At 63.2% G+C, this 115,343-nt stretch carries 105 protein-coding genes (2 of these 105 running past the window's edge); 41 read left to right on the forward strand and 64 right to left on the reverse strand.

Features of this window, described 5'->3' with window-relative positions; all coding sequences use genetic code 11:
* The 26 genes from flgK to motA form a co-directional block, all read right to left on the reverse strand.
* Positions 1-16: the 5' portion of a flagellar hook-associated protein FlgK gene (flgK, locus tag MTX21_RS17800; RefSeq protein ID WP_280966073.1), read on the reverse strand. Its footprint begins 1,463 nt before the window's first position; 16 of the gene's 1,479 nt are visible here — the first part of the coding sequence; the start codon lies at positions 14-16; its stop codon lies beyond the left edge, outside the window.
* Between the two features lie 31 nt (positions 17-47).
* A complete protein-coding gene (locus tag MTX21_RS17805) occupies positions 48-1,292 on the reverse strand; it encodes a flagellar hook protein FlgE (protein WP_280966074.1) in 1,245 nt (414 codons plus the stop codon).
* Between the two features lie 95 nt (positions 1,293-1,387).
* The gene (locus tag MTX21_RS17810) at positions 1,388-1,969 is read right to left on the reverse strand and encodes a transglycosylase SLT domain-containing protein (RefSeq protein WP_280966075.1); all 582 of its coding nucleotides are present in this window, start codon (positions 1,967-1,969) and stop codon (positions 1,388-1,390) included.
* Entirely contained in the window at positions 1,920-3,215 is a 1,296-nt protein-coding gene (locus MTX21_RS17815) for a flagellar hook-length control protein FliK (protein WP_280966076.1), read from the reverse strand. The genes MTX21_RS17810 and MTX21_RS17815 overlap by 50 nt, the downstream gene beginning before the upstream one ends.
* On the reverse strand, positions 3,212-4,399 hold the full coding sequence (locus tag MTX21_RS17820) for a chemotaxis protein (RefSeq protein WP_280966077.1): 1,188 nt from the start codon (positions 4,397-4,399) through the stop codon (positions 3,212-3,214). Before MTX21_RS17820 ends, MTX21_RS17815 begins: the two co-directional genes overlap by 4 nt.
* On the reverse strand, positions 4,396-5,709 hold the full coding sequence (locus tag MTX21_RS17825) for a MotB family protein (protein WP_280966078.1): 1,314 nt from the start codon (positions 5,707-5,709) through the stop codon (positions 4,396-4,398). The genes MTX21_RS17820 and MTX21_RS17825 overlap by 4 nt, the downstream gene beginning before the upstream one ends.
* 6 nt (positions 5,710-5,715) lie before the next feature.
* The gene (locus MTX21_RS17830) at positions 5,716-6,384 is read right to left on the reverse strand and encodes a hypothetical protein (RefSeq protein ID WP_280966079.1); all 669 of its coding nucleotides are present in this window, start codon (positions 6,382-6,384) and stop codon (positions 5,716-5,718) included.
* Positions 6,381-8,006, reverse strand: a complete 1,626-nt coding sequence (gene fliF, locus MTX21_RS17835; RefSeq protein WP_280966080.1) for a flagellar basal-body MS-ring/collar protein FliF — start codon at positions 8,004-8,006, stop codon at positions 6,381-6,383. The genes MTX21_RS17830 and fliF overlap by 4 nt, the downstream gene beginning before the upstream one ends.
* A gap of 304 nt (positions 8,007-8,310) precedes the next feature.
* Positions 8,311-9,225, reverse strand: coding sequence for a flagellin (locus MTX21_RS17840; RefSeq protein ID WP_280966081.1), 915 nt, complete (start codon positions 9,223-9,225; stop codon positions 8,311-8,313).
* 275 nt (positions 9,226-9,500) lie between these two features.
* Positions 9,501-10,409 (reverse strand): flagellin, encoded by a 909-nt coding sequence (locus MTX21_RS17845; protein ID WP_280966082.1) that lies wholly within the window; start codon positions 10,407-10,409, stop codon positions 9,501-9,503.
* A 244-nt stretch (positions 10,410-10,653) separates the two neighbouring features.
* Entirely contained in the window at positions 10,654-11,394 is a 741-nt protein-coding gene (gene fliP / locus MTX21_RS17850; protein ID WP_280966083.1) for a flagellar type III secretion system pore protein FliP, read from the reverse strand.
* Positions 11,391-11,834, reverse strand: coding sequence for a flagellar basal body-associated FliL family protein (locus MTX21_RS17855; protein ID WP_280966084.1), 444 nt, complete (start codon positions 11,832-11,834; stop codon positions 11,391-11,393). Before MTX21_RS17855 ends, fliP begins: the two co-directional genes overlap by 4 nt.
* Before the next feature lie 42 nt (positions 11,835-11,876).
* The gene (gene flgH, locus MTX21_RS17860; protein ID WP_280966085.1) at positions 11,877-12,572 is read right to left on the reverse strand and encodes a flagellar basal body L-ring protein FlgH; all 696 of its coding nucleotides are present in this window, start codon (positions 12,570-12,572) and stop codon (positions 11,877-11,879) included.
* A complete protein-coding gene (locus MTX21_RS17865) occupies positions 12,569-13,336 on the reverse strand; it encodes a MotE family protein (RefSeq protein WP_280966086.1) in 768 nt (255 codons plus the stop codon). Before MTX21_RS17865 ends, flgH begins: the two co-directional genes overlap by 4 nt.
* A 67-nt stretch (positions 13,337-13,403) precedes the next feature.
* Positions 13,404-14,534 carry a flagellar basal body P-ring protein FlgI gene (gene flgI / locus MTX21_RS17870; RefSeq protein ID WP_280966087.1) on the reverse strand — a complete coding sequence of 377 codons (1,131 nt, stop codon included), beginning with the start codon at positions 14,532-14,534 and terminating at the stop codon, positions 13,404-13,406.
* A complete protein-coding gene (flgA, locus tag MTX21_RS17875) occupies positions 14,531-15,007 on the reverse strand; it encodes a flagellar basal body P-ring formation chaperone FlgA (protein WP_280966088.1) in 477 nt (158 codons plus the stop codon). Before flgA ends, flgI begins: the two co-directional genes overlap by 4 nt.
* A 13-nt stretch (positions 15,008-15,020) precedes the next feature.
* On the reverse strand, positions 15,021-15,809 hold the full coding sequence (flgG, locus tag MTX21_RS17880; protein WP_280966089.1) for a flagellar basal-body rod protein FlgG: 789 nt from the start codon (positions 15,807-15,809) through the stop codon (positions 15,021-15,023).
* Between the two features lie 17 nt (positions 15,810-15,826).
* Positions 15,827-16,153 carry a flagellar hook-basal body complex protein FliE gene (locus MTX21_RS17885; protein ID WP_280966090.1) on the reverse strand — a complete coding sequence of 109 codons (327 nt, stop codon included), beginning with the start codon at positions 16,151-16,153 and terminating at the stop codon, positions 15,827-15,829.
* A 2-nt stretch (positions 16,154-16,155) separates the two neighbouring features.
* Positions 16,156-16,572: a flagellar basal body rod protein FlgC gene (gene flgC / locus MTX21_RS17890; RefSeq protein ID WP_280966091.1), complete on the reverse strand. Its 417-nt coding sequence runs from the start codon at positions 16,570-16,572 to the stop codon at positions 16,156-16,158.
* Between the two features lie 11 nt (positions 16,573-16,583).
* Positions 16,584-16,964, reverse strand: a complete 381-nt coding sequence (flgB, locus tag MTX21_RS17895; RefSeq protein WP_280966092.1) for a flagellar basal body rod protein FlgB — start codon at positions 16,962-16,964, stop codon at positions 16,584-16,586.
* 85 nt (positions 16,965-17,049) lie between these two features.
* A complete protein-coding gene (gene flhB / locus MTX21_RS17900) occupies positions 17,050-18,135 on the reverse strand; it encodes a flagellar biosynthesis protein FlhB (protein WP_280966093.1) in 1,086 nt (361 codons plus the stop codon).
* Positions 18,136-18,148: 13 nt separating this feature from the next.
* The gene (locus tag MTX21_RS17905) at positions 18,149-19,189 is read right to left on the reverse strand and encodes a flagellar motor switch protein FliG (protein WP_280966094.1); all 1,041 of its coding nucleotides are present in this window, start codon (positions 19,187-19,189) and stop codon (positions 18,149-18,151) included.
* 2 nt (positions 19,190-19,191) lie between these two features.
* The gene (gene fliN / locus MTX21_RS17910) at positions 19,192-19,578 is read right to left on the reverse strand and encodes a flagellar motor switch protein FliN (RefSeq protein ID WP_280966095.1); all 387 of its coding nucleotides are present in this window, start codon (positions 19,576-19,578) and stop codon (positions 19,192-19,194) included.
* Between the two features lie 113 nt (positions 19,579-19,691).
* Positions 19,692-20,003 (reverse strand): hypothetical protein, encoded by a 312-nt coding sequence (locus MTX21_RS17915; protein WP_280966096.1) that lies wholly within the window; start codon positions 20,001-20,003, stop codon positions 19,692-19,694.
* Complete coding sequence (locus MTX21_RS17920) at positions 19,984-20,925, reverse strand: FliM/FliN family flagellar motor switch protein (protein WP_280966097.1); 942 nt, start codon at positions 20,923-20,925, stop codon at positions 19,984-19,986. Before MTX21_RS17920 ends, MTX21_RS17915 begins: the two co-directional genes overlap by 20 nt.
* Entirely contained in the window at positions 20,922-21,818 is an 897-nt protein-coding gene (gene motA, locus MTX21_RS17925; protein WP_280966098.1) for a flagellar motor stator protein MotA, read from the reverse strand. The genes MTX21_RS17920 and motA overlap by 4 nt, the downstream gene beginning before the upstream one ends.
* Before the next feature lie 138 nt (positions 21,819-21,956).
* Here motA and MTX21_RS17930 point away from each other — a divergent pair, with 138 nt between their 5' ends.
* From MTX21_RS17930 to MTX21_RS17950, 5 genes are all read left to right on the forward strand, one after another.
* Positions 21,957-22,745: a DUF1217 domain-containing protein gene (locus tag MTX21_RS17930; RefSeq protein WP_280966099.1), complete on the forward strand. Its 789-nt coding sequence runs from the start codon at positions 21,957-21,959 to the stop codon at positions 22,743-22,745.
* A 3-nt stretch (positions 22,746-22,748) separates the two neighbouring features.
* On the forward strand, positions 22,749-23,477 hold the full coding sequence (flgF, locus tag MTX21_RS17935; protein WP_280966100.1) for a flagellar basal-body rod protein FlgF: 729 nt from the start codon (positions 22,749-22,751) through the stop codon (positions 23,475-23,477).
* 36 nt (positions 23,478-23,513) lie between these two features.
* A complete protein-coding gene (gene fliI / locus MTX21_RS17940; protein WP_280966101.1) occupies positions 23,514-24,839 on the forward strand; it encodes a flagellar protein export ATPase FliI in 1,326 nt (441 codons plus the stop codon).
* A 665-nt stretch (positions 24,840-25,504) separates the two neighbouring features.
* Positions 25,505-26,140 carry a MarR family transcriptional regulator gene (locus tag MTX21_RS17945; RefSeq protein ID WP_280966102.1) on the forward strand — a complete coding sequence of 212 codons (636 nt, stop codon included), beginning with the start codon at positions 25,505-25,507 and terminating at the stop codon, positions 26,138-26,140.
* 1,178 nt (positions 26,141-27,318) lie between these two features.
* Positions 27,319-28,383 carry a 2-dehydropantoate 2-reductase N-terminal domain-containing protein gene (locus MTX21_RS17950; protein WP_280966103.1) on the forward strand — a complete coding sequence of 355 codons (1,065 nt, stop codon included), beginning with the start codon at positions 27,319-27,321 and terminating at the stop codon, positions 28,381-28,383.
* A 46-nt stretch (positions 28,384-28,429) separates the two neighbouring features.
* On the opposite strand, the gene MTX21_RS17955 is transcribed toward MTX21_RS17950, so the two are convergent.
* Positions 28,430-28,624, reverse strand: a complete 195-nt coding sequence (locus MTX21_RS17955; RefSeq protein ID WP_280966104.1) for a hypothetical protein — start codon at positions 28,622-28,624, stop codon at positions 28,430-28,432.
* 286 nt (positions 28,625-28,910) lie between these two features.
* Between MTX21_RS17955 and MTX21_RS17960 the strand changes: the two genes are divergently transcribed.
* Together MTX21_RS17960 and MTX21_RS17965 are read left to right on the forward strand one after the other, a co-directional pair.
* Positions 28,911-29,735 carry a YkgJ family cysteine cluster protein gene (locus MTX21_RS17960; protein ID WP_280966105.1) on the forward strand — a complete coding sequence of 275 codons (825 nt, stop codon included), beginning with the start codon at positions 28,911-28,913 and terminating at the stop codon, positions 29,733-29,735.
* Positions 29,736-29,878: 143 nt separating this feature from the next.
* Complete coding sequence (locus tag MTX21_RS17965; RefSeq protein WP_280966106.1) at positions 29,879-31,390, forward strand: ATP-binding protein; 1,512 nt, start codon at positions 29,879-29,881, stop codon at positions 31,388-31,390.
* On the opposite strand, the gene MTX21_RS17970 is transcribed toward MTX21_RS17965, so the two are convergent.
* The 10 genes from MTX21_RS17970 to MTX21_RS18015 form a co-directional block, all read right to left on the reverse strand.
* Positions 31,369-32,409, reverse strand: coding sequence for a HoxN/HupN/NixA family nickel/cobalt transporter (locus MTX21_RS17970; protein ID WP_280966107.1), 1,041 nt, complete (start codon positions 32,407-32,409; stop codon positions 31,369-31,371). The genes MTX21_RS17965 and MTX21_RS17970 overlap by 22 nt on opposite strands.
* 435 nt (positions 32,410-32,844) lie before the next feature.
* Positions 32,845-33,582 (reverse strand): ABC transporter ATP-binding protein, encoded by a 738-nt coding sequence (locus tag MTX21_RS17975; protein ID WP_280966108.1) that lies wholly within the window; start codon positions 33,580-33,582, stop codon positions 32,845-32,847.
* Entirely contained in the window at positions 33,579-34,442 is an 864-nt protein-coding gene (locus tag MTX21_RS17980) for an ABC transporter ATP-binding protein (protein ID WP_280966109.1), read from the reverse strand. Before MTX21_RS17980 ends, MTX21_RS17975 begins: the two co-directional genes overlap by 4 nt.
* A complete protein-coding gene (locus MTX21_RS17985) occupies positions 34,442-36,265 on the reverse strand; it encodes an ABC transporter permease (RefSeq protein WP_280966110.1) in 1,824 nt (607 codons plus the stop codon). The genes MTX21_RS17980 and MTX21_RS17985 overlap by 1 nt, the downstream gene beginning before the upstream one ends.
* 54 nt (positions 36,266-36,319) lie before the next feature.
* On the reverse strand, positions 36,320-37,477 hold the full coding sequence (locus MTX21_RS17990) for an ABC transporter substrate-binding protein (protein ID WP_280966111.1): 1,158 nt from the start codon (positions 37,475-37,477) through the stop codon (positions 36,320-36,322).
* 73 nt (positions 37,478-37,550) lie between these two features.
* Positions 37,551-38,135 (reverse strand): alkylhydroperoxidase domain protein, encoded by a 585-nt coding sequence (locus tag MTX21_RS17995; RefSeq protein WP_280966112.1) that lies wholly within the window; start codon positions 38,133-38,135, stop codon positions 37,551-37,553.
* Between the two features lie 11 nt (positions 38,136-38,146).
* Positions 38,147-38,743: a CMD domain protein gene (locus tag MTX21_RS18000; protein ID WP_280966113.1), complete on the reverse strand. Its 597-nt coding sequence runs from the start codon at positions 38,741-38,743 to the stop codon at positions 38,147-38,149.
* Positions 38,744-38,779: 36 nt separating this feature from the next.
* Positions 38,780-39,817 carry a putative FMN-dependent luciferase-like monooxygenase gene (locus tag MTX21_RS18005; protein ID WP_280966114.1) on the reverse strand — a complete coding sequence of 346 codons (1,038 nt, stop codon included), beginning with the start codon at positions 39,815-39,817 and terminating at the stop codon, positions 38,780-38,782.
* Between the two features lie 133 nt (positions 39,818-39,950).
* The gene (locus MTX21_RS18010) at positions 39,951-40,745 is read right to left on the reverse strand and encodes a MetQ/NlpA family ABC transporter substrate-binding protein (RefSeq protein ID WP_280966115.1); all 795 of its coding nucleotides are present in this window, start codon (positions 40,743-40,745) and stop codon (positions 39,951-39,953) included.
* Positions 40,746-40,916: 171 nt separating this feature from the next.
* Positions 40,917-42,359, reverse strand: a complete 1,443-nt coding sequence (locus MTX21_RS18015) for an MATE family efflux transporter (protein ID WP_280966116.1) — start codon at positions 42,357-42,359, stop codon at positions 40,917-40,919.
* A 147-nt stretch (positions 42,360-42,506) separates the two neighbouring features.
* Here MTX21_RS18015 and MTX21_RS18020 point away from each other — a divergent pair, with 147 nt between their 5' ends.
* Complete coding sequence (locus tag MTX21_RS18020; RefSeq protein ID WP_280966117.1) at positions 42,507-43,103, forward strand: TetR family transcriptional regulator; 597 nt, start codon at positions 42,507-42,509, stop codon at positions 43,101-43,103.
* Positions 43,104-43,249: 146 nt separating this feature from the next.
* Here the strand turns inward: MTX21_RS18020 and MTX21_RS18025 are convergent, their stop codons facing one another.
* The 5 genes from MTX21_RS18025 to MTX21_RS18045 all read right to left on the reverse strand — a co-directional run bounded on the left by MTX21_RS18025 (position 43,250) and on the right by MTX21_RS18045 (position 50,973).
* Positions 43,250-43,432 (reverse strand): hypothetical protein, encoded by a 183-nt coding sequence (locus MTX21_RS18025; protein WP_280971184.1) that lies wholly within the window; start codon positions 43,430-43,432, stop codon positions 43,250-43,252.
* Between the two features lie 197 nt (positions 43,433-43,629).
* Positions 43,630-43,824, reverse strand: coding sequence for a hypothetical protein (locus MTX21_RS18030; RefSeq protein WP_280966118.1), 195 nt, complete (start codon positions 43,822-43,824; stop codon positions 43,630-43,632).
* Positions 43,825-44,104: 280 nt separating this feature from the next.
* Complete coding sequence (locus MTX21_RS18035; protein ID WP_280966119.1) at positions 44,105-47,443, reverse strand: adenylate/guanylate cyclase domain-containing protein; 3,339 nt, start codon at positions 47,441-47,443, stop codon at positions 44,105-44,107.
* 251 nt (positions 47,444-47,694) lie between these two features.
* A complete protein-coding gene (locus MTX21_RS18040; protein WP_280966120.1) occupies positions 47,695-48,207 on the reverse strand; it encodes a hypothetical protein in 513 nt (170 codons plus the stop codon).
* A 444-nt stretch (positions 48,208-48,651) separates the two neighbouring features.
* The gene (locus MTX21_RS18045; protein WP_280966121.1) at positions 48,652-50,973 is read right to left on the reverse strand and encodes a molybdopterin guanine dinucleotide-containing S/N-oxide reductase; all 2,322 of its coding nucleotides are present in this window, start codon (positions 50,971-50,973) and stop codon (positions 48,652-48,654) included.
* A 961-nt stretch (positions 50,974-51,934) separates the two neighbouring features.
* On the opposite strand from MTX21_RS18045, the gene MTX21_RS18050 reads away from it, so the two are divergent.
* From MTX21_RS18050 to MTX21_RS18145, 20 genes are all read left to right on the forward strand, one after another.
* Entirely contained in the window at positions 51,935-53,185 is a 1,251-nt protein-coding gene (locus tag MTX21_RS18050; RefSeq protein ID WP_280966122.1) for an ABC transporter substrate-binding protein, read from the forward strand.
* Positions 53,186-53,310: 125 nt separating this feature from the next.
* Complete coding sequence (locus MTX21_RS18055) at positions 53,311-54,138, forward strand: AraC family transcriptional regulator (protein ID WP_280966123.1); 828 nt, start codon at positions 53,311-53,313, stop codon at positions 54,136-54,138.
* Between the two features lie 192 nt (positions 54,139-54,330).
* Positions 54,331-55,341: a branched-chain amino acid ABC transporter permease gene (locus MTX21_RS18060; RefSeq protein WP_280966124.1), complete on the forward strand. Its 1,011-nt coding sequence runs from the start codon at positions 54,331-54,333 to the stop codon at positions 55,339-55,341.
* A 1-nt stretch (position 55,342) separates the two neighbouring features.
* On the forward strand, positions 55,343-56,425 hold the full coding sequence (locus MTX21_RS18065; protein ID WP_280966125.1) for a branched-chain amino acid ABC transporter permease: 1,083 nt from the start codon (positions 55,343-55,345) through the stop codon (positions 56,423-56,425).
* On the forward strand, positions 56,418-57,200 hold the full coding sequence (locus tag MTX21_RS18070; protein ID WP_280966126.1) for an ABC transporter ATP-binding protein: 783 nt from the start codon (positions 56,418-56,420) through the stop codon (positions 57,198-57,200). The genes MTX21_RS18065 and MTX21_RS18070 overlap by 8 nt, the downstream gene beginning before the upstream one ends.
* Positions 57,193-59,400: an ABC transporter permease gene (locus MTX21_RS18075; RefSeq protein ID WP_280966127.1), complete on the forward strand. Its 2,208-nt coding sequence runs from the start codon at positions 57,193-57,195 to the stop codon at positions 59,398-59,400. Before MTX21_RS18070 ends, MTX21_RS18075 begins: the two co-directional genes overlap by 8 nt.
* A gap of 3 nt (positions 59,401-59,403) precedes the next feature.
* Positions 59,404-60,237 carry a phosphoenolpyruvate hydrolase family protein gene (locus tag MTX21_RS18080; RefSeq protein ID WP_280966128.1) on the forward strand — a complete coding sequence of 278 codons (834 nt, stop codon included), beginning with the start codon at positions 59,404-59,406 and terminating at the stop codon, positions 60,235-60,237.
* Between the two features lie 27 nt (positions 60,238-60,264).
* Positions 60,265-63,162 (forward strand): flotillin family protein, encoded by a 2,898-nt coding sequence (locus tag MTX21_RS18085; protein ID WP_280966129.1) that lies wholly within the window; start codon positions 60,265-60,267, stop codon positions 63,160-63,162.
* Positions 63,163-63,171: 9 nt separating this feature from the next.
* Entirely contained in the window at positions 63,172-63,609 is a 438-nt protein-coding gene (locus MTX21_RS18090; protein ID WP_280966130.1) for an SRPBCC family protein, read from the forward strand.
* 2 nt (positions 63,610-63,611) lie between these two features.
* Positions 63,612-64,055 carry an SRPBCC family protein gene (locus MTX21_RS18095; protein ID WP_280966131.1) on the forward strand — a complete coding sequence of 148 codons (444 nt, stop codon included), beginning with the start codon at positions 63,612-63,614 and terminating at the stop codon, positions 64,053-64,055.
* A 2-nt stretch (positions 64,056-64,057) separates the two neighbouring features.
* Complete coding sequence (locus tag MTX21_RS18100; RefSeq protein ID WP_280966132.1) at positions 64,058-64,876, forward strand: FAD binding domain-containing protein; 819 nt, start codon at positions 64,058-64,060, stop codon at positions 64,874-64,876.
* Between the two features lie 28 nt (positions 64,877-64,904).
* Positions 64,905-65,381, forward strand: a complete 477-nt coding sequence (locus tag MTX21_RS18105; protein WP_280966133.1) for a (2Fe-2S)-binding protein — start codon at positions 64,905-64,907, stop codon at positions 65,379-65,381.
* Positions 65,382-65,390: 9 nt separating this feature from the next.
* The gene (locus MTX21_RS18110; RefSeq protein WP_280966134.1) at positions 65,391-66,983 is read left to right on the forward strand and encodes a molybdopterin cofactor-binding domain-containing protein; all 1,593 of its coding nucleotides are present in this window, start codon (positions 65,391-65,393) and stop codon (positions 66,981-66,983) included.
* Between the two features lies 1 nt (position 66,984).
* A complete protein-coding gene (locus tag MTX21_RS18115) occupies positions 66,985-68,007 on the forward strand; it encodes a molybdopterin cofactor-binding domain-containing protein (protein WP_280966135.1) in 1,023 nt (340 codons plus the stop codon).
* Positions 68,008-68,017: 10 nt separating this feature from the next.
* The gene (locus MTX21_RS18120; RefSeq protein WP_280966136.1) at positions 68,018-68,899 is read left to right on the forward strand and encodes a MoxR family ATPase; all 882 of its coding nucleotides are present in this window, start codon (positions 68,018-68,020) and stop codon (positions 68,897-68,899) included.
* A complete protein-coding gene (locus MTX21_RS18125) occupies positions 68,896-70,017 on the forward strand; it encodes a VWA domain-containing protein (protein WP_280966137.1) in 1,122 nt (373 codons plus the stop codon). Before MTX21_RS18120 ends, MTX21_RS18125 begins: the two co-directional genes overlap by 4 nt.
* Positions 70,014-70,904: an amidohydrolase family protein gene (locus MTX21_RS18130; RefSeq protein ID WP_280966138.1), complete on the forward strand. Its 891-nt coding sequence runs from the start codon at positions 70,014-70,016 to the stop codon at positions 70,902-70,904. Before MTX21_RS18125 ends, MTX21_RS18130 begins: the two co-directional genes overlap by 4 nt.
* Before the next feature lie 38 nt (positions 70,905-70,942).
* The gene (locus MTX21_RS18135) at positions 70,943-71,791 is read left to right on the forward strand and encodes an MBL fold metallo-hydrolase (RefSeq protein ID WP_280966139.1); all 849 of its coding nucleotides are present in this window, start codon (positions 70,943-70,945) and stop codon (positions 71,789-71,791) included.
* A gap of 10 nt (positions 71,792-71,801) precedes the next feature.
* Positions 71,802-73,373: an isochorismatase family protein gene (locus MTX21_RS18140; RefSeq protein WP_280966140.1), complete on the forward strand. Its 1,572-nt coding sequence runs from the start codon at positions 71,802-71,804 to the stop codon at positions 73,371-73,373.
* 6 nt (positions 73,374-73,379) lie between these two features.
* Positions 73,380-74,006 carry an NAD(P)H-dependent oxidoreductase gene (locus tag MTX21_RS18145; RefSeq protein ID WP_280966141.1) on the forward strand — a complete coding sequence of 209 codons (627 nt, stop codon included), beginning with the start codon at positions 73,380-73,382 and terminating at the stop codon, positions 74,004-74,006.
* A 50-nt stretch (positions 74,007-74,056) separates the two neighbouring features.
* Here the strand turns inward: MTX21_RS18145 and MTX21_RS18150 are convergent, their stop codons facing one another.
* Genes MTX21_RS18150 through MTX21_RS18170 form a run of 5 tightly spaced genes read right to left on the reverse strand, consistent with a single transcriptional unit; the run spans position 74,057 to position 79,051 of the window.
* Entirely contained in the window at positions 74,057-74,938 is an 882-nt protein-coding gene (locus MTX21_RS18150) for an endonuclease/exonuclease/phosphatase family protein (protein WP_280966142.1), read from the reverse strand.
* The gene (locus MTX21_RS18155) at positions 74,938-75,747 is read right to left on the reverse strand and encodes a carbohydrate ABC transporter permease (protein ID WP_280966143.1); all 810 of its coding nucleotides are present in this window, start codon (positions 75,745-75,747) and stop codon (positions 74,938-74,940) included. The genes MTX21_RS18150 and MTX21_RS18155 overlap by 1 nt, the downstream gene beginning before the upstream one ends.
* Complete coding sequence (locus MTX21_RS18160) at positions 75,744-76,664, reverse strand: sugar ABC transporter permease (RefSeq protein WP_280966144.1); 921 nt, start codon at positions 76,662-76,664, stop codon at positions 75,744-75,746. Before MTX21_RS18160 ends, MTX21_RS18155 begins: the two co-directional genes overlap by 4 nt.
* A 46-nt stretch (positions 76,665-76,710) precedes the next feature.
* The gene (locus MTX21_RS18165) at positions 76,711-77,985 is read right to left on the reverse strand and encodes an ABC transporter substrate-binding protein (protein WP_280966145.1); all 1,275 of its coding nucleotides are present in this window, start codon (positions 77,983-77,985) and stop codon (positions 76,711-76,713) included.
* A gap of 46 nt (positions 77,986-78,031) precedes the next feature.
* On the reverse strand, positions 78,032-79,051 hold the full coding sequence (locus MTX21_RS18170) for an ABC transporter ATP-binding protein (RefSeq protein ID WP_280966146.1): 1,020 nt from the start codon (positions 79,049-79,051) through the stop codon (positions 78,032-78,034).
* 253 nt (positions 79,052-79,304) lie between these two features.
* On the opposite strand from MTX21_RS18170, the gene MTX21_RS18175 reads away from it, so the two are divergent.
* The gene (locus MTX21_RS18175) at positions 79,305-80,108 is read left to right on the forward strand and encodes a DeoR/GlpR family DNA-binding transcription regulator (protein WP_280966147.1); all 804 of its coding nucleotides are present in this window, start codon (positions 79,305-79,307) and stop codon (positions 80,106-80,108) included.
* 253 nt (positions 80,109-80,361) lie between these two features.
* Here the strand turns inward: MTX21_RS18175 and MTX21_RS18180 are convergent, their stop codons facing one another.
* Genes MTX21_RS18180 through MTX21_RS18190 form a run of 3 tightly spaced genes read right to left on the reverse strand, consistent with a single transcriptional unit; the run spans position 80,362 to position 83,835 of the window.
* Positions 80,362-81,084, reverse strand: a complete 723-nt coding sequence (locus MTX21_RS18180; RefSeq protein WP_280966148.1) for a GntR family transcriptional regulator — start codon at positions 81,082-81,084, stop codon at positions 80,362-80,364.
* Positions 81,085-81,112: 28 nt separating this feature from the next.
* Complete coding sequence (locus MTX21_RS18185) at positions 81,113-82,708, reverse strand: GMC family oxidoreductase N-terminal domain-containing protein (RefSeq protein WP_280966149.1); 1,596 nt, start codon at positions 82,706-82,708, stop codon at positions 81,113-81,115.
* A complete protein-coding gene (locus MTX21_RS18190; RefSeq protein WP_280966150.1) occupies positions 82,708-83,835 on the reverse strand; it encodes a mandelate racemase/muconate lactonizing enzyme family protein in 1,128 nt (375 codons plus the stop codon). The genes MTX21_RS18185 and MTX21_RS18190 overlap by 1 nt, the downstream gene beginning before the upstream one ends.
* 107 nt (positions 83,836-83,942) lie before the next feature.
* Here MTX21_RS18190 and MTX21_RS18195 point away from each other — a divergent pair, with 107 nt between their 5' ends.
* Genes MTX21_RS18195 through MTX21_RS18205 form a run of 3 tightly spaced genes read left to right on the forward strand, consistent with a single transcriptional unit; the run spans position 83,943 to position 86,537 of the window.
* Positions 83,943-84,713, forward strand: a complete 771-nt coding sequence (locus MTX21_RS18195) for an ABC transporter permease (protein WP_280966151.1) — start codon at positions 83,943-83,945, stop codon at positions 84,711-84,713.
* Positions 84,710-85,519: an ABC transporter ATP-binding protein gene (locus MTX21_RS18200; protein WP_280966152.1), complete on the forward strand. Its 810-nt coding sequence runs from the start codon at positions 84,710-84,712 to the stop codon at positions 85,517-85,519. Before MTX21_RS18195 ends, MTX21_RS18200 begins: the two co-directional genes overlap by 4 nt.
* A gap of 22 nt (positions 85,520-85,541) precedes the next feature.
* Positions 85,542-86,537, forward strand: coding sequence for an ABC transporter substrate-binding protein (locus tag MTX21_RS18205; protein ID WP_280971088.1), 996 nt, complete (start codon positions 85,542-85,544; stop codon positions 86,535-86,537).
* A gap of 159 nt (positions 86,538-86,696) precedes the next feature.
* On the opposite strand, the gene MTX21_RS18210 is transcribed toward MTX21_RS18205, so the two are convergent.
* The 3 genes from MTX21_RS18210 to MTX21_RS18220 form a co-directional block, all read right to left on the reverse strand.
* Positions 86,697-87,083, reverse strand: coding sequence for a hypothetical protein (locus MTX21_RS18210; protein WP_280966153.1), 387 nt, complete (start codon positions 87,081-87,083; stop codon positions 86,697-86,699).
* Between the two features lie 361 nt (positions 87,084-87,444).
* A complete protein-coding gene (locus MTX21_RS18215; RefSeq protein ID WP_280966154.1) occupies positions 87,445-88,350 on the reverse strand; it encodes a DUF5996 family protein in 906 nt (301 codons plus the stop codon).
* Between the two features lie 772 nt (positions 88,351-89,122).
* Positions 89,123-90,664: a hypothetical protein gene (locus MTX21_RS18220; protein WP_280966155.1), complete on the reverse strand. Its 1,542-nt coding sequence runs from the start codon at positions 90,662-90,664 to the stop codon at positions 89,123-89,125.
* 275 nt (positions 90,665-90,939) lie between these two features.
* Here MTX21_RS18220 and MTX21_RS18225 point away from each other — a divergent pair, with 275 nt between their 5' ends.
* Positions 90,940-92,076 (forward strand): GNAT family N-acetyltransferase, encoded by a 1,137-nt coding sequence (locus MTX21_RS18225; protein ID WP_280966156.1) that lies wholly within the window; start codon positions 90,940-90,942, stop codon positions 92,074-92,076.
* Positions 92,077-92,112: 36 nt separating this feature from the next.
* Here MTX21_RS18225 and MTX21_RS18230 read toward each other — a convergent pair whose 3' ends face one another.
* Complete coding sequence (locus MTX21_RS18230) at positions 92,113-93,333, reverse strand: NAD(P)/FAD-dependent oxidoreductase (RefSeq protein ID WP_280966157.1); 1,221 nt, start codon at positions 93,331-93,333, stop codon at positions 92,113-92,115.
* A gap of 443 nt (positions 93,334-93,776) precedes the next feature.
* Here MTX21_RS18230 and MTX21_RS18235 point away from each other — a divergent pair, with 443 nt between their 5' ends.
* A complete protein-coding gene (locus tag MTX21_RS18235; protein WP_280971089.1) occupies positions 93,777-95,126 on the forward strand; it encodes a polysaccharide biosynthesis C-terminal domain-containing protein in 1,350 nt (449 codons plus the stop codon).
* 59 nt (positions 95,127-95,185) lie between these two features.
* Here MTX21_RS18235 and MTX21_RS18240 read toward each other — a convergent pair whose 3' ends face one another.
* Together MTX21_RS18240 and MTX21_RS18245 are read right to left on the reverse strand one after the other, a co-directional pair.
* Entirely contained in the window at positions 95,186-96,316 is a 1,131-nt protein-coding gene (locus MTX21_RS18240) for a cellulase family glycosylhydrolase (protein WP_280966158.1), read from the reverse strand.
* Positions 96,317-96,397: 81 nt separating this feature from the next.
* Positions 96,398-98,521: a GumC family protein gene (locus MTX21_RS18245; protein ID WP_280966159.1), complete on the reverse strand. Its 2,124-nt coding sequence runs from the start codon at positions 98,519-98,521 to the stop codon at positions 96,398-96,400.
* Positions 98,522-98,840: 319 nt separating this feature from the next.
* On the opposite strand from MTX21_RS18245, the gene MTX21_RS18250 reads away from it, so the two are divergent.
* The 4 genes from MTX21_RS18250 to MTX21_RS18265 all read left to right on the forward strand — a co-directional run bounded on the left by MTX21_RS18250 (position 98,841) and on the right by MTX21_RS18265 (position 104,667).
* Entirely contained in the window at positions 98,841-99,983 is a 1,143-nt protein-coding gene (locus MTX21_RS18250; protein WP_280966160.1) for a glycosyltransferase family 4 protein, read from the forward strand.
* Between the two features lie 30 nt (positions 99,984-100,013).
* A complete protein-coding gene (locus MTX21_RS18255; RefSeq protein WP_280966161.1) occupies positions 100,014-101,546 on the forward strand; it encodes a hypothetical protein in 1,533 nt (510 codons plus the stop codon).
* Between the two features lie 576 nt (positions 101,547-102,122).
* Complete coding sequence (locus MTX21_RS18260) at positions 102,123-103,505, forward strand: site-specific integrase (RefSeq protein WP_280966162.1); 1,383 nt, start codon at positions 102,123-102,125, stop codon at positions 103,503-103,505.
* Between the two features lie 790 nt (positions 103,506-104,295).
* Positions 104,296-104,667: an HNH endonuclease signature motif containing protein gene (locus MTX21_RS18265; protein WP_280966163.1), complete on the forward strand. Its 372-nt coding sequence runs from the start codon at positions 104,296-104,298 to the stop codon at positions 104,665-104,667.
* 265 nt (positions 104,668-104,932) lie between these two features.
* On the opposite strand, the gene MTX21_RS18270 is transcribed toward MTX21_RS18265, so the two are convergent.
* Positions 104,933-105,922, reverse strand: coding sequence for a hypothetical protein (locus tag MTX21_RS18270; RefSeq protein WP_280966164.1), 990 nt, complete (start codon positions 105,920-105,922; stop codon positions 104,933-104,935).
* A 753-nt stretch (positions 105,923-106,675) separates the two neighbouring features.
* Here MTX21_RS18270 and MTX21_RS18275 point away from each other — a divergent pair.
* The 3 genes from MTX21_RS18275 to MTX21_RS18285 are packed head-to-tail and all read left to right on the forward strand — an operon-like array spanning position 106,676 to position 109,590.
* On the forward strand, positions 106,676-107,416 hold the full coding sequence (locus MTX21_RS18275; protein WP_280971391.1) for a hypothetical protein: 741 nt from the start codon (positions 106,676-106,678) through the stop codon (positions 107,414-107,416).
* 4 nt (positions 107,417-107,420) lie between these two features.
* Complete coding sequence (locus tag MTX21_RS18280) at positions 107,421-108,902, forward strand: hypothetical protein (RefSeq protein ID WP_280966166.1); 1,482 nt, start codon at positions 107,421-107,423, stop codon at positions 108,900-108,902.
* Between the two features lie 52 nt (positions 108,903-108,954).
* Entirely contained in the window at positions 108,955-109,590 is a 636-nt protein-coding gene (locus MTX21_RS18285; protein ID WP_280966167.1) for a hypothetical protein, read from the forward strand.
* Between the two features lie 234 nt (positions 109,591-109,824).
* Here the strand turns inward: MTX21_RS18285 and MTX21_RS18290 are convergent, their stop codons facing one another.
* From MTX21_RS18290 to MTX21_RS18320, 7 genes are all read right to left on the reverse strand, one after another.
* Complete coding sequence (locus tag MTX21_RS18290) at positions 109,825-110,664, reverse strand: hypothetical protein (RefSeq protein WP_280966168.1); 840 nt, start codon at positions 110,662-110,664, stop codon at positions 109,825-109,827.
* Complete coding sequence (locus MTX21_RS18295; RefSeq protein WP_280971392.1) at positions 110,657-110,854, reverse strand: hypothetical protein; 198 nt, start codon at positions 110,852-110,854, stop codon at positions 110,657-110,659. The genes MTX21_RS18290 and MTX21_RS18295 overlap by 8 nt, the downstream gene beginning before the upstream one ends.
* Entirely contained in the window at positions 110,854-111,813 is a 960-nt protein-coding gene (locus tag MTX21_RS18300) for a hypothetical protein (RefSeq protein ID WP_280966170.1), read from the reverse strand. Before MTX21_RS18300 ends, MTX21_RS18295 begins: the two co-directional genes overlap by 1 nt.
* A gap of 10 nt (positions 111,814-111,823) precedes the next feature.
* Complete coding sequence (locus tag MTX21_RS18305; protein ID WP_280966171.1) at positions 111,824-112,219, reverse strand: hypothetical protein; 396 nt, start codon at positions 112,217-112,219, stop codon at positions 111,824-111,826.
* Positions 112,212-112,361, reverse strand: a complete 150-nt coding sequence (locus MTX21_RS18310; RefSeq protein ID WP_280966172.1) for a hypothetical protein — start codon at positions 112,359-112,361, stop codon at positions 112,212-112,214. Before MTX21_RS18310 ends, MTX21_RS18305 begins: the two co-directional genes overlap by 8 nt.
* The gene (locus MTX21_RS18315; protein WP_280966173.1) at positions 112,354-112,905 is read right to left on the reverse strand and encodes a hypothetical protein; all 552 of its coding nucleotides are present in this window, start codon (positions 112,903-112,905) and stop codon (positions 112,354-112,356) included. Before MTX21_RS18315 ends, MTX21_RS18310 begins: the two co-directional genes overlap by 8 nt.
* A 297-nt stretch (positions 112,906-113,202) precedes the next feature.
* On the reverse strand, positions 113,203-115,343 hold the 3' portion of the coding sequence (locus MTX21_RS18320; RefSeq protein ID WP_280966174.1) for a bifunctional DNA primase/polymerase. 454 nt of this gene lie beyond the right edge of the window; only the last 2,141 of its 2,595 coding nucleotides appear in the window; its start codon lies off the right edge, out of view; it ends in the stop codon at positions 113,203-113,205.

The raw sequence follows: 115,343 nt of genomic DNA on the forward strand, positions 1-115,343 counted from the left end.
TGGCAGTGAGGGACATGAGGTGCTCTTCGGCGTGCTCTCGGCAGGTATCAGCGCTTCAGGTTGACGACGACGTCCAAAAGGTCCGCGCCGGTCTGGAACGATTTTGAGTTCGCGGTGAAGCCACGCTGCGCCTCGATCATCGAGGTCAGTTCGTCCGCGAGATCGACGTTGGATTCCTCAAGCGCGCCGGACTGGATGGTGCCGAGCCCGCCAGAGCCGGCACTCCCGATCTGCAGGTTTCCGGAGTTGAGGCTCACCGAATAGACGTTTCCGACTTCGGGAGTGAGGTTGTCCGGGCTGGGGACATCGGCGAGCGCTACCGTGTAGATCTGTATCTGCGTCCCATTCTGAAGGATCGCGTTCACCGCACCCTTGCTATCGATATCCACCTTCTCAATGGAAGACGGAGCGTTGCCGTTGACGGTGGCCTTGAAGTTGAAGCTCGAGGCCACCTGCGTCATGGCCGACAGGTCAACGTTGAGGGACGAGCCGTTGGGAACGGTCACCGAGAAATTCGGTTGCGGCGCCGGTGGCGCCGACGTGATGATCGCACCCTTTCCGGCCGCAGTTGTATCGAAATTCAAAGTGGTACCACCAAGCGCGTTATTCGCCGGATCGTAGACTTCGACCTGCCAGGTATCCTGGCCGGGAGCCGTTGCGGTCCTGGTCATGTAGACGTCGAGCGTCACAGCCCTACCGATATTGTCGTAGGCCACGATCGAGCTCTTCGCCGAGTATGACGTCGGACCTGGAACCGGAATCGGAGCTGCAGGGATCGTCGCGCTGGGGTCCAGATTGCCGGTGACGGTCGCCGTGGTCGAAGGCGTGGCCTGAAGCTTTGCCTGATTGACATTGACGATCTGCATCCCCGCGGTGCTGTTCGAGGAGATATTCGATACGGCGCCAGGGTAACCCATGAGATAGAAGCCGGCCGCATTGACCAGATTGCCCTGGCTGTCCGGCACGAACGAGCCGGCTCGTGTCAGGAACTGCTGTGTGCCCGTGGCATCCGACACGACAAAGAAGCCATTGCCCTGAACGGCGAGGTCAGTCGTCGACGTCGTGAACTGCATATGTCCGGCATCCGTGATCGCGTATCGGACATGCGTCTCGACGGCGCCGGAGTCGTAATTGCCCGAGCCGCTCTTCAGGATCAGCGACGAGAATTCGGTCGAAGCCCGCTTGTAGCCGGTGGTGTTGACGTTCGCGATGTTGTCCGAGACCGTCGACAGCTTGTTGGACTGCGCGCTCATGCCGGACACACCGGTGCGCATAACACCATACAGGCTCATGGATTGGGCTCCTTTGGTAGGTTGGAACTACAATGAGGGGTCTTGCTTGTGCGGGGCTGATGGTGAGTGCCGATCCACAACTTCACGTCGTCGCTTCACGTCGTCCTGGGCTGACAGAAGGAGCGCGCCTTGTCGGTCCACGCGCCGAAGCCGCTGGAGACGAGATGCGCGACGATGTGGCAGACGTAACGCTTCTGCGCCGGCTGGTTGTTGGGCCCGGCATTGTAGCGCGCCACCGCCATGGTCCAGCTTCCCTCGCGCTGCTTCAGTTCTTTGAGGAAGCGCGCGGCGTAGTCGACGTTCTTGGCTGGGTCGAACATTGCCCGCACCGAGGCGAACTTGTCGCCGTGGTAATAGTGGTTGATCTGCATGCAGCCGAGATCGATCAGCTTGATGCCCTTGTGCCGCATCGCCTCGAAATTCGCGATGGCGTCGTTCATGTCCTTGGCGAAAACCGTCTGTCCTTCGGCGCCGAGCGCATAAGGATAAAGCGCGCCGCGACGACCGGTCTCGGTCAGGCCGACCGCATAGAGAATGCCGAGCGGAATGCCGTGCTGCTGGGCCGCGCGTGCCATCTCGCGCTCGCAAGGGCGCGCGCTGTCGGCCGCCGCGTGCGCTGCGGCCGCGCTACAGATAAACAGGGCCGCGACGAATATGCGGCGCCACGTCCTGATCATGACGCGTCTCCTGATTGGGCTGCCGATCCTGCCGGTCCTGTTTCGCTCCGCCCTCCGATTGACCGGACGACGTGCTGGAGCCGTTGAAGGCGCCCTGCGATTGCGACGAGTGCTGTTGTTGTCCTGGGAGCTGCGGCTGCGACTGACCGGAGCCGGCCTGGAAACCATCGAGCGAGCCGTGCTGGACCGGCGCGACATCCGCGATGTAACCCGCCGACTGCATGAGTTCGCGGATCGAGTCGCGCTGCTGATCCAGCATCTGGCTCGTGTCCTTGCGTTCTGCGGCGAGATGGACGGAGACCTCCGCGCCGACGAGACGAAGCCGTACCGTGACGTTGCCGAGCGCCGGCGGCTCGAGATTGATGGTCAGGATCTTGAGCGGCTGGTCGGGCGCGCTGCCCAGCGACGATGCGAGATCGGGCGCGGCCGATGACGCCGGAGCGCCCTTCAGCTCCGACACGACCGCATCGGCAACTTGCTGGGTCGCGCTGAACTGCGGGACCGGCGGAAGATGGGTTTCCTGCTGAACCACAGTGACTTTGGTCGCCTCGGGTAGCGCCTCGCGCACCGCAACTTTTGCTGCACGCTCGACATTGGCGGTGACGGCTTCGAATCCGGATGCCGCGGATGTGGTTCTTGGCGGAGCCGCGCTGCTTTGCGGGGCCGTGCTCGGCGAGTTCGCCTGCGGAGCAAGTGCCCGCGCGTGCGGCCCGGATGGATCGACATCTGCCATCGTCGCCTTCGCAGCACTCGTGCCTTGGATCTCGCGCTTCGCAAGTGACCGCTCCTCGCGCGCGGACGCATCGCTCTTGTCGTTGGCCGGCGGCTGTAGCTGCGGGGTCACAGTCGGCACGGCTGCGAGCTCCTGTCCGACGATCGCGGAAAGGTTCACCCTGGCCACCACGTCCGTCTTCGCCGCAAGATCGAGCGGCACTTGCTTGTCCTGCGATTTCGGCTCCTCGCCGGCCCTGCCGTCTTCGTGAACAGTCTCGTCGCCGGGCTCGTCGCGTTCGGCCAGGTTCGCCAGATGCATCCGCAGCGTGCCCGCCTTCACCGTCGCGTCGCTGTCATGGTCGTTCAGGGCCCGTTTTGCCAGGTTCGAGACGGTGTGGAGCAGGTCGTGAAACGAGGCATCCTCGGCCGACTTCGCCCCCGTGGTCTTTGCGGAGCGGGATGCGCCGCGCGTGTTGAGGCTCTCAGCGAGGCCAGCAAAGAGCTGCCCGGATGTTCCGTCGAGCTTGGTCATGGGCGGCGATCCTTGGTAAGGAGTTCCAATTCGCCGAGCTGCTTCTGGGCGCGCGCAAGGGTGGCGGTCGACGATGCGAGATCGAGGCGCGCCGGCGCCGGCGGAGGCTTGTCGGCGGCAATCTCAGCGGCCGGAGCTGCGGTCGGCTTGCGGACATCGAGTGCGAGCTGAAGCGTTGCGTTCAGGAGCAAGCCATCGCGCTCCGGCAGCTTGGTTCTGTCGAGCGCCTTCAACTCGGCGAGACCGCCGTCATATTCGTCGGTCAGCACGCGTGCCGCGCCGCGGAAGAGGTGCGCGCGCTCGCGATCCGAACCGACATCAGAGCTCAGCGCGAGCGCCCGCTCGCCGGCAAGCCGGGCAACTGTGAGCCGGCCGCGAACCAGTCCGGCGCGCGCGATCACCAGATAGAGCTTGAGGCGACTGGTGCGATCGATCTGCTCCAGCAGGGCGACGATCCGCGCAAAGCGGCGCTCGTCCAGCGCGAGGCTCGACTGCGTCAGGCCGGAGGAAAAGCGCTGCCAGAAATCGCCGGCATAGATGGAGTTGCGATAGTGGCGGATATAGGCCAGCGTCAGGAACTCGAACTTGTCGAAATCCTCCGCCTGCCCGACCAGGAGGATCTCGCGCCGCAGCGCCGCCTCCTCGACCAGCGTGCCCGGCAGCAAAAGGCGCGCATCGTCGAGCCGCTCGATCGCCACCGACGCATCGGAGTGCGCGAGCAGTGCGCCCTGCACCAGCGCGACCTGCCCGGCCATGCTCGACGGAATCGCGCGCGGCCTGAAATCCTTGAGCAGCTCCCGCGCCTCGTCCTGTCGTCCTTCGACATAGGCGAGCGCGCCGTTGAACAGCCGCTCGTCGACATTGAGCTTGTCGCGCGGCAGCTTGCGCACGACCTGCGGCGCGCCGCCGCTGAGCAGATAGACGACGATCGCCTGGCCGTTCTGCGGACTGCTCCAGACGCTCGCATCGGCGGCGAGGAATTTTTCGCCGATCTGCCGGATCAGCGCGAGGTGGTTGCCATGTGCGGCAGTGTCGCCGTTGGCGATGCCGTCCTGAACCGCCTGCAACGACCGGACGAGCTCGTACGGCTCGCCCGACGATAGTGGCGCCGGCTCGGCAAGTGCGCCCACTGCGACGAACGTTTGCAGCAATACGAGCGCGGTCAGGAATCGCGACCTGATCAAGGGCGCTTCTCCCGGATCAGGATCTCGATCCGGCGATTCTGCGCGGCCGCCGGATCGTTCTGGAGCTTTGGCCGCCGGTCGGCATAGCCTTCGACATGCTCGATGCGCTGCGCGTCGACGCCGGAGCGCACCAGCATGTAGTAGGCCATCTGCGCGCGCGCCGTCGACAGCCGCCAGTTATCGTAGGTGTCCGACTTGTACGGACGGTTGTCGGTGTGGCCGCGGACGATGATCGTGCCGGGGCGCTTGCTCAGCAGCGGTCCGATCTTATCGATCACGCGGATCAGCTCGGGACGCGGCTCGGCGGAGCCGACCGCGAACATGCCGAAGCTCGCATCATCGGTCAGGCTGACCAGCAGGCCCTCTTCGACCTGGCGCACCTCCGCGACAGGTCCGGCGCCGGCCTTGATGTCCGAGAGCGCATCCGCGATCGCGGCCTGGAGCTGCTTGGCCGTCGGCTGCTGGGTCTCGGCCGGGTTGCGCGGGTCGGTGTCCTTTGCGGCATCGGCCGGGCGCGGCTGCGCCGTGGCACTCGTTTGAGCGTTTGCCTGTGCACTGCCCTCGCGCGCCGGCGATGTGGGCGCCGGCCCCGGCGGCAGCAGCGGTGACATGCTGGCGGACGGGGCCTGTGCATCGATCGCGACGCTTCCGCCGGCATCATCGGATTTGGCGCGGCGCGCTGCTTGCGGCTCGCCCCGATTTGTGCCGGACGGATTTTCGCGCGCGTCAGCGATCGGCTTGGGTTCGCTCTCGATGATCCGGTCCGCGTCCTTCGCTTGCGGAGCCAGCTTCCAGTAGCCGGGGTCGAACGGATCGCGATAGGCGTCGCCGCCCTTGAGGCCGTCCTCTTCCGCCGAGGTCAATGCGCCGGCGCGCCGCTGGCCCGAGGCCTGGTTCGAGCTAGCTGCGATCTCCGCCAGCGTGACGAAGGGATCACGAAACAGGACTTTCTCTTCATAGAACGGCGGCTTTTCGGCGGTCGGCGAGTCGCCGCGGCGCTCTTCGCTCGGCCCCGCCGGCTGGCGCTTGCCGTCCTGGCCGTCATGCGGTGTCGGCTCTTTCTTCGACAGATCCTTGAGGCCCTTGGGCGCCGGCGCGTTCTCGGCGAGCTTGATCGGGTTGAAGTAGCTCGCGACGACCTGCTTTTGATCCTGGTTGAGTGCATTGAGCAGCCACATCACCAGGAAGAACGCCATCATCGCCGTCATGAAGTCCGCATAAGCGATCTTCCAGACGCCGCCCTTGTGCGGCGCATCGTCGAACGCGCTGCGCCGCCGGATGATCACGAGCTCTGGCTTGACCTCATTCATCTGACGTTACCGGCGCGCTTCCTTCAGACGCTCGGCCCAGGTCGAGATCTGGGTCTCGATCACGGTCTGGTCGGCGACGACACGGATTTCGAGGGTGTCGGCGGCCTGGTACTCGATACCGGTACGGCGGGCCGCTTCGAGCTGTGTCCTGACCAGGTCGAGCAGCTCGCCTGGACCTGTGATCCTGAACACCGGCGCCGGCGAGTTGGAGGTCAGCGCGGTGATCTGCTCGACCAGCGCGGCGACCGCCTTGTCGCGAACCGCATCGGTCAGGAACGGCAGCAGAATGCGCGCGACGGAACTGGCGATGTTGGTCTCGATCTCGCGGCAGGCCGCAGCAAAGCCGTTCACGATCGCAATCGCCTGCTGGTCCGACCACTTGGCCCGCTCTTCGCCGAGCCTGATCGCGCTGCGGACCCGCTCTTCGGCAAGCTTGGCATCGCCTTCGGCGAGACCAGCGGCATAGCCGCGCCGATAGGCGTCATCCAGGAGATTGACCGGCGGAGCCTCGGCCTTCGGCGCAGGGAGCGGAGATTGCGGCTGCGATTGGGGCTGCGGCTCGCGCCGGACCTCCTTCGGCCGCGCCACCGGCTCCTGAACGCGCGGCATCTCGGGCGGCTTGGCCCGGCCGTTCGCGTCGAACTGTGTGAGGAGTTTTCCGATTGCCGCGTTCATGCCGCCTCCTCACGCCGCATCCAGTCTTTAAGAATCGCCGCTGCCTGCATCTGATCGAGACGCACGATCTGCTCCAGCCGCTTCTGCGGCGTGCGCTGCATCTTGCCCTCGAGGTCTTCGACGAGGTTGAGCTCGGCCTCCTCGTTCTCCGGCAGCGCGAGGGCAGCAGCGGCCTCGAGCTGGGCGATCTCTGCGGCCTCGGCCTGCTCCTGCTGTGCACGGTGGGTCAGGATGCCGTTCACGGCGGGCCTGAGGCCAAACCAGACCAGCATCGTTGCAACGGCCAGAATGGTCGCAGCGTTGATGAAACTTCCCATCTGCCGGTTGAGCATCTCGACGAAGCCGATCGGCGGCACCGGCACCATCTCGCGCGAGCCCTCGATGAAATCGACCGCGGTCACCTGGATCTGGTCGCCACGCTGCTTGTCCAATCCGCCGGCCGTCGCCGCAAGCTGGCTAATCTCGGCGATCTTGCTGTCGATGATGGCCTGGTTGGTCTTGTCGCCGAGATCGGCGGCAAGGCGCGCGCGATTGATCAAGACCGCGATGAAGAGCTTCTTGACGGAGTAGCCGTCGCTCACCGTGGTCGTGGTCTTGGACGAGACCTCGAAATTGGTGACGTCCTCGCGGCGCTGCTTCTCCTCGTTGGAACTCTTGCCGCCGCCGGCATTCACCTGCTGGTCCGGAAGATTCTGCTGCACCGTGGTCGGCGTCGAGCGATCGGCGTTCTGCGAGGATTCCTTCTCCCGAACGTTCCGGACCGAGCGCTCGGCCCGCGTCTCCGGATCATAGACGGTCTCGTTGATCTGCCTTTTGTCGGTGGAGAGCTGCGGAGCGACGCTGACCTCGAAATTGTCGAGGCCCAGATACGGCGTCAGCGCCTTGCGGATGTTCTCCTGCACCATCGCGCCGACCATCTTCTGCAGGCTCGCCATCTTGGTCGGCGCCGCGCTCGCCTCATCCTCCTCGGCAAGCAGCATGGAGCCGTCGGCATCGAGCACCGTCACCTTGTCGCGGCTCATGCCGGGAATCGCCGCCGCCACGAGGTGACGGATCGACTGCGCCGTGCGCGCCTCGATCGCGCCGTCGGTGCGCAGCACCACCGAAGCCGATGGCGGCTGCTGGGTCGCACGAAACGAGCCGCGCACCGGCAGCACGATGTGAACCCGCGCGGCCTTGACGCCCTTCATCAATTGAACGGTGCGCGCGATCTCGCCTTCGAGCGCCCGAAGCTTCGTGACCTCCTGCATGAACGAGGTCAGGCCGAGCGAACCGATCTTGTCGAACAGCTCGTAGCCGGAATTGGCGCTGGTCGGCAGCCCCTTCTCGGCTAGCAGCATGCGCGCCTGCATGGTCTGGCTCGGACGCACGGAGACGGCATCGCCGGCCGCGTTGACGTCGAATGTGATGTTCTGCTCGCGCAGCGCGGCGCCGATGCGGGTCACGTCTTCGCGGGTCAGCCCCGTATAAAGGGTCTCGAATTCGGGTCGGCTTAGATAGTAGGCGCCGCCGACGACGGTGACGAGAACGGCGAAGCCAATCAGCCCCAAGGCCATCAAGCGTCGCGGCCCAAGCTCCAGCAGATTGTTGAGCAGTTGCTGTACCTGCGCGCGACTGAGCATGAGACCTCGTACCAATGCGAATACCGAGGACACTCCGCTGCGAACCTTGTCTGAAGGTTGCGCAAAAACACCAGCGCGTCATGTCGCGCGTGCCGCGTTGCAATTTTGCAAGGAGATCGGGGGGAGAGTCACGGCCGCACCAGCGGCAGTCGCGCACGATCGGCAAATGCCGACGCGTCATGATGCGCCGGCGACGGATCGGGAGACGCTCTGAGCAAATCGAGCGATGCGAGACGTCGCCTGGTCGCCGCTTACGGCGGAGACCGTGCTCCCGGGGGAGCACGGCCGCTTTCGATGTTTCCGCTTAGCCGCCGCGGAACAGCGACAGGATGCTCTGGCTGTTCTGGTTGGCGATCGAGAGCGCCTGAACGCCGAGCTGCTGCTGGGTCTGGAGCGCCTGGAGGCGGGTGGATTCCGCGTTCATGTCGGCGTCGACGAGCTGGCCGATACCGCGGGTCACCGAGTCCATCAGGGACTTCACGAAGTCCGTGTTGTTCGAGATGCGGTTCTTGATGGCGCCGAGGTTGGCGGCGGACTGGCTGACCGTGTTGATCGCGGCCGTAACCTGGGTGATGTAGCCATCAAGCGTGGTTTGGTCAGCCGCCGAGTCGGTCAGCGCGGCGATGTTGATAGTGTCGACCGACGCACCGCCGCTCACCGTGTCCAGGAAGCCGGTCTGCGTGCTGGTGTAGAGCGAGTAGTTTGCCACAGTCACCTGGATCGTGTTGATCGTGGGCGTACCGCCAACGCGCGAGAACGACGACACCAGGTTGACGGTGGTCGGCGTCGTGGCGGTCGTGCTCAGCCAGTTCACGCCATTGAACGTCGCCGAGTTGGCGGTGTTCTTCATGTCCTGCTGGATCTGGGTGATTTCGGACTGGATCTTGGTCCGATCGATACCAGCGGTCTTGGCTTCGACCAGCAGCGACTGGAGCTTGGTCAGGCCGGAGTTGCCATCGCTGCCCAGAACGGAGGTCAGCGCGGTGTATTCCGTGTCGACGGTCGCAGCCGACAGACCGAGCGAGTCGGAGACGGCGGAGAGCGCGGCGTTGTCGGCGCGCATCGAGGTCGCAATCGACCAATAGGCGGAGTTGTCCGAAGCGGTCGCGACGCGCTGGCCGGTCGAGATGCGATTTTCGGTGGTCTGCAAATTGGAGCTGACAGACCGGAGGGTCTGGAGCGCAGTCATCGCAGCCGAGTTCGTGAGCAGGCTTGACATTGAGAATGTCCCTTTGAAAGCAGATTGAGTTTTTGTCTGGGGGACATACCGGGCTTGCACCGGTACGAAAGGGCGGCGTCATGCCTTTAGGCCAAGGAGCTGCCCTGGGCCCAACCTGTCGTAACGGCAAGGATAGCGCCTGAAGCTTGTGCGAGGCTTGTGGCCAGTTGGCCGGAGGGCAACACGGCGGGCTCGGATCCGACTCCGAGGAGCGCGACGCCCAACAGAAAGGGCCACGCTCGCGAGAGCGCGGCCCTTTCCCGATGGTGCGAAGCTTAGCGGAACAGCGACAGCAGGCTCTGGCTGTTCTGGTTGGCGATCGAGAGCGCCTGAACACCGAGCTGCTGCTGCGTCTGAAGGGCCGCCAGACGGGTCGATTCCGCGTTCATGTCGGCATCGACGAGCTGACCGATACCGCGTGTCACCGAGTCCATCAGCGACTTCACGAAGTCCGTGTTGTTCGAGATGCGGTTCTTGATGGCGCCGAGATTGGCGGCGGCCGAGCTGACCGAGTTGATCGCACCGGTGACCTGGGTGATGTAGCCATCGAGCGTGGTTTGGTCAGCCGCCGAGTCGGTCAGCGCGGCGATGTTGATGGTGTCGACCGACGCACCGCCGCTCACCGTGTCCAGGAAGCCGGTCTGCGTGCTGGTGTAGAGCGAGTAGTTGGCGACGGTCACCGAGATCGAATTGATTGTCGGGGTGCCGCCGGTGCGCGAGAAGGACGACACCAGATTGACGGTCGTCGGCGTGGTGGCGGTCGTGCTCAGCCAGTTGACGCTGTTGAACGTCGCCGAGTTGGCGGTGTTCTTCATGTCCTGCTGGATCTGGGTGATTTCCGACTGGATCTTGGTGCGATCGATACCAGCGGTCTTGGCTTCGACCAGCAGCGACTGGAGCTTGGTCAGGCCGGAGTTGCCGTCGCTGCCCAGAACCGTGTTCAGAGCGGTGTACTGCGTATCGACGGTCGCAGCCGACAGACCGAGCGAGTCGGAGACGGCGGAGAGCGCGGCGTTGTCGGCGCGCATCGAGGTGGCGATCGACCAATAGGCGGCGTTGTCCGAAGCCGTCGCCACGCGCTGGCCGGTGGAAATCCGGCTCTGCGTGGTGGAGAGGCTCTGGCTCACAGACCGCAGGGTCTGGAGCGCAGTCATGGCGGACGAGTTCGTGAGCAGGCTTGACATTGCGAATGTCCCTTTATGTACGCGTTACATTTTCATGAGGGGACATACCGGGCTTTCACCGGTACGGCAGGGCGGCATCATGCCTTTGGACTGATGTGGGTGAGGTCCAACCGGCCGTGACGCCTTGCTAGCACGCCGAACCTTGCTTCCAGATTAAGGCCGACCTGAATTTCGCAGTAATATCATATGGTTAATATTACTTTCCGCTAACCATAACCAACCGGTCGGCCGACGATCGCGGCCCTTACGAGAACGACCGCACCAGTCCGGAGGCGAGCAGATTCCAGCCGTCGATCAGCACGAAGAACAGCATCTTGAACGGAAGCGCGAGGATCGTCGGCGGCATCATCATCATGCCCATCGACATTGTCAGCGTCGCGACGATCATGTCGATCACGAGGAACGGCAGGATGATGAGGAATCCGATCTCGAACGAGCGCCGCAGCTCGGAGATCATGAACGCCGGAATGATGACGCGCATGTCGATGCGCTTGTCGTCGAACTTCCTGCGGAAGCTCTCCGCGGCGAGCGCCTCGAAGGTCTGAAGATCCTTTTCGCGGACATGGGCCAGCATGAATTCGCGAAACGGATCGGTGATTCGCAAATAGGCCTGCTCCTCCGAGATCTCGTTCTTCATCAGCGGCTGAACGCCGGTCTCCCAGGCCCGGTCGAAGGTCGGCGCCATGACGTAGAAGGTCATGAACAGTGCGAGGCTGATCAGCACGAGATTGGCCGGCGTGGTCTGGAGGCCGAGACCGGCGCGCAGGAACGACAGCGCGACGGCAAATCGCGTGAAGCTCGTCACCATGATCAGCAACCCAGGCGCCACCGACAGCACCGTGATCAGCGCCATGAGCTGGATGATGCGGCCGCTGGTCGAGCCGTTGCCCGGCGGCAGCAGTGAGTTGAGGTCCGGAATCTGGGCGAACGCCACCTCGGGCAGGACGACCAGCAGCAACGCCAGCAGCAGGACTCTCACTCTCACTGGATCACCAATGTCTCAATGATCAATTCGCGCACCTTGCCGGACGACCTGATATTGGCGCGCTCGGCGAGATCGTCGCGCAGATGCTGAAGCCCGCGCGCGCCCTCGAACTGCGCAACCGAGGCGGATCTGAGATAGATGACGATGTCCTCGCTGATATGGGCGGCCAGGATGCCGGCGTCCTCGTCACTCATGCTGTCGGTCACCATGGAGGCCTCCACGCGCGCCCAGTTGTTGGCCGGCGCCGCGAGATTGGTCACGATCGGCGAGAGCTTTCTGAGCCGCGCGCTGCCGGCGTAGCTCGCAGCAATCGGCGGCGGGGTCGCACTTTTCTTCGCGTCGGCCACGCGCTCGGCGGCTGCCAGCAGATGCAGGCCCGCGATCGCGCCGGCGCCGATCGCGATCAGGGTCAGGGCCACAATGGCTCCAATCAGGCGCATGATACCCCTTGTCCCTGCGGCGCGGCCCGGCTTGCCTGCGCGTCAGAACGGCGCGACGGCGTCATAGATGCGATGCCCCCATCCAGGCTGCTGCACGTCCGACAGATTTCCGCGGCCGCCATAGGACACGCGCGCCTCAGCGATCTTGTCATAGGTGATCGTGTTGCCACGCGAGATGTCCCGTGGGCGCACGATGCCGCCGACGTTGAGCACGCGCATCTCCGTGTTGACGCGGAATTCCTGCGAACCGCTGATCATCATATTGCCGTTCGGCAATACGTCGGTGACGATCGCGGCGATCGAGAGCTTGATGTCCTCGGCGCGGTCGATCTGGCCGTTGCCCTTGATCTGGGTGTTGGTGCTGAGATTGGCGTTGGCCTGGCCTTTGTCGTTCCATCCCGCAACATCCATCAGCCAATCGAGGCCGAACTTGATCTGCGAATCGCGCGAGCGACCGGTCTTGTTGTCGAGCTTGGCTTTGTCCTGCATCGAGATGATCACCGTCATCACGTCGCCGACGCGCCGGGCACGCGGGTCGCGGTAGAGATCGGTGCCGTCGTCCCAGGTCGAACGATAGCTGACGGGCGTGCGCAAGCGGGGCGTCACCGGGATAGGATCGGCCGATGTCCTCAGGCCGCTGCCGACGGGCGACATTTGCGGGCCGGTCAGCAGCTCGGCCGGATCGTGGGAGCATCCAGCCAGGAATACGACCGACAGGATGAGGATCGGCTTCTTCATTTACTGCTCTTTCCGTCATCCACGCGACGCATTCCGCCAAGCAGATCGGCGAGATGCGCTGCGCGTGCCGAATCCATCTCATTGAAGATTGCGCTCGAGCTCCTGGGGCTGAGCTTGGCGAGAACGGCTGCGGCCGTCTCGTCCGCCATGCCCGCGATCTGGGTGGCTGCCGCTTCCGGCTTCATGCGCGAATAGATCTCGATCACGCTCGCTTCGGCCTTCTTGAGGAACTCGTCACGCAGCTCCATCCACTTCTCGTATTCGGCCCGCTTGGCCTCGACCTCGGCGATCCGCTCGCGGAGCTGGTTCTCGGCTTTCTCCAGCTCCTTCAATTGCCAGGCGAGCCTGGCATCGACGGCCGAGTCGGCGACGTTGCTGCAAAACAGCGCGACCTCGTTGTCCGGTGTTGCGGATGCCGCGGGCGGCGCCGGCTTCGGCGGCGCGGTGACGCTGCCGGGCTTTGCCGTCCGAACCGGCGTGGGCGTGGGTGCCGGCGGTGGAGTTTCAGGAGCTGGCACCGCACCGGTGATCGCAGGTCCAGTGTCTTCCGCCGCCCAGGCGGTCGCCCTGGCCGAACCGGCGTCGCTCACTAACGATGTGGCTGGCGGCTTCTGGGCGCCCGGAGCACGTGCGCGCGCGAAGGAGAGCAGGTTGAGCGGCTTCGACGGCTTCGCCTCATCCAGCGCCAGCACGGGCGAAGCGCTCGCCAGCGCGGACACCGCGACCAGGAGGAGGACTTGCGCTTTGTGATCCATCTTCAGCATCGGGCCGCGTGCGATTCTCGGTCGAGATGAGAGCATTGGGTGACCAAGCTTGCACGACGCTTATGCATCATTGGACGATGACATCGGCCTGGAGCGCGCCGGCCGTCTTGATCGCCTGGAGAATGGCGATGATGCCGGACGGCTTCAGTCCGATCTGATTCAGCCCGCGCACCAGGCGCTGCAGATCGACACCGCTGAGGATCGCAACCTGCGCGCCAGCCTCGTTGGCCTCGACGACGGTCTGGGGAACGACGACTGTCTGCCCCCGCGAGAACGGCGCCGGCTGCGACACCACCGGCATCTCCGTGACACGAACCGTCAGATTGCCGTGCGTCACCGCCACCGTCGAGATCCGCACGTCGCGCCCAATCACCACCGTGCCGGTGCGCTCGTTGATCACCACCCGCGCCGGAGTATCCGGCTCGACCGTCAACTCGCCGATTTCGGCGAGGAAGCGGACCGGGCCGATATAGCGCGGCTTGGACAGCACGATGGTCCGGTAGTCACGCTCGAAGGCGATCTGCGCGCGGTAGCGCCCGCCGGCGTAGCGGTTGATGGCATCGAGGATTCGCGTCGCGGTGACGAAATCGGGGTTTTTCAGCTCGAGCACCAGGAATTCCATCTCATGGAGACTCCCCTGCACTTCCCGCTCGACCAGCGCGCCGTTCGGAATCCGCCCGGCGGTCGGCGTGCCCTGGCTGACGTTCTGCGCCTGGCCTCCCACGCTGTAGCCCGCGACGGTGACGGCACCCTGCGCCACTGCATAGACGGCACCATCGGCGGCCCGCAACGACGTCATTACCAGCGTGCCGCCGAGCAGTGATGTCGCGTCGCCGAGCGACGACACCGTCACGTCCATGCGTTCGCCCGCCGCGATCGAAGGCGGCAGGTCCGCGGTCACCATGACGGCGGCGACGTTGCGCGTGCGCAGCGTCGTGGGCCGCGCGGTGTTGTTCGTGCTGGTTGTGTCGTTCCTGACGTTGATGCCCATGTTTTCGAGCATCGACTGGAGCGACTGCTCCGTGAACGGCGCATTGCGTAGCGTGTCGCCGGTGCCGTTCAGGCCGATGACGAGGCCGTAGCCGACGATCTGGTTTTCGCGCAATCCCTTGATGTCCGCGATGTCCTTGATGCGGACCGCGGCCTGGGCATCGGCCGTGGAGACGACGAGAATCAGCGCGAGCAGAAATCTGATCATGACCCGTCCACGACCTTGACGGTGCCGTCCGGCTGGACGATGCCTCGGATGACCACGCCGGTGTCGGTGTTTCGTACCGGGATGAGCGCCCCAGCCGCGCCCGATTGCATCGCCGAGCCATACGTCACGATCGACAGGCCGCTGTCTTCGACGACGACCTTGACCATGGCGCCGCGGGCGACGGTCCAGGGATCCTCCACCGCGTTCGTGGGTATGGGCTGGCCGGGCAGCAGCGTGCGCCGCGCCATGCGTCCCACCAGGACCTGGCGTCCCTCGATGAACATGGCGACCCCAAGCAGGTTCGACGCGAAGGCCCGCTCGGTGATCATGTCGTCCTTGATCACCTCGCCGGCGCGGATCGACACGGCCGGCACCGGAAGCCGCCGCTCCTCGGCCAAAGCGACCCGCGCAGAGAAGAGAAGGAGGAGCGCGGCGGCCAACCCACGCGCGATCAGGCCCACCCTGTTCAACATGGATACACCGAAACTAGCGAAGGCCCTTCGACACCGTCGAAGCCATCTCGTCCGAGGCCTGGATGACCTTGGAATTCATCTCGTAGGCGCGCTGGGCGGAGATCAGTTCGGTGATTTCCTTGACCGGATCGACGTTCGAGGCCTCGAGATAATGCTGATTGATCTTGCCGTAGCCGGAATCACCGGGCAGCCCGACCACCGGCGTACCCGACGCAGTGGTCTCACGATAGAGATTGCCGCCCAGGGGCTCTAGCCCCGCCTCGTTGGCGAAGTTCGCGAGGTTGAGCTGGCCGATCTGGCGCGGATTGATTTCCGTGTCCAGTTTGGCGAAGACCTGGCCGGTCTGGTTGACCGTGACCTCGACAGTTCCTTGCGGCACCGTGATTGCGGGATCGATCAGGTAACCGTCGAGCGTGACGAGCTGACCGTTTGGATTGGTGTTGAACGATCCGGCGCGGGTGTAGAGCACCTCGTTGTTCGGACCGAGCACCTGGAACCAGCCGCGGCCGTTGATCGCCATGTCGTAGGTGTTGCCGGTCTGCGTGAGCGCGCCCTGGATGTGCAACTTGCGGATCGCCGCCGACTTGACGCCGAGACCGAGATTGGCGCCTTCCGGAATCGGCGATGCGCCCGAGACGTTCGAGACACCCTGCATGCGGTCCATCTGGTAGAACAGATCTGTGAATTCCGCGCGCGCCCGCTTGAACGACGTGGTGTTGATGTTGGCGATGTTGTTCGCGATGACCTCGACATTGGTCTGTTGCGCGTTCATACCCGTGGCCGCGATGGCGAGCGATTTCACAACTTCACTCCTTCAGATCAAATCGACATCCGAACGACTTCTTGGTAGGCCTGCACGACCTTGTCGCGAACCGCGACCGCCGTCTGCAGGGCCTGCTCGGCCGACATCAGCGCCTCGACGACGCGCCGCGTCGATTCCTTGCCCTGCATTGCCGAGATCGACGCCGCTTCGCCCGCCTTCATCGTTCCGATTGCGTCCGTCGTCACCTGCTTGAGCACGGAATCGAAGCCGAGGTCGTCGCCCGATTGAATCGCGGTTGCCGCGGGCGAGATCGCCTGCGTCTCGGTCGCGCGAGTCGCCGCCTGGCCTGCGGAAATCGCCGTGGATGAAATCGCCTCAAGCATTGTCAGCTCCTCAGGAGATCGATGGTCATGCCCAGCATCGACCTCACCTGTTTCACGACCTGGAGATTGGCCTCGTACGACCGGTTGACTTCCCGCATATCGGCCATCTCGATCATCATGTTGACGTTGGGAAGCTTGACGTAGCCGGCCTTGTCGGCGGCGGGATGCCCCGGGTCGTATTCCACACGGTACGGCGTGGTATCGACCCCGATTTCCTTGACCTTCGCAAGCTGCGCGCCCGAGGCACGGTCCATTGCGGCATCGAAGGTGATCGTCTTGCGCTGATACGGATCAGCGCCGGCGGTGCGCCCCGTCGAACTCGCATTCGCAAGGTTCTCCGAGACGATGCGCATGCGCGTCGACTGCGCTTCGAGCCCGGAGCTTGCGACCGTCAGTGAGGCGCTCAGTGAGTCCAGCATGTCAGTTCACCTCAGGTCTTCGCGCTCGACAGCAGCATGCGGTGAAACGACCGCACGATCGCGGAGTTCATCGAGTAGTCGCGATTGACGTCGCTGCCCTTGATCATCTCCTGCTCGAGACTCACCGAGTTGCCGGAGTGAACCACCTCCCAGCTATCCTTCTTCGCGATCGCACGCGTATCGGTCTCGGCTGCGGAAAGCTGCATGTGCGAGGGCGACGTCATTGCGAGCCGCACCGGCGTTCCGTCGAGCACCTTGTTGAACGGCTCGACGTCGCGGGCCTTGAAGCCGGGCGTATTGGCGTTGGCGACGTTGGTGGCGATCGTCGACTGACGGAGTTCGAGCCAGCGCGCCTGCGACGATGCGAGTTCGAAGAGATAAAGCGGTCCCACGACAGTCCCATTCTGGTCTATTCGGGAGAATGTTAGAATCGTAAGCTTTCCTCAGGCTGATGGGCGGGGCGTTATCCGCACAAATTCACTGAACCTTTTCGGCGCGCGGTGACTGCTTCGACTGCAGGAAGTAGATGATCTCTGCTACGGGTCGGAAGAATTCGGGCGGAATCACCCGATCGACCTGAACCGCCTCGTAGAGCGCGCGCGCCAGCGCCTTGTTCTCGATCACCGGAATTCTGTTTTCCTCGGCGACCTCGCGAATCTTGAGAGCGATCGCGTCCATGCCCTTGGCGAGCACGAGCGGCGCCGGATTCTCTTCGCGCTTGTAGCGCAGCGCTATGGCAAAATGCGTTGGATTCGCGATCACCAGCGTTGCGCGCGACGCCGAGGCGATCATGCGCTGACGCGAGCGGTCGCGCGCCAGCGAGCGCAAGCGCGCCTTGACCAGCGGATCGCCCTCCGCCTGCTTGTGCTCGTCCTTGATCTCCTGCCGCGTCATGCGCAACTCGCGCCGCCAGTGGAAGCGCGCCCAGGCGAGATCGATCGCGACCAGCACGATCGTCGCGATGCAGATCGCCGAGACGATCCGCATTGCGATGGTCAGAATCATCTCCGGCAGCGCCACGGGATCGGTGTACATCGCCTCGAAGGCCTTCGCTTCGGATGAGCGCAGCACGAAGCCGACGACGAAGCTCACCGAGACGAGCTTGAACAGCGACTTTGCGAACTCGACGAGCCCCTGCGTTCCGAATATCCGGTTCCAGCCCTTGGCCGGAGAGATCCGGGACAAGTCCGGCTGGATACGCTCCAGCACCAGGCGCGGTGCGTTTTGCAGCAGCGACGCTGCCAGCCCGAACACAGCCAGGATCGCCACCAGCGGAATCAGGAAGCGCATCGCCTGCAGGCCGACCACGGTGAGGAGGTTCTGCGCGTCGGCCGCGGTGCTCAGCGGGAAACCCTCGGGATCGTCCAGGAAGCTCTTAAGGGTCGGCGTGAGCTGCTGCACGCCCTGACCGATCAGGAATGCCTGGATCACCATCAGCGCCGCCATGGAGGCGAAGATGGATGCCTCCCGAGAGACCGGAATTTTGCCCTGTTCGAGCGCATCGCGGACTTTCTTCTCGGTCGGCTCTTCTGTCTTGCTCTCCTGGTCGGATGTTTCTGCCATGCCTGCTCAGCGGTCAGCGGAAGACCAGCTCATCCTCCTGCTCGGGGTTGAGCTCGATTTCGCCCTTCTCCGCGAGGTCAAGCGCGAGGTCGGTGATGACGCGCCGCGCCTCCAGGACATCGCGCTGGTTCGACGGCTCGCCGATGGCAAGCTCGTGCTCGACGACGCGGCGCACGCGCGAGGCGACCGAGGACAGGATCAGCTCGCGGAAGCTCTTGTCGGTTCCCTTCAGGGCGACGACGATGCGGTCGGTCGGCACCTGATCGAAGATCATGGTGCGCGCCTTCGGCGTCAGGTTGACGACGTCGTCGAAGGTGAACAGCAGCTCCTTCAGCACCTCAGCCGATTTAGGCCGCTTCTCCGACAGGCTCTTCAGCATGTCCTCGATATGGCCGCGCTCCATCTTGTTGATGATGTCGGCGACGCGCGCATAGGTATCGGCGCCGAGATTGCGGGCGAAATTCAGGGTGAGGTCCTCATGCATCGTCTTCTCGATGATGCGCATCGCGTCGTCGACGATCGGCTTGAGGCTGAGCACGCGCCGCATCAGCTCGTTGCGCAGGCTCGAGGGAAGCTGGCTCATGACCTTCGCGGCGCACGCGGGCTTGACCTTGGACAATATCAGCGCTGCGGTCTGCGGATGCTCCTTGGTGAGGTAGCTCGCGAGCGAGTTCTCCGACACCGACGACACGCGGTCCCAGACCGAGCGGCTCGAATTGCCGAGCAGGTCCGACATGATCTGGGAGACCTGATCGGCCGGAAGGACGTCGCCGAGCACGGCCTCCAGGCCGCCGAGCGTGCCGAGGATGTTGGCGCCCATCGAGAACTGCTGGGCGAACTCCTCGACAATCCCCTCGAGCTCCTGCGCCGTGATCGGCCGCAGCTCCGCCGCGGCCTTGGTGACGATGCGGATCTCTTGCGGCTCGAATTGCTGAAGCACGCTCGCGGCCGCCTGCCGACCCATGGCCAGCAGGAGCGCCGCGACCTTTTCCGTTCCGCCCAGCGTGGCAACGCCTCGCTGCTTGACGGGAGCGATGCCGACCGGTGCCGCCATGATCAGGTATCACCTTGCCCCAGCGGTCCAACGATCTCCGTCAGCGACACGCCGAAACGAGAATTATCCTCTTCGACCACCACCACCTCGCCACGGGCGACGATGCGGCCGTTGACCACGACGTCGACGGGCTCGCCGACCCGGTGATCCAGCGGTACCACGGCGCCGCGACCGAGTTTCATCAGGTTCGCCACGGGAATTGTCGCCGAGCCGAGCACTACCTGCATGGTGACGGGAATGCGCAGGATCGCGTCGACATTGGCGAACTTTCCGGTCTCTTCCGCCGTGCGCGCGGCGATCTCCGCCAATCTCTCCAGCGGAGAGGTGTCGGCATGCCCCTCGGGCGCCGATGCTCGATTGGAAGACTCGTAGTCGAAAGATTGCGCCATCGTGTATCGCCTCTTGGTAATCCGCTCCCGGAGCGCGGCTCCGGAATCATTCCCCTGCTTGCGCGTCGACGTCGGCTGACGTTCCCGTCATCCGCGCCTGACCGGCCCCCGCCTCAATGCCTGTCCGTATCGCCGCCCGTGGTCGCCGCCGGCATAAGTCCGCGCCGCGCGTCCAACGCCGCGATCGCCTCATGCGCCTGATCGATCTTCGCCGTCAGAACGTTCGCGAGCCGCCCGAGATTGGCCGTGGAATCGTGCGCAGCGGTAATGACCGTGTCGAACGCGCCCGCGGTCTCGTGTACGATCGTCGTGAACTCGCCCTGGTAGCTGCGCAGCCGCGCCAATTCGCGGTGCATCCTGGTCACCCGCATGCTGGTGAAGGCGAGTGCGACGAGCAGCACGGCGTCAACGAGATAGGATATCATCGACAAACTCCCGCTTCTGATCGACGGGATCCGCCACCTGCATGGCATAGTAGCCGTCAAGCTGGCCGATCTGGCACCAGAACAGCACCTGGTTGTTGCTCTCGAGCCGGGCCAGCGTACGCGGCGTGGCTTCGAGCTCGAGCACTTGCCCGACATGAAACTTCACGACGTCGCCGAGGGGCAGTATCCTCTCGTCCAGCACTGCGCTCAGCGTTATCTCAGTCCGATGGACCTCGCTCTCCATCTGCTCTCGCCAGTGCGGATCGGCCGCGCGGCCGTCGCTGACGACGACATGGGCGAGTTTCTGCCGCAGCGGATTGAGCGCCGAGTGCGGAATGATGAGGAACATCTGGCCGCCGCGGTAGAGCGCCTGCAGCATGATGTTCGCACAGATCGACATGTTGCCGCTCCGCCCGATCGCGAGCGAGGCCATGGCAGTCTCGACCCGCTCCAGCCTGAACGTGACTTCCGAGGTGCCGGCGAAGGCGGATTGCAGCGACTTGGCGAAGCGCTCGAACAGCGCCTGCACCAGGCGGAGCTCGATGTTGGAGAAGGATCGCTCGACATCGATCGGCGGTTCAGCGCCGTCGGATCCGAACATCGCCTCGACCATGGTGAACACGAAGTCGCGGTCGAGCATGATGATGACGCGGGAATCCCACTGCTCGGCATAGAGCACGGCGGCGACCGCGTTGGCCTCGTAGTCCTTGATAATGTCACCGACGCGATCATTGGTGATGCCATTGACCGAGAAATAGCAGGGCGTCCCCGCCATCGGCTGCAGGCTGTCCGTGCACGATGCCGCCATGCGATCGAAAATCACATTGAGCATCGGCATCCGCTCGATCGAGATGCCGGCGGCATCGAGCAGGTAGTTCGGCAGCCGCTTCTGCTGGTCGACGTCGAGACCATCCATCATCATGCGCGGGCAGCCTTCGGTTCGGCATCGGCAACCACCACCTTCGGCCCGGCGATGGTCTCATTCTCGACGACATCGATCGAGGGCCGCTCGGTGCTCGCGATCATCTTGCGGCCATGCTCCACCGCGATCTGCGGCATGGCGCCGTTCATGAAGGCGAGCAGGGTCTGCTTGACGATGATATAGGGCCGGCACCGCTTCTCGCGCGTCAGCTTGATCTTCAGCGCGAAGGGCGAAATGATGCCATAGGACAGAAAAATGCCGGCGAATGTGCCGACCAGGGCGGCGCCGATGAAGCCGCCCAGCAGCTTCGGCGACTGGTCGAGCGCGCCCATGGCCTTGATGACGCCGAGTACCGCAGCAACGATACCGAGCGCCGGCAACGCCTCGGACACCACGACCAGCGCGTTGTAGGGCGTGAGCTTGCTCTTCACGATGGTGTGAATCTCCTCGTCCATCAGTGCCTCGATCTCGTGCGTGCGCGCGTTACCCATGATGATGAGGCGCACGTAGTCGCAGATGAACTGGAGCAGCGCCGCATCCCCCAGCACGCTCGGGAACGCCTTGAAGATTTCCGAGGACGAGGGATCGTCGATATGGGCTTCCACCTCGTTGCGACCCTTGCCCCGCAGCTCGCGCATCAGGGCATGGAGCGCTCCGAGCAGGTCGAGATAGTAGCGTTCACCTGGCACCGCGCCAGTGACGGCCTGCATGGTCGCGAGACCCGTATCCACGACCACCTTCCACGGATTGGCCACGATGAAGGTGCCGATCGCGGTGCCCATGATGATCACGAACTCCCACGGCTGCATCAGCACGGCCAGATGCCCGCCCATCGCGGCAAATCCGCCGAGCAGTGCCGCGACCGTGATGATGATCCCTACGAAACTGCCCAACGCGCCGCTCCATCGCCGATCCCATCGGCAACATCTATGCGCCGACGCTTGCGCGAGGCTGGCTTGCCCGCCGTCAGCCCCGCGCAAGCAATCCGCGGCAGCTTGAGATCCTGTCGCAACTGCGGCCGGAGAGGTGCCATGCTGTCCACGATCGCGGACTACACGAGAATAACCAAGGACATGGGCAAGTCGCTGACGCTCGTCGCGAAGGAGCCGGATGTCAGCCGTGAGACCGACTATTACCTTGCCAACATCGGCAAGGTGAAGACCATCGACGATTTCCTGAAGGACTATCGGCTCTACTCCTATGCGATGAAGGCCTATGGCCTCAGCGACATGACCTATGCCAAGGCGTTCATGCGCAAGGTGCTGACCGAGGGTGTCGCGAACAAGAACACCTTCGCCAACAAGCTGACCGACACCCGCTACCGCGAATTCGCCACCGCTTTCAACTTCGCCGCCCTCGGCAGCAACGCGACCCAGACCACCCAGGCCACGACCGGCACGGCGACCCAATATGTCACGCAGACGATGGAGCAGAAAGCCGGCGACCAGAACGAGGGTCTTCGGCTGGCGCTCTATTTCACGCGCAAGGCCTCCACGATCACCAACGCCTACCAGATCCTCGCGGACAAGGCGCTGACGCAGGTGGTTCAGACGGCGCTCGGCCTGTCGTCGACCGTCAGCTCGGCCGACATCGACGCCCAAGCCAAGATGATCACGAGCAAGATCAAGCTCACCGATTTCCAGGACCCGACCAAGGTGAACAAGTTCGTGCAGCGCTTTGCCGCAATGTGGGATGCGACCCAGGCCCAGACCGACAACTCGACCAACCCCGCGCTGGTCCTGATCGGCGGCGCGTCGTCGATGACCAGCATGGATACCGACATGCTCTCGAAGCTCCAGTCCATCCGGTTCGGGAAGTAAGTCATGCAATCGGCTCTTTATGTGGGACTGTCGGCGCAGGTCGCGCTGGAGAAGCGCCTGCAGACGATCGCCAACAACGTCGCCAACGTGAACACGGCGGCCTTCCGCACCGACGTGGTGAAGTTCGAGACGGTGCTGTCGAAAGCGGGCGCCAATCCCGTCGCCTTCTCCTCGCCCGGCGACAACATCATCTCGCGCGAAGCAGGCAATATCACCGAGAGCGGCAACCCGCTCGACGTCGCCGTGGTCGGACAGGGTTGGCTCGCCTTCGCCGGTCCGAACGGCACGGTCTATACGCGCGACGGCCGCCTCCAGATCGCCCCGAACGGCGACCTTCAAACGGTGAGCGGTTTCCCCATCATCGATGCGGGCGGTGCACAGCTCACGCTCGACCCGAATGGCGGACCGGTCGCGATCTCGCGCAGCGGTGCGATCACCCAGGACAACAACGAGATCGGCACGATCGGCCTGTTCAACATTCCCGCGGACGCCAATCTCGACCGCTACGGCAATTCGGGCGTCGTCCCCGACCGGCCTGCGACCGCCATCTCCGATTTCACCCGGGACGGCTTCAAGCAAGGCTATGTCGAAGGCTCCGGCGCCAATCCGATGCTCGAATTGACCCGGCTGATCTCGGCCTCGCGCGCCTTCGACGGCACCAATTCGCTGCTCGAGGGCACCGAGAGCTCGTTGCAGAACGCGATCCGAACGCTGGGCGAGCCCGGAAAGTAGACTGCACCTCGCGCGCCATGATTGTGGACAATTTCCTTGAACGCTCTCCGGCAACTTGAGTGGGCACTGCTGGAGCTTCAGCAGAGCACCCCCCTTGCAAGCGTCAGCGGCGCGATCTCCGAGATCGCGCCGACGCATTTCCGCGTCTCCGGCCTGTCGCGCTTCGTCAGGCTCGGCGAGTTGATCGGCGTCAATTCGGCGGGCAAGCCCCAGATCGGCGAGGTTGTCCGGATCGATAGCGACGGCATCATCGCCAAGCCGTTCGACCGGCAGTTCGCAGGCGGCCTCGGATCGATCGCATACCGGATGCCGCCATTGTCCTTCGCGCCCGATCCGAGCTGGAAGGGCCGCGTCATCAACGCGCTCGGCGCGCCGCTGGACGGACAGGGTCCTCTCACGCCGGGATCGCGGGCCGTGTCGGCGGAGACGGAGGCACCGCCGGCGATGAAGCGGGCGCGCGTCCACAAACCCTTGCGTACCGGCGTGCGGGTCATCGACCTGTTTGCGCCGATCTGCGCCGGCCAGCGCGTCGGCATTTTTGCCGGATCCGGAGTCGGCAAATCCACGCTGCTGGCGATGCTCGCCCGCAGCGAAGGCTTCGACACCGTCGTGCTGGCGCTCGTCGGCGAGCGCGGCCGCGAGGTGCGCGAATTCATCGAGGACGTGCTGGGCAATGACCGCGCGCGCGCCGTCACCATCGTATCGACGGGAGATGAAAGCCCGATGATGCGGCGGCTGGCGCCGAAGACGGCGATGGCGGTCGCCGAATATTTTCGCGACCGGGGCGAATCCGTCCTGCTCGTGATCGATTCGATCACGCGCTTCGCTCATGCCGCCCGCGAGGTCGCGCTCGCCGCCGGCGAGCCCGCGGTCGCGCGCGGCTACGCGCCGACCGTCTTCACCGATCTGCCGCGTCTCCTGGAACGGGCTGGCCCCGGCGAGGAGGGGTCCGGGAGCATCACCGGCATCTTCTCCGTGCTGGTCGATGGCGACGATCACAACGAGCCGATCGCCGACACCATCCGCAGCACGCTCGATGGGCACATCGTGCTCAGCCGGCACATTGCCGACCAGGCACGCTATCCGGCCGTGGACATGCTGGCATCCGTCTCCCGTCTCGCCCATAACGTCTGGGATCCCGAGGAGCGCGAACTCGTCAGCAAACTGCGCGCCATGATCGCCAAATACGAGGACACGCGCGACCTCCGCCTGATGGGCGGATATCAGTCCGGACGCGATTCGAGCCTTGATCAGGCGGTCGACATGGTCCCGAGGATCTACAGCGCAATGCGGCAAGACGCTTCGGCTCCACCAAGTGCCGATCCGTTCCGCGAACTGCGCGACATGCTCAAGGGCGACTAGCGGCCAATTCCGCCGCGCGGCGAGGCCATGCATGCGCTTCGGCGTTAATCGCAGAAGAGCTGCGGCTTGGCTGCAGCGGAACACAGCCTGCAAATGCGGCACTGTTTCCCTCGCAGCAGCGTTAACCGTTCGGATGACTACCCTTAGCGGGACGCGAACAACCTCTGCGTGCAATCCATACACATTCCCTCGCTGATTCTGCAGAACCGATTGCGCAAGTTGTGGATGACGCGAGGACGTACATCTTCGTCATGCACAAACTCTGATCAACTTGCATCGAACGGAGCCAGCAACATGCGTGCAAGTAAACCGTCGTATACTTTACCGCAGCTCGCTTGATACATAGAGCACACCGTTCGCCATCATGTCTTCTCCGTAGCGAGATCGAGTTGAATGTCGTGAACGTCTGCAACGACATTCCGTCTCCGAGGGCGTCTCTACTTGATTTTATTGAGAAGCTCATTCATCGTTTCGGCGGAATATAAGAAACGTGCTTGTGACTTGAACTCAGGGGCTTCGGTTGACCAATTCCGATCCATCGTCCGGTCGTGACGGCAACCCATCGGATGTCGCCGGCTATCCAGCTTCTCGCGAAGGATTCGTGCGCCAAGGCGGAAAGCGGCTTCGGGGCGCCGCAGGCGAATTTCCCGGGGCGAGGTAGACCCATGCCGTTGGCACGCGAAGCGGTCGAGCTGCTGATTCAGGCGGCGAGGGCTTGGTATTTCGAAGGCGATCAACACGGATTGCGCGACCGGGAATGGATGGCACTGCGCTTCCTCGGCCGCGCCAACCGCTTCTCGCGCACGCCGTCTGCGCTCGCCGGCTTCATCGGCGCCACCAGGGCGACGGCATCGCAGATCGTCAAGACGCTCGAGAGTAGATCCTTCCTGGTGCGAAAGCCGTCGCACGAAGACAAGCGCTCCGTCGTGCTCCACGTCACCGCGCAGGGCGAGAAGTGCCTGAACCAGCACGATCCGATCAATCACGTGCTGAACGCTGTCGCCGCGCTCGGCGCCGATGAGTGCATGAGGCTGCGTGACTCGCTGACGAAGATTCTCAATCACCTCGATGCGACGCATCAGCGGCTCGATGCCAGCATCTGCCGCGACTGCATGTTCCTCGCCGAGCGCAGCCCGGCTACCGGCAAGGCACCTGCAAACGCGGAGTTCATGTGCCGGCTGTACCGCGCGCCCATCTCGCTCGAGGAGACCGAACTCCTCTGCACGAGCTTTGAGCGCACCCGCGACCGTCCGAAAATCGAGGACCATCTCGATCGGGCCCGCGTCGCCAGCCAGGGTTGACGCGAGGGACTTGGGCTTGATGCGTCGTCGGCGTGTGCAATTTCCGAGTGAATGTTGCAGACATCGTGCACACCGTCTCTACGGACTCGTCATTGCGAGCGCAGCGAAGCAATCCAGGCTGCTGCCGCGGAGGGATTCTGGATTGCTTCGCTGCGCTCGCAATGACGGAGTGTGGGCGGCAGTTCCTCATCCCGAGGAGCGCGGCACGCGCATCTCGAAGGATGAAGACCCCGCTGTGGCCTCGCCCTTCAAGACGCGCGCAAGAGGCGCACTCCTCAGGGTGAGGGTCGCCAATTTTGACCGCCGCAGCATCTGATTTCCATTTCGACAAAGACACACCTTCGCCTTCTCGCGGCGGATTTTCGCCCGAGCTTTGCTTCATCTCGTCACCCCCTTCTAGCCAAGAGGGCGCAGGGAAGGCCGGGTGCCGGCTGGCACCCGCAGGTCCGCTGTGCGCATGTAGCGCAAAAAGAACTGCACAGCGGCAGACAGGTGAAGCCCAACACACGGCCTTCCCTGCGCAGTGGTTTGACGGCTTATGCCGCGCTCTCCCGGGAGCCGATTTCCCTCTGGCCTCCCTCGCCCTGCGAATTGACGGTGCCGTCCACCCGGTTGGGCTCGCGTGCACCTTCGCGACAGGCTTGACCGTAGCAACGACGGCCAGGACCACACGGTTTTGCCGTACGCGCGTTCGCTGATCGCCACAAGTCACCGGCAGTGTGCACACGCGCCGGAGAGTGTTGGCGAGACGAATCTTGCAGCGCCGCTCGTCTGCACGTGGCCTCGGGCTCACAGGGACGACCCGCCCTGCCCGCGCCTCTCGTGCCGACGCTGCCGCGTCCACCGCAACCCGGTCCGCGAAATCGTGACGACGTACGATCGCCCCTCTTGGTGGACCGGGATGGGAGACCATACGACAAATCCGAATTTCGGTAAAGCAGAATATTTTAGGCGTCCGTTCTTGACAAGTTTTGCGAACGGCGCAGGTGTTTTGCCCGTCGGGTAACATGGGACCTCGTAGCCCGGACGGCAGCAAACGCGAACGAAGCGGGAATGCGCACCAACCTTGTATGCATTATACCAGTTGCCATCGTGACGGACTTCGCTTTACATGCCGCCCCAATCCGTCCCGGACCACGGCCGGGCCAAATACGGCGTGATTTGTCGGAGGAAAGAGCATGGCGCGCAACATTCTGATCTTGGGGGCTTCTTACGGCTCGCTGCTGGGCTCGAAGCTGTTGATGGCGGGGCACAACGTGACCCTGGTCTGCCGCGCCAAGACCGCCGAGCTCATCAACCGCGACGGTACCGAGGTGCGCATCAAGCTGCGCGACGAGGCGGTGCACCGCGCGATCTTCTCGCGAGACCTGCCCGGCAAGCTGGATGCGGTGACGCCCGCCAATGTCGACGTCTCGCGTTACGACATGGTCGGCCTCGCGATGCAGGAGCCGCAATACACCAACCACACCGTCCGGACTCTCATGGTCAAGATTGCCGCGGCGAAGCTGCCGTGCCTCTCGATCATGAACATGCCGCCGCTGCCCTACCTCAAGCGGATTCCAGCACTCGCAGACATGGACCTCGAGGAGGCCTACACCAATGCACAGGTGTGGGAGCGGTTCGAGCCGGGCCTGGTGACGCTGTGCTCACCCGATCCGCAGGCATTCCGTCCGCCGGAAGAAGCGGCGAACGTGCTGCATGTCGGCCTGCCGACGAACTTCAAGGCCTCGGTGTTTGCGGACGAGAAGCACAACAAGGTGCTGCGCGAGCTTGAAGCCGACATCGATGCGGTCACGCTCGACGGTCACGACGTGCCGGTGAAGCTGAAAGTGTTCTCTTCGCTGTTCGTGCCGCTGGCGAAATGGTCGATGCTGCTCACCGGCAACTATCGCTGCATCACGCCGCACGATCCGCAGTCGATCCGCGACGCCGTGCACGGCGATCTCGCACGCTCGCAGACGATCTACGATCATGTCGACGCGATCGCCCGGCGCCTCGGTGCCGACCCGCAGGACCAGGTGCCGTTCGCAAAATACGCCAAGGCCGCCGAGAGCCTGCTCAAGCCGTCATCGGCGGCGCGGGCGGTGGCGGGCGGCGCCCCCTTCATCGAACGCGTCGACCTCCTGGTGAAGCTGATCTCGCATCAACTTGGCACGCCCAATGCCGAGATCGATCGCACGGTCGAGATCGTGGATCAGAAGCTGAACGAGAAGATCGTGCAGGGCGGATCCGGCGCGCAATGATCAAGGTCGGCGCGGTAGGCTTGGCCGCGCCGAAGCTAACTGGACCTCATCGGCCCGGCTTCTTGATGCAGACCGGGTCGCCCTTGGGCACGGCCTTGCAGTCCCAGTCCGGGCCGAAACCTGTTGCCTGATGGAAGTTCGGAAAGCCGACGACGACAAAGACGAAGATGCACGTCACGGCGAGCGCGATCGAAATTCCGATGATGTCGGCGCGCGTCGGATACCACTGAAGCCATTTCATCGGGACCAATCCAGGTCGCAGTCCTTCGCGTATTTCTTCATCTCAAGCATAATCGCGCCGGGCCGGGCGCGAAAGCGCCCGGAAAATCGACCCTTCCCATCGTGATTTGGCCCGAACCGGACCATTCCCGTGGCCCCCATTTGCGCAAACATCGCATACATGCGACTTGTAGCCGTACGCAGGTTGCCTATCACGGGCTGCGACGGGCTGGATGCCGGTTTCCCCGGCCTCGGTTCCGGGTCCGCCGCGACAGCCGGTTAGAAAGCGGAAGAACAAGTAGAAGACGATGGATCAGGCGACGTTGCAGGTCGTTCGCGCGGTGGAGGCGGGCGCGACGACGATGAAGGGGATCCTTGACGCGACCGGATTGTCCCGCCTCAAGGTCGAGCGCGCGCTGAACGCCCTGGAGAAGCAGAAGCTTCTCGTTCGCGATGGCCAGGGCTTCAAGCCCGTCGGTCGACAGGCACCGCCGCCGCCTTCCCGACAATGCGGATCGTGCAATGCCTGCTGCGACATTCTCGAGGTTGCTGCCGTCGACAAACCGGTGAACCAGTTGTGCAAACATTGGCAGACGGGAACGGGATGCACCATCTATGACCGCCGTCCGCAGATGTGCCGTTCATTTGTCTGCGCCTGGCTGCAAGGCCATCTCGACGATGACTGGTTTCCCGAAAAGGCGGGGCTCGTGGTGCATTTCAGCCAGGACGCCGTCAACGTGACGGTTGATGACCATTGTCCCGATCGCTGGCGCGAAGAGCCCTACTTCAGCAAATTGTCCGAGTGGTCACTGAACGGGATCAGGCGGATCGGAAACCGCGGCTATGCGACCCTCGTCGTCTCCGGGCCCGACAGATTCCTGCTGCTCGGCCGCACCATCGTCCCCGATCCCACGCTGTTCGGCACCGCGTTCCTGCCCCTGACGTCGGACACGTTCCGTTTCTGGAGAGCGAAGTCGCCCGAGCATTTGCAGCGGCTGCACGAGCGCGTCGCCGAGATCGAGCGCATCCGGCAGGAATTCGGCTCCTGCGCCATCCCTGAAAATGAGGATGACGATCCTCACCCGCCCTACCGGCCCGCCCTGCTCCGATTGTCGAATCTGGCGGGCGCCTGAGCGGCGCGGCCAGCCTGAGCATGCATCGACGTGTTCCCTGAACGCCACCGTGGGCAACGCAGCGTGATTCGCCATGCACCGCTCGACGGGCCGCGATCGGATTGATAAGCCGCTTGCCGCGAAGGAAGGCTTTGAGTCGGGACATGACGGTTGCGATCGAGATGGGGCAGACCACGGCGGGCGCCGCGGCAGCCATGGACCTCGAGGAGCTGCTCGCCACCCGCCTCCTGGTGCAGGGCAATTCCGGCTCCGGCAAATCGCATCTCTTGCGGCGCCTCCTGGAGCAGAGCGCGCCCTGGGTACAGCAGGCCATCATCGATCCCGAAGGCGATTTCGTCACGCTGGCCGAGCACTTCGGCCACCTCGTGATCGACGCAGAGGATCATACCGAGCGCGGGCTTCAGGTCGCCGGCGAGCGCGCGCGGCTGCACCGCGTTTCCACCGTGCTCAATCTCGAAGGGTTGGATGCCGAGAACCAGATGCGGCGCGCGGCGGCGTTTCTCGGCGGCCTGTTCGACATCGATCGCGACCACTGGTATCCGATGCTCGTGGTTGTGGACGAGGCGCAGCTATTCGCGCCGGCGGTTGCGGGCGAAGTATCGGACGAGGCGCGCAAGCTTTCATTGGGTGCCATGACCAACCTGATGTGCCGCGGCCGCAAGCGCGGACTTGCCGGCATCATCGCGACCCAGCGGCTGGCGAAGCTCGCCAAGAACGTCGCGGCGGAAGCCTCGAATTTCCTGATGGGCCGCACCTTCCTCGACATCGACATGGCGCGCGCCGCCGACCTCCTCGGCATGGAGCGGCGGCAGGCGGAAACCTTTCGCGATCTCGAGCGCGGACAGTTCATGGCGCTGGGACCGGCACTGTCGCGCCGGCCCTTGCGCCTCAATATCGGTCCGACCGACACTAAGCCGCGCAATGCCACGCCACGGCTATTGCCGCTGCCCGAGGCGACGCTGGAGGATGCACGCGCGGTGATCCTCGCCGCGCCGCCGCCGGAGGCGAACCGCCCACAGCGCCGGCCCGCGCCGGATCTGCTGGAGCAGCTCAGGGCGGCGAAGTCCGCTGCGACGGAAGCCCGCCCCGAGGCGATCGAGCTGCCGGTCAGCGCGGAGGAGCTCGCGGAGCGGCGCGAACGCGTCGACCGCACCTTGCGCGCCGTGCTGGCCGAACCCGACGCCGGCTTCCGCGCCATCGGCGTGCTCTATCAGGAGTTCGTGGTCCGCTGCCGCATCGAGGGGCTCGGCTCGGCCGTGCCCGACCTCAACGAATTCCGCCGCATGCTGACGCATGCGCGCGCCGGGCTCGGCACCGAGCTCGCCGAGGACGACGCATGGCAGGAAGTTACGCTGCGCGCCTCGATCCTGCCTGACGACATGCAGGGCGTGTTCATGATGATCGCCCGCGCGGCCAAGGAAGGCTGGCCCTGCCCGGGCGATGCCGCGATCGCACGCGCCTATGGCTCGCATTCGCTGCGCCGCGCGCAGCGGCTGCTCGGCTACATGGAGGAGCAGGGCCTGATCGTCTGCCAGCTCGACGGCGGTGGACGCAGGATCGTGACTCTGGTGGAGCTCGCCTGGGCGACCGCGCCGGGCGATCCCAACGGCGATGACTTGCCGGTAGAGCAGGCTCAGAGCGCAGCGTCTGCTTGAGCTTGGTTGTCCGTAAAGACTCGGCGATAGAGCACGATCGAGACCAGCCAGGCGATTGCGAACAGCGCGATCACTGCGAAGCCGACATTCGCAAGTGACTGATTGAGGCCGTCGATCAGCGACCACACCCCGCCGGAGCGATCAAGGCGGTCGCCGATCAGGCCAAGCGCCTCGATGCCGCCGATGAACAGGGCAACCGCGACGGAGGCGCCGGTGATGGTGAGGTTGTACCAGAGCTTTCGCAAGGGATCGACGAAGGCCCAGCGATAAGCGCTCACCATCAGCGCCGAGTCGGCGGTGTCGACCAGCGCCATGCCGGCGGTGAACAGAGCGGGGAATACCAGGACATGCGCAAGCGAAACGCCGCGCGCGGCCTCGGTGGCGGAGATGCCGAGCAGCCCGATCTCAGTCGCGGTGTCGAAGCCGAGCCCGAACAACAGTCCGAGCGGATACATGTGGCAGGGTTTCGTCACCAGACGGAACATCGGGCCGAGCAACCGCGCCAGAAATCCGCGATTGGCGAGCAGCGCATCGAGCCCTTCGGCGTCATGAATCCCATGCGTGCGCGCCGCGCGAAACGTCCGCCACAGGCCGATGAAGATGACGAGATTGAGGATCGCGATCACGAGCAGGAAGATCGCGGAGACCGAGCTGCCGATCAGGCCGCCGATGGATTTGAGCAGACTGTCACCGCCAAGACCGACCACGCCGAGCGCAAGCAGCATGGTCGCGACCACCACGACCGTGGAATGGCCGAGCGCGAAATACAGTCCCGCGGATCGCGGCACCTCGCCCACATGCATCAGCTTGCGCACGACATTGTCGATGGCGGCGATGTGGTCGGCGTCCACGGCGTGGCGGAGGCCGAACACCCAAGCAAGCAGCGCGGTCGCCATTACCGCGGGCCGGTCGGCGAACAGCGCGAAGGCCCAGACCCATGCGGCGATATTGGCGATGACGAGCCCGCCGAACAGCAGCACCGCTTTGGGCTCGACCACCCGCAAAGACCACTTCGTCACGAACACATTCCCGCCAATCGCACTGTAGTATGATATTTCTATAGAATGATCACACCGGCTAGCGCAATCCCGGACTACCGAGATGGATCCCGTAGCAAGACCGCGAGTTGAAGTGCCTTCGTTGCGGCCCATCCTTCGAGGCGCCCGCTTGAGCGGGCTCCTCAGGATGAGGTCTTGGTTTGCGGTCGCTGCTCCCAGCAGCGTCATTGCGAGCGCAGCGAAGCAATCCAGGAGCCTGTCCGCGGATGCATTTCTGGATTGCTTCGCTGCGCTCGCAATGACGGAGTTTGGGCGGCGACGTAGCTCTTTCAATTCAGGTCTGAAGCGGCAATCAAAGTTCACATCCTCCCCAGGATGAGGTCTTGTTTCGTGGCAAATTCGTCGACCCTCATGATGAGGAGCCCGCGCGTGCGGGCGTCTCGAACCATGAGGCCGTTATGCGGCCTCAGAGCCGCCCAGATAGGCGTCGCGCACGCGGGGATCGTCCTTCAGCGTCCGCGCCGGGCCGGAGAGCACGATCTTGCCGGTCTGCAGGACATAGGCTTCATGCGCGATCTCGAGCGCGAGGCTGGCGTTCTGCTCGACCATGAAGACCGACACGCCTTCCTGGTTGATGGTCCTGATCAGCTCCAGCACGCGGTCGACATAGAGCGGCGACAGGCCCATGGTCGGCTCGTCCATCACGATCATCCGCGGGCGGCTCATCAGCGCGCGGGCCATGGCGACCATCTGCTGCTCGCCGCCCGACAACGAGCCGGCGCGCTGCGACAGCCGCCGGCCGAGTTTTGGAAACAGCGTCAGCATCCGCTCGAGGTCCTGCGCCACCGCGGCTCGGTCGTTGCGCACGAACGCACCCATCAGGATATTCTCCCTGGCGCTCATTTCCGAAAACAGCCGCCGCGCCTCCGGCACCGAGGCGATGCCGCGGCGGACGATCTGCGGCGTGGAAAGTCCGAGCAGCGGGGCGCCGTCGAAGGTCACCTCGCCCGAGCGCGGCTTCACCAGACCAAGGATGATCTTCATCGTGGTCGATTTGCCGCTGGCGTTACCGCCGAGCAGACAGACGATGTGGCCGCGCGCGACGCTGATCGACAGGTCGAAATGCACCTGCGCCTGGCCGTAGAAGGTGTTGACGCCCGACAGCGCCAGCAACGGATCGGCGGTGCTCGTCATGCCGCTGTCTCCTGCTCCTCGCCCTGCGACAGGCCATGACCGAGATAGGCCTCGATGACCTTGGGATCGTTGCGCACGTCTTCGCCCAGGCCTTCCGCGATCTTCTTGCCCTCGTCCATGACCATGACGCGGTCGGACAGGCGCATGACCATTTCGAGCTTGTGCTCGATCAAGAGGATGGTCAGGCCCTCCGCCTTCAGCTCGGCAATCAGCGCCTGCATCTCCGCGGTCTCGGTCGGGTTCATGCCGGCGGTGGGTTCATCGAGCAGCAACAGGTGCGGCTTCAGCGCAAGCGCCCGCGCGATCTCGACGCGGCGACGGTTGGCATAAGAGAGGCTATAGGCCGGCTGATCGATCCGCGGCAACAAACGCTCGCCGAAGCGCGCGAGAATGACCTTCACCTCCTCGCGCAGGCGCTCCTCCTCGGCCCTGACGCTCGCCGGGCGCAGCAGCGCCAGCCCCAATTCCAGGAGCGGGCCGATCACCGGCACCGCCGGCTTGACCGCGCGCAGCCGCGTGTGGGCACCGATCAGGACGTTGTCCATGACGCTGAGATTGCCGAAGACACGGCCGAGCTGGAACGTGCGCGCGATGCCCTGCCCGGCCAGCGTTTCCGGCGCAAGGCCGGTGATGTCCCGCCCTTCGAGACGAACCTCGCCGGCATCGGGCCGGTCGTGCCCGGTCACGAGGTTGAACAGAGTCGTCTTGCCGGCGCCGTTCGGGCCGATGATGCTGACGAGCTCGCCCTTGGCGAGGTCGAGATCGATGGCGTCGACGGCAGTCAGGCCGCCGAACCGCCGCGTCAGTCCGCGCACGGACAGCATCGGAGCGCCGGAGGCAGTCGTGAGATGCGCGTCCATCAGATCGTCCCCAACAGGCCCTGCGGCCTGAACCGCACCAGCAGCAGGAGCACGATGCCGTAGATCAGGATGCGGTATTCCGCCGCGATCCGGAACACCTCGGGCAAGCCGACCAGCGCCACCGATCCGACGACGGCGCCGACCACATTGCCAAGGCCGCCGAGGATCACGACCGTCAACGCCAGGATGGATTGCTGCGTGTTGAAGGTCTCGTGATTGATGTAGGAATAAAGATGCGCGGCGATGGCGCCGCTGACGCCTGCAGCGAAGCCGCCGAAGATGAAGGCCAGCGACTTGTAGCGGTTCAGGCTGAGGCCGTAGGCGCGTGCAGCGATGTCGTCGTCGCGAATGGCGCGGAAGCTGCGGCCAAGATGCGAGGTGAGCAACCGCCCCTGCAGCAGTGCCAGCACGATCATGACGGCAAGGCTGAACCAGTAGACCGACGACGCGCTGATCAGGTCATAGCCGAACAGCGACAAGGGCGGAATCCCGGAAATGCCGATGGGACCGCGCGTCACGCCCTCCCAGTTCAGGATCACCAGCGACACGATCTCGCCGATGGCGAGCGTCGCGATCGACACGTAATGCCCGCGCAGGCGGAATGACGGCGAGATCAGCGTCGTGCCGAGCGCGGCGCTCATCAGGCCGCCGGCGATGACGGCAAGACCGACAGGAACGGACAGGCTCAGCGACAGCAACGCCGACGTATAGGCGCCGATCGCCAGCAGCGCCGCGTGTCCGAGCGAGACCTGGCCGATCGTGCCCGCAACCAGCGTCAGGCTGAGCGCGAGCATGCCGAGCAGCCAGGCGTTGATCAGGGTCTGCAGCACGTAGAACGACACCGGAAACAGCGGCAGGATCGCAAAGCCGCCGACGGCGACAGCCAAGGCCCAACGGGGAATGCGAACGGGACGGCTCGGTGCAATGAAAGTGCCGGTGAGCGGCTCGGGCGGCGCCTGCCGAGCACTTGCGAACAGGCCGTTCGGCCGCAACACGAGCACCAGCACCAGCAGCAGGAATGCAAACAGGTTGCGATAGCTGGTGCCGAATACGGCGACGCCGTAGCTTTCGACAAGTCCGAGCAGCAGACTGCCGACCACGGCGCCGGGGACGTTGCCGGCACCGCCGACCACCTCGGCGACGACGCCTTTCAGCGTCGCCTGCAGGCTCATCGCCGTGTCGATCTGGTTGTAGTACATGCCGACCAGCATGCCGGAGACGCCGCCGAGCGCGGCGGCGATGCCGAACACGGCCTGGTTCACGCGGTTGACGTCGACGCCCATCTGCATGGCCGCGTCGCGGTCCTGCGCGGTGGCACGCACCGCCCAGCCGAGCTTGCTGTAGCGCAGGAACACGAACAGCAGCAGCGCACTGGTGATGCCGACGCCGGCGATCAAGAGGTCGAGCGGGCCGATCGTTCCATTGCCTACCTGGAAGCGGACGTCGGGGAGCTGGCTCGGCAGCGCGCGCGGGTTGGGCGAAAAGGTGAGCATAACGATCTGGTCGAGCACGAAGCTGATGCCGATCGTCGCGAGCAGCGGCGCGATGCGCGCCGAATTCTGCAGGGGACGCAGGCCGAATCGCTCGATGATCAGTCCGACGAGCGCGGCGGCGACCGCGACCACGATGATGGTGAGGGGAAGCGGCGTGTGGAGCTGCACCACCGCCACCCAGCCGATATAGGCGCCGACGAGATAGATCGAGCCCTGGGCGAAATTGATCAGGCGGCTGACGCCGAAGATCAGCGCGAGCCCGACCGCAACGAGGGCATACACATTGCCGACGATCAGCCCATTGATCGTGTAGTCGAGCCAGGAGGACACGCGGGGTTCCTAGTGAAGGGAAAACGGGCCGGAGTGACCACTCCGGCCATGATGTCAGGTCGGCTTGCCATCCCAAAGCGCGAACTGCCCCTTGCGGACGACGAGCTCGGCGTTCATGGCGCCTTTGACGCGGCGGGTCTCGACGTCGAACGTCGCGGCCCCGAAGATGACGCTCGAGACATCGCGGACCTTGGTGAAGGCGTCGCGGATGGCGCGGCGATCGGTGCCGCCGATCCGCACGACGGCAGCCGCCATGTTCATTGCATCATAGGCATAGGCGTTGAAGGCGTCGGGCTCCTGCCCGCTGTATTTCGCCTTGAAGCCCGCGATGAATTTCTTCACCTCCGGCCGCGGATCCTCGGGGAAATAGCGGGTGCCGAGATGGACGTCCTCGACCGCCTCGCCGCCGAGCTCCAAAAATTTCGGCGAGTAGACCGAGCTAGCGGCGCAGATCGTCTGCTTCAGCCCGACCTGGCGGGCCTGACGCGCGATCAGCGCGCCATCGGAATAGTAGGAGATCAGGATCAGCCCGTCGGGACTGGCGTCGCGGACGCGCACCAGGGTGGAGCGGAAATCGCGCTCCTCCGCAATATAGCCCTCGGTGATCGCGACCTCAGCACCATACTCCTTGGCCGCCTTGACGAAATAGTCGCGGCTGGTGCGGCCCCAATCGGTGTTGAGGTGCAGCACGGCGAGCTTCTTGAGGCCCAAGCGCTTCACGGCATATTGCGCCAGCAGCGGCTGCTCGTCGGCCTGGCTGACGGAGGTGCTCCACATGAAATCGCCGCCCTTGGTGAAGTCGGGATGCGAGTTGGTGAAGCCGAACTGCACCAGCCCTCCCCGCTGATAGATTGGAGATGCCGCCATCGACGCCGGGCTGGAGAAGTCACCGAGCTCCATGACGATCCTGGAATCGGAGACGAACTTCTGGGCGATCGCCACCGACTGGCGCGGATCGCTCTGGCTGTCCTCGAAATTGTAGGCAAGCTTGCGGCCGTTGATGCCGCCGGCCGCGTGGATCTCATCCAGCGCGAGATCGAAGCCTTGCTTCCACTGCGTGCCGTATTGCGCGTTCGGCCCGGTCAGGGGACCGCTGACACCGAGCAAGATCGGCTCGGACGATTGCGCGAAGGCCGTGCGCGAGAAGGCCGCTCCCGCCATCATGGTGGCAAGAGAGCCCTTGACCAGGGTACGACGATCGATGTTGCTCATACTCGGCTCCACCCGTTCACATATTGGAGATTGGTCGCAAGTTCTGTGCCAAAGAATCGATCAAGCAAGATGCCTATTTTGTCGGCTCGCCGAGCGAAAGCATTAGCCTGTTGGCCCAGTTGAAGAACGACGCGCCGTTGATGACGTCGACGATTTCAGCATCGTCGAGACCAGCGCTGCGCAGCTCTTCGATGTTGTCTTTTCCGAATGCGATCGGCGTCGTCGCCAGCGCGACGGAAGTCTTCACCACCGCATTCCAGCGCTCGCCGAGATCGGCCTTGATGCCCTCGTCGAGCAGGCGCTGCACGTCGTCGCGGCGCTTCGAGTAGGTGCTGGCAAAGCGCGCATGCACGGCGGCGCAATAGATGCAGCCGTTGTAGCGCGAGGTCGCTGCCGCCGCGAGCTCGCGCTCGGCGCGCGGCAAGCCGTCCGCCACGTTGTAGAAAATATCCTTGTCGGTCTTGGTGCGGGCTTCCAACACTTCGGGATCGCGCACCAGGAGACGGAAATATTCGGACTTGGCGCGGGCGCGATCGACGAGGCCCGCGAAGTGCCGCTCAGTCAGCTCAGCCTCGGGCAGCGGATCGATCCATGCCACCCAGCCGAGCTCATCCTGGGTGAACACGACCGGTGGATTGACTGTGTTTGCAGCGCTCATGATACAGCCTCCTACGCGCTCGCCGCGGCAAGCGTGCGCAGGCCGCTTACGACGCGCACCTGAAACGACAGGAACGCGACGAGTTGGGACAAAGTAACGATGCCGGTGTTCGACCAGCCGGCGCCGAGCAGCGCCTTCATGTCGGCAGACGCGGCATCGCGCGGCCGGAACACCAGGAGATGCGCATGTTCGAGCGCCGCGGCGAGCCGGGCGCCGAGGACCGGCTTGCGATCCGCGCTCACACGGTAGATCAAGCCGGCCTTGTTCTCGATCGACAGCGGGCCGGCCGGAAAGGCGCCATACGGCCCCGAGGTCTTGCCGTGGGCGACTTCCGCCTCGATCGCTTCGACAAGGCCCGCTCCGTCGGTTGCCGCAAGCTTTGCGCGATAGAAGGCGGTCACATTGGGCTCACCGTGGAGGCCGATCACGAAGAGCGCGACCGCCGCGCGCTCCGCGATGGAGAAATCGCTGGCGTCAATCGGCTTGAACAGAGCGAGGTAGCTCTTCTGCGCGTTCTCGCGCGCCTGCGCCCGCCGGGCGCGGATCGCGTCCAGGCTCGATCCGGGCTCGATCCCGGCGAGCGTGTCGATGATATCCGTCGTGCTCATCATTCAGCCTCGTGCAACGCGATTTGTCCATTCCGGCTAGCCTGCCAACGCGACGTCGGCCGCAGCCGTTCGGGTCCAGCCCAGCGCCGGTGCAACCTTGTCCGCGACCAGCTCGATCGATCGGAGGATATAGGGGTGCGGTGGATCGACCGAATGCGCCTGGAAGACGAGGTCGGTCACCCGCTCCAGCGTGGCGTCGGCTCGGAGCGAGGCGACGACGTCGTCGGCCGCGCCCACATGGGTGTCGAACGCCGTAATCATCTCCTCCAGCGTCTCGCCTGGCGCGGCGTGACCGCCCTTCATGAACTGCGGGAGCGCGCGCCGCAGCCCGATATCGGCGAGGCGCATCGCTTCGCGACGGTCCTCTGCGACGAAGACGCTGCGCGATGCCATGATCCGCGGCTCGCATCCTGGCGGCAGCGCCTCAAGATAAGCATCGATGATCGGATTTTGGATCTCGGCGAGCGTGGCCTTCGGCGCCTCCTTGGTGCGGGGCTGGGTCCGCGACAGCAACAGGCCATCGCCAGCCTTGCCCGCGCGCGCGCCACCCGTCACCGAGAATGTCGCCTGCCAGACCCGGTCGCACAGTTGCGGCCGCTGCGGATAGAGCGTATCGCCGCCGGTGAGTGGCTTGCCGGCCAGCGCGCTTCGGACGACCTCGAGATTGCGGGCGAAAATCTCGTTGCGCTGGGCGCTGTCGAGGCCGAAGGCGGCAAAGGCCGACGGGTTGCCGCCGGTGCCGACGCCGAGCTCGAACCGGCCATTGCAAAGAAGATCAAGAACCGCGGCGTCCTCCGCCACCCTCACGGCATTCTCCAGCGGCAAGGTGACGATGCCGGTGCCGAGGCGAATGCGCGAGGTCTGGGCGGTGACGTAGCCGAGCAAGGTGAAGGGCGACGGCAATCCGCCCTCGCGCTCGTGAAAATGATGCTGCGCGATCCACGCGGAATCGAGGCCTGCCTTTTCCGCGTGCACGATCTGCTCCGCCGCGAAGCGGTATCGCTCGGCCGGCGGTGCCTCATCGAGAAGGCGCGTGAAGAACCCCAGTCGTTTCAGGTTTGCAAAGCGTTTCATACGACCCCTGTCGGGCGAGGATTGCCACGGCTCCGATGATGTCGGTTGCCGCGGCCGGAGACAAGCGGGCATTGCGCAAGGCTGCCACGTCGCCCCGATCGCGCCTCCGCCGGAGTTTGGCTGGGCAGTCTGCCTACCAGCTCGGCAGCACCGCGCCCTTGAACTTGGTCAGGACAAACTCCTTGACCTCCGGCGTGTGATAGCTGTCCACGAGGATCTTGACCCAGGGCTTGTCCTTGTCGGCGGTGCGGACCGCGATCAGGTTGACGTAGGGGCCCTTCGGATCTTCGCGCAGGATCGGATCCTTGACGGGATCGAGGCCAGCCTGGGTCGCGTAGTTGGTGTTGATCGCGGCGGCATCAACATCGTCGAGCGCGCGGGGCGCCTGCGCCGCGTCGACCTCGACGAACTTCAGCTTCTTGGGGTTTTCGGCGATGTCCAGTACCGACGGCTTGAAGCCGACGCCGTCCTTCAGCTTGATGACGCCCTTGTCGCGCAGGAGCAGCAGCACGCGCCCGCCATTGGTCGGATCATTCGGGATCGAAATCTTGCCGCCGTCGGGAATGTCGGCCCAGTTCTTGTGCTTCTTCGAATAGACCCCGATCGGGAAATTCACGGTGAGCCCGACCGAGTCGATCTTATAGCCACGGTCGGCCTTCTGATTGTCGAGATAAGGTTGGTTCTGGAAGGAATTGGCCTGGATGTCGCCGGCATCGAGCGCGGCGTTCGGCACGACATAGTCGGAGAACTCGATGAGCTGGATATCGAGCCCGTTCTTCGCCGCGATCGGCTTCACCGCTTCGAGGATCTGCGCGTGCGGCCCCGGCGTCACGCCGATCTTGATGGTCTCGGCCATGGCACCCGCGGACCAGACGGCGAGCAAGGTTGAAAGGATCAGGGGGAGGCGAAACGACATCTTGGTCTCCATGGAACCGGCAATAGCTTGTGTCGTCTTGTCCCGTGTGCAGCACGAAATCAATGAAATGGAAATTCAAATTTGGCCCCGTGGAGGCACGCTGCTTCTCTCTGCGTGGCCAATCGGGAAATGGAACGCGTGGCACGGCCTGAGCATGTGCGCGAGACGAGCCCGCAGCCCCGATCACTCGGGACGCCAGGTCGATGGCGACAGCATGATCAGGGCGCAGATCACGGCATAGGTTAGGAGCGAAACGGTAACCATGCCGGCAACCCCCGCCATTCCCGCGCCAAAGCTGGCGACGGCGATCCAGCCTCCGCCGGCCGCGATCAGGATCCGCGCGACGGATGAGGCGAGCGGGCCCATCGCGCGGCCGGTGCCCTGGGCAGCGAAGGACGCGACGAAGCCGAAGCCGAGTGCGGCATAGGCCGGGGCTACGATGCGCAGATAGACCGTGCCCGCGCGCACCACCTCGGCTTCATGGCTGAAGAGATGCAGCCAGCCCGTTGGAAAGATCGCAACCGTGATGCCGATCGTGCCGGTCATGATCATGCCGAGGACACCGCTGATCCAGCCGATCTTTCGCGCCCGCGCCGTCTGCCCTGCACCCATGTTGACGCCGACCATGGTCAAGGTCGCGGTGCTGATGCCGAACAGGAGCGGGATCATGATGTAGTCGAGCCTCGAGGAGATGCCGTAGCCCGCGAGCGCGGAGGTCCCGAACAGGCCGACCGCGCCGGTGACGAGGATGACGGTCAGATTGGTCAGCACCGCGTTGAGCGCGGTGGGAATACCGACCTTCAGCATGTCGGCGAAGATCGCGGCCCGCAGGCGCACGATGCGCAAGGTGAGACCCGATTGCCCGGAGGCCATGTAGCGCAGCAGGACCAGCATCGCCGCCCCGTAATAGAGGCCGAAAGCGACGCCGGCGCCGCCGATGCCGAGCCGCGGAAACGGACCGAAGCCGAAGATCAGCACCGGCGAGACCGGGATGGTCACGATCGCGCCGATCAAAGTGACCAGCGCGGGCACCTTCACGTTGCCGGAGCCGCGCAGCGCCGCCGCCTGGAGATTGACGATCCAGACTGGAATGGCACCGGCAAAGAGATAGTCGGAATAGGTGATGGCGGCAGCGAGCGCCCCGTCCTGGCCGCCGAGTAGGCTATACAGACGCGGACCGCCGACGATCGCGCCGAACGTGAAGAGCGCGCCCGCGACGACAGCAAGCACCACGGCATGAAACAGCGCCGCATCGGCGTCATCGCGGCGGCCGGCACCGACCGCACGTGCCACCGAGGACGCCACGCCGCTGCCGAACCCGCCGTTCGACATCATGGTCATCAGCATGAAGATCGGGAACACCAGCGCGGCGCCTGCCAGTGCGTCCGTGCCGAGGAAGCCGACATAGTAGGCCTCGGCGATGTTGACCGCCGTCTGCGCCACCAGAACGGCCACGGTCGGCAGCGCGAGCTTGATCAGGGTGGGCAGGATCGGCGCGGCCAGCAGCGCGGCCCGCCTCCGCGCGCTCGCGCTCTGGGCGGGCGGCGCCTCGCGAAGCGGCGCCGTGGCCCGGACCGGGCTTTGCGCTGCTGACAAAGCCGGCGCCGCGGCGTCCTCGACTGACATGCGTTCGATCCTGTGTGCCCCTCATGGACCGCCGCCTATCGGCCGCCCCTATTGTATTATGGCCATAATGTCTTATTATGAGCGTAATGCAATAGGTCCATCCTCACGATTTTGTGGCCGGGTCCGGTCTGTACGCAGGAGGCAGTATTGGCGCGCTACGACAAGGGACAGAGGGATGCGACACGCCGGCATATTCTCGACGTCGCCTCCGCGCAGTTTCGCGAGAGCGGCATCGCCGCAGTCGGCCTTGCCGGGATCATGTCGGAGGCGGGCCTCACCAACGGCGCCTTCTACACCCACTTCGCCTCCAAGGAAGAGCTGGTGCGCGAGGTGCTGCTCGACGCGCTGTCCCGGAGTGAGCAACGGCACGAGGACAATCTCGAGAACGGTATCGCGCTCGAGACGACGATCCGCGACTATCTCTCCCCGCATCATCGCGACCGCGCCGGCACCGGCTGCCCGACCGCCGCCCTCGTTGCCGAGGTCGCGCGGCATCCGAAGGCGACCCGCGACGCCTTCACCCGGAAATTTTCGGACATCATCGCGCTGATGGCGGCGCAAATCCGGCAGGGTTCGCCGGACGAGCGGCGGCGCAGGGTGATCGCGATCTACGCCACCATGGTCGGCGCTCTGCAATTGTCGCGCGCGATCAACGACAGGCAGTTGTCGGAGGAGATCCTGAAAGATGCAGCGGAGGCGGCGGTCAATCTCGCAGGCCCGAAGAGGGCTACAGGAACCGATTGAGTGGCGAAACCTACAGTCGAGGGGATTGCCATCTTAGCTGGCAAAAGGTTCAGCACGCTACGCGGGCGACCTGTTTTCATCCACCGCCAGCCTCGGTCGCCGTCACTGGCGGCAACGCCGATCCAACACCGCTTTCCGCCAGCGCACTATCCACGAGCACAGCAATCAACCAGCAGATCCCAAATCCGTTGAGTCTCTGCGCTCTTGTGCATCTCCAATCGTTCTTCTGTGTTCGGCTCCGAATAGCTGGCAACCGGAATAATTTCACGCGGCACAAACCATCGCTGCGTGATCGGATCGTACCATTTTCCGATGTTCATGTCGCTCACGTCGATCAGTCCACATCGTTGAACCCGTTAAGCCTGGGGCTTGAAGCTCCAGGCAGTTTGCCAACCAAGTGCTTTCGCAAACGTTCCCGATTCCGCACAATTCGTCGTGCGGTATCACGCTCCGTCTATGATGTTCGGAAGCGGCAATCTGCAGTCAGGATGACGGCACTATGGCAACAATGTGCCTGTGGTCGCGACTAGCGCGCCCTCGCCGGATGCAGCGTGCGCGGATGACGCTCGTGCAGCGGCCGCGCGAGGTCTTCGCGCTGGGTGTCGCGCCCCTTCATCGCGGCCTCGAACAGCGCTTCCTGGATATCGCGAGGCATGTCGCCCCAAACCTGCATGGCCGCACGTCCCAGCAGCTTAGCGAAATAGTCCGCTCCATCGCTCATTCGATTCTCCCGATCCATCGCTTTCCCGGCCGGGAACAGGCGCGCATCAAGCCAAGGCAACGCCCATTACTTGGCAACTTTCCCCGGACACGCGCATTAACGGGTAGAAATGGAACAGGACGCGCTCTCACACTCGTGAGCAGCCGGATTTATTTCCCAGCCATGCCGCATGCGGAACACGCGGCGCTTGCGCGCATAATCGTCGCGTTTGCGCGCCGGACACTTTTCGGGGCGCAGAACCCAAGCACCTCTCCCGCGCGAGCCGGTAGAGCCCCGCCGGTCAGCCCCGCGCGAACTGGCTACCGCCGCTCCGGAGCAACATTTGCGCTTGTTCGATTTCGGGAAGAGATCGCTCTGCATCAAATTCGGCGATGATGCCAGCGAGCACCTCGAGTGCCGCTCTGCCTTTCGTATTGCGCATGCGTGTAAGTCCAAGTGCGCTGCGGAGCTCGAATGTTCTCGTCTGTTGATGTCGGGCGATTTCCAGAGCTCGGTTGAAGGCATCTTCCGCACCGGAAAGGTCCGGCGGCTCGTGACGCAATAGAAGTTCGCCCCGCACGCGATGCAGTTCGGCATCGAGCCAACGCTGACCGGAACGCTCGGTCCATCCAATCAGCTCGCTCAACATGTCCAAGCCGGCCTGGAGTTGGCCCGCCTCTGCCCCTGCCACGGCAACATGCATGACCCAAAACGGCTCACAAAGGTAGCAGTCATTCTCGTGCAGCGCGGTCAGCCCGAGGCGCATGTCTGTGAGCCCCGCCATTCGGTCATCGGCCCGCCACTTCGCCAGACCGTTCAGGTAGGTTCCGGCGGCCACATACAAGGGCATCGTGTGGTCGCGAGCCAACCCCAGTGCCAGGATCGTCTCTGTTTGCTGCAACATACCCCCGCATAGTCCGTCGAAAACGGCCCTGTGAACGAGCGCATTGGCCTGGGAAAGCGCCCGCTTCTCTCCTTGCGCACTCACCGCTTCTGCGGCGAGCCGGCGCGCGCGGTCTATCTTTCCAAGCGGCCATAGCACGAGCGCAAGGAATCTCATGATGACGAACGGAAGATCCAGCGCCGACATCCTGAACGTCGCGGGATCCGGCTCGGCATCATAGATCGCAAGTGCCTGCTCGAGATGCGTTCTCGCGTTCAAGTAATCGCCCCCGAACCAGCAGGTCACCCCACTCGTCCAATGCGCGACAACGGCGGCCACCGGCGATTCCGGCCGTCGCTCGGCGGCACTCATGACGGCATTCGCCAGCTCCCGCATCGGAGCGATCTCGCCATGCGTCAGGCAGGCATTGAAGAGGCCCGAATGGATCGGCGCAAGTTCGACCGGATCATTGATGTCGGCCGCGAGCTGGCGGGCGCGCGTCCATGCGGCCACCGTTTCGGGCGCGCTGTGCCCGAGGCTGCCCCGCAATGCACGGCCATATGCGATCTGAAGGTGGAGCCTGCTCATCATGCGGCCGGGCTCATCGGGCAGCTCATCGGCGATGGCAATCGCTTTGCGAAGATGCGCAATCGCTTCGGAATAGGCCGAGCGCTTCAGCGCCTCTTGGCCCGCCTTGCGCCACCATTCGAGGGCGACCTCGCTCAGTCCCGCCTCACTGAAGTGGTGTGCAAGTATCTCCGGCTCAGTCGCGGCGACGACTGGAAACTTGTCACGCAGAACGTCGCCAATCTGCTTGTGGAGCACCTGCCGTCTGCTCCTGAGCATACTCTCGTAAGCCGCTTCCTGAACGAGTGCATGCTTGAAGCTATAGTTCGCTTCCGGCGGGACGCCGCGGCACACCAGCAATTCCGCCTCTTCGAGCTGCCGTAGTGCGGCGCTCAGCGTCAAGTCATCGCGCCCCGCCACATACCTCAGCAATCCGTAAGAGAAGTCGCGGCCGATCGCGGCGCCGATCTGCGCCACCTCCTTGACTGGAGCCAGCCTGTCGAGCCGTGCCATGAGGGAGTCCTGCAGCGTCGCGGGAATGGCGAGCGGCGGAAGCGGACTATCGAGGCGATAGCGCCCGGCGTCTTCGACGAGCAGTCCGGACTCCAGCACCATCTTGGTCAATTCCTCGACGAAGAGCGGGATTCCGTCGGTCTTGTCGATGATCTGCTTCATCATCTCGCGCGGAAGCTGGCGGCCGACGGTCACCTGCTCGACCAGAGCGCGCGTATCCTGCCGGTCAAGCCGGTCGAGCCGCAACAGGCTGACATTGGCGAGCCCCGCCCAGGACGGTTCGAACTCGGGCCGCGACGTCATGAGGACGAGTATCGGCAGACCCCTGATCCGGTCGACCGCGAGATCCAGCAGTTCGAGCGTCGTGGCATCGGCCCAATGCGTGTCCTCGCAGATAATCAGCACAGGCTGCTGCCGTGCCAGCCCCTCGAGCTGATCGAGAAGGGCGGCGAACGTCTGTCGCCGCTGCTGCGCCGGGCTCAGGCCGAGCGGCGGATAACGGTCGCCGGTGGGAATCGAAAGGAGCGCCGCGATGAGCGGCGTCGCTTGAGCCACCGACGCTGTTCCAAGTGCCAGCATTGCCTCAAGCTTGTCGAGTTTCTGCGCAGGCGTGTCGTGCGACCGGATGTCGGCGGCGCGCTCGAGCTGCGCGACGAAGGGATGAAGCGCGCTGTTGGTGTGGTAGGGCGAGCATTGATACCGCACCCGGCGGTGCGGACCCAAAGTGGGGCTTTCCGCGAGCGTTGCAACCATGCGCGATTTGCCGATGCCTGCTTCGCCGCAGATCAGCATCATCTGGCCTTGCCCCTGCCACGCCAGGCGCTGGCGCGAGAGCGCGAACTCGATCTCCTCCTTGCGACCGACAAAGCCGATCGAGCGCGCCGCGCGGACCGCCTCGAAGCGGCTCTCCGACGCGGACGCACCTTCGACCGCCCAGGCCGCGATGGGCTCGGAGATGCCCTTGACCTCGCGGCGGCCGAGATTGCGAAACGCGAAGAGATCACCGAGCAGCCGCCGCGTCGACGCGGCAACGACGACCGCGCCAGGCTCGGCCAGCCCCTGGAGCCGGGCGGCGAGGTTCAACGCATCACCGACCGTCGCCTGCTCCTCCGACGCAGTTCCGCTGACGAGATCACCGACCACCACAAGTCCGGTCGCAATCGCAATCCGCATTTCGACCTGCTCGCGTGTCTTGAGCTGCCTGACAGCGGCTATGACGTCGAGTCCCGCGCGTACTGCGCGCTCCGCATCATCCTCGTGAGCGCGGGGATAGCCGAAATAGATCAGTATTCCATCGCCCACGAACCGGGCGACCATGCCGTCATAGGCGGCGACGACGTTGGCGCAGGCGGCGCGATAGGCCCGGATCACTTCCCACATGTCCTCGGGATCAAGGCGCGCGGAGAGCGCAGTCGAGCCGACCAGATCGCAAAACATGACGGTGAGATGGCGGCGCTCAGCGCCGTGCAGAGGGGCCTGCGACGGGATCAATGCGGCCGGGTCGAGTTCGGCGATGGCGCGCAGCATTTTGCGACGATGGCCAAGCAGAACTCCGAGCTTGTCGAAATCCTCGTCCCTCAATTCGGGAAGGACGCCTATGTCGATCCCATTCTGAGCAAAGCGCTGTGCGTATTGCCCAAGCCCCAGGTTCTCGAGCCACTCCGCAATCTGCTGCATAGGCTCCACCGATACTCTGGTTGGCGGTTAGCAGAATCTTGGATCACGGCGTGCGGGGACGATATCCCAACATCAATGCGATGGCACGCCTTGTCTACGACCATAACGACATAGGTTGCTCAGTACCGATGCCGCTTTGAAGCCACCGAGGTTGAATGATTCACGAGTTCTCGCTTTCTAACCGAGATGCGACCTCAGCGAGGTGACCTTCGCATTCACGCTACGGAAGTCTTTTGCGAACGCGGCTTTCATCAGCTCTTCTCCGCAATGTCGTTGTTGCGAGCCAAGGTGCCTGCGATAACTTGAAGTGAAGAGCCCGCGAACCAGCAGCCAGCGACAACGGCGATCCCTCCGCTGGGGACATTTTGGTCAAGGACAATGATGCTGACGGACAGAGCCGCAGCAATCGCGGCGCCAAACGTTCCGGCTGCGCTGATGATCTCGGGTGCATCGGAGGCATCCCATTCTTCGGAGATGCCCGAATTCGATTTTCGCGCTTTATTGCCGGCCAAATCGATCCCGACATAGTAGCTCAGGGCTCCGTAGAGCATCGCCAGCAGCACGATCCAGCCGCTCTCGAACAATCCGCTTTCCTGACGCAACAGGATTGCACCCACGTAAAGACCGCAAGAGCCCCCAACGGCAGCGAGGCCGACCCTTTCGAGCAGATGGGCCAATTTGATCAGACTGGAACGGGCGATCCGGACACTGCCGCTGCGCCTTGTCACCAACGAACCGCGGAAGACCTCATTGCTTATTTTCATGAGATGCTCCTCTTAAAGTAAGTAGCGGCCTACCGGTCGAGCCTGAAAAAGGCTCTCGTGGCCGACGCCATTCGCAACGCGCTCTATTCCAATCTTCGAAAAGTACTGTGCGGCGGGCGAGCAGAAGGCGTCGCCGGCCTTGGCGTGCGTGTGAGCAGAGTTGCTCGGGGCACGACGATCAGGTGTGAGAATGCTTGCTCTTAAGGAGTCGATTCAAATATGAGACGGTTCACACGCGTGCTGCTTTTTCCCGTTGCTGCTACGGGCGCAAATGTGAGCACCTCTCGTTGAGCTTTTGCAAACTCTCACACCATAAGCTGCCGTGACGTTGGCGAGCGTAGGCGCACCGCGAACGTCGTGCACCCCATCACTTCATGCGGCATCTCTCGTTCGATTTGCTGCGCGCAAGTACGCGTGCATCGGCGCGCGATCGCGCCGCGTCCGTTACACCGGATCGAACGCGCGGATCGGCGGCAGGTTGCCAGTGAAGCGCTCCACGTCGACCGTCGTGAGCTGGCCGGTGCAGCCTTGCGCAAGTGACGATGTGCCGATGTCACGGGTGAGCACGTTCGGATTGCCGTGAACGCAGAGCGGCGCCTCGTCCTCGGGATCCATCGGATCGTACCAGGCGCCGGTCGGAAGCTGGACGACACCGGGCGCGATGCCGTCGGTGACATGCACCGCGGCAAGGCAGGCGCCGCGGTCGTTGAACAGGCGGATGATGTCGCCATCCGCGATGCCGCGCGCTTCCGCATCGCGCGGGTTCATGCGCGCGACCTCGCGGCCGCGATGCTTGGACGCAAGCGAATGTCCGCCGAAGTCGAGCTGGCTGTGCAGGCGCGTCACCGGCTGATTGGCAACGAGGAAGCACGGCGCACCTGGCTTCGGCACATCGGTCTTCTCGAGCCAGACCGGATGACCCGGACAATCCGCATCGCCATGGCCCGCGATCTTTTGCGAAAAGATCTCGATGCGTCCGCTCGGCGTCGGCAGGGCATGAGTGATCGGATCCTCGCGGAAGCGGCGCAGCCGGCCGCCGTCATCGGGCTGTTGCGGCACGACGAGGCTGCCGCGCCGCCAAAACTCCTCGAAGCTCGGCGCCTCGATGCCGCGCGCGGCAAGCGAGGCGCGGGTCGGCTCATAGAGATGTTCCAGCCATTGCCGCGATGTGCGGCCTTCGGTGAAGGGTTCGCGTGCGCCAAGACGCTCGGCGAGATCGGCAAAGATCTCATAGTCGTCGCGCGCAAGGCCAAACGGCTCGGCGATCCGGTGCATGGCGACCATCAGGGGATCGTTGGTGGAATAGCCGATGTCCTCGCGCTCGAGCGTCATCGTCGAGGGCAGGACGATGTCGGCATGCCGGGCCGTGGCGGTCCAGGCAAGCTCATGCACGACCAGCGTGTCGACACGCGCGAAGGCCTTGCGCAGGCGGTTGATGTCCTGGTGGTGGTGGAAGGGATTGCCGCCGGCCCAGTAGACGAGACGGATATCCGGATAGACGCGCGTCTCGCCGTTGTAGCGATAGGTGGTGCCGGGATTGAGCAGCATGTCGGCGATGCGCGCCACCGGAATGAAATCGGCGACGCCATTGCGGCCCTGCCCCAGTGTCGGCCCCGGCACGTCGTTGACGCGGCGCCCGTAATAGCCGATCGCGCCGAGCGAATAGGCGTAGCCGCCGCCAGGCAGGCCGATCTGGCCGAGAGCTGCCGCCAGCACCATGCCCATCCACACCGGCTGCTCGCCGTGCTCGGCGCGCTGCAGCGAATGCGAGACCGTGATGAGCGCCCTTTTGCCGGCAAGGCGACGTGCCAGCTTGCGGATCATATCCGCATCGACGCCGCAGATCGCTTCGGCCCACGCGGCGCTCTTGGATTGCCCATCCGTCTCGCCGGTCAGATAGCGCAGGAAGACCGGCCAGCCTTCGGTGTAGCGATCGAGGAAAGCCTGGTCGTGCAGGCCTTCGCTCACAAGCGTGTGCACGATGCCGAGCATCAAGGCCGTGTCGGTGCCGGGCACGCACGTCATCCATTCGGCACCGGCCTCCTGAGGCAGATCGTCACGCAACGGGCTGACCAGGATGAACTCGCAGCCGCGCCGGCGCGCCGCTTCCATGGCGCCGCGCTCGACGTGCTTGCTGATCGAACCGCCGGCCACCATGGAGTTCTTCAGCGCCATGCCGCCGAACGCCAGCACGATTTCGCTCTCGGCCGCGATCTGTTCCCAGGTGACGTTGCGCTTGGTGATGTCTTCGTAGCCCGCCAGGATCTGCGGCAGCAGCACCGAGGACGCGCCCGAAGAATAGGTGTTGACCGAACGCACATAGCCGCCCATCGCAATGTTGAGGAAGCGGTGAACCTGGCTCTGTGCGTGATGGAAGCGGCCTGCGCTCGACCAGCCATAGGAGCCGCCGAACACCGCGCCGGGGCCGCACATGTCGCGGATGCGCGCCAGCTCGCCGCCTAAGAGGTCGAGCGCCTTCTCCCAGCTCACGGAGACGAATTCGTCGCGGCCGCGACGGTCATCGGGGCCGGGACCGCGCTCGAGCCAGCCGCGACGGATCGCCGGCTGGGCGATGCGCGCCTGGTGGCGCAACGCGCCAGGAAAATTGTCGATGATGCCGTTCGGATCGGGATCCCCTGCATAATGCCGAACCTCGAGCCCGGCATCGCCATGACGCGCCGAGAACACGCCCCAATGCGAGGTGTGCGGCTTGAAGCCGTCGGACAGGTCGAGGCCGGGCTCGGGGCAGCCAATTGCGTCGTCCATTGCGTGTTCCCTATGGTGGAGTGCCGATCGCCCCGCTGCCGTCGCAATCATCGGGACGATATATTGATGCGCTGTTCCGCATTACCAGAGAAGCCCGCCCCGACAAATGACCGAGGAAGCGAGGACGTCAGATCGCAGATGAACTCTCCGGCGACGGTGCTAGAATCAAGCCATGACTGAGATGATTCTCTTCATGACAACAGCCGGCGTCGCTCTCGTGGGACTGATCATCGGCTTGTTCGAGGCCCGGGCTGCGCTAGAGCGCAGGCGTCTCAAAAGGTAAGGCCGCCCCGATTGGCGCCCTGGCCGAGCGATCGAGCGGGCCCAGGACCAAGACGACCCAAGCCTCACCGGTACTGGTTCCGGACGCAGGGGGCTGTTCAGCGAATGCGCCTGCCGATTGCCGGTTTTCCCGGCTCCTGCCAATCGGTCATCGTTAAGAGACGTTCCAATCCGCAAATCTGAAGAGATTTCGCGAGGCATTGAACCTTGGCACAGCTTATGCAGACCAACCTTTACCGGGATTTTGCATTCCCTCTCGGGGCTGGAAAGCCGCCGCCTGCGGTCATTTAAGCAGGCGGCGTTTTTATTTCGGGAGTGAAAAAAGCCCCAGCTCCTTGGGGGCTATGGGGACGATGAGCTGGGGCCAACGAGCTGCCCTTGGGGAAGGGCACCGGGAAAACCTGGCAACAGCTCCCACGTTCCTGTCCCAATTCGATTCAGCCGACGCCCAAATCAGGACAGCACCAGCGCCTGAGTCCTGTCCCATTTCGGCGCTCTGCGCTCGAAGCTATTTGCGCCGCAGCATTCAAAAATGAGACTACCCGTCAAACCGAACGAGGTGCCCACGCATGCACCGCATCCGACTTCGGTTAGCCTCCCGGCAAAACCACGAGCCTCAAGAGCCACAGGCGGCGCCGGTTTGGCGCGGCGACAAATCGACGACACAGGGAGGAGCACAATGTCGAAATGCAGTGTGGGACTAATCGCGCTGAGCGGCCTGTTTCTTTCAGGCGCCGCACTCGCTCAGGAAAAGATCAAGGTGGGCGTCACCGCGACCCTCGAAGGCACCTACACGGTGCTCGGCGAGGACGGCATGCGCGGCCATCAGACGGCACTGAACGTTCTGGGCAAGAAGGTCGGCGACAAGGAGCTTGAATTCATCGTCGCCTCCACCGATGCAACGCCGGATTCGGCCGTGCGCGCCGTGCGCAAGCTGATCGAGCAGGACAAGGTGCAGATCCTGCTCTCGCCGCTCTCCGGCGATGAAGGCATCGCGGTGAAGAACTTCGCCAAGACCCACCCCGAGCTGACCTTCATCAATGCGGCATCCGGTGCGCAGGAAACCACCTATGTCGATCCCGCCCCGAACTTCTTCCGCTACAACATGGACGGCGCGCAGTGGCAGGTGGGCCTCGGCAAATATGCCTACGAAACCAAGGGCTACCGCAAGATCGCAACCGTCGGCGAGGACTATTCCTTCATTTACACCCAGGTGTTCGGGCTGGTGCTCGAATTCTGCGGACAGGGCGGACAGGTCACGAACCGGCAATGGGTGCCGCTCGGCACCAAGGATTTTGCCTCCGTCATCGCCGCTTTGCCCGACGACGTCGATGCCATCTATCTCGGGCTCGGCGGCGCGGACGCCGTCAACTTCCTCAACCAGTACCAGCAGGCCGGCGGCAAGGCGCATCTGATGGGCGGTTCCATCATGATCGACCAGACTATCCTCTCATCCAAGGGCAACGCGAAGAACGCGCTGATCGGCACCATCGCGGCGAGCGGCCAAGCCGATACCTGGGAGGATCCGGGCTGGCAGAAGTTCGTGAAGGCCTATCAGGACGCCTTCCCGCCCAACAAGCGCTTCCCGAGCCCGTCGCTCCTGGCCACCAACTATTACGGCTCGACCATGGCGCTGATCCTCGCGCTGCGCGAGGTCAATGGCGATCTCAGCGACAATCAGTCGAAGTTCAAGGCGGCCCTGGCGAAGATCGAGATCGACGCGCCGAACGGCAAGATCAAGCTGGATTCCAACCGCCAGGCGATCGGCACCAACTTCGTCACCGAAGTCGTCGACGACGGCAAGGGAGCGCTGTTCAGCAAGGTCGTGAAGGTGATCCCGAACGTAAACCAGACCCTCGGCTACGATCCGGCGGTGTTCTCGAAGATCGGGCTGCCGAGCCGCACCGTACCGGAATGTAAGAAGTACTGACGCATCACGTTTGCAACAGTGCAACCGGGGAGCGACTTGCTGACGCGGACGCTCTCCGCTCTTGCAATCTCTTCCCGGTTGTTGAACGCTGACGGAAAAGACAAGAACATTCGGGAGGGGAAGGCATGAGCCGGGCGCTCGCCGTCTTCCACGGCCGGTTCGGTCGGGCGACGGTTTATCAGTTGAACCGCCCTTTCAACATCCACGCGCATCGCGAAGGTCATCTGATCTTCCATGTCGGCGGCATGCCGGCATGCATCGATGTCTCCGACGGACATTACGATCTCACCGAGTCCTCCGTCGTCGCGGTCAACCCCTGGGAGCCGCACAATTTCCTGCCGAGCGACCTCGAGAGCGGCGCGATCTTCTTCGTGCTCTACGTCAACGCCGAATGGTTTGCGCCCGACGCATCCGGCGCCGACCGGCTGCGTTTCGGCCGCACCCAGTTCAAGCGCACGGTCGCACTCGACAAGCACATCAGGCGGACCGCCGCGCTCGTGTGCGGCGCACCATCGCTCTCCAGCCTCGATTCCGAGCTGCGGCGGCTGATCGACATCTGCTACGACGAAAGCTGGCAGCAGGCCGAGGTCACGCGCGATGCGCGGGCGAACGGCGCGGTGACCGATTTTCGCGTGCGCAAATGCATCAAGCTGATGTCGGAGAGTCCCGGGGCGGAAATGGAGCTCGATACGATCGCGCGGGAATCCGGCCTGTCGCGGCCGCATTTCTACCGGCTGTTCCGCGTCCAGACCGGCGTCACCCCGCATCTCTATCTCAACACGCTGATCATGGAACAGGCGCTCGAAGCGCTGGTGGCCGGTGAGACGCCGATCGCCGATATCGGCTTCGATCTCGGCTTCTCCTCGCAGAGCGGCTTCACCCGCTTTTTCGCCGCCAATGTCGGGATGGCCCCGACAGATTATCGCCGCGCAGCCAAGGTTTTGCGCGCCTGAGCTGTACGCGAAAAGATACTGACGATCAAACGCCTCCCTTGCCGCCCCGCTAGGATGTTGGCAACGCGATCCCAAGATGGTCGCGACCGACAGGGAGCGCATGTTCATGGCGAGGCTTGCAGCCGCCGCGAGGCTGTCTGACCTGCATTCGATTGGCCTTCAGCGTGCCGCCGGGACAAGCGGGCGGCTGCCATGACGCGCTTTGTCGAACGCCATCCCGCCTGGGCGCTGATCGTCATCATTGCCATCGTCATCGTGCTCTGGCTGATCTTCGCGGTCTGGCCGCCAGGCCTCGAAGAGGCGATCGGCCGTAAGCGCGTCTTCCTCAACGCCGTCTTCAACGGCATCACGCTCGGCGGCCTCTACTTCCTCGTTGCCAGCGGCTTTACGCTGATCTTCGGCCTGATGCGCAACGTCAACCTCGCTCACGGCTCGCTCTATCTGTTCGGCGGCTATGTCGGCTACGCCATCAGCGCCTCGACCGGCTCCTGGCTCCTCAGCTTCATCGTCGCCTTCATTCTGACCGCCCTGGTCGGCGTCCTGCTCCAGGTGATCGTGTTCCGCAGGATGGAGGGACAGGATCTCAGGCAGACCATGGTGACGATCGGGCTCTCGATCGTGTTTGCCGATCTCATGCTGTGGGCATGCGGCGGCGATTTCTATCAGATCCAAACTCCGAACTGGCTGATCGGCCCCGTGGATCTGCCGCTGATCACGGCGATCAAATCCTCGGGCGAGCCGGTCTATCTCCGATATCCGCTGGTGCGGCTCGTGATCTTCGCCGCTTCAGTGCTCATCGGTGTAGCGATGTGGCTCGCGCTGAACCGCACCCGGGTCGGCATGATCATCCGCGCCGGCGTCGACGATCGCGATATTCTGGCCGCGACCGGCGTGCGCATTCAGCTCGTCTTCGTGCTGGTGTTCGCGTTCGGCGCAGGGCTTGCCGGCATCGCCGGCGTCGTCGGCGGCACCTTCCAGTCGTTGTCGCCCGGTGAAGACATCCGCTTCCTGCTCGCCTCCCTCGTTGTGGTGATCGTGGGTGGCATGGGCTCGATCCCCGGTGCCGCGCTCGGCGCGCTCATCATCGGCCTCGCCGAACAGCTCGGCTCGGTCTACATCCCGACCTATGCCATCGTCGTGACCTTCCTGATCATGGTGCTGGTGCTGGCAATCCGGCCGCAAGGCCTGCTCGCGAGGCGATGAGATGTCGCTCGCTCACGACGCCCGCGTTGCCGTTCGCCCCGCCGCCATGGCACAGCGTCCCGCACGGGCATGGCCGGAGATCAACAATCCCGCCGCCTGGATCGTCGCGGCCATTCTCCTGATCATGCCGCTGATCGCCAACGGCTTCTTCCTGATCGAGATCTTCGCCACCACGCTGATCCTCGGCATCATGGCGCTGAGCCTGATGTTCCTCGCCGGCTATGGCGGCATGGTCAGCCTGATGCAGCTCACCATCGCGGGCTTCGCGGCCTACATGGTCGCCGTGTTCGGCGTCAGCGGCAACGCCAATATCAGCCTCGGCTGGCCGTGGTGGCTCGCAGTCCCGATGGCGCTGGCGCTGGCGACCGCCTTCGGCACGCTCGGCGGTGCGCTGGCGGTGCGCACCGAGGGCATCTACACCATCATGATCACGCTGGCGATCGGCGCGGCCTTCTACTATTTCACCAACCAGAACTGGGCGATCTTCAACGGTCACACCGGCATCAACAACGTTGCGACGCCGCATTTCTGGGGCGTGAACTGGCGCGCCGACATTCCTTTCTACTATGTCGTGCTCGCGGTCGCCGCGCTGTGCTACTTCGCCGTCGAGTACATCTCACGCGCTCCGTTCGGCCTGGCGCTCCAGGGCGTGCGCGACAATCCGCGGCGCATGTCCGCGCTCGGCTTCAACGTCAATGCGCATCGCGTCGCAGCCTACGCCTTCGCCTCCTTCGTGGCCGCACTCGCGGGCGTCCTGCAGGTCTGGAACTACCGCCAGATCTCGCCGGGCTCGGTCAGCGTCGGCGCCTGCATCGACGTGCTGATCATCGCCGTCGTCGGCGGCATCACGCGTCCGATCGGTCCCTTCATCGGCGCGCTGATCTTCGTGCTGCTGCGCACCTTCGCGCTCGACTTCCTGGTCAAGCTCGGGCTCGATGGCAACCGCTTCCGGCTGCTGATCGGGCTCGGCTTCCTTGCCATCGTATTCTGGTCGTCGGACGGCGTCATTGGCCTGTGGCGGCGCTGGCGCCAGCAGCAGCGCCGCACCGCCGACCGTTCCGGCGGAGGGCACCGCCATGGATAGCGTCGCGCAACGTCTCTCGGCCGTCGGCGCCGGGGCCGCACTCGAGCTGCGCGGCGTGACGCGGCTGTTCGGCGCGCTGGCGGCGCTGACCGACGTCACCATCACCGTGCGTCCCGGCGAGCGGCGCGCGGTGCTGGGCTCGAACGGCGCCGGCAAGACAACGCTGTTCAACTGCATTACCGGTGACTTCCCGCCCACCTCCGGCACCATCCGCTTCTTCGGCGAGGACGTCACGCACTTCCCGCCCTATGAGCGCATCCGCCGCGGGCTGCGACGGACCTACCAGATTTCGGCGCTATTCCCCGGCCTCACCGTGCAGGACAATGTCTATCTCGCCTGCCGCGGGGTTTCGCGCGGGCGCTTCTCGTTCCTGCGTCCCGGGCAGAACGATGCCTTGATGCATGCGGCCAACAACCTCGTGCAGGCCGTGCATCTGGCCGCAGTGAAGAACCAGCGCGTGGCCGAGCTCGCGCACGGCCAGCAGCGCCAGCTCGAGATCGCACTCGCGCTCGCCGGCGCCCCACGCTTCGTCCTGTTCGACGAGCCCGCCGCGGGCCTCTCGCCGACCGAACGGCTGGAGCTGATCGAGATCCTGACCTCGCTGCCGGCGCATATCGGCTACATCATCATCGAGCACGACATGGACGTCGCCTTGCGCGTGGTCGAGAGCGTCACGATGATGCATAACGGCCGCGTCTTCAAGGAAGGCCTGCCGCAGGAGATCCAGTCCGATCCCGAGGTGCAGGAGCTTTATCTCGGGGGCGGCCATGAATGAGGTCCGCCGCACCAATGCCGCGCTCGAAGTCCGCGGCCTCGACGTCTACTACGGTCACTCGCATGCGCTGCAGGGCGTCGACCTCGCGCTGGAGAGCGGCGTGTTCTCCGTGGTCGGCCGCAACGGCATGGGCAAGACCACGCTGTGCAAGGCGATCATGGGGCTGGTGGGCGTGAGCGGCGGATCGATCCGCGTCCGCGGCGAGGACATCACGCGGCGGCCGCCCGCCCACATCGCGCGGCTCGGCGTCGGCTATGTGCCGCAGGGACGGAGGCTGTGGCGCTCGCTCAGCGTCGACGAGCACTTGCAGCTTGCCGGCGGGATGCGGCCAGGCGCTTGGACCGTCGAGCGCATCTACGACACCTTCCCGCGGCTCGCCGAGCGCAAGGATCATGGCGGCGGTCAGCTCTCCGGCGGCGAGCAGCAGATGCTGGCGATTGCGCGCGCGCTGCTCACCAATCCGCATCTCCTGATCATGGACGAGCCGACCGAGGGACTTGCGCCCGTCATCGTGGCGCAGGTCGAGGAGATGCTGCTGCGGCTCGGCGAGGACGGCGACATGTCCGTGCTCGTGATCGAGCAGAACATCGGCGTCGCCACCGCGGTCTCGCGCAATGTCGCGATCATGGTCAACGGCCGGATCAACCGCATCATCGATTCGGTGCGTCTTGCCGCCGATCGCGAGCTCCAGCAGCGCCTGCTCGGCGTCGGGCTTCACGCCGAGCTCGAAGGCGACATCGACATGGCCGCCTCGGCCCCCGAAACGAAACCGGCGCCGCCACGCTCCAACGGGCCGATCCGCATCTATGTTTCCAACCCGACGCCGCCGACACGTTGGTCGCAGCCGGTCCCGATAGCCCGCATCGAGGCCGCAGCCCGCACAGTCTCGACCCAGATCGCGCGGCTCGAAGAGACGACGCGGCACAAGCGCGAGCCGGTGGCGGCGCAGACCGCAGGACCGCCTGTCGTGCTGGTGGTCGGTACGCTCGATACCAAGGGCACCGAGCTACGCTTCATCCGCGACATCATCGCTGCAAGCGGCCTGCGCACGCGCCTGGTCGACGTCTCGACCAGCGGCCGGCATTCGACCTGTGATGTCTCCGCGCAGGAGATCGCTCTCAACCACGGCCGCGGCGGGGCGGCCGTGTTCGGCCCCGATCGCGGCGCCGCCGTAAGTGCGATGGCCGATGCGTTCGCCAACTGGCTGCGGCGCCAGGGCAATGTCGCCGGCGTGATTTCGGCCGGCGGCTCCGGCGCGGCTTCGCTGGTTGCGCCGGGCATGCGCGCTCTCCCCGTCGGCGTGCCCAAGCTGATCATCTCCTCCGTCGCTTCCGGCGACGTCGGACCCTATGTCGGCCCCGCCGACATCACGATGATGTATTCGGTCACCGACGTGCAGGGTTTGAATTCGATCTCGCGCGCGGTGCTGGCCAACGGCGCCAACGCGCTCGCCGGCATGGTCAAGGCGCGGCTCGAAGCGCGTGCTGCGACGGTGCACGAGGCCGGCGGCCTGCCCTCGATCGGCATCACCATGTTCGGCGTCACCACGCCGGCAGTGCAGAAGATCGCGGCTGACCTGCGCGAGGACTTCGAATGCCTGGTCTTCCATGCCACCGGCGTCGGCGGCCGTTCCATGGAGAAGCTCGTCGAATCCGGCCAGCTCGCCGGCGTCATCGACCTCACCACGACCGAAGTCTGCGATCTTCTCATGGGCGGCGTGCTTCCCGCGACGGAGGACCGCTTCGGCGCGATCATCCGCAGCCGGCTGCCCTATGTCGGCTCGGTCGGCGCGCTCGACATGGTCAATTTCGGTGCGCCCGAGACTATTCCCGAGCGCTACCGCGGCCGCAAGTTTCACGTCCACAATCCGCAGGTGACGTTGATGCGGACCACCGTCGAGGAGAACGAGCGCATGGGCCGCTGGATCGGCGAGCGGCTCAACCAGATGGACGGCGTGGTGCGCTTCTTTCTGCCCGAAGGCGGCGTCTCTGCGCTCGATGCGCGCGGCCAGCCGTTCTGGGATCCGGACGCCGACGCCGCGCTGTTCCGCGCGCTGGAGCGCACGATGCGGCAGACCGGCAACCGCCAGCTCATTCGCGTCCCCAAGAACATCAACGATCCCGAGTTTGCCGCAACCATTGTCAGTGCGTTCCGAACCCTGTTCGGCCGTACCGGGGCGCGCCGAAGAGTAGCGAGGTGACCGATGGCCAGGTTTGAACGCGCAGCCCTCCTAAAAAAGTTTCGCGACATGGCAAGGCGCGGCGAGCCGATCGTCGGCGGTGGTGCCGGCACCGGGCTATCAGCCAAATGCGAAGAGGCCGGCGGCGTCGATCTCATCGTCATCTACAATTCCGGCCGCTACCGCATGGCTGGCCGCGGCTCGCTCGCGGGTCTGATGCCCTACGGCGATGCCAACGCCATCGTGCTCGAAATGGCCGGCGAAGTGCTTCCGGTGGTCAGCAAGACGCCGGTGCTTGCGGGCGTCAACGGCACGGATCCGTTCCGCGACATGGACGCCTTCCTCGACCAGTTGAAGGCGCTCGGATTTGCGGGGGTCCAGAACTTTCCGACTGTCGGCCTGATCGACGGCACCTTCCGCGCCAACCTCGAAGAGACCGGCATGTCCTACGCGCTGGAGATCGACATGATCGCGAAGGCGCACGACAAGGACATGCTGACCACGCCCTACGTGTTCAGCGAAAAGGAGGCCGCCGCGATGGCGATCGCCGGCGCCGACATCATCGTCTGTCACATGGGCCTGACGACCGGCGGCACGATCGGCGCGCAGACCGCGCTAAAGCTCAAGGACTGCCCCGCGCAGATCGACATCTGGGCGTCCGCCGCACTCAGCGTCAATCCGGACATCCTGGTGCTGGCGCATGGCGGCCCGATCGCAGATCCTGCCGATGCCGATTTCATCATGAAGAACACCCGCCATTGCCACGGCTTCTACGGTGCGTCCTCGATGGAGCGACTTCCCGTGGAGCGGGCGCTGACGGATCAGGTGCGTCAATTCAAGGCGATCGGCGCGCGATAGCGCCGGAAGGGTCTGAGGGAGGGAAAGATGTCAGGGATATTGGTCGGTGAATTGATCCTCTGGCTGATCGTCGCGATCATCGTGATCGTGGTTGGCGTCTATATCGTGAACTGGCTTTACCACCGCTCCTCCAAGGAGGTCTCGTTCGTCCGGACCGGCTTCCTCGGCGAACGCGTGGTGATCAACGGCGGCGCCTTCGTGCTGCCCTTCATCCACGACTACACGCCCGTCAACATGAACGTGCTGCCGATGGGCATCGTACGTTCCAGGCAGGATGCCGTGATCACCCGCGACCGCATGCGCGTCGACATCGAGGCCGACTTCTATGTCCGCGTGCAGCCGACCCGCGAAGCCGTCTCGATCGCGGCCGCGACGCTCGGCCGCCGCACCATGGAACCCGAGCAGTTGCACGCCCTCCTCGCCGGCAAGTTCATTTCCGCGATCCGTTCGGTCGCCTCCGAAATGACGATGGAAGAGATGCACGAGCGGCGCGGCGACTATGTGGCGCGCGTCAAGACCAATGCGGCGGAGGCCCTCGCCCAGAACGGCCTCGAGCTCGAATCGGTCGCGATCACCGATCTCGACCAGACCGACCTCGAATTCTTCAATCCCTCAAACCGGTTCGACGCCGAAGGTCTGACCCGCCTGATGGAGGACATCGAGGCGAAGCGGAAGCTGCGCAACGACATCGAGCAGGACTCGATGATCAAGATCCGTTCCCGCAATCTCGAAGCCGAGCGGCAGGCGCTCGAGATCGAGCGCGAGAGCGAGACCGCGCGCCTGGAACAGGAACGCGACATCGAGATGCGCCGCGCGCTTCAGCGCACTGAAGTCGCCCGCGAACGGGCATTGCGGGAGACCGAGGCCGAACAGGCGCAGATTTCCGCCCGCGAAGCCATCGAGCGCGCCCGTATCGCCAATGACCAGGCGATCGCTGAAGCCCGCATCGCGTCCGAGCGCGAGACCCGCCAGAAAGAGATCGAGCGGAGCCGCACCATCGAGGAAAAGGAGCTGCTCGCGCGCGAGGAGATCGAGAAGACAAGGATCGCCAACCAGCGCTCGATCGACACCACCCGCATCGCCTCGGAGCGCGAGGTCCGCCAGCGCGAGATCGAGCGGATGCGCACCGTCGAGGAAGCCGAGATCGCGGCACGCGAAGCCATCGAGAAGGCCCGCATCCAGCAGGACCGCGTCGTCACCGACGCCCGCATCGCCAATGAGGAGGAGACGAGGCGCCGCGAGATCGAGCGGACGCGCGCGGTCGACGAAGCGGAAATCGCCGCTCGCGAGGCGACCGAGAAGGCCCGCATCGCCCAGACCATGACCGTCAATGTCGAACGCATCTCCTCGGACGAGCGCACCCGCGCGCTGGAGATCCAGCAGGTGCGAACCATCCAGGAGGCCGAGATCGAGGCACAGCGCGCGGTCGAGGCCGCCCGCATCGCGCGCGAGCGGACGCTCGCCGCCGAGCGCATCGCTGCCGAGCAGAAGACGCGGCAGCTCGAGATCGAGCGCAATAAGGCGCTCGACGTCGCCGGCATCGCCGCGCGCGAGACGACGGAAGCCAGCCGCATCGCCCAGGAGGAGCGGGTTCGCTCTCTGGAGATCGCCCGCAACCGTGCCGTCGAGGAGGCCGACATCGCCTCCCGCGAGGCGATCGAGGCCGCGCGGATCGCGCAGGAAAAGGCGATCGCCGCCGAACGCATCCAGGCGGACCGGGAGACCCGCGCGCTGGAGATCGAGCGTACCGCCGCGATCGAGGCGGCCGATCTGAAGCGGCGCGATGCCATCGAACGCCAGCGCATCGGCGTCGATCTCGCGCTCGAATCGGAGCGGATCAACTCGTCGAAGACACGCGAGGTGCTGAACATCGAGCAGAAGAAGGCGGTCGAAATCGCCGACGAGGACCGCGTCATCGCACTCTCCGCCAAGCGATCCGCGCGCATCGACGCCGATCGCCAGGTCAAGCAGGCGGAGATCGTCGCACGGAAGGACGTCGAAACCACCGACGTGTCACGCGAGCAGGCGCTGGAAGCTGCCCGGATCGAACGCCGGCGTGCGATCGAGCAGCTCGAGGTCGCCCGCGTCCAGTCGCTGCAGGAGGCCGAGATCGCCTCGCGTGAAGAGGTCGAGCGCGCCCGCATCGCCTCGGACCGCGGTCTGGACGAGGCCCGTATCGGCCGCGAACGCGAGCTGCGCAAGCTCGAAGTCAATCGCGAGAAGGAGGTCGAGACGGTTCTGATGGAGAAGGCGATCGCGATCCATCAGAAGTCGCTGGAGGAATCCGCGGCACGCGCCGCTGCCGAAGAGGCTCGCATGCGCGCAACCGAGGCGGCGGAGCGCGTCGTCACCGCGCGCGAGAGCGAAATTGCAAAACGCCGCAAGACAGTCGAGGTACTGCTCGCGGAAAAACAGGCCGAGGAGACCCGCATCGCGGCCGAGGCCGAGCGCGTGCGCGCCGCCGTCGAGGCCGAGGCGCAGCGGATGCTCAACGAGGCCGAGAACGTCCTGACCGATCAGGCGCGCTACTCGCTGTTCCGACGGAAGCTGCTCGACCGCATCGAGGGCATCGTCCGCGAGAGCGTCAAGCCCATGGAGAAGATCGAGGGCATCCGCATTCTCCAGGTCGACGGCCTCAACGGCAACGGTCACGGCGGCGGCAATGGCGGCCGCAGCGCCACCGACGAGGTGATCGACTCGGCGCTGCGCTATCGCGTCCAGGCGCCGCTGATCGACTCGATCCTGTCCGATATCGGCGTCGAAGGCGGCAGCCTTGCAAAAATGCCGGGCCTGATCCGCGAGGCCCGCGACATGCAGGGCATCAAGGATTCGACGCGCAAGAGCGGCGGCAGCGACAAGCCTGCCGCCCCGCCCGCCACCGAAGGTGAGCCGCCGGCCGAGCGCGGGCCGAAGAAGAAAGGTTGAGGTCGCGCCATGGCCCGCGTCTACGTCTCCACCGTCGTCAACGCCCGCAACGACCGCGTCTGGGCGCGGGTGCGTGATTTCAATGGCCTGCCGAACTGGCACCCCGCCATCGCCGAAAGCCGCATCGAGGGCGGCGAGGCCTCCGACAAGATCGGCTGCGTCAGGGATTTCCGCCTGCGCAACGGCGACCGTATCCGCGAGAAGCTTCTCGGGCTCTCCGACTACGACATGTTCTGTACCTATTCGATCCTGGAGTCGCCGATGGGTGTCGAAAACTACGTCGCGACCCTGCGGCTCACGCCGGTCACCGACGGCGACCAGACCTTTGTGGAATGGACCGCGGAGTTCGACTGTGCGCCCGAGCGGGAGACCGAGCTCGTCAACAATATCGGCGGCGGTGTGTTCCAGGGCGGCTTCGACGCCCTCAAGCGCGTGTTCGGAGGCTAGGCGTGCCGCACATCGTCAAGAGCACGATCCTGAACGCACCGACCGACGTGGTGTGGAATGTGCTGCGCGATTTCAACGGGCACGACCGCTGGCATCCCGCGGTTGCGACCTCCTCAATCGAACGCGCGCAGTCCTCCGACAAGATCGGCTGTGTCAGACGATTTAAGCTCAAAGACGGCTCCGAGTTGCGCGAGCAATTGCTGGCGCTGTCCGACCTCGAACAGACCCTCAGCTATTGCCTGCTCGATACCCCAATCCCGATGTTCAACTACGTTGCCCATGTTCGCCTCTTGCCGGTGACCGACGGCGATCGGACCTTCTGGCATTGGGAATCTCGATTCACCACGAAGCCCGAGGACAAGGACCGCATCAGCCACATGGTCGCGGAAGACATCTACCAGGCCGGATTCGAGGCGATCCGCCGGCACCTGAAGGAGGCCGCATAGACATGGCCGTGACAGTGAAGACCTTTGCGAGCTCGAACGAAGCCGCCGCCGCTTTGTCATCGGATCGCGGCGCGCGCTATCTCGGCGGCGGCACGCTGGTGATGCGGGCGCTGAACGAGGGCGACGTCTCGATTTCGACCGTCGTCCGCGCGAGCGACCAGGCGCTGACCCGGATCGACGCATCCGGCCCGCGCATCACGCTGGGCGCCGGCGTCACTTTCGCGAGGATTCTCGGCGAGCGCGATCTTGCCTTCCTGCACGCCCCCGCCCGCTCGATCGGCGGCCCCGCGGTGCGCAACATGGGAACGGTCGGGGGCAACCTCTTTGCGCCCAATCCCTATGGCGATTTCACCGTGGCGCTGCTCGCGCTCGATGCCATGGTCGCGGTGCAAGGAAGCTTCGGCGCCCGCGACATCGCGATCGAGGAATTCCTGCAATCGCGAGAACGGCAATCCGGCGCGTTGGTGTTGTCGGTTTCCTGCACGCGGCCGGCCAGCACGGAGGCGTTTCGCTATCGCAAGGTTGCCCGCATCAAGCCGAAGGGCGGCTCGGTCATCACGCTCGCCGCGCACGTGCCGATCAGCGGCGGGCGCATCGCCGGCGCTCGCATTGCGCTCGGCTCGATGGCGCCGACCCAGATTCGCGCCAGGGCAGCGGAGCGTGCGCTGGAAGGAAGCATCCTCGATGCCGCGACCATCGCTGCGGCCGCCTCCGCGGCAACCGAAGGAACATCGCCCTCCGACAGCGCCCTCGGAAGCGCCTGGTATCGCCGCGAGATCGTGGGCGTGCACCTGCGTCGCCTCTTGTCCGGCCAGGAATAGATAGAGAATAGACAAGGGATAGACCGCCATGTCGAAGACCCCCCTGCAATTTCGTCACAACGGCCGCGACGTCGCGATCTTCGTCGATGGCGGCACCAGCCTGCTGGTTGCGCTGCGTGAGCTGATCGGCGACATGACCCCGAAATTCGGCTGCGGCCAAGGCGGCTGCGGCACATGCAGCGTGCTGATCGACGGCGAACTCCACCTCTCCTGTCTGACGCTTGCCGAGACGGTCGCCGGCCGTTCCGTCGAGACGCTCGACGGTCTCAAGCAGGGGCCGAACCTGCATCCTCTCCAGCGCGCGTTCGCCGACAATTTTGCCGCCCAATGCGGCTATTGCACGCCGGGCATGCTGATGGCCGCAAAAGCGCTGCTCGACCGCAATCCCTCCCCGAGCCGGGACGAGGTCGTCGAGGCCATCTCCGGCAATATCTGCCGCTGCACCGGCTACGAGCCGATCATCAACGCCATCCTCGCCGCCACGGGCGGCCGGGCCAGCGCCTGAGGCCTCACCATGTTGGAACTACGCAAGGACATTTTTGCTGACGAACGCGACGACAATCTCAAGGAGATCGGCAAGGGCACGCAGCGCCAGGACATGCTCGGCCACATCACGGGCACATCGAGCTATTTCAACGACCACAAGCTCCAGGGCATGCTGCACCTCAAGGTCGTTCGTTCGACGCACGCGCATGCGCGGCTCCGCCGCATCGACACCACGGAAGCAGAACGCTCGACCGGCGTGCGGCGAATCATTCGCGGCGCCGACGTGCCGCGCAATCTCAACACGCTGCTCAGCCTCATCAACTTCGGCAAGGACGATGAACCGTCGCTGGCTGTCGACAAGGTCCGCTACAAGGGCGAGCCCATCGTCGCCATCGTCGCCGACAGCGAGCGCGAGGCCTTCGAGGCGATCGCGAAGGTACGGATCGACTACGAGCCGCTACCGACCGTGTTCGATGTCGAAGATGCCCTGAAACCCGGTGCGCCCGTGGTCAACGAGACCTATCCGAAGAACGCTTTCATTTATCACGACGTCTACGATCACCAGAGGCTGCGCTTCGGCGATGCCGATGCGGGGCTCGCGACCGCCGACCACGTGCTCGAACAGCGCTACCAGATGTCGCCGATCGAACACGCGCCGACGGAGACGAATGGCGCGATTGCGGCGCCCGACACCAACGGACGCTATGTCGTCTACACCTCGACGCAGGCGTTATTCTTTTCCGTCGACACCTGCGCTAAGATTCTGGACGTGCCCTCCAATACCTTCCACTTCATCGGCGGCACGGTCGGCGGCGGGTTTGGCGGCAAGGTGGATACCTTGACCGAGCCGCTCGCCATCTTAGGGGCGATGCTGACGGGACGCCCGGTGCGCTACGTGTTCGGACGCGAGGAGGAGATGCAGTACGGTCCGCCGCGCGGCGCCGAGCGCATCTACATCAAGGACGGGGTGATGCGCGACGGCCGCATCGTCGCGCGAAAGATCCGCGCCTATTTCGATAGCGGTGCCTATACGCGGCTGTCCAGCTATGCCGCCGTGAAATGCGCCGCCCATCTGCCGGGCCCCTACACCATCCCGAACGTCTACGGCGACGTCTACTGCGTCTTCACCAACCGGACACCTGCAACCGCAATGCGCGGCTTCGGTGTCACCGCGATGGACTTTGCCATCGAATGCCAGATGGACAAGCTCGCAAATCTCGTCGGCATGGACCCGATGGAGTTCCGCATCGTCAATGCATATCGCGACGGCGACATGAAGGCGCACCGGCGCGAGGCCAAGAACACGGCGCTGATCGAATGCGTTCAGGTCGCGGCCGAAAAGGCCAAGTGGCCGATCCGCGACGAGTTCAGACGCGCTTCCTCGCGCAAGGATGGCGGCGGCAGCCGCGCCGTGATCCCACCGACGCCGACGGAATCGCGCGCGCGGCCGGCGGCGCCCGTCCAGCAGCGCACGACCTATGATCGCGCCCCCGTGACTGCGACGAGAGAGCCGCCGCGCGAGCCGCCTCCGCCGGCACCGCCACCTCCGCCGCCGCGCCCGGCCGCACCATCACACGGCGCGACCCGGTTCTCGTCCGTGTTCGGGACAAGGAGACGCTGAGATGACCAGGCATCGCGGACGCGGCATGGCGTCGATCAATTATCCCATCGGCATGAATCTCGGCGGCGATCCCAGCCAGGCGCTGGTCCACTCCAATCCGAGCGGCAAGTTCACCGTGGCATTGTCGTCGATCGACCTCGGTCAGGGCATGAAATCGGTGACGCGGCAGATCTGCGCCGAGACACTCGGGGTGCCCGTCGAGGACGTCTATGTCGACACCGCGGACTCCGACACCGGCCCGCACTGCATGGGTTCGTTCGCCTCGCGCGGCACACACCGCGTCGGCAATGCGGTCATGGCCGCGGCGCGAGAGGCACGCGGCGTCATGATGGAGGCCGCCGCCGAGGAGCTCGAGGTCAACGCCGCCGATCTCGAGACCGACGGCCGCGGCAACATCCATGTCAAGGGCGCACCGCACCGCTCGATCTCTACCAAGGATGTCGCGATCGCTGCACAATTCAAGCAGGGCAAAACCATTTCCGGCCGCGGCATCTTCCTGGTGCCCCTGTCCGACGTCGACCCCGAAACCGGCGAGATGTCGCCGGCGACCTGCTACGCCCATGCCTGCCTGGTCGCCGAGGTCGAGGTCGATGACGAGACCGGCGAGGTCGCTATGGTGCGCATGGACTCCGCCTATGAGCTCGGCCGCGCGCTCAACCCGCGGCTCGTCGAGCAGCAGCTCGTCGGCGGCGCCTGGATGGGTATCAGCCACGCGCTCTACGAGACGCCCGAGCCCTATTATCCTGACCCCGCTCACGGGCCGCGCGATTTCGTCGAGTATCTCATGCCCGGCCCCGGCGACATCTGTCCGCACGATATCGCCGTGCTGGAGCGTCCTGCGCCCGATGGTCCCTACGGCGCCAAGGGTCCCGGCGAGATGTGCGCCAACCCCGTGCTGCCGGCGGTTGCCAATGCGATCTTCAATGCGGTCGGCGTGCGCATCGACGATCTCCCGATCACCCCCGAAAAGGTGCTGCGCGCAATCAAGGCCCAGGGCGGCGCGCGGCCGCAGGCGCGGCGCTAGAGGTTTCGTCGTGGCGGTTCGCGGCAACATCGTTGGCATCGACAGCCCCGAGGCGCTGGAGAAGGCGCTTCGGGCGGCCTATTACCTCGCAGACGAGGGACTGGCGACCGCGGCCTATCTCGGCCTCGCGCTCGGCAAGCCGCTGCTGCTGGAAGGCGCGCCCGGTGTCGGCAAGACCGAGGCCGCGAAAGCCATTGCGGCCGTGCTCGGCCGCCGCCTCATCCGCCTGCAATGCTACGAGGGAATCGACGCCGCCGCCGCGCTCTACGAGTGGAACTACCCGCGCCAGATGCTCGCGATTCGCCAGGCCGGCGACGAGAGCATCGACATCTATGGCGAGACGTTCTTGATCGAGCGGCCGATGCTGGCGGCGCTTCGCGCGCCCGACTCCACCGTGCTGCTGATCGACGAAATCGACCGCGCCGACCAGGAGTTCGAGGCCTTCCTGCTCGAATTCCTCTCCGACTTCCAGATCTCGATTCCCGAGCGCGGCACGGTGCGCGCCGCCGAGCGTCCCGTCGTCGTGCTGACGTCGAACCGGACGCGCGACCTGCATGAAGCCCTGCGCCGCCGCTGCGTCTATCACTGGATCGATTACCCCACCGCCGAGCGCGAGGCGCGGATCATCATGATGCGCGCCTCCAGCGTGGCCGAAGCCACGGCACGCGCCGTCGTCGCAGCCGTCGAAAGGCTCCGGCGCGAACCGCTGAGCAAGGCGCCGGGGATCGCCGAGGCGGTCGACTGGGCCGAGGCCGCGACGTTGCTGCACAAGGGCGGCGCGCGCTGGCCGGATGCGTTCAAGCGCTCGATCGGCGTAGCGCTGAAGGACGAGGAGGACCTGCATTTCATCTCGCCGCGGCTCGACGCAATGCTCGCAGAGGCGACCGCATGAGCACTGAGCCGCAGCTTCCACGCGCCGCCCGCACCTTCGTCGCCTTCGTTTCGCTGCTGCGCGCGAACGGCTTTGCCGTAGCGCCGGAACAAACGACGACGTTCTTGGCGGCGATCGGGCTACTCGGCCCAGGCAACATTGACGATGTCCGGCAGGCGGCCCTGGCGACGCTGGCTCCACCGCCCGAACGCCGCGCGACCTTTGACCGGCTGTTCGATCTCCACTTCCGCGGCAGCGAGGCGATCGAGCGCGACGATGAGGGCGAAGACGACGAGACGGTCCGTCTCCAGGAAGAAGGCCGCGGCGACGAGGAGCCCATGCTCTCCGACGAGGCTAGCGAGTCAGGCCTGACCGCGAGCCGAACCGAGGCACTGGTCGAGCGCCGCCTTGCCGTGACCTCGATCACCGGCGCCCTGCGCCGCCTCGCCCGCGAGGCGCCGCGACGCCTGCCGCGACGACGCGGCCACCGCCGCATGCGCGCGCGGCGCGGGCCGTTTGCGGATCTGCGCCGCACCTTGCGCGAGACCGTCCGCAACGACGGCGAAATCCTGCGGCTGGGGCACCTGAAGCGACGGCAGCGCCCGCGCAAGATGCTGCTGCTGATCGACGTCTCCGGTTCGATGAAGAGCCGCACCGAAGAGAACATGAAGCTCGCGCATGCACTGGTGCAGGCCGCGTCCAATGTCGAGGTCTTCACCTTCGGCACACGGCTGACCCGCGTCACCCGTCCGTTGCGGCTGAAGCGCCGCGAGCAGGCATTGAACGCCGCCGCGCATCTGGTCAGCGATTGGGACGGTGGCACCCGTATCGGCGACGCGCTGCAGGCGTTCCTGGCGGTGCCGCGATTCGGCGGCTATGCGCGCGGCGCCGCCGTGGTCGTCGTCTCCGACGGACTCGAGCGCGGCGAACCCGACGCACTTCGCGGCGCCGTCGCAAGATTGTCGCGGCGGGCCTGGCGTTTGAGCTGGCTGACGCCGCTCGCGACGAGCCCCGGCTTCCGCCCGCAGACTGAAGCGCTCATCGCCATCGAGCGCTTCGTCGATGATCTCGTGGATGGCGGATCGAGCGCGTCGATCGTCGCGCACATTCTGGCGTTGGGACGAAGGAGAGCGGCGTGACCGAAATTGTCGATGGCCATCATCACATCTGGCGGCAAGCCGACCTGCCCTGGCTGACCGGTCCGATGCAGCCACGGATCTTCGGCCCTTACGAGCCGATTCGGCGCGACTATCCGATCCAGGAGTATCTCGACGACCTCAAGGGCACCGGCTTCACTCGCTCGGTCTATGTGCAGACCAACTGGGCCAATGAGCGCTTCGAGGACGAGGCGGCCTGGGTGCAGCAGACCGCCGATGAACACGGCTGGCCGCACGCGATCATCGCCTATGCCAATTTTGCCGTCGAGGACGTCCGGCCGCAGCTCGATCGCCTGAGCCGCTATTCCCTCGTGCGCGGCGTTCGCATGCAGCTCCACTGGCACGAGAATCCGCTCTACCGCTTTGCAGCCCGCCCGGATCTTTGCGTCGACCCCATGATCCGCCGCAACGTCGCGCGTCTTTCCGACTATGGCTGGAGTTTCGATCTGCAGGTGTTCACGCCGCAAATGCCGGATGCTGCAGAACTTGCCGAGGCTTGCCCCAAGGTGACCTTCATCCTCCAGCACGCCGGCATGCTCGAAGACCTCTCGCCGGCGGGACGAGCCGCCTGGCGCGCCGGCATGGCCCGGCTTGCGACATGTCCGAACGTAGTCTCGAAGCTCTCCGGGCTAGGCACCTTCATCCATCGCAACGATCCCGCACATATCGCCGCCGTGCTCGCCGACACGGTGGCGATCTTCGGCGCGGAGCGCTGCCTGTTTGGCTCCAATTTCCCGATCGAGAAGTTGTGGACCAGCTATCGCGAGCTCGTCGGCGCGTTTCGCGCGGCGGGCTCGCCGTTCAGTGCAGAGCAGCAGGATGCGATCTTCAACGCGACCGCGACGCGCGTCTACCGGCTCGGGCCGTAGCGATCACAGACAAGAAGCGGAAACAGGGAGGGAAACGAATGGCGCTGGAGATCAAGATCCTGGACTATGGCGATATCGAGTTGGAATCGAGCTTTCTGGTTCTCGGCCGCGACTGCGGCCGCACTCGCCGCGTCCTCACCCTCGGCTTCCTGATCCTCGGCGGCCCCTATCCGGTGGTGGTCGATACCGGGTACCGCTCCAACCAGATCATGGAAACGCTGGGCATGCGCGGACTTCAGTACCATGAGAACATGATCGAAAACCAACTCGCGCGTCACGGCGTACGCATGGGCGACGTCCGCTTCGTCTGCCACACCCATTTGCACATCGACCACGCCGGCAAAGACGATCTGTTCCCGATGAACACCACCGTCGTGGTCAACCGCCGCGAGCTCGAATATTCCGTCTCCGGCCTGATGCATCCGCAATATCCGGCACCCGACGTCAAGCACCTGATCGATCGCCTACACACCAGGAGCGCGCTACGCTTCCTGGATCTCGAGATCACGGGGCCGATCGAGCTGATGCCCGGCGTCTATTGCGACGCCGCCAACGCCCACACCGAGGGCTCGATGAACATCATCGTCCACACCGCCGACGGCATCGCGACCATCTGCGGCGACGTGATCTATGACATCAACGACCAAATCGTCACGCCGTTCAACGAAATCCACGATTGGGAGCCGCGCACCACCGGCAACCACGGCACCACCAAGCGTGCGGAGAAGGCGGCGATCAAGAAGCTGTTGAGCAACTCGCGCTACCTCCTCCCCGTGCACGATCGTCCCGCGAAGATCGAAGGCGGCAACGTCGTCGGACGCCTGCACGACCAGGTGCCCGGCCCGATCGTCCAATCCCTGCCGCAGCGGAACTGGTTCCCGGCCTGAGGATCGACCGATGACGCATGTCACTTTGCGAAGTGAATTCGAGGCCCTGATCGATCCATACGCACCGGTCGCGCAGGTCGGCACCGGCTTCGACTTCACGGAAGGACCGATCTGGCATCCGGTCGATCACTATCTCCTGTTCTCGGACATGCCGGGCGACGTGCGACGGCGCTGGGATGCACGGCGCGGCGTCGTGGAGGTCAAGCGTCCCTCGAACAAGTGCAACGGCATGACCTACGATGCCGAGCTCAATCTGATCGTCTGCGAGCACGCGACGTCATCGCTGATCCGCGAACGGCCGGACGGGCGGCGCGAGGTGCTCGCCTCGCATTTCCATGGCCAGGAGCTCAACAGCCCCAACGACGTCTGCGTTCATTCGTCCGGCGCGATCTATTTCTCCGATCCCTGGTATGGCCGCATGCCGGTCTATGGCGTCGAGCGGCCGCGCCAGCTCGGCTTCCAGGGCGTCTATCGCCTCGTGCCAGGCGGCGAACCGAAGCTCGTGGTCGATCGCAACCTGTTCGACCAGCCGAACGGGCTGTGCTTCTCGCCGGACGAGAAGCTGCTCTATGTCAACGACACCGTGCAGACGCTGATCCGCGTCTTCGACGTCGATGCGGACGGCGCGCTCGCCAATCAACGCGTGTTCGCAAGCGGCATCCGCTCCGAGCTCGAACCAGGTGTGCCCGACGGCATGAAGTGCGACCAGCACGGCAATGTCTGGGTTACCGCGCCTGGCGGCGTGTGGGTCTACTCACCGAGGGGCGAGCTGCTCGGCAAGGTCCGCGTGCCCGAGCTGGTCGCCAATCTCGCCTGGGGCGGGCCGGATTTCCGCACGCTTTATCTGACGTCGACCCGCTCGGTCTACGCGATCCCCACCAAAGTCGGTCCGCGCCATGAGCCCTATATGAGCGGCAAGCGCAGAGGCGGCACCGACGCGAGCGCCGCGCCTGCGGCACCGATCCTTAACCAGGACGAGATGCGGCTCGATCCCCATCGCTGCGCCATGATCATCCAGGACCTGCAGAACGACGTCATCATGGACGGCGGCGCCTTTGCCGATTCCGGCTCACCGGTTCACGCGCGCCAGCAGCACGTCGTGGACAACGTCCGCCGCCTGGCCGAGACCGCGCGGGCCCGCGGCGTCGCGATCATCCATGTCTGGTTCATCGTCGAACCCGGCGCGCCCGGCGTGACGCTGAATGCGCCGTTGTTCGAGGGATTGGTCGACAGCAAGGCGATGGTGCGCGGAAGCTGGGGCGCCGCGCCCGTGTCCGGGCTCGAGCCGCGGCCCGGCGATTTCGTGGTCGAGAAGATGCGCATGAGCGCCTGGGAAGGCACACGGCTGGAGACGATCCTGAAAGCCACCGGCCGCGACATGATCATCAACACCGGTGCGTGGACCAACATGTCGGTCGAACACACCGCGCGCACCGGCGCGGACAAAGGCTACTTCATGATCGTGCCCGAGGATTGCTGCTCGACGATGAATGCCGACTGGCACAACGCCTCGATCAACTTCGCCATGCAGAACGTCGCGGTCGTGACCAGTGCGGATACCGTCATCAGAGCGCTGGGATGACGGCCGGTGCCAAAACTTCTGCATTTGTCTTGCTCGCCACGCCCCGACTCCGAATCGAGCGCGGGCGCGCGCACCTTCCTTGAAGCCTTCCGCCGAGCGCATCCCGATTGGGACATCGATCTCATGGACCTCTGGCGGGAGCGGATGCCGGAGTTCGCTGGCCCCATCGTCGAGGCCAAGTACGCCCGCATGAAGGGGCAGGCCTTCAACGATCCGCAGCGCGACAGCTTTGCCGAGGCCGAGCGCATGGCGATGCGCATCTCGCTCGCCGATCGGGTGTTGATCTCGACGCCGATGTGGAATTTCGCCATTCCCTACAAGCTCAAGCAGTGGTTCGACATCATCGTCCAGCCCGGGCTCACCTTTCGGTTCGCCCCCTCGGAAGGATACCTCCCGCTGCTGAAGGACCGGCCGACACTGGTGATCCTCGCCAGCGGCAGCGATTTCGCCACCGGAATGAATCGCGGTCGCATCGATATGGCAACGCCCTACCTGCGGGAGATCTTACGCTTTATAGGAATCAACAATGTACGTTTCGTCCTGATCGGGCCAACCACCGGACCGCAGCAACCCATCGAGGCTGCCCGTGAAAGGGCGCATCAGCGCCTTGCCACAATTGCTGCGAACTTCTGACGCGCCTACGACCACTTCTCTTGCCCCAAGTGATCTGCGCAAGTTGACGATTACTTGGCAGCAGTTGTCCGTCCCGCGGGCAAGGGTTGCACCGAGTCCGCCAAATCGATGAAGACTGGCTGATGATCGGAGGCGTCAGTCGTGCCGTTGACACCAACGCAGCGGACGCGATCCGCCAGATCCTCCGTCACGAAAATGAAGTCGCGACAGTCGGGCCCCTCCGTCCACTGCGCATGATCGTATAGTCCGCAAGTCGGTTCGCGCGGCCGGTCGGGACGACCGATCGTCCAGGCATCGCGATAATTGAGGCCACGCCGGCCCGATCGATCGATCAACGCATGTTGCGGGTCGCTGACGTCGAAGTTGAAATCGCCGCACATCACGCTCGACGCCGCGACCGTCTGACTCCCGTACGGCTCCTCATGTTCGGCGGTTGCCACCTTGGGGCTGGTCGACGACTTCTCCTGCAAATCCAGGAGACGCCCGATCTGCGCTTCTCGCTGACCGGCTGAATGATACTCGAGATGCGTATTGACGATGCGCACCGCGCCGAAGGCCGCCTGCACCGTCACCTCCAAGGCATGGCGTCGCATGCTGCGCACGGTGCCCGCTCCCGGCCAGGGCAGTAGGTGATTGGCGATCTGCATGACCGGCAAGCGCGACAAGGTCATGTTGCCGAACCGATGCGGCCGGCCCGCCCGATCTACCGTTTCGATCGCCGGCCGAAATATAGGGGTGTAGCCGGGAAGCAGAGTGGCGAGTTGCGCGCTTTGATCGGCGTTCCCGTCGAGCTCGGAGAAGTTCGAGCTCACCTCCTGGAAGCATAGGACGTCCGCGTCGACAGTCTGCTTTGCAACCGCGACGATTCTCGCAAGATCCGTCGCGCCGTCGCAGCCTTTGCCACACTGAATGTTCCAAGTCAGAAGCCGCATTAGCGGATACCTGCACGCATGAATGATTGAACGAACTGCCGCTGGAAGAGAAGAAAGGCAATCAGCAACGGCGCCATCGTCATGACGGTCGCTGCGGTGATGACCGACCAGTCCACTCCGGTCTCCGGCGCCCCGAACACCGCAAGACCCACGGTGAGTGGCCGAGCTTCCACGGAGTTCGTGACGATCAGCGGCCACAGGAAGTTATTCCAATGGTAGCTGACGGAAACAAGGCCGAAGGCCACATAGGTCGGACGCGCCAGCGGAACATAGACCCGCCAGAGAATCCCGAGCGGCCCTGCCCCCTCGACTCGGGCCGCCTCGACCAATTCCTGCGGGACGCTCTTGAAGGTCTGCCTCAGGAGGAAAATGCCAAACGCGCTTGCAAGGTAAGGAAGCGCGATCGCGGGGATCGCGTCCAGCAGCCCCAGCTTTGCGATCGCGCGATAGTTTTCGACGATCAGCACGTCAGGCATGATCATCAGTTGGAGCAGAACGAGAGCAAAAGCGATACCGCTGCCCCGGAATTTGAAGCGCGCAAAGGCATAGGCGGCGAGCGTCGACAGGATGAGCTGCCCGATCAGGATCAGCGTGACGAGGACGACCGTGTTGAGATAATAGCGGGCGAACGGCGCCTGCTTCCACGCCCGGGCGAAATTCTCCAACGTCCACGGCGCGGACAGGCTGAACGACGTTGCGTAAGCGGCGGGATGCAGCGCACTCCAGAATGCATAGGCCAGCGGCGCGAGCCAGATCAAAGCCAAGAACCACGCTGCGACTGCCTCGAAGGGATGTGTCCGCCCTCTCATTGATAGTGGATCCTGCGATCGAGGTAGCCGAACTTGATCAGCGCAAGCGTGCTCAGCAGCACGAGAAGCACGACCGTTAGCGTTGCCGCGTAGGACGAATCCTGGAATGTGAAGGCGACTTCATAGATATAGTAGAGCAGTAGCGTACTGGCGTTGTTCGGACCACCCTTGGTCATGATCACAAGGTGATCTACCAGCTTGAACGAGTTGATGACCGCGTTTATCGCCACGAACAGCGTGGTCGGCATCAGCAGAGGGAACGTAATCCGGCGGAAAGTATACCATCGGCTCGCGCCTTCGATCGCCGCGGCTTCATCGAGATCAGGTGAGAGCTGCTGAAGGGCTGCAAGGTAGAAGATCATGAAGAAGCCTGCCTCCTTCCAGATCACCATGACGATCAGGCATCCCATCACCGTCGAGGGATCGCCAAGCCAATTCCAACCGGCGAGACCGAAAAGTGCACGCAACTGATCAAGCAGGCCATAATCCGGAGTGTAGAAAAACAGCCAGATGTTGGCGACCGCGATCATCGGCAGCACGGTCGGCGTGAAGTAGGCCAGGCGCAGGAAGCCGCGGCCGCGCATGTTGCGATTGACCCAGATCGCCATCATCAGGGCCAGGGCAATCGACGTCGGAATGGTGCCGAGCGCGAACCAGAAATTGTTGACCAGTGCCCTCCAGAAGATCGGATCGGCCATCATGGCCTGGTAGCTCTCGAGGCCGACGAAGACCTCGGTGCCGTTCCGGCGCGTGATGAAGAGCGAATGCCGGATCGTCGCCAGGATCGGAAAATGGGTGAACGCGATCAACAGGACGGCCGCCGGCAACAGCAGCAGCCAAGCGTTCACGGCATTCCACCACGCCTGCGATCCGGCGCGGCGCGTCGCAATGGGCGATGAGGCGGCGTAATCCGACATTCGTGAGCCGGCGGGCTGGCGGCTGCCCCGCCATCCCGCCATTTCCCTATTTGTAGGCGCGCAAGACGCGGTCGGCCTGCTGCTGCGCGGCGGCCAGCGCCTCCTGCGGCTTCTGCGCGCCGGTGACGGCGGCCTGTACGGCATCTCCGACAAACTTGTAGATGCGGCCGTTTTCGTGGACGGAGAGCTCCGGCACCGCATGCTCGAGCTGATCGCGCGCGACCGTGGCCTGTGGGAAGCCCTTCGCGTACTCCTGCATCGCGGGCGTCTTATAGGCGGCCGGCGACACGGCCACGTAGCCGGTCTTCATGCTCCATTCGGCCGCGCGTTCCGGAGCCGTCATCCATTGAATGAACTTGACGGCCGCCTTCTGCTGTTCGGGTGACGCACTCTTGAAGATGTAGAAGTTGCCACCACCGGTCGGCGAGCCCCGCTTCTCCTTGGCCGGCAGCATGGCAACGCCGAACTGGAATTTCGCGGCGTCCTTGACTGCCGTCAGATTCCCGGTCGTGTGCCACATCATCGCCGTCTTGCCCTCGAGAAAATCGGTGCGCAGCGTGGCCCAGTCGATGCTGCCCGCCGGCGCCACATTATGCTTGCGCGACAGGTCGACCCAGTATTCGAGGGCGGCGACTGTTTTCGGTGCGGTCAGATAAACCTCGTTGCCGGGCTCGTTCATCATCTTCTGGCCGTTCTCGATGGCGAGCGCCTGCAGCATCCAGTAGGCGTAGCCGGTCGAGGGAATTTCGACGCCCCAGCGCGTGGTGTTTCCGGCGCCGTCTTTCTTGACGAGCTTCTTCGATATCTCGACCATTTCGTCCCAGGACGCCGGCGCCTTCTCGGGATCAAGACCGGCCTCCTTGAAGGCCTCCTTGTTCCAATAGAGCACGATCGTCGAACGCTGGAACGGCACGCTCCAGGTCTTGCCGTCGATCTGTCCGTTCGCTATGAACGCCGGATAGAATTCCTTGAACCACGATTTGTCACTGACGAGACCGTCGATCGGCACAATGGCGTTCTCGTCCATGAGCGTGAACACGTCAGTGGACAGCAGCACCGACAGTTGCGGCGGCTGCCCGCCCTTCATGGCCGTCATCGCCTTGGTCATCGTATCCGTGTAGTTGCCGGCATAGACCGCCGTAACCTTGATGTCCGGGTTGTCCTTCTCGAAGCGCGAGACCATATCGTCGATGATCTTCGTGACCGGCCCGCCGACGGCGACCGGATAGTACATCGTCAGATCGACCGCAGCGGCAGGACGGGCACCCACGGACAGCGCAGCGAGTGCGGCCGCCATCAATATCGTTCGTCGCGCAATCATCTTGTCAATCTCCCTCGTTATCCCGTTTTGGCTGAAACAGTCGCTGCTATTGGCCGGATGCCGCCAGCTTGCCCTCTTTGACGATGGTCTCGAATCGGCGCTCCGAATTCGGCTCGAAGCGATGCTCGTGCTCGGGTTCCCACGCTATCCGGATGTCCTCGCCTGGCTGAACCTTGCTGAAACCGTCGAGTCGCACCGAGATCGGCTGACCATCGATCTCGCACAGAACGATGCTGTCGGCGCCGAGATGCTCGACGGCCTTTACGCGCGCGACATGATTCCCACCCGGCACGATGCGGATGTGCTCCGGCCGGATACCGATGAGATGATCGCTCCGGCGCAACAGATTCATCGGAGGCGTGCCAATGAACCGCGCCGTGAACGCCGTCGCCGGACGGTTATAGAGCTCCTCCGGTGAGCCGTTCTGCTCGATACGACCGTCGCGCATCAGTACGACGCGGTCTGCCATTGTCATGGCTTCCGTCTGGTCGTGGGTCACGTAGACCATCGTCATTCCGAGACGCTGTTGCAGCGCCCGGATCTCCGTCCGCATCTCGTGCCGCAGCTTGGCGTCCAGATTCGAAAGCGGCTCGTCCATGAGGCAGACTCGCGCTTCCGCGATGATGGCCCGTCCCAGCGCAACGCGCTGGCGCTGCCCCCCGGAAAGCTGCGACGGCTTGCGCTCAAGCAGATGCGCGAGGCCAACGATGTCGGCCACACGGCGGAGCCGTTCGTCTCGCTCGGCGCGCGACACGCGCCGCACACGCAAGCCGAAAACGATATTCTCGGCCACGCTCAAATGCGGAAACAGCGCATAGGATTGAAAGACCATGGAGATCTTCCGTTGCGCCGGAGTGAGATGGGTCACGTCGACGCCGCCGATGGCAATCGTGCCGGCATCGGCCTCCTCAAGGCCGGCAATCAATCGAAGCGTGGTCGATTTGCCGCATCCGGAAGGCCCAAGAAGCACCAGCAACGAACCCTCGTCCGCCGTCAGACTCACGTCATCGACGGCGCGCATCGCTCCCCAGGACTTGGAGACGTGACTCAGCGTAATCGCCGACATGGCTCGTTCGCTCTTGGCTGCGGAGGTCTGTGCAGGGTGCGGGCGTAACTACGTATGCGGGCCGCGTCTTGCTCCGGCAGAGCAGCCCAAGTCCGGTCATCACAAGCAGACCGATTCATGCCGTCCCTCCCATGACCACGCAATTCATCGGCGCGGCGATTATTATGTTCATATGAACATAGTGTGACGACATATGAAACAGAAAATTGCGCGTTCGGTGTTCAAATGATACTTTCGTTGAAACGGACAGCTCATGCTCAATACCGCCACGTCACGTCAGGCCCACATATTGGAGATCGTGCGCGAGGAAGGCTTCGCCTCGATCGAGCACCTTGCGACGCGTTTCGACGTCACGCAGCAGACCATCCGGCGCCTCGTGAACGCACTGTGCGATCAAGGACTGCTCCGGCGAATCCACGGCGGCGTCAGCCTCCCCGTCCAGAACCAGAATCTCGCCTACGGAAGCAGACAGGGGTTGAACGCCAACGCCAAACGGCGCATCGCGCATGCGACTGCCAGGTTCATTCCCGACGGGGCCTCGCTCATGATCGGGCTTGGCACGACGCCTGAATATGTCGCGCAGGCGCTATCCCGCCGTCAGGATCTGCGCGTGATCACCAATAATCTGAACGTGGCCGCAGCGTTCGCACAAAATCCCGACGTGGAAATCACGATCGCCGGCGGCACGCTCCGCCCGCTCGATCGGGATATCGTCGGCGAAGCGGCCGCACGCTTCTTCTCGGGCTTTCGAGCCGATTACGGGATATTCGGCGTCGGAGGCGTCGATCAAGACGGCACGCTGCTCGACTTTCACGTCGACGAAGTTCAGGCGCGGCAATCCATCGTCGCCAATTCGCGAACAGCCGTGCTTGTCGCCGACACAACCAAATTCGGCCGCAATGCCACGGTGCGAGGCGGTCATCTCGAAGACTGTCACCACCTCTTCACCGATGGCCCGTTACCGCCGGCCTTTCAGCCGATCGCCGCCAGCTTCGCCGATCGCATTCACGCAACGGGCGAGGCTCGCGCTGATTCCGAGCGACTTCGCGACACCTAGCCGACCTCGGCAGATCCTACGCTCTTGCCCAGATCGATCGCCCGCTCTCATGCAAGTGGGTGCTCGTCATCGGCCCCGCGCCCTTGCCGATGATCGCGCGGAACGGGCTCCGCATGGTCCACTTTGCCACGGTTGACTGGGGCTTTCCGGTCAACGCCGGCGCTGCCGGAGAAGAAAAAGAAGGCGACTTGGCTGTTATCCAGTGAGCTCGAACGCCGAAACCAGGAACTGTGTTTCCGGTGAGGCCACCGCGCTAGGGGCGAAGATCCATGTCGATCCGCACGAAGTCGCCCCGATAGGTCACTTCGCCGAGATAGATGACGGTGCGGTCCTTGGTCGTGAAAACCCGGCGGACTTCAGCAACCGGCGAATTCAGGGGAACGCGGAGCAGCCGTGCCGCCTCGATATCCGCGGTGCCGATCGTAAGCGTCTGACGTGCGCTGGCGATCGCCGGATCCTTGAGGTCATTGAGGATCGGGATCACGGTCTGGTTGCGAAAGCGCTTTGGATATCTGCGGAAGATCTTCTCATCGAGATAGATGGAAATCACGCAATAGGGCTGCTTCTCGCGCGAATGAAGACGCCGCATGAAGACGTATTTCTCGGCGGGCCTGCCGTCTTCCGGAAACAGCGGCGCATCGCTGCGACTCTCCGAGATATTGATGATCTCCGGCGACGTGTCGCGGTACATGTCGGCGAGGTCGGACAGGGTCGTCTCGACCTTGAGCCACCGGTCCTGCCGCACGGTCCCGGTCACGAACGTGCCGCGCCCCTGCTGCGCCTCGATGACTCCATCGCGCGAGAGCAGGTCGACGGCCTGCCTGATCGTGACGCGCGAAACGCCAAACTCGGCCGCCAAGTCCTCATTGGCCGGTAGGCGAAAGCCCTTGGTCCAGATGCCACGTGCGATCCGCTGTCGGAAGATATCGGCAATCTGCGCGTATTTTGGGACGTGACTGTCGGAACTCAATTCCATCTCGCCCTCCCAGGATCAGGCCGCCCGGTCACGACATGACAAGCGCGGCGCCGCGCTCGCCAATCATCAGGCTGGTCGCATTGGTATTCGCCGAGGTGATCTGCGGCATCACCGAGGCATCGATCACACGCAGTCGCTCGACGCCGCGCACCCGAAGCTGAGGATCGAGCACCGCCCGCGCGTCGCGGCCCATGCGACAGGTGCCCACGCAATGAAACACCGTGCCACCGGTGTTGCGCGCAAACTCCCATAAGGCGGCGTCATCGCGCGCGGCTTCGCCGGGGACCATTTCAACGTCCCAGAGCGGACGAAATGCCCTCTGGCTATAGATCTCGCGCAGGATCTTCAGGCCGGCAACGATCGTCTTGCGATCCAGCTCCTCGGCAAAATAGTTGGGCGCGATCCGGGGCTGGTCGAAGGGATCGACCGAGCGGATCGCAAGTTGTCCCCGCGATCGGCCGTGGCACTGCCAGACCGAAGCCGTGAAGCCGGAATAGCGGTGCAGGGGATCGCCCGGCTTGTCGACCGAGAGCGGCATGACATTGAACTGCACGTCGGGACGGCCATCGACCGCGTACTCCGTGCAAGCCGCGCCCCCCACCTGTCCTGCGCCGACCGTCAGCGGGCCGCTGCCGGCCAGCATCCATTGCAGCCCCATCTTCGCTAGCTCGACGGGATGGCGGACCTGGTCATTGAGCGAAATCCGTTCCTTCAGGCGCACGATCAACCGCGCCTGATAGTGATCCTGCAGATTGGCGCCGACTTCAGGAGAATCCACAACGACGGGAATACCGAGTTCACGAAGCAGACCGGCCGGACCAACACCAGAGAGCTGGAGGATCTGCGGCGATTGCAGCGCACCTCCGGACAGGATGACCTCGCGATCGGCCCTCGCACCGTGCATCTGTCCCTTGCTGACCCACTCGACGCCGGTTGCCACCCGTCCCTCGAACGTGACCTTGCTGACTTGTGCCTGCGTGATCATCGTGAGGTTGCGACGGTCTGCGATCGGGCGAAGGAAGGCAGATGCCGAGCTGGTCCGCCAATGTCGTCCGATGCCGAGTTGATAAGTGCCGACGCCAAAGGTGGTTTCACCATTGAAGTCTGGGTTGCGCGGCAGGCCGAACTGTACGCCGGCCTCCACCCAGGCGGCCGAAGCAAGATTGTCGTTGCGGAGGTCGGAGACCTCGAACTCGCCGAGACCGCCGTGAAACTGGCTCTCGCCGCCCCTGTAGCGCTCGTAGCGCCGGAAGTAAGGCAAGACGTCACGATAGCTCCAGCCATCGGCGCCGAGACGTTGCCAATCGTCAAAATCCTCGTGCTGACCGCGGATGAAGATCAGCCCGTTGATCGACGACGATCCGCCCAGCACGCGGCCGCGCGGCCAGATGATCGCACGACCGCCGCTCCCTTCAGACGGCTCGGTCTCGAACAGACGCGAGAAGCGCTCGTTGTAGATGGTCCGGTAATACCCGACCGGAAGCTTGAGCCAAAAGTTCCGATCCGATCCACCTGCTTCCAGCAACAGCACGCGGCAGGACGGATCCGCCGACAACCGGTTTGCGACCACGCAGCCGGCAGACCCCGCCCCGACGATGATGTAATCGTAGGCGCGACGTGACATCAGGCAGTCCGATATTGCTCGATCGACGCAAGATCAGGCACAATCCCGAGACCCGCCTCGTCGCCAAGCTCGATCATTCCATCCCGGACATTCAGCACGGGACCGCAAAACCGATCCCGCAGCGGATTCTCGTTGCAATCGACCTCCAGCAGCCCGTCTCCCCCGACGCCGGCCAGCAGATGCGCCGATGCCAGCAGGCCGATCCCAGCCCCCAGATAGTGCGGACAGAACATCTTGCCCGACTTCAGGATGTCGCGGGCTATACCTGCGCAAATCGACAGCCCGCCCCACTTCGCAATGTCGGGCTGGACCACACCGAGAACTTGCTCGCCGAGCACCTCGGCAAAGCCGGCACGGCTTGCGATGTTTTCGCCGGCCGCAAGCGGAAAGCGTATGGCCTGACGCAAGGTTTTCCATTCCTGCTGCGGGCGGTCCGCACGGATCGGCTCCTCGAGCCAGGCAAGGCCGAACGGCTCGAGCTGCGGCGCAAGTTCGAGAGCCTGTGCGATCGTCCAACCCTGGTTGACGTCGGTTGCAAGCATCCCTTCGCCCACGAGGCGCCGCAGCGCTGCGAGATTGGAGCGGTCAGCCGCCGGATCGAAGCCGATCTTCAGCTTCAATGCGCGGTAACCGCGGCCAAGGGCTGCTTCCGCCGTTCGCTCTGCGCCGATCGGATTGATGCCACTGGCGTAGACCCTGATCCGGCTCCGCGATCCACCAAGGAGCTTCCACAACGCGACATTCTGCCGCCGTGCGTGAAGGTCCCAGACGGCAAGATCGATTCCAGCGATTGATTGCGCAAACGGTCCCGCTTCACCTGATTGCAGCGCAAGCACCGCGGTGCCTTGCGTGAGGCGCTCGAAGGCGGCTGAAGGCTCGCAGGCTCGAAATCCAGCCAGCGCCGGCGCGAGCACCTCGTTGACAAGCCGAACGCGATGCTCAGCGCCCGGCGCGGGGAAATTGCACCACGCCTCGCCCCAGCCGACATTGCCGTCCATGTCTTCGACGCGGATGAAAACCGCCGGCCTGTCTGCCATTCGCCCGAACGAAGTGATGACGGGCGTCGTCAGGGGGTACCGGTAGCCAAAGGCTTGAACGCTCCGGATCGTGAAGGGCGGCGATGTCATGCGAGGAAAACCTGCGGCTCCGGCGATGGAGCGCGCCTCTTGTATGGTCATCCTATTTATAATATGACTTCCGTAAACATCAACCGTAATCTGGGTGGAAGCGTCGAATGGATGGAGCTGGCGTGAGACGCTTTCTTCTCGGCTTGGCGCCATGGGTTGGTGCCGTCGTGCTATGGTATGCCGTCCGCTGGAGCGGCTTCGTCAACGCCTCGCTGATCCCCGCTCCGCATCAGGTTGCGGCAAAGTTCTTCGAACTTCTGACCCGCGAAAATCTCCTGCTCGACATCTATGCCTCGACGCGGCGCGTCTTTCTCGGCGTCTCGCTCGGAATTCTCGCCGCAGTACCGGTCGGCTTCCTGCTGGGCTGGTATCGTCCGGCCCGCACTTTCGCCGATCCCATGATCAACTTCTTCCGCGCCCTGCCGCCGATTGCGCTGATCCCGCTGGTGATCGTCTATTTCGGCGTGGATGAGCTCGCCAAGCTCGTCATCCTGTTTTACGCCGCGTTCTTCTCCGGCGTGATCGTCATGTACGAGGGCGTGTCCCAGATCACGCCGCTCTACATTCGCGTGGCGCAGACGCTCGGCGCCAACCAAGGCGAGATATTCCGGAAGGTCATCATTCCCCTCACCGTCCCGCACATCCTCACCGCGCTTCGCGTCGCCCTGGGGGTGGCCTGGGCAACGCTGGTCGCATCCGAGCTGATCGCGGCCCAGCGCGGACTTGGCGCCATGATACAGAATGCCTCGACCTATTTTCTGCTCGACATCATCTATGTCGGGATCATCTGCATCGGCCTGATCGCACTCATCATGGATATGATCCTGCGCAAGATCACGGCGCGGCTGCTCGTCTGGCAGGATCGGGCGATCGCATGACAAAGCGCGCACAGTTCGACCGGGTTTCGCTTGCCTTCGACACCCCGAAGGGCCGCCTCAACGTCGTCGAGGACGTCAGCTACGACATCAACGATGGCGACTTCATCGCGGTGATCGGTCCGTCCGGCTGCGGCAAGACCACGATGATGAGCATGCTCGCCGGATTCCAGAAGCCGACCACCGGCAAGGTGCTGTTCGATGGAAGTCCCGTGGCTGGTCCCGGCCCCGAGCGCGGCGTCATCTTCCAGGAATATGGCGTATTCCCCTGGCTGACGGTGAAGCAGAACATCGCTTTCGGCCTGACGCTCAGGGCGAACCACGTCGCGGCCGGGGAACGCGACGCGATATGCGATCATTATCTCGGCCTGATGGGACTGTCGGACTTCGCCAACTCCTATCCGAAGCATTTGTCCGGCGGCATGCGCCAACGGCTCGCAATCGCACGGGCTTATGCCGTCAAGCCGCAGTTTTTGCTGATGGATGAGCCGTTCGGCGCACTCGATGCCCAGACCCGGTCCAACATGCAGAACCTGCTGCTCAAGGTGCTCGAGACCGAAGGCAAGACGGTCATGCTGATCACCCATTCGGTGGAGGAAGCGATCTACCTTGCCTCCCGCATCCTGGTGGTTACCGCACGGCCGGCGCGGATCAAGGAGATCATCGACGTGCCGTTCCCCTACCCGCGCGACGAATCGATCCAAGAGCGACCCGAATTCGGCGAGCTGCGAGGCCATATCCGCCAGCTCGTGATGGACGAATACCGCGCCCAACAGGCGCAGATGCGTCCGGTCTCATTCTCGGAATAACAACATGACGGAGGACGACACCATGGATCGCCGACAATTTCTGACGACGACGGCCGGGCTTGCCCTGGGGACCTTCACGGCCGCAGCACCGGCAATCGCGCAGGTCAAAACGAGAGTTCGCGTCGGCTATCTACACACCGTCGCCGTCGACGGCCAGATCTGGACCGGCATGGACCGCGGCTCCTTTGAAAAGCAGGGCCTCGATCTCGAGCTGCGGCAGTTCAACACCGGCCTGGAGATCTTCCAGGCGCTGATCGGCGGCAGCCTCGACGTGCTGGCGACCGGCGCTGTGCTCTCGAACTTCCCCGCCCGCGGCCAGGGCAAGGTGTTCCTCATCAACGATATTGAGGTCGCGACCGCACAGCTTTGGGTCCGCTCGGATCAAGGCATCAAGTCGTTCGAGGACCTGAAGGGCAAGCGCATCGCGACCGCGACCGGCACGACCGCTCATGTGTTCCTTGATCGCGCCCTTCGCGCCAACAAGATCGACCCCAAGGAGGTCGAGCTCGTCAACCAGACCATGCCGGCGGCCGTGACCGCGTTCGTCTCCGGAGCGGTGCCCGCCGTCGCCCTCTGGGTGCCATTCAACGTCACGGTTCGCGACAAGGTGCCGGGCGCAGTCAAGCTTGCCGACGCATCAGCCTACTATCCGCAGGCCGCAATCATCGGCGGTTGGGCGGCGGCCAACGACTATTACGAACCGAACAAGGAAACGCTCGCAAAGCTCATCAAAGGCTGGGCCGATGCGAATGACTACATCATCGCGAACAGCTCCGAAGCGATGGAAAAGCTGCAGAAGGGTCATTACAGTCAGACGCCGCTTGCCGACATCAACGAGTCGTTCAAGGCTCAGAAGATGTTCTCGTCCAAGGACTGGAAGCGCATGTATTCGGACGGGACCGTCACCAACTGGCTGCAGCAATCGACCGATTTCTTCATGGCCAACGCCGGCATCAAGGACTTCACGCCGGCTAATAAATACTTCGATCCGAGCCTTTATCTGAAGACGATTGCCTGACCTCACTCCGCATCGTGCGGAGCTGCGCTCTAGCTGGATGAATTGACGGCGTTCAGGACGGACTTGCCGGATACTCCGTCAAATATGTGGGCTCGCTCCGCATTCACCCTGAGCTTGATCTGCGACCCGGGTGCCGCTGATCCGGACGCACCCGCGCTGTCATTGACGTGCCAAAGACATTGGTGAAGACGCGCCGCAGATCCTGCTCGGCCTGCGCCTTTCGTGCGGCGGGTCGGGCGCGGCCAGAACATCCATGGTTTCGTCATAGGCGGGGTGCACGGCCAGCAACTGGCCGGTGCGCTGCGCCGCGATCTCGCTGACGACTAAGCCCGCTGTCGACATGACGGATTCGATCCGGGCAAGCGCGTCTTGCTCGGGCAGACCCGCCAGATCCTTGAGGCGCGGGTCAGACAGGGGAATTTGCAGTGCCTTGAAGCCGAGCCCCCGCGCCCATTCGGCGAGACCGGAGAGCGTGTCGAAAGGCGGCTGCGCACCGATGAATTGGCTGATGAACAGCCCAGGCCCGCGCATTGTTCTTGGCGTCATGAGCGCTTCCGGCAGTGCATGATGTTCGAAACTGTATATCCCGGCGGTGGAGACGGCTCAACCGGTTGTCCCTCGCGACACTTTGGTCTGCGTCAACTCGCCCCGACCGCCAAATCGATCCGACCGGTGACGCCCAGGCTGCAAGGTTCTGTTGCGATGATGATCTGAAGCAGACGCAGTATCTCGTTCTCGCGGCCGATTTCGCCCGAGCTTTGCTTGATCTCTCCACCCTCTGAGCCATGGTGCGGAAATTGCGCGCCATCAGTCTCGACCGCCTAACGGTAGTCGAACCCGACAGCGCGAATGTCGCCAATCGCAGCTTTGCGCGCGCGTGTCGCGGAATACCATCAATCGTATTGTCTCATTCCGGACACCCACTGCCCAGCAGCCCGGAATCCCAACCTGCCGCGGCCGCGCCAGCGCTGTAGGTGGATTCGAAGAACGTCAACAAGTCGCGGTGGGGATCATCGGATTGGCGCAGGTCATCATAGTCGAGAAGGAACTCGCCCATGTTGGCATCCCATCGTGCGACAGTTGGACTGATCTCTGCGTTCTCGATCCCTGCGGGCTGAGGATAGGTGAACGAGTAGAATGCGGGCTTGAAATAGGAGGCATTGCCTGACCACCATCCCATCTCGATCAATTCCGCGTTCATCGCGTTGCGTCGAATGTAGTCGGCCTTTGCGCCGGGCGAAGCCAGCTTGCCGTTGTAGAACGCTACACGAATGTCCATTGTCCCCCACATCAGGCCGATCGGTTGCGTCTTGCCTGTGAAGCGCCCTTGAAACACCTGCAAGGCGCGCTGCGCGCTGAGCAGGATGCGCCACCACCTGTTGACCAGGTCGCGATCGTACGGGCGGTGCTCCCTGTCCTCGTTGAACGGAATAGGATCCGGCACTTCCTGCGGCTTTGGGTTGATAGACACGTTGATTCCAGCCTGGTGAAGCTGATCGAACAGAGTGTCCACGAATGTGGCAACGGATGTCGGGCCCAAAGGCAAATGTCCCGACGCGCCCGCACTCGTAATCCACTGCACTTCGTGCGAGATGAAGTCGGTACGGAGCTCGTAAACTCCGTCAGCATGGAAAATCGGGCCGGAGGTCAGCCCCCTCGCATTGAGCCACAACGGCACCTCAGCCCACTGCGCTTGAAACGGCTCGGACAATTTGAGCTTGCCTATGGCCTGCAACATCATGTGGAGGAGATATCGCGTGGATTCGAACGCTGTGTAGGAAAGATCCGGCCACTGAGCGGAAAGAGACTTCATGGCGTTTCCTCACAAAATGTAAGTATGCTGACCGACCGAGGAATGCCTCGTGCAGCGCCTACGCATTCGGTGAATGTAACACTTAATCTCCCGAACGGCAGTCCTTCCCGGGCGCCAGGCGATCGTCTGTCCTGTTCCAAACGGAGCAGGCCGACTATCGCGTGGAATCTCGGTCAGCTTGGCCCGAAGCTGTTGCTACTCGCAAACCGTACACTATTCGGGAGATGGTCTGCTTTAGGAGCGTCTTTGTGCGGGGGCACGACGAGCAATCTGGCAACCTACACCACTTAAGGGGGCTACCTAGCCCACGTGCAGTTTCAGTTGGCGCGCCGAGCGCGCGACTGTTTGACGTTGCGCGACACAACCTGATCGTAGGCCTCGAGCGCAGCGTCCGTCGCCAGCTTGACCATTTACCGGTAACAGGCGTCGTTCACCTGCGTGAAGCTGTTGCGGATCGCTCCCGCCAGCTCTTCCTCAGTCACCGACGAGCGTCTCGGGACTGTCCGTCCGGTGAGGTGGGCATAAAGATTGAGGCGGTAGACCTCGGCTGCAAGTTGCCAGGCCCAATCTTCGAGGTTTCGTTCTTCGATCATCGCTCAGCAGAAGGCAGGACGCGAGGGAAACAGTGACGCACCGGATCAGTCAGATAGCCGATGCCGGATGAGGAAGAAAGCAACCCAAGGTCGGGACCTACCTCACTCTGGTTGCGCCCCCTAACCGGTCCGCGTTCTACCGGTCCGAGTATTACTCTTTCCCTGCACGCTCATGAGCATCAGATTTGCCCTGCATCCCGGTCGAGAGCTGTTTCCATCCTTATCTGGCTTCCGATCACCAGTCCGGTGAGAGAGAGCAGAAGGCCCAGCGCCGGCGGCGCGAACAAAGCCTCTTCCTGAAACATCCCATTCAACAGCACGACCATGACGCCGAACCCGGCGAGACCCTGCGTCAGGTCTCCAGAGACGGCGTACAAGCGCCAGGCCTTCAGAGCCACCGCAAAATAGAAGCCGAGAGGTACAAGGGCGGCAATGCCCATTTGGTACAGCAGGACGCCAATCGCACTTTCTACCGCGCCATCGATCGTTCCTGCCTGCTGCGCAGCGCTCCAGTCGATCGAGAAATAGCCCTCTGACAGATTTCCGCCAATTCCCAAACCGCGACCCAGCGGCTTTTCAAGAAATCCGTTCCAGCCTCCCATGAGGCCAATGACGTGATAGTCGCCGATCTGCAAGCCGACATGGATCGCAACGACCGCAAACGCAATCAAGGCCAACAAGCCGAGCAATAGCGTCATCACGGCGCCGAACAGTCGAGTCGACATCCAGGCCGTGGCCACGAATACCACCATGATGAGCGCTCCCTTGACGCTGCAAACAACCAGGAGCGGCAGCGCAGCGAGGGCCAAAAATGGACGCCCAACGGAGAAAAGGAAAAGCCCGAAAAAAGCGATCCCGTACCCGAAGCTGATCGCGCTCATATTCGGCCCGTGAATACGCAGGAGCTTCGAGAGCCCAAACCCCTCGAGCAGAGGAGTATTCAAGAAGTCAAAGCTGAAACGGTCCTTCAGGTCGACGGGTACGTTTCCGGTGGCTCGCATCTCCGCTTCCCACACCCCCGAATGCGTAGCCTTGAGCTCATCAAATCCCCAGAACGTATAGCCATTCGTGATGGCCAGCCAGAAGTCGCGGAATGCAAACTCGATGTAGCCGCAAAGGATCAGAATGGCCGCAAGCGTCACAAGGAAGGGCGTGGTCCGGATCTCGTACGTCGCTGCCGTCAACAATGAGAGCTGAAACAGAAATAGGGGCAAAACGATATTGCGCAGATAGACCGATGCCGCCTGACCGTTCTGGATGAAGCCGATCGCGAAATACAGCGCCGCCACCGTCAGGGTAACGATGCCCCAGCGCATGATTCGATTGACTTCAGTCGACTGATTCCTCCGACCCAGCACGTAAAGCGCAAACATCCCCAGCCACATGACCGAGCAGGCAAGAAAATTGTAGCCCTTGATGAAGTCCAGATCGGACGGGGCAGTCACCAGGGGCGACAGGAGCGAGACGAACAGGTTCTGGAAGAATAGGACGAAAATCGCGATTGCCGGCGCAAGCGTCGGAACCGCCAGGACAATGGCGATGCCGATGAGCGTCTCGACCGCAATGGCCAGAATCGGGCTCGCCATGTGCAAGATGGGAGCAAAGCCGATCGATGCTATGGCGATGCAGATCGTCGGGATCAGTTCGCGCAACGCCTCGGGCAATTGCTCGGCAATTCCAAGCCGCACGGTCGGATACTGCGGCGAAAACCGGACGCTCATACGTGGGACCTTTGGCATCGAGCGTAGATCGAAATAGCGCGGAATGTGTAAAGATCCGTTAACGCTAATGGAGTCTTGCACGGCGCCGGTCCGAGATCATCAACGCGCACTCGCGCCACCCGAGGATAGCCGGCAGGCGGCGCTTGGATGCCGGAAGGGGTGCTCGTTAATACAAACCGCATTCCGTCGGTGTCTGCAGCGCTCCGGCTCTGCTATAGGAAGTCGGCTCCGGCTCGACCGGCTCTTGGCAATTTCCCGGTTGTTTGGTTTCAGGAATGAACAAAGACAAGGACGCGTTCGATGTCAGCATCGACGACGCATTTGACTTTTTGTCTCAGGAGTACGTCGAGCTGTTCGATCGGTCGGCCGCGACTGCATTTCAACATCCGTTCTGGCTGGATTCGCTCTACCGCAAGCTCGCGCCTGCCGCAGCGGCAAAGCGCCTCGTGGTCGTCGTTCGCGATCGAGCGACCAAGAGGCTGGCGATGGTGCTGCCCTTGCTGCGGGTGCGGCGAGGTCCGATCCGGACCGTCGAATTCGCCGACCTTCGCGTCTCGGACTACCTGGCTCCGGTGTGCACCGCCGAGACATTTTCCGACCTGCTGCAGGACGAGAATGCTTGCCTGACGATTCAACGCCTGGTCCGGCCGTTCGATCTACTGCGGATACCCAAGTTACCGGACGGGAAACTCCCGATCGAGTCGCTTCTGGCGACGCCGCGGCGAACGCCGATCGACACCAACGCCTACTCAACCCTCCTGGTTGCGCCCTTCGACCAATGGCGCGCCAGCGCGCTGAATCGCTCCTATCAAAAGGAGCTCAACAAGAAATGGCGTCAGCTCGAGAAGAAGGGCGAGGTTGGATTTTCATGCTGCGACGGCCGCGCATCCGTCGTTGCGGCGATGGAGCAGATGAAGAAGTTTCGCGGCCCGCGGTTTCAAGCTCAAGGCGACGGCGATCTGCTTCAACGCCCCGAATACTTCGATTTCTATTTCGACGTGACGGTCCGCAGCATCGGCGGCTTCGTGCGGCTTTACACGATGACCCTGGACGGCAACGTGATTGCCACCGTGTTGGGACTGTGCCACCGGGACAGCTTCCTCATCATCATGAGCGCATTTGATCTTGCGAGATACAAGAGCCAATCTCTCGGTGCGCTCATGTTTGAACGTGTCGCCAGGGATTGCATCGAGCGCGGGGACAAGATCCTCGACTTCACCATCGGCGACGAACCCTACAAGCGGCTGTTTGGCGCACAACCCTCGCCGATGTGGAGCGTGACGCGGACCGGAAGCGTCGCCGGTTCGTTTGCTTTGCTCGCGTTGAGACAAGCCCCCTGGATCAAGCTGGCCGCCAAGAAGGTGGCCGAATTCAAACTCCTCAAGGTCCGCAGCTCAGCCGGCGCAGGTTGATCGGCAGCCCACCTCTTTGAGGCTGCTGCCGGGTAATCAGGCGCGCAGCGCACCGTGCAGGCGGGCGATCCATCCCGGCTTTATCTGGTCCACCCGATGTGTGAGATTGCGCCGCAAGAAATGCAGGCGACGCTGCACAATCCACCTGACATCGTTGTTCGACGTCAGGGCTTGCCGAAACCGCGCCATATTCAGCGAACGCTGGTCGGCTGCGACCTTGTCGCGGTCGGAATAGAATTGCGAGATCTTTTCTTTGCCCATGCCATCGGTTTCGAGCCAACGCGGCACATACTCGGTGCACAGACGCTCCACGTCCACCAGCAGGCGACTTACGCCGGTCCCTGCTGCAGGGCAGTTGGTCTGAAACGCGTCGCCGATGAGCACGACGCCGGGCTGCAGATGTCCTTCGACGGCGAACAGATCCATAACCCAATTTTGCACCTGATCGACGACGCGGAAATCGCCGAGATGGCGGTGCAATCCAGGCATCAGGCGCAGCAGTGTCGTCTTCGTCTCCCGCCGCAGCTCTCGCATGACCGGGTCGGATGGATCGCGGAACATGAAGAGGTTCGCCCGCATTCCGCCAGGTGTGGGGAACAGACTGAGATAATCGATACCGGAAGCCGGGTCGCCATAGCAGGTCAGCGCCTTGAATGCGAACGGCGCGTCGTCGGAGGGGGCAATGGTAAAGCCGAACGAAACAGAGTGATGTTCGGCCAACACGCGTCGCTTGATTCCGAGATCGTAACCGAGAACGCCGGCCATGCCGGTGGCGAGAATGACGAGACGCGCCGAGACGCGCCTGCCGGATGCCAGCACGACCTCCTGGAGGTCGTCGCTGCAGCTCACGCCGGTAACCCGATCTACGATGAAACTCGAGGGGGCGCGCATCAGACGGCGCGCCATTGCAACAAGGTCGGCATAGGGAAGCCCGTAGGCCTGACCGACGCTGACGTCGACGACCTTTCCTGCCCTGATGTTGGTCACGCGGTCATACGAACAAGCGACGGCCGCGAGCTCGCCGATGAATCCCAACCGCCGAAGAATATCGAGCTGCTGGCCAGCGATCTTCTCGACGCGGAATTCGTCCGGATGGACGGCGCGCCGATCGATCAGGGCGATGCGACATCCTGCCCGTGCGAGGACTGCCGCCGCCAGCGATCCTGCCAGGCCGCCGCCGACGATTGCGACGTCTGCGACGATCACTTCGGGCGCATGGGCTGCGATCGGTTCAGCCACGCTCTCTTCAATTGGCATCTGTCGACTCCGGCGGCTAATCCCAGCGGAACTGCAATTTTCCTGCCTGATATCCACTTCCCGAAGCAGGAACGATCATTTCCGGAGATCGCGGTTAACCGCTGACTGCGCGGCCTAGACGGAGCAAGCGCGGACCGATGCCTTTCAAAGAGGACGGCGGCGATCCCGGCACACGCTTTACACGGCGTCGTAGTGCTCTCCCCCAATAGCTCGGCGGTAGCGTGAACGATTGATTACCGTCGGCGATTGTTTCGTTCGGGGACACCCGAGACAAATCGCCCCAGTAAGAACCAGGGCCTGTTCGCCTGGTCGACATTCACATCGAGCGGATGCCCAGCCGCAAGCAGCACAAGCCAGCATTAACACACCTGGTGCGCGGGCGTGTTACGCTGGGCACCATGTTGCTGCGAGCATCTTGGAAGGATAGATGCGTTGTAGGTGTCATGATCGATTTAGTTCTTCAGTTGCTACAGCGTGACGTAACGCGCGGCGTTGCCGGAACCATTTTCCTGAAGGTCGGCAGCGGCGGTCTTGCGTTCGCAATGTTTTCGCTGGCGGCACATGCGATGTTGCCCGACGCGTTTGGCAATTTCGCCACATGGCTTTCCGTTGCCCAGATCGCATCGGTGGTGGGTCTGCTCGGCCAGGAATTGCTTCTGGTTCGGTTCCTGAATGAGTACCAGGTGAAGGGGCGAACCGGCCTCACCAAGGGAGTCTTGCTCTCCAGTCTGAAAATCTCCTCCATTGCGATGTCGATCGCAATCTGCGCAATCGCAGCAGTGGCGAGCGTCAGGGGCGAGTGGTGGCTGTTGACAGTCGCGGTGTGCGCCTTCACCGCCGTGAATGCCGGATTGATGCTCGGCAGCCAGATCGCGCGATCGCTGGTGGGCATTCTGATGGGAGAGGGCAACCGGGAATTTTTCTGGCGTATCGCTGTCGTCCTGATCCTGCTCGCAGTGGTGTTTGGTCATGGACGTATCGAGCCGGCCGAACTGTTCGGATTGATGGCGATTGCGATGGGGCTCGCGCTGGTCGTGCAGATCGTTTCGATTGTGCGGGCCTTGCCGAACTTGCGCGATGTGCCGTCCAGGTCCGAGCCTGCCCGTTGGCGGTCGAGCGCGCTTCGTTTCTGGCTCGCCTCGATCCTCGAAGCGGCAAACCAGTATTTCGACGTTATCCTGGTCTACTGGATGTTGGATCCGGCGACCGCCGGTGTCTATTTTGCCGCCTCGCGTTTGGCCAATATCTTCGCGATGCTGTCCGCGGCTCTCTATACCTTTGCGGCGCGCCGCCTGCCTTCGCTTTACTTCAGCAAGAACCACCGGGAATTCGAGCGCACCCTGCAGCTCATGGCCGAGGTCACTGCGGTGTGCGTCATCGGCGGGCTTGTTGTCATCTGGGTCGGCGCTCCCTATCTGCTCGGCTTGTTTGGCCCCCATTTCGCCGACCAGCAATGGGTGCTGGTCGTATTGTCGATCGGCACGGCTTTCCAGGCGGCTGGCGGTCCGGCTGCGGCCATCCTCCAATTGACCGGTCACGAAGGCAAATACGTGCCCGTGGTCGCCGCCAATGTGGTGCTTCGCCTGCTCGGCTTTGTCGTTCTCATTCCCTGGCTGGGTGTACTCGGCGCCGCCATTTCGGCGACCGCTTCGCTTGCACTTGCCACGATCGTTCTCAATGTGCTTTGCAGCCGGCGAACCGGTGTTGATCCTTCGATCCTCGTGCTGGCCCGTTCTTTCAGATCACCCAAATCCGCAACCTATGCGGTCCGGATAGCCGACACGAACGACTGAGGACATCTTGTCCCGCAGGCCGCGGCCAGGCGCAGTCTCGTTGTTGAACGCCGGGCTCTCTAAGGAGAACCTAATAGCGCCCGCAAGACGTCGGCATCGGGCCTGCCCGTGTTGTTGTCGAGCAGACCGAACCCTTGCGCCAGCTCCCAATGCGCCCAGCCCCAGCAATGCTCGCGGGCATAGGCGGTCACCAGCGAGAGCCAGCGCAACCGGCTCTCCTTGGGAGCGCTGGCTTTCAACACGCCAAATTCGTTGACGATGATCGGTCGCGAGAACCGCTGCTGCCATGCAACAGCGGGGTTAAGCCATCGGTCGATACTCGATTCCTCATTGCCGATGACAATCGCCTTGTCGAGCATACCGAGCGCCGCCGTCGCGTTCCCCTCTTTGAGCTCCCGGCGGATCGCCTGAACCCGGGGATCCCTTGCCCTGATTGGGTAAGGCAGCCCCTTGATCCGATGAAGTGGCTCTTGTGCATCCCAGTGACCCTGATGGGTAAACACCATCGGATCATAGAAGTGGATGGCGTACACTATATTTGGATCGGGCAACGGACGGAGTTCCGGAAGCGAGTCGGCCCGCTGCCAGTTAACCGGTCCCACAATCAGGGTGGTGGCAGGAAGCAATCGGCGCACGAAGGCTGCGAGCGCTTCGACTTCGATTTGCCACCTGTCGGCTTCCAGATTGGGCTCGTTGAGCAACTCGGCGAAGACACGATCAACCGGATATGATTGAATGACCCCGGCGAGAGCGCTCCACGCATCCTCAATCTCGTGCAACGACGCGTCCGGATCCTCCCGATGCAGGCGATTGAAACGCTCGCCGGGATGAAGATCGACGGAGATGGAGTAACCAAGCGATGTGAGTTGCTTCAACGCCTGATCAAGCGACCGCAGTGCCTCGTCCCGCTGCGCCTGCGAGGCGAAATGACGCATCACCTGCTCTGCGGGCACCGGCAGCCGGACATGGCTCATTCCCGCCTTGCGAAGCTGTCGAAGCAAGTCCGAGCCTGGAGGTGCGGACTTCGGACCGTTGATCCAACCGTCGGCATTGAACCCGCGAGACAATGCGACAAGTCTGTCCTCTGGGACCGTATGCGGCAAAGCCACACAGGTGCGCGCCGATGCCGACTGGCCGAGCGAAATCGATAGGAAGATCGCAGCAACGAGCAATTTTCGCCTGTCGGCCACGGCAATCCACCAAGGTTGAAGACCGGCATGATGTTGCCGGCCTGAGCCAATATGCGCCTGTCGGCGACGAGCTTGTGATCGTCAACCCGCCAATTCGGTGAGTTGGGCCGCTGAGCCCGCGGGTACATGATTGATGACCAGACCGCTCGGCACACCGTCAAACCTGCCCAGCGCCGCGGTTATCCTTCGCATTGCCGCCGAACCAAGCTCGGCATCGCGCACCACCAGCATGACCAGATCCGCGTGCGCGGCCAGCGCAAGAGCGTCGGGCTGCAAGGCGAGAGATGTCGCATGTACGATGATGAGGTCGAACTCCGAACGAATATCGTCCGCAGGCCTTGAACCGGCTGTTCTGCCTGCACCCAGGAGCTCGTTTACGGACTGAACCCCTGCGATGGTGGCGCCCCCCTGCCAATCGGTCACTGCGGACGCGGCGCCGCCGAGTTCCGGCTTCACTTGTATCAGGACGCTCAGCATTCCCTTGTTCACGGCCGAGCGATTCAGTGAGCGCGCAACGGTATTGCCGCCGGCACTCTTGCCGACCGATATGACGAGCGCGACCTTGCCGCCAAGTCCGGGCGCGCCATCGATCTTTTCGAGAAGCGGACGGAGGTAAGGTCCCAAGTCGATCTCGGCGGCCGCAGTTGTCGGCTTCTGCCATACGGATTTGGCAAATTCGGGTGCCAGGTCTGGGATGCGGACCCACACAGGGACGCTCGGCAGCGCGGCCGGTTGCGGCAAAACGGAAACCCGGCGCAGAGGTTGCTGATCAGGTGTGCCGCCCGTGGCGGCATCCGCGGGAGAACGGGCGGGAGCAGGCTTCTCTGACACGCTCTTCGTCACCGCAACAGCGGCTGTCGACGTCAATATCGAGGCGATTGCAAGAGCCGCGAGGAGCAAAGCGAGCGGTGGACGCGTTGAGCGAAGCGGAGGAATGGCGGGCGAAGCGATCTTGGTCTGGGAGTTCTGCAGCAGGCGCTGTTCATTGGTCGACTTGAACCGGGACAGGAACTGCTCATAAATGTTCTTGTTGGCCTCGGCATCCCGCTGCAGCTCCTGCAGCCTGACGACCGCCTGACCGTCGACCAGCATCTGCGTCTCGACCGCCTTGAGCTGCTTTTCCAGCGAGTTTTGTTGCTCGAGCTGCGCCTCGTATTCGGATTTCGCAGTGTCGATGTTCTTCTTTCGCTCAACCTCGATTTGCCTGTTGAGGTCGCTTAGCTGGCTGTAAGATATCATCAGGTCAGGATGGCGTTCGCCGAACACCGCTTTTTTTTGCGCGATTTGATCGTTCAACGCCGAGCGCTGCGCTCGCAGGACGCTGAGAAGGTCCTGCTTGACCGGCCCGTCGACATTGGCCTTGAGATCGCGTTGCGCTTGCTCATAGCGAGACTTTGCTTCCGCGGTGCGCGCGCGGGCGGCTGAGACCTGCTGCGTGAGATCGGTCACACGCAGTTGCTGGGTCGTGGAATCCTTGCCGGCATTGACGATCTTGTGCTCGAGCCGGAAGGCGGCGACGGCGTCTTCCGATGCCCGCAGGCGCTCGTTCAATGTCTTCAGACGGTCCTTGAGCCAATCGGCCGCCTCATCGGTAGCCTCGGTGCGGACGCGGCCTTGATTGGCGACGAACGCCTCAGCGACGGCATTGGCGTAATACGCGGCTCGCTCCGGGCTGTTCGACGTGAATGAAATGGCAATGACGTAAGTGAGCCCGCGGCGTGAAATGTCGAGACGACCACGGAATTTTTCGAGCAGACGCGTCGTGTCGGTTTGACCACCCGCGACATCTTCATCGCTCGCGATCTTGAGCTGCTCGATCAAGGGCCGGAGAAAACCGTCCGACTTGGCGATTTCAATCAAGCTCTGAAGCGCTGCGGCATCCTGGCCGATGCCTGGAAGCACATCTTGATCCGTGGTCACACGCTGCTCTCGAGGATCAACGACGACCAGCGCGGTCGCGGCAAACCGGACCGGGAGAACCATCAGAACTGCGATACCCAAGGCGAACATTGCCAACGCCAGTATTGCAATGCGTCGGCCATTCTCCCGCAGGAAAGACATTGCACCGGAGACGGTCAGCGATCCCTTGATAAAAGCTGTGCTGGTGCGACCCGGCAGTGCCGGCGCGACCCGCGGCGCCTCCCACGAGGCCATGGGCTCTGTCGGAGCGGAATTTCGCGGTGATGCGCGGCTACCGAACGTCATGGATGGACTCAAATTCAACTGGCAGTCACTGTTCAGTGGCCTGCCCGATCGTAAATATCCATGGTTAACCTAGGGTTGACGCCTGTCTCGCCGTTGCCGAGAAAGAAATTTTAACCATTCGGCTATCGCCTGGGTCATCATCTCACTGCTTTGCGAGAAATCCGGTCGCAACGTCTGTATTAACTCCGTTGCCAGCTAGTCGATGTCCGTAGGACCGTCGCGTGATAGGTGATTAAGAAATGGGTAAGCATCCCCCGCGCACAGACGGCGAAGAATGCCTGCTCTATTTCAGCTAAGCACCAAATCCCGCGGAGCAGCGATGAGGTCGTCCACCGCCACACATCTGACAAACAGAGATGCGCCCAAGCGGCGAGTGGTTCTGTTGCAGACCCAGGCCGAGAATGCCGGCGCCCAGGAGATCACACGACTCCTGGGAAAAGGTCTAAACGCGCGTGGTTACGAAGTCCTTAATCTGTTCTTTTACCGCAAGTCGGATTCCTTCGAGGAGCCGCTGAATACGCTCTATTGCTCCTCCGGCCGGCCGGAGACCCCGTTGGCGCTGCTGCGGATGCTATGGACCCTCGGCCGCCATCTGGCAAAGGCAAAGCCGGATGCGGTCCTTACGTTTCAACATTTCGGCAACGTGATCGGCGGCGGTGTCGCGCGCCTTGCTTGCCGAGCCCCCGTCATCGCAAATCAGGTGTCGTCTGCGATGTCGATGAGCTGGCCCGTCCGCGCAGCCGACATCGTCATGGGCAGCCTCGGGTTCTTCAATTTCATAACCCTCAACTCCCAGCATATGCAGGGCGAATATGCGCGCTACCCCGCCTCCTATCGCTCGCGCATGAAGCACGTCGCGCATGGCTTCGACGACAAATCGCTCGATCTGCCGAAGAGAATTGCGCGGCAACGGTTCAGTTTGCCCCTCGATCATGCCCTTCTTGGCTGCGCCGCAAGATTGCATCCTCACAAGCGGCTCGATGCCGCGATCCGTCTCCTGGCCGGCGAGCCGTCCTGGCATCTTGCGCTGGCCGGTCAGGGCCCGGACGAGGAGCGGCTGAGACTTCTGGCGGATGAATTGAAAGTATCCGACAGGCTGCATTTCGTCGGCGAGATTTCCCCGCAAGAGATGGCGGGCTTCCTCGCCTGCCTGGATGTCTTCGTGTTCCCCACGCAAGCCGAAACCTTCGGCCTTGCGGCAGTCGAGGCGGCGAGCGCCGGCGTCCCTTCGGTCGTCAGTGATCTGGCGGTCTTGCGCGAGGTCCTGTCGGTTGACGGAAAGCCGGCGGCACTCTTCGTCGATGCCGCGGACAATGCGAAGCTGTCGGCCGCCGTTTCGAGGATCCTGACAGACAAGGCTCTGAGCAACGAGCTGCGGCAAAACGCCAAAGGCCTGAGGTCGCGTTATTCGGTAGAGACCATGGTTGATGAATACGTTCAAATTCTCGAACAGGCGATTTGATCGTGAATAGCGATGGACGGACGCGCGAACATGATTATCGAGTTCCGTTGCGAAACTGAACATGCTCGGCTCTGGATGAACTGCGAGAGCCTGCCCGTCAACGGCCGGGATATTCCAGTTCAGATTGAATGGTCGGCCACGACTGACGCTCGGCCCGCTGGCCTTGAGGTGCTGTTCGAGCTTGAGCGTCTGATATTGCGCAAGGGAAAACGCGGTGCCGCTGACAGACTGACGGCCATCCCGCAACGATTACGCCAGCGTATCGGCACGGCAGACGTGATCGTTGATTTTACAGGTGCCGAGCGGGATCCTCACTGCTCCGCCCGGCTTTATCTGCGGCCGTTGTTTAACGGGGTCGCGGGAGAAAATGCCGCATTGGCAGCTATCCTGGCGGGAGACCTGCCGGTGATCGAAATCGTCAACGAACTCGACGGCGCGGTGCTGGATCGCGGTCATCCTTCCGCAGAAGCTGCCGCGGGCCTGAGCGGCGCGCTTGAAACCGTCATGGCGCGCACTCTGACCATGCTGACTGCAGTTCTGACGGGAGCCCCGAGGATACTTCCCCAATTGGCGTATTCCGTTGCAAGGAGGGCGCAATCACAGCCGGCAAGTTACGTGCTGCGCGGCTTGACCGTCTCGATCGCGAAGGAAATATATCGACTGTGCTGCTACGCGCCGCATTGGCACGTCGGATGGCGCTATAGTCCGACGACCAATGTTTGGCAGACAGGGAATTTGTCAGGGCCCGGCTGGAACGTGCTTGGAGACCCCGGACATCGGTTCTACGCGGATCCATTTCCGGTCGAGTGGCAGGGACGTACATTCGTCTTCTTTGAGGATCTCGACCATCATGTGGGCAAGGGGATCATTTCCGCAATCGAGTTCGATGGAACGGGGCCGGTTGGAGAGGCCGTACCCGTGCTGGAAGAGCCTTGGCATCTGTCTTATCCGTTCCTGATCGAGGATGGCGGCCAACTGTGGATGATCCCGGAAAGTACGGGGCATCGGGACGTGGCGCTGTACAGGTGCGTTCGATTTCCAGACAAGTGGGAGCGTCACTGCACGCTGCTGTCGGGGCTCGAGCTGGCTGACGTCACCATCACGCGGCACAACAGCGTGAATTATCTGTTCGGAGCCTGGCGGGACGGCACCGGCGGATACTCCGATACATTGTCGATCTTCCATGCCGACAGCCTGTTCGGTCCCTGGTTGCCCCATGCGAGCAATCCGGTACTGATGGATCGCGCAAGCGCGCGGCCGGCGGGACACTTCGTGCGAATCGACGGGAAGCTGTGGCGTCCGGTCCAGGATTGCACGCACGGATATGGCTGCGCGCTTGGGCTTGCGGAAATTCTCGAGCTGTCGCCGACGACGTTCAGGCAAGTCGTTCGGCAGGTCTTGAAGCCCGGACCGGCATGGCTTGGCAGAAAGCTTCACACCCTCAATCGTTGCGGCCATCTCGAGGTCATAGACGGATCGCGAGTTCAGCCAAAGAACGCTTTTCTGCGCAGGCCCGCATCGGCCATGTCCCCCGCCGGAATGTCTCCCGCTGTGTCGCGGTGAGCCTTCAGGGAGTCCGGTTCGCATGTCAGACAGCGCACAACTTCGCGTTCTCGCGGCGCAATCCACCCGAGCTTTGGTTCGTCTCTCCACCCTCTTCTAGTCAAGAGGGCGCAGGGAAGGCCGGGTGCCCGGCTGGCACCTATAGGTCCGCTGTGCGCCTGTAGCGCAAAAAAGAACTGCACAGCGGCAGACAGGTGAAGCCCAACACACGGCCTTCCCTGCGCAGTGGTTTGACGGCGTATGCCGTGCTCTCCCGGGAGCCGATTTCCCTCTGGCCTCCCTCGCTCCCTGCGAATTGACGGTGCCGTCCGCCCGGTTGGGCTCGCATGCACCTTCGCTAGAGCTTGACCGTAGCAACGACGGCCAGGACCACACGTCTATATTTTGGCATTCGGTGAAACACGCCGAAACTAAGAAAACCCTTTGAAATAAGCACTTTCTGCATAGGCTTGTTTCGGGCTGTTTCTGCGCAGTTCGCCAAATCTAGGGCCGGGACCTAAACGCTTCAGCGTCCGCACGACAAACTGAAAGCTCAAATCCCGGCCCTTTGGTCTCAAGCTTAGGAGCCGAAACCATATGGAGACTACCATTGCCGCCGCCCCCTCAGGCAAGCGGGGCCGCAAGAGCAGCGTCATCCTGACCGACCGCATGTGCGAGAAGCGGGTGACCGAACGCACCAAAATCTACGACCGTAAATGCCCCGGCCTCTACGTCAGCATCACCGCCGCCGGGGTCGCCACTTTCTCGTTCAAATTCACCGACCGGCAGACCGGCAAGCAACGCACCGGCTGGCTGGGCGCCTACAGCCCCGAGACCTTCACGGTCGAGGACGCCCGCAGCAAGGTCTACGGTCTCAAGGGCATGGGCGGCAATGCGCTCGCCGAGACCTTCCGCGACCAGAAGGCGAAGGCCGCGCAGAACGGCAAGACCGTCTCCGAGATCATCGAGGAGCGGATCAACTGGATGAAGACGCCCGTCCGCAAGCCGGACGGCGAGATGCGGCCCCGGCTGGAGGCGTGGGAGAACACCGCCAGCCATCTGCGGCGGTTCCTTGGTGCCCGGCTCGGCAAGAAACTCGCGCGAGAGGTCACCAAGAATGACATCGCGACGCTCTCGAACGACATCGTCACGGGCAAGTTCGGCAAGCCCTCCGTCAGCAATGCGCGGCATATGCGGAAGGCGGCCAGTGCCCTGTTCAATTGGGCGGCCGAGGCGGGCCGCGATTACGTCAGCGCGTCGCCTTGCATCAATCTGCCGAAGCTCGATGCGGAACATGCCCGCACCCGCGTCCTTTCCGAGGACGAGATCAAGATATTCTGGCACGGCCTCGACGATGAGAATTTGATGCGGTCATGGGATCGCAGAACGCGGCTGGCGCTGAAGTTCGAGCTTGTGACCATGCTGCGGTCGAGCGAGTTGCTTGGCGCGCATCGCGACGAACTGTTCGACCTCGATGGCGAAAACCCGCGCTTCGACGTGCCGCTCAAACGGGTCAAGAAGCGGCGCGTGATCCAGCAGCCGCTGTCCGATCTCGCGGTCGAGATCATCAAGGAAGCCTTGCGAGGATCGAATAAGCAGTTCGTCTTCGCCTCCCCGCTCGGCGACCAGCCGCTGCATCGGAAGGCCATGGCGGACGCCCTGCGCGGCGACAAGCGCAAGGGCAACGTGAGGACGCCCGGCATCTGCGCGCTGCTCGGCCTCAAGCCGTTCACGCCGCACGATCTGCGCCGGACGGCGGCGACCTTGGCCGGTGATCTCGGCTTCGACGATGCGTGGATCGCGAAATGCCTCGACCATGCAGCGAGCACGAAGGCTGAGATCGTCGTGCCGACCGTCACCGGCAAGGTCTATAACCACTCCAAACGCATGAAGGAAAAGCGCGCGGTGCTCGACGGGGTGGCCGCAGAGCTGCGGCGGATCATTGGGAGGCAGCAAGACGGGCTGCGGCTCGCGGCCTGATCAACTGCATCAGATGTACACATTGGACCCGGTCAGCTCATCGCTGGCCGGGTTTGCATTTTTACCATGTGGTGCGCGTTAACTCTCGGGCCAAGTCTTATCCGACAGGTAGCTCTCGTGGGCCTCGTCTACCGACCTAATCCGCGCCAAGGGCGTGCAACTGTGGGCGAAGCTGATCAAACGCAGCCGCAAAGCCGCGACTGAGAGGCTTGGTCATCGTAGGCACACATGATAGCTAACCGTAACTTCATGGGGGGAACATCGTGGGAATCTCAACTGATGCGCACTGCTTTGCCTGCGGATATAACACATTCCTGATGCTCGGAGGGGGCATGGCAAACCACACCACCTACACAGCGTGGCCCGTAAGCTGCAAGGTGTGCGCTGGAGTTACGACCGCCAACTTCAAGCAGTCGCCGCTAATCTGCCAGATATGCAAGAGCAGCGACGTCACTCCACCCACCGACCCTGGGTGGTGGAACGGTGACGGCAATGTCATTGAGAGTTGGCCTATGAGTAGACGTATGGGGGGGAGACGCCCTGACGTTGACCAACGGCCACTATCGCTGTCCCAAGTGCGGCGAATTTGAACTTCGTTTCGGTACAAATGCCGGTGGACATGCATTGGTAATGTCGGACTGACATTATCCTGCTTCTCACCGCACGCTGAGCAAAGATAGGTCAAATGTTCGAGAAAACGTGTACCCGCTGTGGTGATGCAAAGCCCGCAACGCGAGAGTTTTTCGGGTCAACCCCATCGGGCGGCCTGCGCGGATACTGTCGTAGCTGTATGAACAAGGCTTCCACCGAATATGAAGCCAAAAACAAGGACGCACGACGCGAGCGTGACGCAAAGCGAGCAAGAGCGGTTGGTGGAATCCGCCGCAGCTTCGACGCGAAGACTAAGCAAGATTTATTCGCGAAACAGAATGGTCATTGCGCGTGCTGCTTCAAGCTGATCGAAAGTCCTGCAAGTGGAGAAGTAGACCATGTCGTCCCGCTTGAGAGAGGCGGCCGTGATGAAGGAGATAATCTCCTTCTTGCACATGCTCAATGCAATAAAGAAAAGCACAACAAGACCCTTCACGAACATTGGGAGTGGAGGGTTAGGGTCGGACTCGACACGGAAAACTTGGGGCGCAAACACGGCCTCATACGCTGAGCAACTGCTGCCATTACACTCAGCGAATGCTGCGGAGCAGACAATGTGCAGGCTCGTGCCGTGGGTTCCTCACTCTGGGTGTCCAGCTAGTGAGGGATAATTCGGATGGGGTCGCCTTCGGCCATGGATGAATTGCTACCATTCAGGCAGGACGAGACAACGGCGGCGACGTTGTGCGCAATGCGACTCCAATCGCATGAAGGAGAAGCGCGCGGCGCTAGATGGCATCGCAGCCGAGTTGCGGCGCATCATCGGCAAGCATCAACTATTCGTCAGCGACTTTGTACCAATCGCCCTTGTCATCCTTCATATCACGATGCTTTGTGAGCTTATCCCAATCGAAGCACACACGAATATCACCTTGCGCATTGAATGAGCAAAGTTCACGAGAAACTATAGCTTCCTTCATGTCTTTGACGACCTTTAAGGACATGTCCGTACCTTTATTGTCTCGATACGCTATTCCGGTGTTGCAGACTTTCAGCTCCGGTTGACAGGTCCGAAAGTACCTTGGCCGTCCGTTGTTTTGGCTCGCCGACATGGCGGTGACCGCATCAACTAATTCGTTCCAAGTTGGCGGCTTTGATGCCTTGGCGTTGGGAGTGATGTTCGTTGGATCGCCCGGTGGCAATTGCTGGATATTCTTCGCTTGGGGTGGCGCAGCAATTTGCGACGGCTTTCCGACCATTGTTGTGCCCATCGACTGGAGTTCTGATGGACTAAGCCAAACCATTTCGCTTGGCGGAGTAACTACCATTCGCCCGATGATAGCGGCGGGGACGCCGAGTTCTTTGGCGACCCGTGCCATCGAGACGGTAGCGGCTCCCGATTGAATTGTTTCGGCACCTGTCTGGTCGGATGCGCCGTGAACACCAACCTGCGCAGTGTAATTTGCGAACTTCGTTTCTCCCGCTGCAAATATCAGGAAACACGCTGAGGCACACGTTGCGCCTTGAGCAACGTTGGTCGCCATCTTGGCAAATTTCACTGTCTCCGAAAGCTTTACGCCTTCAAGCAAGTTCCCGCCGATAGAGTTTAGTCGAATTCCTGATACGAATTTTCCAGCATCGTTAGCTGCCTTGATGGCGGCTTTCAAAGCGTCGGCATCTCCCTCTACGATTTCGCCGGAGATCGAAATAAGAATGTGCCCTTCTTTGGTCGCTATCGACTTCAATGTCGCTGCGGTGGAAGTATCGCTAAAGGATGCCGCGACCGACACCGCGGCAAAAAAACAGGCCCATTTAATAAAATTCATTGTCCCGCCCCCGTCGGACTTGGTCTGTTTTGAGGAAACCTGCGGCTGATATCAAGAAGTGTTTGGCGCTATTGGCATTTACCATCGTCGAATTGCGGCAATGGTTTCATTTCGCTACTATTTTGTGGGGAGTTTTCAGGTCACGCGGTGCCGTTTTCTCGCCGGGCTGGTAAGCAGCGCACGGTGCGACAAAACGGCCGGTTAGATCGGCCGGTGCTGCATGGGTGCAGGTGTGCTTGACCCGATCCTGCAATCAGACCGGAGACCAAGAAGCGCCTCAGGGCAATTCAGAGAGACTGACGGCGCTTGACGATGGAGACGATACGATCGCGCAGGCGCTCAAGCAGGCCGCCTGCGTACCAACCGCAGATTGAAGCCGCCAAAAATAACAGGCTGATCTCAAAGTATCGCAAAAACTCATCGGTAGACAAAACCACCCCCAACCCCCGTCAGGACTTCTGGACATAAGTCAGAAACGGCGGACTGCATTCTCTTGCACTCGGCCGTGACATCGGCGCCAACCGAGCCGCATCGCGCTCGCCATCCCAGCAGCGCGACAGTCGTTCGTGTGATGTCGTTGCTAGTACCCTTCCCGGGAAGAACGCTCGGTTGGTACCGAATACGAGCCAGAGTAGTTGGCCGCAAGTCGGTACCTGTTTGTACACACACAACTAAGGTCTAATGAAATTGCGGCTGCCCCCATTGATCTCGCGCGCTGGTTGCGCTTTTATCCCGGTGGGCTGGGAGGAAGTAATGCGTGCATGGAGGGTCGTGGCGCTGTGCGTCACGTTGGGCGGCTGCGTAACAAATGCCGAGACGGTACAATTTCGGCCATCCAATCCACAACAACAGGCGATGATGCGAGATGGGCAAGCAGCCCTAGTTTCTCGTCAGAAAAGTTCGCTCATCTTGGTCCGTCCTGCCTCGCGGCAAGTGCGCGCGAACGGTCGGCCCGTCTTCGTCGTCGCCATCAACAACCTGAGCAAAGGCCCCGTTGATTTTCGCGTTGCACAAGTCGAGGCGACGCAACACGTCGCCGGTTCCGACCACGGCATGCAGGTCGTCACATATGAGATGCTCGTCCAAGAGGAAAAGAACCGGCAGGTAGCAGCGGCTGTATTCACCGGGCTCGCCGCTGCAGGGAACGCTTATAGCGCATCTCAAGCCGGTTATGGCCATTACACGACGCCGAGCGGCCGCACAGGAACGTTCTACAGCCCTACCGCTGCCGCAATCGCTCAAGGCAATGCGACCGCCCAGAATGAAGCGATGATCGCTGCCACGGTGGAGGCGGGCCAGCGCAACATGACCGTCCTTGAGCAGTCGGTCATCAAGGACAACACACTCATGCCGGGCGAGTGGTACGGCGGGCAATTGCATCTGGCGCCACCCGTTTCCAGCGAAGGCGGAGGGCCGAAAAACTACACCATCGTCATAACCATTGGCACCGACCGGCACGTGATCGACATCGCACAGGGAGCCGCAGGGGCGTGAGCAAATGCGGAGCGGACTGCGCGCCTTAGCGATTGGACTTGCATATCTCGCGACGAGCGGAAGCTCCTTCGCTCTCGACGGCCCCAGCTTCGATTGCAGCAAGGCGAAAGGCAGTGCGGAGCTCTCAATCTGCTCCGATACTGATCTGAGCCGGCTGGACCGACGACTCGCCCGCCTGTTCCAAATGGCGCTTTCGAAACAACCTCAGCCGCGCTCGTTGAGTGCCGATGAGGCTCGCTGGGTGGCCGACCGCAACAGGTGCGGCGAACAGCCATCGGCGCAGGTGAAACCCTGCCTTGTACGCAGCTACGACGAGAGGCTGAACTATCTTGCGGGCCTGGCTCGAGTTGATCGCAACGCCTTCGTCTCGATAGAGGATGGCCTCGAATTAGCATCGCCAAGCGCTTCGGCGGCTCTCCCGCCATCGCAGCAAAATGACGACCAGCCTGACCAGCCGAAGGACGCTGGCGTCCCGCCAGACAAGCCGAAAGGCACCGTGACCGCCAGCACTCAAACCGGACGCGAAGACGGCCTCTTCATCAGCGTCATCGATAGCGGCCTGTCGGCCAATCCGCTGTGCGAAGGCGGCCCGAGAGTATGCCAGTCCGGCCGCTTTCTGATGGTGGTCATTCTCAACATGTCGAACCGCACTTACGACAAGGCGGCACTTACGTGCTCAATCTTCCGCAAAGGCGGGAAGGACCTGATCGAGAAGTCGACGAGGGAGATTTCGGGGCCGATATTGCCGAGACGCGTCAACGCTCCTCGACAGCGATCACAAAAGTCGTCCGCTTTGATTGACCGTGCCCTTGCCGACGCTGTCGCGCTTGTCGAGTTCTCCGCCCGTATTCCAGCGGACGCTGGAGCTGACTGCGACCTGAGGCCGATCGGTGACGGGCACGTCGTCGCTGAGCCAGCCGCAATCGAACTGCGCAGAGCCGACCTAGTCAAGTCGGGCTATTCGGCCGAGATCAGGATGGAATTCGTCTCGCGATACTTTACGGTCACCCCCACTCAGTTCGTTCGCGTAGTTTGTGACGTGCGCGATGACCGAAAGCAGACGATCGGAACATTCTCGCGGGACTACCACGCAAATAGTCCCAGACGTCCGTTCATGCTCTACCTGGGACAATACTGGCGTCCAGTCATGCAGATTGAGATCGACGAAAGGGCTGATCACGCCTCGTGCCGCTTCGCCACCCAGGACGATCCCTTGCCGACCGTGCGGCCCGACGACATCGATCTCACCCTGTCGGCAACCCACTCGGTGCGGACGACTAACCTCTCTGCCTATTTCGTGGACAAGGTGAAATTTACCTGCAAAGGGCAAAACACAACGACCTACTACACCAATCACCCGGCGCTCGGAATTGCGCCAGGCGAGACGATGCACGAGCAGTACCTGAAAAACTACGCCGAGCAATGCTTTGCAACTTCAGTTGAGGCAAAACCAGCGCCCGACATGAGCGCGTGGTGGTGGCGCTGACAGGAGTCGTGGCGACGCGCTGTTGCTAGAGGTTTCACAGATGGAGGACCGAATGAACGCTAGGTCGCAAATCTGGGTACCATTCATTTCCATGGCGAGAGCGCTGGCCTATTCGTTCTGCGTTGCGTTCCTATTCCTGGTTGACTTGCGATTTTGTCCGGCCCCCGCCGAGGTGTTCTTCGACAATTGGACAATGACGGGAGGGATCTCGGACTTCGACAATCAGGTCAGCTATGGGATATCCGTCGGGCAGTCGAAAGAGCTCTACAACCTCGGTGATTGCACTGAGGCGAACATTGTTCGCAAAACCGAGACGGGCCTTCCGTTCAAATTCCGAAACGGCGCCAGTGGCACCCCCTACGAGTGCCTCATGAAGCTCAGCATCCAATGCACCGCCGGTCGCTACGAGGTGGCGTTTATCGGCGCTCCCATCGCAAGCAGCATTGATATCGGCCTCTCCGTTGACGGCAAACAACCGCTCCATCTGATCGGCCAATCGAAGTTATCGGGTACTTCAGGTGAGTCAACCATCATTGCCGCGCCCCTGTCGGCCGAGCATGTCAAAACTCTTTCGGAAGCGACCCGCTCCGTCACGCTTCTTGCGCAAAACAGGTCTGTAGCCTTCCAGGAAATCCGAGGGACCAAAAGGGCATTCGCAACCCTTGCAAGCGCCTGCAGCGCGGAGTGACGCCCTCAGCCAGACGGCGCTCGTTCGGCACAGGTCGAGTAGGCGTGGTCCGCGTTGGGGTCACAACCCGTAAGGCTCTCATCAAGCATATGATTTTTGCTTCGTACCTAACAGCGGCATCTCCGCATTGAGAAGCACCTCAAAACAATGGCCCCGACGGTGTTGGACGTCGGGGCCCTTCAAGATCATCGGGCCGGTTACATCCGCCGTGCCTACCGATCTAGATATTCATGATTACTGCCCCCAATCTCGTGCAGATGATGACCACCGTGCGGTATCAAGCGGGTCACATTGCGCACGAAACCAGTCAGCGGCTTGCTCACACCGCTTCCACTCGGCGCGTCGCCGATGTTCCGTAGCCAACGCCTTCTGCGCTTCCAAGCCCCGGATGATCTCATCGATCTCAGCACCGCTCAGCGTGCGCTTGATGCGCAAGACCGTGGACAGCACGATCACGACGTCGCCATAGGGCATCAGCAAATCTCGGGCAGCAAGATCGCAGTGCCCGAGAAACGTTTCGATTGCCTCTTCGCTCTTACAGATCAGCAAGGCCAGTTCGCGCGCCTGCCGGAGATCATCAGCAGGCACAGCAGGTTCACCGTCGAGCACCATACGCTCCGCGGCCCGACCAGCAAGGAACTCAATACATTTCGTATAGACATTCTCAAAAACGTCGGCCACAGCGCGACGATCTTCGCCAGCTCGCGGCATCTGCTGAGCGAGCGCATCGTGAACGTCGGAAGCGTCGCCACGACCTTCCGCGAACGCCTCGGCATGTCCGACACCCCAGCACAAACCCTCGTAACCGCGGGTCGCGTCCGGGATCAGCGTGACGCCGCCGACATCGTGCCCAAGCAACCGCGCACAGACAGCATGCCCCGCCTCGTGAATGGCGATGCGATGATCCTGCTCGCGCGTGCGACCAAGCCCAATCAGGAGTTCGTCATATTCGTCGATTTCCTCGTCGAGGCCGCTGCCGTTACCGTTGCTGCGCGGCTCACCGGCAGCGGCCTGCATTCCGGCGAGCGCGGGAAAGGACTTAAACCGCTCTTCAGCCGAAAACTCTTTAGTCATGACCGAAAGACTCCTCATGGCGGGCTTGCATTCGTGCACGGATGGCGGCGACGACTGGATTGCGAGCGCCGGCGTGCCGCGAGATCAGCTCCGCAATGGAGGCGGGCATACGATCTGCGGTGCCGACCCAGCCGTCGATGCGCGTCGTGATCGTATCAGGTGGCATCATAATCTTGTGCTTGCGCATCATCACACCCGCGGAACCGCGATCTGAATGGTGCGCGCGTCGGCGCTGCGATCGATTTTCGTGAAGTTGGCCGAACGGAGAAGTGGATCGACGTGCTGCGAGACAGCCTTAGGCTTCTCCGCAGCATCGAGATCAATCACGTCCGGAGCGTTCGGGGTGAAGTCGCCGCCGCGAGCGCCACGAAGCTGAGCGCGACGGGGGTCAGTGGTCGGGGCGGCAATCCCCTTGCGCAGTGCCCGCTGTGCCGTCGCAACCGGCATCAGCGCATCCTCATACTGGCCGGCAAACCTCTTGCGACCGTCATGGTCGCAATAGCGCGCGGAGCGCAACATGAATACCGTTTGCGTCGGCGGCGCCGGTTCGCTCGGGACGACGGGTGCCGGCGCCGGCTTCGGCGAAGGGATCGCAACGGAGCCTTCGGCGATGGCGGTCACCATGCCGCGCAGTTCCGGAAGCACAAACCCCGCTGCGATCTCAATCTGCGAAGAGGTGTTGGCCACCAAGGCGGCCATCTGCGTCAGCTCGAAATGATGGTGGATTGGCTCCACCATGGAAACAAGGCGGCGAGAACCCTCCAAAAAGGGCTTCAGTGCGCGCTCAACTTCATCAAGCTCACGCGACAGCTTTTCGGCGGCCACAGCCCGTTCGGCTGCAGCGCGCTCGTTCTCGACCTTATGCTCGATCTCGGTGACTTTGGCATTCACAGACGCCAGTGCCTCCTCCAAGCCGACGACCTGCGAAGCCGCGATATTGACCGCGTCTTGCAATGCACGCGCCGCTTTGTTGTCCTCAAGATCACCCTCGACAAGGTGCTGCTGACGGGCCTCAGTAGCCGTCGTCAGCTCAGCCTCGGCCGCCGCGAGCTTCTGCTTCAACGCAGCGGCGCGCTTGCGCATCACCTCCAATTCGCTCTGAAGTTTCGCCATAGGGTTATTTCGTCCGCGAAAAATTGTCTTCATCATGTGAACGATCTTAGCCGCAGTTGCTGATTTGCCGTGCGCGCGGGCGCGCAGCTTGGTTCGGGTTTTGCCCGCCGGCGCGCGTTTCGATCAACTTTCTGAGCCGGGTCTCGGCTTCTCGTCGGCCGTAGAGCCCGGATGCGCGCTCGATATAGTCAAGCAGCCGGCTCGTCACGAAAAGCCAAGATGTGCCGACTTTGATTGCGATAGGCTCGCCCTCGTCTTCGGCTGCGGCGGCCCAGCGGGCAAGCGTTGATGCATCGCGCCCGCCAACCAAAGCGGCATCTTCGCTGCGCAGGAGTTCGAGCCGAGCGAGCTGATCGATGGCGTCGCCACCGCTCGCTATCTGGCTGACCCGCTCAACTAAGGCCGCCAATTCGGCCGCGAGTACTTCCGGGCTGTCAGTCATCGTACTGCTCCGGCCGGAGCTGCTTCAGCGCATCACTCCAGAAGCACGCGAGCAGATAATCGACTTCCTCGACAGTCATCACTTCCACATGACCGTCTTCACACACGCGAAAGCCGGCCGGCTGGTGACCGCCATCAATCATAGCCAAATTCCTCATTATCGGGAGCGCCAGCGGCTTCGGTGTTGGTATCGTCATCGAGCCGGCCCCGAGGCGGATCGAGGGGGAGGATCGGACGGCTCAGCTCATCCAATGCCTCGTAAACCTCATCGCGAACGATCTCCTCGACCTCGCCGCGCGAGCGCATCTCGCAAGACACTGCGACTTTTCCGGGGATCGACAGGCAGCGCTCCCGGAAAGCCATGAACACGATTTCCAAGCTCTTCTTGACGAGCGCGACCGGGACGTTCTCACGGCGTGCGCTGGCGTTCTTCAGAGCGACCGCGTCCGCCTGCTCACGGGCAAGGCGCGCGCGTTCGGCGGCAAGCCGGGCCTCGTCGCCATTGCCGCGACGGCCGTCCGGCTTGGTTTCGTGAGCGATCAACGCCGTCACGACGCTCGCCAGCCGATAGAGAGGGCGCGAGGCCGTGCCGCCGTCGGGCGGAACCTTCCGCAGCGCCCGGGCGATCGTTGCCCGGTCGCGTTCAATCATCTCCGCGCACTTGTTGATCGTATATTCGTGCATCATTTCACCTCAAAAACAGATGTGGGCCTTGGATAATTCTGGGGCTGAGCATCCCGAAGGCTCGGGCGGACCCCGCCCCCTCGGGGTGAGGGGAAGAACCTAAGGTTGTGTTTCCGCATTCCGTCTCTTCATTTTGCGTGAACGTCTTTGCCGCTGAGGGGGAAAGATGGGAAAATGGGGGATGATTTCATCGCCTTCTGCGCGCCAAGCACTATGACGCACACAGGGGGGTGCTGAATGCTCTGAGCCCTCGCGCGCGACGAATGAAACATTCCCCCATTTTCCCATCTTTCCCCCACGTCACGACCGCTCGCGCTGTCGTTTGGCCGAGTTGAAGTCGATGCCTTCCTTCTGCGGGTCATTAACCGGCTGCTGCGGCTCCGCAGCCTTCTGCGCTCCCTCGACCCACCACTGAGCGCCATTCTTCGGATCGGGCAGGTTCATGAATTTCTTGCCGCCGGCAGGACGTCCCTTGAACCGTTGCAGCCATTTGCCGAGCAATCGGGCATCGGGCAGCGCGGGCTTACCAAGGTAACGCTGCCCGACGACCTTGAGCGCAGCGTTCAGGCGCGGATAGGTCGGCACCAACTCGCCGTCCTCGCTCTCACGTGACATCGCGCCACAACGCACCAAAACGTCGGCCAGCTTAGCGCGGCTGTCGGCACCCACCCCCATGACCTCGCTCCACGCCTCCAGCATCTCACCGAGTTCGACGAGTTCGGGATCTTCTTGGCGGGCAAGCTCCATCGACCGCACCGGGTCTTCCTTGCCAAGCCAGATCAAGGCCGAACGCACAGTGTCGCTCCAGCCCTCGAACGACGCCAGTTTCGGCGCCTTGTCGGGCCGGCCCGCAAGGAAGTAAGCGCGGCAGATGGTCAGCGCAGCCGCTATGTACTTCCCACGATCCGCAAGCACGCGCTCGATCGGGTCGAAGTCGAACTGGCGCAGTTCCGGCCGCTCCATGCCCGCGTCGAGGTTGATCGTGATCACGCGCCGGCAAACATCACCAACCAGCGTGAAGTTGTTTCCGGTTGCATAAAGCGATGTCCCGCGCGCTTCGATCCGCATGTTCTTGGACTGGCCGAGCACGCGAATGTCCACCACGGGACGTTCGATGATCTGGCACAGTGCGTCGCCGCCAAGCTCGCCGCTGATATTGTCAATCGAGATCAACGGCTGGCCCGTCATCAGGGCTGCGCCGAGACGCTTCTCCATCTCGATCTCGTCTTTGCCCGTCGAGATGACGGGCATCGGGTGGCCGATGATGATGGCCGCAACGATATCCCACAGAAAGCTCTTGCCCGATCCGGCCGTTGGCGCCCGGCTGGCGTGGAGTGGCGTCACCGGGAACGCGCCACGAGCCACTGCCGTGATGAGGGCTGACAAGGCGCCGGCGCGCGCAACGTCATCAACGAAGGGAAAGCCGACCAGCAGTTCTTCGAGGAGCTTCAAGGCGGCTTCGGCATCAGACTTCGTCGGCACGTCGGGCACCGCGGGCATCGGTGGCGGCTCGACCAGCAACAGCCCCGTCTGGGGATCGAAACCCTGTTCTGTCACCAACGAACCGTCAGGCCGCATCGTCGGCGCAGAAGTCACCCCGCAAACGGCGGGGAACAGGCGCCACTCCCCGGTGCGCGCCAGCATCGTCGCAGCGATGCCGCGCGGCGGGTCGATCGTCACGTGCTTCTTGCCAGCAAGAATTTCCCACCGTGCGTGACGGCACAGCAGATCGCGCAAGTAGTCCGGCACGATCGGGATGAGCTGGCAAATTTTGGTTTTCCGACCCCGCGTCGCGTCAACTTCCTCGACCACGGGGCGGACCAACTGCCGACTGCGCTGGAAAATTTGAGCACCGGCCGCGCTCAAAACCTCTTCGCCCCGGCTGGCCAAGTTGGAAAGCTCGCCACCCCGGACCTCAATAGTAGGGAGCGATGCCCCTTGCGTTGCCTCCTCGTTGGTCTTGGCCGCACTATCATCTGACGCGCGCTCGCTCGCGCGTGCATCATCATCGCTCGGTCCGCTATAGCGGAGCCATTCAGCAACCTTGGAGGCAACCTTCTCGCCGAAGGTCTCCTTGAGCTTAGGATAGCCGCGGGTCTTGTCCCCCTTCTTATAAGCGAGCGCCGCATCGTGGGCGGCCTTGATCCGATCGCGCCATTCTTCGTCCCGCGCGCCGCGGGCGATCCATTCGGCGCACAGCTTGACCTCGCTTGGCTTGAAGCCGCAGCGCGCCAAAAAGCCGCCAATGGTGAGGGCCGCATCGTGGCGGCCGCCGCTTTCGCCCGGCTCGGGCTTCCGGGGCCAGTAGCGTGCAAGCAGGCAAAGCGCGCCAAGCTGTCCAGCTCGACGCAGCAATTCATCAGGATCGACCTGTGTTGGCTCACCCTCCGTTTCCCACTTGATCGGCTCACCGCACTGGTGAACGGAACCGGGAAACACGG

The sequence above is a fragment of the Bradyrhizobium sp. ISRA430 genome (assembly GCF_029909975.1).
Classification (GTDB): Bacteria; Pseudomonadota; Alphaproteobacteria; order Rhizobiales; family Xanthobacteraceae; genus Bradyrhizobium.

Bases quoted from the DNA above. Each gene is read 5' to 3' on its own strand.
- MTX21_RS17805 (WP_280966074.1), bottom strand. From the start codon at position 1,292: ATGAGCCTGTATGGTGTTATGCGCACCGGTGTGTCCGGCATGAGCGCG.
- MTX21_RS17810 (WP_280966075.1), bottom strand. From the start codon at position 1,969: ATGATCAGGACGTGGCGCCGCATATTCGTCGCGGCCCTGTTTATCTGT.
- MTX21_RS17815 (WP_280966076.1), bottom strand. From the start codon at position 3,215: ATGACCAAGCTCGACGGAACATCCGGGCAGCTCTTTGCTGGCCTCGCT.
- MTX21_RS17825 (WP_280966078.1), bottom strand. From the start codon at position 5,709: ATGAATGAGGTCAAGCCAGAGCTCGTGATCATCCGGCGGCGCAGCGCG.
- MTX21_RS17830 (WP_280966079.1), bottom strand. From the start codon at position 6,384: ATGAACGCGGCAATCGGAAAACTCCTCACACAGTTCGACGCGAACGGC.
- fliF (WP_280966080.1), bottom strand. From the start codon at position 8,006: ATGCTCAGTCGCGCGCAGGTACAGCAACTGCTCAACAATCTGCTGGAG.
- MTX21_RS17840 (WP_280966081.1), bottom strand. From the start codon at position 9,225: ATGTCAAGCCTGCTCACGAACTCGGCTGCGATGACTGCGCTCCAGACC.
- MTX21_RS17845 (WP_280966082.1), bottom strand. From the start codon at position 10,409: ATGTCAAGCCTGCTCACGAACTCGTCCGCCATGACTGCGCTCCAGACC.
- MTX21_RS17855 (WP_280966084.1), bottom strand. From the start codon at position 11,834: ATGCGCCTGATTGGAGCCATTGTGGCCCTGACCCTGATCGCGATCGGC.
- flgH (WP_280966085.1), bottom strand. From the start codon at position 12,572: ATGAAGAAGCCGATCCTCATCCTGTCGGTCGTATTCCTGGCTGGATGC.
- MTX21_RS17865 (WP_280966086.1), bottom strand. From the start codon at position 13,336: ATGCTGAAGATGGATCACAAAGCGCAAGTCCTCCTCCTGGTCGCGGTG.
- flgI (WP_280966087.1), bottom strand. From the start codon at position 14,534: ATGATCAGATTTCTGCTCGCGCTGATTCTCGTCGTCTCCACGGCCGAT.
- flgA (WP_280966088.1), bottom strand. From the start codon at position 15,007: ATGTTGAACAGGGTGGGCCTGATCGCGCGTGGGTTGGCCGCCGCGCTC.
- MTX21_RS17885 (WP_280966090.1), bottom strand. From the start codon at position 16,153: ATGCTTGAGGCGATTTCATCCACGGCGATTTCCGCAGGCCAGGCGGCG.
- flgC (WP_280966091.1), bottom strand. From the start codon at position 16,572: ATGCTGGACTCACTGAGCGCCTCACTGACGGTCGCAAGCTCCGGGCTC.
- flhB (WP_280966093.1), bottom strand. From the start codon at position 18,135: ATGGCAGAAACATCCGACCAGGAGAGCAAGACAGAAGAGCCGACCGAG.
- MTX21_RS17905 (WP_280966094.1), bottom strand. From the start codon at position 19,189: ATGGCGGCACCGGTCGGCATCGCTCCCGTCAAGCAGCGAGGCGTTGCC.
- fliN (WP_280966095.1), bottom strand. From the start codon at position 19,578: ATGGCGCAATCTTTCGACTACGAGTCTTCCAATCGAGCATCGGCGCCC.
- MTX21_RS17915 (WP_280966096.1), bottom strand. From the start codon at position 20,003: ATGATATCCTATCTCGTTGACGCCGTGCTGCTCGTCGCACTCGCCTTC.
- MTX21_RS17920 (WP_280966097.1), bottom strand. From the start codon at position 20,925: ATGATGATGGATGGTCTCGACGTCGACCAGCAGAAGCGGCTGCCGAAC.
- MTX21_RS17930 (WP_280966099.1), top strand. From the start codon at position 21,957: ATGCTGTCCACGATCGCGGACTACACGAGAATAACCAAGGACATGGGC.
- flgF (WP_280966100.1), top strand. From the start codon at position 22,749: ATGCAATCGGCTCTTTATGTGGGACTGTCGGCGCAGGTCGCGCTGGAG.
- MTX21_RS17945 (WP_280966102.1), top strand. From the start codon at position 25,505: ATGCCGTTGGCACGCGAAGCGGTCGAGCTGCTGATTCAGGCGGCGAGG.
- MTX21_RS17950 (WP_280966103.1), top strand. From the start codon at position 27,319: ATGGCGCGCAACATTCTGATCTTGGGGGCTTCTTACGGCTCGCTGCTG.
- MTX21_RS17955 (WP_280966104.1), bottom strand. From the start codon at position 28,624: ATGAAATGGCTTCAGTGGTATCCGACGCGCGCCGACATCATCGGAATT.
- MTX21_RS17960 (WP_280966105.1), top strand. From the start codon at position 28,911: ATGGATCAGGCGACGTTGCAGGTCGTTCGCGCGGTGGAGGCGGGCGCG.
- MTX21_RS17965 (WP_280966106.1), top strand. From the start codon at position 29,879: ATGACGGTTGCGATCGAGATGGGGCAGACCACGGCGGGCGCCGCGGCA.
- MTX21_RS17975 (WP_280966108.1), bottom strand. From the start codon at position 33,582: ATGACGAGCACCGCCGATCCGTTGCTGGCGCTGTCGGGCGTCAACACC.
- MTX21_RS17980 (WP_280966109.1), bottom strand. From the start codon at position 34,442: ATGGACGCGCATCTCACGACTGCCTCCGGCGCTCCGATGCTGTCCGTG.
- MTX21_RS17990 (WP_280966111.1), bottom strand. From the start codon at position 37,477: ATGAGCAACATCGATCGTCGTACCCTGGTCAAGGGCTCTCTTGCCACC.
- MTX21_RS17995 (WP_280966112.1), bottom strand. From the start codon at position 38,135: ATGAGCGCTGCAAACACAGTCAATCCACCGGTCGTGTTCACCCAGGAT.
- MTX21_RS18000 (WP_280966113.1), bottom strand. From the start codon at position 38,743: ATGAGCACGACGGATATCATCGACACGCTCGCCGGGATCGAGCCCGGA.
- MTX21_RS18005 (WP_280966114.1), bottom strand. From the start codon at position 39,817: ATGAAACGCTTTGCAAACCTGAAACGACTGGGGTTCTTCACGCGCCTT.
- MTX21_RS18010 (WP_280966115.1), bottom strand. From the start codon at position 40,745: ATGGAGACCAAGATGTCGTTTCGCCTCCCCCTGATCCTTTCAACCTTG.
- MTX21_RS18015 (WP_280966116.1), bottom strand. From the start codon at position 42,359: ATGTCAGTCGAGGACGCCGCGGCGCCGGCTTTGTCAGCAGCGCAAAGC.
- MTX21_RS18030 (WP_280966118.1), bottom strand. From the start codon at position 43,824: ATGAGCGATGGAGCGGACTATTTCGCTAAGCTGCTGGGACGTGCGGCC.
- MTX21_RS18035 (WP_280966119.1), bottom strand. From the start codon at position 47,443: ATGCAGCAGATTGCGGAGTGGCTCGAGAACCTGGGGCTTGGGCAATAC.
- MTX21_RS18040 (WP_280966120.1), bottom strand. From the start codon at position 48,207: ATGAAAATAAGCAATGAGGTCTTCCGCGGTTCGTTGGTGACAAGGCGC.
- MTX21_RS18045 (WP_280966121.1), bottom strand. From the start codon at position 50,973: ATGGACGACGCAATTGGCTGCCCCGAGCCCGGCCTCGACCTGTCCGAC.
- MTX21_RS18050 (WP_280966122.1), top strand. From the start codon at position 51,935: ATGTCGAAATGCAGTGTGGGACTAATCGCGCTGAGCGGCCTGTTTCTT.
- MTX21_RS18055 (WP_280966123.1), top strand. From the start codon at position 53,311: ATGAGCCGGGCGCTCGCCGTCTTCCACGGCCGGTTCGGTCGGGCGACG.
- MTX21_RS18060 (WP_280966124.1), top strand. From the start codon at position 54,331: ATGACGCGCTTTGTCGAACGCCATCCCGCCTGGGCGCTGATCGTCATC.
- MTX21_RS18065 (WP_280966125.1), top strand. From the start codon at position 55,343: ATGTCGCTCGCTCACGACGCCCGCGTTGCCGTTCGCCCCGCCGCCATG.
- MTX21_RS18070 (WP_280966126.1), top strand. From the start codon at position 56,418: ATGGATAGCGTCGCGCAACGTCTCTCGGCCGTCGGCGCCGGGGCCGCA.
- MTX21_RS18075 (WP_280966127.1), top strand. From the start codon at position 57,193: ATGAATGAGGTCCGCCGCACCAATGCCGCGCTCGAAGTCCGCGGCCTC.
- MTX21_RS18080 (WP_280966128.1), top strand. From the start codon at position 59,404: ATGGCCAGGTTTGAACGCGCAGCCCTCCTAAAAAAGTTTCGCGACATG.
- MTX21_RS18085 (WP_280966129.1), top strand. From the start codon at position 60,265: ATGTCAGGGATATTGGTCGGTGAATTGATCCTCTGGCTGATCGTCGCG.
- MTX21_RS18090 (WP_280966130.1), top strand. From the start codon at position 63,172: ATGGCCCGCGTCTACGTCTCCACCGTCGTCAACGCCCGCAACGACCGC.
- MTX21_RS18100 (WP_280966132.1), top strand. From the start codon at position 64,058: ATGGCCGTGACAGTGAAGACCTTTGCGAGCTCGAACGAAGCCGCCGCC.
- MTX21_RS18105 (WP_280966133.1), top strand. From the start codon at position 64,905: ATGTCGAAGACCCCCCTGCAATTTCGTCACAACGGCCGCGACGTCGCG.
- MTX21_RS18110 (WP_280966134.1), top strand. From the start codon at position 65,391: ATGTTGGAACTACGCAAGGACATTTTTGCTGACGAACGCGACGACAAT.
- MTX21_RS18115 (WP_280966135.1), top strand. From the start codon at position 66,985: ATGACCAGGCATCGCGGACGCGGCATGGCGTCGATCAATTATCCCATC.
- MTX21_RS18125 (WP_280966137.1), top strand. From the start codon at position 68,896: ATGAGCACTGAGCCGCAGCTTCCACGCGCCGCCCGCACCTTCGTCGCC.
- MTX21_RS18135 (WP_280966139.1), top strand. From the start codon at position 70,943: ATGGCGCTGGAGATCAAGATCCTGGACTATGGCGATATCGAGTTGGAA.
- MTX21_RS18140 (WP_280966140.1), top strand. From the start codon at position 71,802: ATGACGCATGTCACTTTGCGAAGTGAATTCGAGGCCCTGATCGATCCA.
- MTX21_RS18150 (WP_280966142.1), bottom strand. From the start codon at position 74,938: ATGCGGCTTCTGACTTGGAACATTCAGTGTGGCAAAGGCTGCGACGGC.
- MTX21_RS18155 (WP_280966143.1), bottom strand. From the start codon at position 75,747: ATGAGAGGGCGGACACATCCCTTCGAGGCAGTCGCAGCGTGGTTCTTG.
- MTX21_RS18160 (WP_280966144.1), bottom strand. From the start codon at position 76,664: ATGTCGGATTACGCCGCCTCATCGCCCATTGCGACGCGCCGCGCCGGA.
- MTX21_RS18165 (WP_280966145.1), bottom strand. From the start codon at position 77,985: ATGATTGCGCGACGAACGATATTGATGGCGGCCGCACTCGCTGCGCTG.
- MTX21_RS18170 (WP_280966146.1), bottom strand. From the start codon at position 79,051: ATGTCGGCGATTACGCTGAGTCACGTCTCCAAGTCCTGGGGAGCGATG.
- MTX21_RS18175 (WP_280966147.1), top strand. From the start codon at position 79,305: ATGCTCAATACCGCCACGTCACGTCAGGCCCACATATTGGAGATCGTG.
- MTX21_RS18180 (WP_280966148.1), bottom strand. From the start codon at position 81,084: ATGGAATTGAGTTCCGACAGTCACGTCCCAAAATACGCGCAGATTGCC.
- MTX21_RS18185 (WP_280966149.1), bottom strand. From the start codon at position 82,708: ATGTCACGTCGCGCCTACGATTACATCATCGTCGGGGCGGGGTCTGCC.
- MTX21_RS18190 (WP_280966150.1), bottom strand. From the start codon at position 83,835: ATGACATCGCCGCCCTTCACGATCCGGAGCGTTCAAGCCTTTGGCTAC.
- MTX21_RS18195 (WP_280966151.1), top strand. From the start codon at position 83,943: ATGGATGGAGCTGGCGTGAGACGCTTTCTTCTCGGCTTGGCGCCATGG.
- MTX21_RS18200 (WP_280966152.1), top strand. From the start codon at position 84,710: ATGACAAAGCGCGCACAGTTCGACCGGGTTTCGCTTGCCTTCGACACC.
- MTX21_RS18205 (WP_280971088.1), top strand. From the start codon at position 85,542: ATGGATCGCCGACAATTTCTGACGACGACGGCCGGGCTTGCCCTGGGG.
- MTX21_RS18210 (WP_280966153.1), bottom strand. From the start codon at position 87,083: ATGACGCCAAGAACAATGCGCGGGCCTGGGCTGTTCATCAGCCAATTC.
- MTX21_RS18215 (WP_280966154.1), bottom strand. From the start codon at position 88,350: ATGAAGTCTCTTTCCGCTCAGTGGCCGGATCTTTCCTACACAGCGTTC.
- MTX21_RS18220 (WP_280966155.1), bottom strand. From the start codon at position 90,664: ATGAGCGTCCGGTTTTCGCCGCAGTATCCGACCGTGCGGCTTGGAATT.
- MTX21_RS18225 (WP_280966156.1), top strand. From the start codon at position 90,940: ATGAACAAAGACAAGGACGCGTTCGATGTCAGCATCGACGACGCATTT.
- MTX21_RS18230 (WP_280966157.1), bottom strand. From the start codon at position 93,333: ATGCCAATTGAAGAGAGCGTGGCTGAACCGATCGCAGCCCATGCGCCC.
- MTX21_RS18235 (WP_280971089.1), top strand. From the start codon at position 93,777: ATGATCGATTTAGTTCTTCAGTTGCTACAGCGTGACGTAACGCGCGGC.
- MTX21_RS18245 (WP_280966159.1), bottom strand. From the start codon at position 98,521: ATGACGTTCGGTAGCCGCGCATCACCGCGAAATTCCGCTCCGACAGAG.
- MTX21_RS18250 (WP_280966160.1), top strand. From the start codon at position 98,841: ATGAGGTCGTCCACCGCCACACATCTGACAAACAGAGATGCGCCCAAG.
- MTX21_RS18255 (WP_280966161.1), top strand. From the start codon at position 100,014: ATGATTATCGAGTTCCGTTGCGAAACTGAACATGCTCGGCTCTGGATG.
- MTX21_RS18260 (WP_280966162.1), top strand. From the start codon at position 102,123: ATGGAGACTACCATTGCCGCCGCCCCCTCAGGCAAGCGGGGCCGCAAG.
- MTX21_RS18265 (WP_280966163.1), top strand. From the start codon at position 104,296: ATGAACAAGGCTTCCACCGAATATGAAGCCAAAAACAAGGACGCACGA.
- MTX21_RS18270 (WP_280966164.1), bottom strand. From the start codon at position 105,922: ATGAATTTTATTAAATGGGCCTGTTTTTTTGCCGCGGTGTCGGTCGCG.
- MTX21_RS18275 (WP_280971391.1), top strand. From the start codon at position 106,676: ATGCGTGCATGGAGGGTCGTGGCGCTGTGCGTCACGTTGGGCGGCTGC.
- MTX21_RS18280 (WP_280966166.1), top strand. From the start codon at position 107,421: ATGCGGAGCGGACTGCGCGCCTTAGCGATTGGACTTGCATATCTCGCG.
- MTX21_RS18285 (WP_280966167.1), top strand. From the start codon at position 108,955: ATGAACGCTAGGTCGCAAATCTGGGTACCATTCATTTCCATGGCGAGA.
- MTX21_RS18290 (WP_280966168.1), bottom strand. From the start codon at position 110,664: ATGACTAAAGAGTTTTCGGCTGAAGAGCGGTTTAAGTCCTTTCCCGCG.
- MTX21_RS18295 (WP_280971392.1), bottom strand. From the start codon at position 110,854: ATGATGCGCAAGCACAAGATTATGATGCCACCTGATACGATCACGACG.
- MTX21_RS18300 (WP_280966170.1), bottom strand. From the start codon at position 111,813: ATGATGAAGACAATTTTTCGCGGACGAAATAACCCTATGGCGAAACTT.
- MTX21_RS18305 (WP_280966171.1), bottom strand. From the start codon at position 112,219: ATGACTGACAGCCCGGAAGTACTCGCGGCCGAATTGGCGGCCTTAGTT.
- MTX21_RS18310 (WP_280966172.1), bottom strand. From the start codon at position 112,361: ATGATTGATGGCGGTCACCAGCCGGCCGGCTTTCGCGTGTGTGAAGAC.
- MTX21_RS18315 (WP_280966173.1), bottom strand. From the start codon at position 112,905: ATGATGCACGAATATACGATCAACAAGTGCGCGGAGATGATTGAACGC.